Origin of the sequence: Pseudoalteromonas sp. PPB1 (assembly GCF_015356275.1) — a bacterium.
GTDB classification, from domain to species: domain Bacteria; phylum Pseudomonadota; class Gammaproteobacteria; order Enterobacterales; family Alteromonadaceae; genus Pseudoalteromonas; species Pseudoalteromonas rubra_D.
In genome coordinates this window covers 1-115343 of the sequence record NZ_JACEQV010000002.1, presented here as the reverse complement: position 1 = coordinate 115343, position 115343 = coordinate 1, and the positions used below count along the sequence as shown (strand labels likewise).

Annotated in this window: 95 protein-coding genes, 6 tRNA genes, 1 rRNA gene and 1 other RNA gene (1 of these 103 running past the window's edge); 64 read left to right on the top strand and 39 right to left on the bottom strand. The window is 47.2% G+C overall.

Features of this window, described 5'->3' with window-relative positions:
- The 10 genes from IY568_RS02835 to IY568_RS02790 all read left to right on the top strand — a co-directional run.
- On the top strand, nucleotides 1–2187 hold the 3' portion of the coding sequence (locus IY568_RS02835; protein WP_194866728.1) for a type I restriction-modification system subunit M. Its footprint begins 213 nt before the window's first position; the window shows 2187 of its 2400 coding nt (coding positions 214–2400); its start codon lies off the left edge, out of view; it ends in the stop codon at nucleotides 2185–2187.
- Nucleotides 2187–3533 carry a restriction endonuclease subunit S gene (locus IY568_RS02830; RefSeq protein WP_194866727.1) on the top strand — a complete coding sequence of 449 codons (1347 nt, stop codon included), beginning with the start codon at nucleotides 2187–2189 and terminating at the stop codon, nucleotides 3531–3533. The genes IY568_RS02835 and IY568_RS02830 overlap by 1 nt, the downstream gene beginning before the upstream one ends.
- Nucleotides 3533–4423 (top strand): DUF4145 domain-containing protein, encoded by an 891-nt coding sequence (locus IY568_RS02825; protein ID WP_194866726.1) that lies wholly within the window; start codon nucleotides 3533–3535, stop codon nucleotides 4421–4423. The genes IY568_RS02830 and IY568_RS02825 overlap by 1 nt, the downstream gene beginning before the upstream one ends.
- Nucleotides 4424–4435: 12 nt before the next feature.
- Nucleotides 4436–7693 carry a type I restriction endonuclease subunit R gene (locus IY568_RS02820; RefSeq protein ID WP_194866725.1) on the top strand — a complete coding sequence of 1086 codons (3258 nt, stop codon included), beginning with the start codon at nucleotides 4436–4438 and terminating at the stop codon, nucleotides 7691–7693.
- Between the two features lie 79 nt (nucleotides 7694–7772).
- Nucleotides 7773–10391, top strand: coding sequence for an McrB family protein (locus IY568_RS02815; RefSeq protein WP_228553097.1), 2619 nt, complete (start codon nucleotides 7773–7775; stop codon nucleotides 10389–10391).
- Complete coding sequence (locus IY568_RS02810) at nucleotides 10388–11473, top strand: 5-methylcytosine restriction system specificity protein McrC (RefSeq protein ID WP_194866724.1); 1086 nt, start codon at nucleotides 10388–10390, stop codon at nucleotides 11471–11473. Before IY568_RS02815 ends, IY568_RS02810 begins: the two co-directional genes overlap by 4 nt.
- A gap of 949 nt (nucleotides 11474–12422) precedes the next feature.
- Entirely contained in the window at nucleotides 12423–13286 is an 864-nt protein-coding gene (locus IY568_RS02805) for a MipA/OmpV family protein (protein ID WP_194866723.1), read from the top strand.
- A 31-nt stretch (nucleotides 13287–13317) separates the two neighbouring features.
- Nucleotides 13318–13743 carry a DUF3019 domain-containing protein gene (locus IY568_RS02800; RefSeq protein WP_194866722.1) on the top strand — a complete coding sequence of 142 codons (426 nt, stop codon included), beginning with the start codon at nucleotides 13318–13320 and terminating at the stop codon, nucleotides 13741–13743.
- Nucleotides 13744–13867: 124 nt separating this feature from the next.
- Nucleotides 13868–15067, top strand: coding sequence for a serine hydrolase domain-containing protein (locus tag IY568_RS02795; RefSeq protein ID WP_194866721.1), 1200 nt, complete (start codon nucleotides 13868–13870; stop codon nucleotides 15065–15067).
- A 218-nt stretch (nucleotides 15068–15285) separates the two neighbouring features.
- Nucleotides 15286–15603, top strand: coding sequence for a hypothetical protein (locus IY568_RS02790; protein ID WP_228553096.1), 318 nt, complete (start codon nucleotides 15286–15288; stop codon nucleotides 15601–15603).
- 63 nt (nucleotides 15604–15666) lie between these two features.
- Here IY568_RS02790 and ssrA read toward each other — a convergent pair.
- Nucleotides 15667–16023, bottom strand: a transfer-messenger RNA (tmRNA) gene (gene ssrA, locus IY568_RS02785).
- A 587-nt stretch (nucleotides 16024–16610) separates the two neighbouring features.
- On the opposite strand from ssrA, the gene IY568_RS02780 reads away from it, so the two are divergent.
- Entirely contained in the window at nucleotides 16611–18245 is a 1635-nt protein-coding gene (locus tag IY568_RS02780) for a DUF342 domain-containing protein (RefSeq protein WP_125563344.1), read from the top strand.
- A 50-nt stretch (nucleotides 18246–18295) separates the two neighbouring features.
- Here IY568_RS02780 and rnt read toward each other — a convergent pair whose 3' ends face one another.
- Complete coding sequence (gene rnt, locus IY568_RS02775) at nucleotides 18296–18958, bottom strand: ribonuclease T (RefSeq protein ID WP_138539051.1); 663 nt, start codon at nucleotides 18956–18958, stop codon at nucleotides 18296–18298.
- 271 nt (nucleotides 18959–19229) lie between these two features.
- On the opposite strand from rnt, the gene IY568_RS02770 reads away from it, so the two are divergent.
- The gene (locus IY568_RS02770) at nucleotides 19230–20087 is read left to right on the top strand and encodes a flagellar protein MotY (protein WP_228553109.1); all 858 of its coding nucleotides are present in this window, start codon (nucleotides 19230–19232) and stop codon (nucleotides 20085–20087) included.
- Nucleotides 20088–20136: 49 nt separating this feature from the next.
- Here the strand turns inward: IY568_RS02770 and mnmC are convergent, their stop codons facing one another.
- Complete coding sequence (mnmC, locus tag IY568_RS02765; protein WP_194866718.1) at nucleotides 20137–22122, bottom strand: bifunctional tRNA (5-methylaminomethyl-2-thiouridine)(34)-methyltransferase MnmD/FAD-dependent 5-carboxymethylaminomethyl-2-thiouridine(34) oxidoreductase MnmC; 1986 nt, start codon at nucleotides 22120–22122, stop codon at nucleotides 20137–20139.
- Nucleotides 22123–22302: 180 nt separating this feature from the next.
- Between mnmC and fabB the strand changes: the two genes are divergently transcribed.
- The gene (gene fabB / locus IY568_RS02760) at nucleotides 22303–23517 is read left to right on the top strand and encodes a beta-ketoacyl-ACP synthase I (RefSeq protein WP_125563336.1); all 1215 of its coding nucleotides are present in this window, start codon (nucleotides 22303–22305) and stop codon (nucleotides 23515–23517) included.
- A gap of 61 nt (nucleotides 23518–23578) precedes the next feature.
- Here fabB and smpB read toward each other — a convergent pair whose 3' ends face one another.
- Nucleotides 23579–24058 carry an SsrA-binding protein SmpB gene (gene smpB, locus IY568_RS02755; protein ID WP_010385884.1) on the bottom strand — a complete coding sequence of 160 codons (480 nt, stop codon included), beginning with the start codon at nucleotides 24056–24058 and terminating at the stop codon, nucleotides 23579–23581.
- Between the two features lie 129 nt (nucleotides 24059–24187).
- Between smpB and IY568_RS02750 the strand changes: the two genes are divergently transcribed.
- On the top strand, nucleotides 24188–24625 hold the full coding sequence (locus IY568_RS02750; protein WP_125563334.1) for an SRPBCC family protein: 438 nt from the start codon (nucleotides 24188–24190) through the stop codon (nucleotides 24623–24625).
- The gene (locus tag IY568_RS02745) at nucleotides 24622–24945 is read left to right on the top strand and encodes an RnfH family protein (protein ID WP_010385887.1); all 324 of its coding nucleotides are present in this window, start codon (nucleotides 24622–24624) and stop codon (nucleotides 24943–24945) included. Before IY568_RS02750 ends, IY568_RS02745 begins: the two co-directional genes overlap by 4 nt.
- Before the next feature lie 46 nt (nucleotides 24946–24991).
- Here the strand turns inward: IY568_RS02745 and IY568_RS02740 are convergent, their stop codons facing one another.
- The 5 genes from IY568_RS02740 to IY568_RS02720 all read right to left on the bottom strand — a co-directional run bounded on the left by IY568_RS02740 (nucleotide 24992) and on the right by IY568_RS02720 (nucleotide 28658).
- Nucleotides 24992–25444, bottom strand: a complete 453-nt coding sequence (locus IY568_RS02740) for a DUF2069 domain-containing protein (RefSeq protein ID WP_125563332.1) — start codon at nucleotides 25442–25444, stop codon at nucleotides 24992–24994.
- Nucleotides 25441–25992: an NAD(P)H:quinone oxidoreductase gene (gene wrbA / locus IY568_RS02735; RefSeq protein WP_125563330.1), complete on the bottom strand. Its 552-nt coding sequence runs from the start codon at nucleotides 25990–25992 to the stop codon at nucleotides 25441–25443. The genes IY568_RS02740 and wrbA overlap by 4 nt, the downstream gene beginning before the upstream one ends.
- Nucleotides 25993–25996: 4 nt before the next feature.
- A complete protein-coding gene (arsC, locus tag IY568_RS02730) occupies nucleotides 25997–26344 on the bottom strand; it encodes an arsenate reductase (glutaredoxin) (RefSeq protein WP_125563328.1) in 348 nt (115 codons plus the stop codon).
- Nucleotides 26345–26539: 195 nt separating this feature from the next.
- Nucleotides 26540–27991 carry a M48 family metalloprotease gene (locus IY568_RS02725; RefSeq protein WP_125563326.1) on the bottom strand — a complete coding sequence of 484 codons (1452 nt, stop codon included), beginning with the start codon at nucleotides 27989–27991 and terminating at the stop codon, nucleotides 26540–26542.
- Between the two features lies 1 nt (nucleotide 27992).
- Nucleotides 27993–28658, bottom strand: a complete 666-nt coding sequence (locus tag IY568_RS02720) for a hypothetical protein (RefSeq protein ID WP_125563324.1) — start codon at nucleotides 28656–28658, stop codon at nucleotides 27993–27995.
- A gap of 124 nt (nucleotides 28659–28782) precedes the next feature.
- On the opposite strand from IY568_RS02720, the gene IY568_RS02715 reads away from it, so the two are divergent.
- From IY568_RS02715 to IY568_RS02705, 3 genes are all read left to right on the top strand, one after another.
- Nucleotides 28783–29040 (top strand): hypothetical protein, encoded by a 258-nt coding sequence (locus IY568_RS02715; protein WP_125563322.1) that lies wholly within the window; start codon nucleotides 28783–28785, stop codon nucleotides 29038–29040.
- Nucleotides 29033–30109 carry an AI-2E family transporter gene (locus IY568_RS02710; RefSeq protein WP_125563320.1) on the top strand — a complete coding sequence of 359 codons (1077 nt, stop codon included), beginning with the start codon at nucleotides 29033–29035 and terminating at the stop codon, nucleotides 30107–30109. The genes IY568_RS02715 and IY568_RS02710 overlap by 8 nt, the downstream gene beginning before the upstream one ends.
- A 173-nt stretch (nucleotides 30110–30282) precedes the next feature.
- The gene (locus tag IY568_RS02705) at nucleotides 30283–32526 is read left to right on the top strand and encodes an aminotransferase class V-fold PLP-dependent enzyme (RefSeq protein WP_125563318.1); all 2244 of its coding nucleotides are present in this window, start codon (nucleotides 30283–30285) and stop codon (nucleotides 32524–32526) included.
- Nucleotides 32527–32561: 35 nt separating this feature from the next.
- On the opposite strand, the gene IY568_RS02700 is transcribed toward IY568_RS02705, so the two are convergent.
- Nucleotides 32562–33599: a LacI family DNA-binding transcriptional regulator gene (locus tag IY568_RS02700; RefSeq protein ID WP_125563316.1), complete on the bottom strand. Its 1038-nt coding sequence runs from the start codon at nucleotides 33597–33599 to the stop codon at nucleotides 32562–32564.
- Nucleotides 33600–33988: 389 nt separating this feature from the next.
- Here IY568_RS02700 and pgi point away from each other — a divergent pair, with 389 nt between their 5' ends.
- The 3 genes from pgi (at nucleotide 33989) to pgl (ending at nucleotide 38280) form a co-directional block, all read left to right on the top strand.
- Nucleotides 33989–35629: a glucose-6-phosphate isomerase gene (gene pgi, locus IY568_RS02695; RefSeq protein WP_125563314.1), complete on the top strand. Its 1641-nt coding sequence runs from the start codon at nucleotides 33989–33991 to the stop codon at nucleotides 35627–35629.
- 468 nt (nucleotides 35630–36097) lie between these two features.
- A complete protein-coding gene (gene zwf, locus IY568_RS02690; protein WP_125563312.1) occupies nucleotides 36098–37570 on the top strand; it encodes a glucose-6-phosphate dehydrogenase in 1473 nt (490 codons plus the stop codon).
- Nucleotides 37570–38280, top strand: a complete 711-nt coding sequence (gene pgl / locus IY568_RS02685; protein ID WP_194866717.1) for a 6-phosphogluconolactonase — start codon at nucleotides 37570–37572, stop codon at nucleotides 38278–38280. Before zwf ends, pgl begins: the two co-directional genes overlap by 1 nt.
- 350 nt (nucleotides 38281–38630) lie before the next feature.
- On the opposite strand, the gene IY568_RS02680 is transcribed toward pgl, so the two are convergent.
- The 4 genes from IY568_RS02680 to IY568_RS02665 all read right to left on the bottom strand — a co-directional run bounded on the left by IY568_RS02680 (nucleotide 38631) and on the right by IY568_RS02665 (nucleotide 43234).
- The gene (locus IY568_RS02680; RefSeq protein ID WP_125563308.1) at nucleotides 38631–39977 is read right to left on the bottom strand and encodes a sodium-dependent transporter; all 1347 of its coding nucleotides are present in this window, start codon (nucleotides 39975–39977) and stop codon (nucleotides 38631–38633) included.
- A gap of 188 nt (nucleotides 39978–40165) precedes the next feature.
- On the bottom strand, nucleotides 40166–41476 hold the full coding sequence (locus IY568_RS02675) for a sensor histidine kinase (protein ID WP_125563306.1): 1311 nt from the start codon (nucleotides 41474–41476) through the stop codon (nucleotides 40166–40168).
- Between the two features lie 99 nt (nucleotides 41477–41575).
- Nucleotides 41576–42283 carry a response regulator transcription factor gene (locus IY568_RS02670; protein WP_194866716.1) on the bottom strand — a complete coding sequence of 236 codons (708 nt, stop codon included), beginning with the start codon at nucleotides 42281–42283 and terminating at the stop codon, nucleotides 41576–41578.
- A 144-nt stretch (nucleotides 42284–42427) separates the two neighbouring features.
- Nucleotides 42428–43234 (bottom strand): hypothetical protein, encoded by an 807-nt coding sequence (locus tag IY568_RS02665; RefSeq protein ID WP_194866715.1) that lies wholly within the window; start codon nucleotides 43232–43234, stop codon nucleotides 42428–42430.
- A 180-nt stretch (nucleotides 43235–43414) separates the two neighbouring features.
- Here IY568_RS02665 and IY568_RS02660 point away from each other — a divergent pair, with 180 nt between their 5' ends.
- Nucleotides 43415–44587 (top strand): serine hydrolase domain-containing protein, encoded by a 1173-nt coding sequence (locus IY568_RS02660; protein WP_228553108.1) that lies wholly within the window; start codon nucleotides 43415–43417, stop codon nucleotides 44585–44587.
- A 3-nt stretch (nucleotides 44588–44590) separates the two neighbouring features.
- Here IY568_RS02660 and yhbY read toward each other — a convergent pair whose 3' ends face one another.
- Entirely contained in the window at nucleotides 44591–44887 is a 297-nt protein-coding gene (gene yhbY / locus IY568_RS02655; protein WP_010385908.1) for a ribosome assembly RNA-binding protein YhbY, read from the bottom strand.
- An 83-nt stretch (nucleotides 44888–44970) separates the two neighbouring features.
- Here yhbY and rlmE point away from each other — a divergent pair, with 83 nt between their 5' ends.
- The 9 genes from rlmE (at nucleotide 44971) to IY568_RS02610 (ending at nucleotide 54628) form a co-directional block, all read left to right on the top strand.
- Nucleotides 44971–45600, top strand: a complete 630-nt coding sequence (rlmE, locus tag IY568_RS02650; RefSeq protein ID WP_010385909.1) for a 23S rRNA (uridine(2552)-2'-O)-methyltransferase RlmE — start codon at nucleotides 44971–44973, stop codon at nucleotides 45598–45600.
- A gap of 68 nt (nucleotides 45601–45668) precedes the next feature.
- Entirely contained in the window at nucleotides 45669–47603 is a 1935-nt protein-coding gene (gene ftsH / locus IY568_RS02645) for an ATP-dependent zinc metalloprotease FtsH (protein WP_125563298.1), read from the top strand.
- A gap of 394 nt (nucleotides 47604–47997) precedes the next feature.
- Complete coding sequence (folP, locus tag IY568_RS02640) at nucleotides 47998–48843, top strand: dihydropteroate synthase (protein ID WP_194866714.1); 846 nt, start codon at nucleotides 47998–48000, stop codon at nucleotides 48841–48843.
- Complete coding sequence (glmM, locus tag IY568_RS02635; RefSeq protein WP_125563294.1) at nucleotides 48840–50180, top strand: phosphoglucosamine mutase; 1341 nt, start codon at nucleotides 48840–48842, stop codon at nucleotides 50178–50180. Before folP ends, glmM begins: the two co-directional genes overlap by 4 nt.
- A 79-nt stretch (nucleotides 50181–50259) precedes the next feature.
- Entirely contained in the window at nucleotides 50260–51003 is a 744-nt protein-coding gene (gene tpiA / locus IY568_RS02630) for a triose-phosphate isomerase (protein ID WP_125563292.1), read from the top strand.
- Between the two features lie 4 nt (nucleotides 51004–51007).
- Nucleotides 51008–51355 carry a preprotein translocase subunit SecG gene (gene secG, locus IY568_RS02625; RefSeq protein ID WP_125563290.1) on the top strand — a complete coding sequence of 116 codons (348 nt, stop codon included), beginning with the start codon at nucleotides 51008–51010 and terminating at the stop codon, nucleotides 51353–51355.
- 10 nt (nucleotides 51356–51365) lie between these two features.
- Nucleotides 51366–51451: transfer RNA gene (locus IY568_RS02620), tRNA-Leu, on the top strand.
- Nucleotides 51452–51553: 102 nt separating this feature from the next.
- Nucleotides 51554–53545 carry a UvrD-helicase domain-containing protein gene (locus IY568_RS02615; RefSeq protein ID WP_194866713.1) on the top strand — a complete coding sequence of 664 codons (1992 nt, stop codon included), beginning with the start codon at nucleotides 51554–51556 and terminating at the stop codon, nucleotides 53543–53545.
- Nucleotides 53546–53656: 111 nt separating this feature from the next.
- A complete protein-coding gene (locus tag IY568_RS02610; RefSeq protein ID WP_125563285.1) occupies nucleotides 53657–54628 on the top strand; it encodes an ATP-grasp domain-containing protein in 972 nt (323 codons plus the stop codon).
- Nucleotides 54629–54682: 54 nt separating this feature from the next.
- On the opposite strand, the gene IY568_RS02605 is transcribed toward IY568_RS02610, so the two are convergent.
- The gene (locus tag IY568_RS02605) at nucleotides 54683–54913 is read right to left on the bottom strand and encodes a hypothetical protein (protein ID WP_125563283.1); all 231 of its coding nucleotides are present in this window, start codon (nucleotides 54911–54913) and stop codon (nucleotides 54683–54685) included.
- A 131-nt stretch (nucleotides 54914–55044) separates the two neighbouring features.
- On the bottom strand, nucleotides 55045–55701 hold the full coding sequence (queC, locus tag IY568_RS02600) for a 7-cyano-7-deazaguanine synthase QueC (RefSeq protein WP_125563281.1): 657 nt from the start codon (nucleotides 55699–55701) through the stop codon (nucleotides 55045–55047).
- Between the two features lie 230 nt (nucleotides 55702–55931).
- Between queC and queE the strand changes: the two genes are divergently transcribed.
- Nucleotides 55932–56597 carry a 7-carboxy-7-deazaguanine synthase QueE gene (gene queE, locus IY568_RS02595; RefSeq protein ID WP_138537862.1) on the top strand — a complete coding sequence of 222 codons (666 nt, stop codon included), beginning with the start codon at nucleotides 55932–55934 and terminating at the stop codon, nucleotides 56595–56597.
- On the opposite strand, the gene IY568_RS02590 is transcribed toward queE, so the two are convergent.
- The 5 genes from IY568_RS02590 to IY568_RS02570 all read right to left on the bottom strand — a co-directional run bounded on the left by IY568_RS02590 (nucleotide 56594) and on the right by IY568_RS02570 (nucleotide 63617).
- Complete coding sequence (locus IY568_RS02590; RefSeq protein WP_194866712.1) at nucleotides 56594–57574, bottom strand: AraC family transcriptional regulator; 981 nt, start codon at nucleotides 57572–57574, stop codon at nucleotides 56594–56596. The two genes, queE and IY568_RS02590, sit on opposite strands and share 4 nt — an antisense overlap.
- Nucleotides 57561–58847: an MATE family efflux transporter gene (locus IY568_RS02585; RefSeq protein WP_194866711.1), complete on the bottom strand. Its 1287-nt coding sequence runs from the start codon at nucleotides 58845–58847 to the stop codon at nucleotides 57561–57563. Before IY568_RS02585 ends, IY568_RS02590 begins: the two co-directional genes overlap by 14 nt.
- Nucleotides 58848–59041: 194 nt before the next feature.
- Complete coding sequence (locus IY568_RS02580) at nucleotides 59042–59944, bottom strand: substrate-binding periplasmic protein (protein ID WP_228553095.1); 903 nt, start codon at nucleotides 59942–59944, stop codon at nucleotides 59042–59044.
- A gap of 192 nt (nucleotides 59945–60136) precedes the next feature.
- Entirely contained in the window at nucleotides 60137–61105 is a 969-nt protein-coding gene (cysK, locus tag IY568_RS02575; RefSeq protein WP_125563273.1) for a cysteine synthase A, read from the bottom strand.
- Between the two features lie 202 nt (nucleotides 61106–61307).
- The gene (locus IY568_RS02570) at nucleotides 61308–63617 is read right to left on the bottom strand and encodes a carbohydrate binding family 9 domain-containing protein (protein WP_194866710.1); all 2310 of its coding nucleotides are present in this window, start codon (nucleotides 63615–63617) and stop codon (nucleotides 61308–61310) included.
- A gap of 214 nt (nucleotides 63618–63831) precedes the next feature.
- Here IY568_RS02570 and IY568_RS02565 point away from each other — a divergent pair, with 214 nt between their 5' ends.
- The 9 genes from IY568_RS02565 to IY568_RS02525 all read left to right on the top strand — a co-directional run bounded on the left by IY568_RS02565 (nucleotide 63832) and on the right by IY568_RS02525 (nucleotide 69239).
- Nucleotides 63832–64998 (top strand): dicarboxylate/amino acid:cation symporter, encoded by a 1167-nt coding sequence (locus tag IY568_RS02565; protein ID WP_194866709.1) that lies wholly within the window; start codon nucleotides 63832–63834, stop codon nucleotides 64996–64998.
- Nucleotides 64999–65204: 206 nt separating this feature from the next.
- Nucleotides 65205–65855, top strand: coding sequence for a UvrY/SirA/GacA family response regulator transcription factor (gene uvrY / locus IY568_RS02560; protein ID WP_010385932.1), 651 nt, complete (start codon nucleotides 65205–65207; stop codon nucleotides 65853–65855).
- A 38-nt stretch (nucleotides 65856–65893) separates the two neighbouring features.
- Nucleotides 65894–67717, top strand: a complete 1824-nt coding sequence (gene uvrC / locus IY568_RS02555; RefSeq protein WP_194866708.1) for an excinuclease ABC subunit UvrC — start codon at nucleotides 65894–65896, stop codon at nucleotides 67715–67717.
- A gap of 43 nt (nucleotides 67718–67760) precedes the next feature.
- Entirely contained in the window at nucleotides 67761–68309 is a 549-nt protein-coding gene (gene pgsA, locus IY568_RS02550; RefSeq protein WP_194866812.1) for a CDP-diacylglycerol--glycerol-3-phosphate 3-phosphatidyltransferase, read from the top strand.
- A 261-nt stretch (nucleotides 68310–68570) separates the two neighbouring features.
- Nucleotides 68571–68646 (top strand) — tRNA-Gly (locus IY568_RS02545).
- A 31-nt stretch (nucleotides 68647–68677) separates the two neighbouring features.
- Nucleotides 68678–68751, top strand: a tRNA-Cys gene (locus tag IY568_RS02540).
- Between the two features lie 36 nt (nucleotides 68752–68787).
- A tRNA-Leu gene (locus IY568_RS02535) sits at nucleotides 68788–68874 on the top strand.
- A 182-nt stretch (nucleotides 68875–69056) separates the two neighbouring features.
- Nucleotides 69057–69132, top strand: a tRNA-Gly gene (locus IY568_RS02530).
- A 33-nt stretch (nucleotides 69133–69165) separates the two neighbouring features.
- Nucleotides 69166–69239 (top strand) — tRNA-Cys (locus IY568_RS02525).
- Nucleotides 69240–69257: 18 nt separating this feature from the next.
- On the opposite strand, the gene IY568_RS02520 is transcribed toward IY568_RS02525, so the two are convergent.
- The 7 genes from IY568_RS02520 to IY568_RS02490 are packed head-to-tail and all read right to left on the bottom strand — an operon-like array spanning nucleotide 69258 to nucleotide 77663.
- Nucleotides 69258–70352 (bottom strand): hypothetical protein, encoded by a 1095-nt coding sequence (locus IY568_RS02520; protein ID WP_194866707.1) that lies wholly within the window; start codon nucleotides 70350–70352, stop codon nucleotides 69258–69260.
- A gap of 17 nt (nucleotides 70353–70369) precedes the next feature.
- Entirely contained in the window at nucleotides 70370–71704 is a 1335-nt protein-coding gene (locus IY568_RS02515) for a sensor histidine kinase (RefSeq protein ID WP_194866706.1), read from the bottom strand.
- Nucleotides 71701–73032 (bottom strand): sigma-54-dependent transcriptional regulator, encoded by a 1332-nt coding sequence (locus IY568_RS02510; RefSeq protein WP_194866705.1) that lies wholly within the window; start codon nucleotides 73030–73032, stop codon nucleotides 71701–71703. The genes IY568_RS02515 and IY568_RS02510 overlap by 4 nt, the downstream gene beginning before the upstream one ends.
- Before the next feature lie 52 nt (nucleotides 73033–73084).
- Nucleotides 73085–74305: an ABC transporter permease gene (locus IY568_RS02505; protein ID WP_125563257.1), complete on the bottom strand. Its 1221-nt coding sequence runs from the start codon at nucleotides 74303–74305 to the stop codon at nucleotides 73085–73087.
- A gap of 4 nt (nucleotides 74306–74309) precedes the next feature.
- Nucleotides 74310–75671, bottom strand: coding sequence for an ABC transporter permease (locus IY568_RS02500; protein ID WP_194866704.1), 1362 nt, complete (start codon nucleotides 75669–75671; stop codon nucleotides 74310–74312).
- Nucleotides 75672–75680: 9 nt separating this feature from the next.
- The gene (locus IY568_RS02495; protein ID WP_010385947.1) at nucleotides 75681–76376 is read right to left on the bottom strand and encodes an ABC transporter ATP-binding protein; all 696 of its coding nucleotides are present in this window, start codon (nucleotides 76374–76376) and stop codon (nucleotides 75681–75683) included.
- A gap of 18 nt (nucleotides 76377–76394) precedes the next feature.
- On the bottom strand, nucleotides 76395–77663 hold the full coding sequence (locus IY568_RS02490; RefSeq protein WP_125563251.1) for an efflux RND transporter periplasmic adaptor subunit: 1269 nt from the start codon (nucleotides 77661–77663) through the stop codon (nucleotides 76395–76397).
- 278 nt (nucleotides 77664–77941) lie between these two features.
- On the opposite strand from IY568_RS02490, the gene IY568_RS02485 reads away from it, so the two are divergent.
- From IY568_RS02485 to IY568_RS02475, 3 genes are read left to right on the top strand one after another with little or no spacing between them, the layout of a single operon-like run.
- Nucleotides 77942–78598 carry an ABC transporter ATP-binding protein gene (locus IY568_RS02485; RefSeq protein WP_138537873.1) on the top strand — a complete coding sequence of 219 codons (657 nt, stop codon included), beginning with the start codon at nucleotides 77942–77944 and terminating at the stop codon, nucleotides 78596–78598.
- Entirely contained in the window at nucleotides 78591–81005 is a 2415-nt protein-coding gene (locus tag IY568_RS02480) for an ABC transporter permease (RefSeq protein ID WP_194866703.1), read from the top strand. Before IY568_RS02485 ends, IY568_RS02480 begins: the two co-directional genes overlap by 8 nt.
- Before the next feature lie 10 nt (nucleotides 81006–81015).
- Nucleotides 81016–82092 (top strand): lipocalin-like domain-containing protein, encoded by a 1077-nt coding sequence (locus IY568_RS02475; protein ID WP_194866702.1) that lies wholly within the window; start codon nucleotides 81016–81018, stop codon nucleotides 82090–82092.
- A 170-nt stretch (nucleotides 82093–82262) separates the two neighbouring features.
- On the opposite strand, the gene IY568_RS02470 is transcribed toward IY568_RS02475, so the two are convergent.
- Nucleotides 82263–83195: an acetoacetate decarboxylase family protein gene (locus IY568_RS02470; RefSeq protein ID WP_125563242.1), complete on the bottom strand. Its 933-nt coding sequence runs from the start codon at nucleotides 83193–83195 to the stop codon at nucleotides 82263–82265.
- 300 nt (nucleotides 83196–83495) lie between these two features.
- Here IY568_RS02470 and IY568_RS02465 point away from each other — a divergent pair, with 300 nt between their 5' ends.
- On the top strand, nucleotides 83496–83867 hold the full coding sequence (locus tag IY568_RS02465) for a hypothetical protein (protein ID WP_194866701.1): 372 nt from the start codon (nucleotides 83496–83498) through the stop codon (nucleotides 83865–83867).
- Nucleotides 83868–83890: 23 nt separating this feature from the next.
- Entirely contained in the window at nucleotides 83891–84187 is a 297-nt protein-coding gene (locus IY568_RS02460; protein ID WP_125563238.1) for a hypothetical protein, read from the top strand.
- A gap of 36 nt (nucleotides 84188–84223) precedes the next feature.
- Here IY568_RS02460 and feoB read toward each other — a convergent pair whose 3' ends face one another.
- Both feoB and IY568_RS02450 read right to left on the bottom strand, forming a co-directional pair.
- A complete protein-coding gene (gene feoB / locus IY568_RS02455; RefSeq protein ID WP_194866700.1) occupies nucleotides 84224–86308 on the bottom strand; it encodes a ferrous iron transport protein B in 2085 nt (694 codons plus the stop codon).
- A 19-nt stretch (nucleotides 86309–86327) separates the two neighbouring features.
- The gene (locus tag IY568_RS02450) at nucleotides 86328–86552 is read right to left on the bottom strand and encodes a FeoA family protein (RefSeq protein WP_125563233.1); all 225 of its coding nucleotides are present in this window, start codon (nucleotides 86550–86552) and stop codon (nucleotides 86328–86330) included.
- 269 nt (nucleotides 86553–86821) lie between these two features.
- Between IY568_RS02450 and IY568_RS02445 the strand changes: the two genes are divergently transcribed.
- On the top strand, nucleotides 86822–88330 hold the full coding sequence (locus IY568_RS02445; RefSeq protein WP_194866699.1) for a YHYH protein: 1509 nt from the start codon (nucleotides 86822–86824) through the stop codon (nucleotides 88328–88330).
- 10 nt (nucleotides 88331–88340) lie between these two features.
- Nucleotides 88341–88826, top strand: a complete 486-nt coding sequence (locus tag IY568_RS02440) for a hypothetical protein (protein WP_125563229.1) — start codon at nucleotides 88341–88343, stop codon at nucleotides 88824–88826.
- 34 nt (nucleotides 88827–88860) lie between these two features.
- On the opposite strand, the gene IY568_RS02435 is transcribed toward IY568_RS02440, so the two are convergent.
- The 3 genes from IY568_RS02435 to IY568_RS02425 form a co-directional block, all read right to left on the bottom strand.
- Nucleotides 88861–93096 carry a DEAD/DEAH box helicase gene (locus IY568_RS02435; RefSeq protein ID WP_194866698.1) on the bottom strand — a complete coding sequence of 1412 codons (4236 nt, stop codon included), beginning with the start codon at nucleotides 93094–93096 and terminating at the stop codon, nucleotides 88861–88863.
- A gap of 87 nt (nucleotides 93097–93183) precedes the next feature.
- The gene (locus IY568_RS02430; protein WP_194866697.1) at nucleotides 93184–93687 is read right to left on the bottom strand and encodes a GNAT family N-acetyltransferase; all 504 of its coding nucleotides are present in this window, start codon (nucleotides 93685–93687) and stop codon (nucleotides 93184–93186) included.
- Entirely contained in the window at nucleotides 93674–94102 is a 429-nt protein-coding gene (locus tag IY568_RS02425; RefSeq protein WP_194866696.1) for a hypothetical protein, read from the bottom strand. The genes IY568_RS02430 and IY568_RS02425 overlap by 14 nt, the downstream gene beginning before the upstream one ends.
- A 122-nt stretch (nucleotides 94103–94224) precedes the next feature.
- Here IY568_RS02425 and IY568_RS02420 point away from each other — a divergent pair, with 122 nt between their 5' ends.
- Nucleotides 94225–95034 carry a helix-turn-helix domain-containing protein gene (locus IY568_RS02420; protein WP_194866695.1) on the top strand — a complete coding sequence of 270 codons (810 nt, stop codon included), beginning with the start codon at nucleotides 94225–94227 and terminating at the stop codon, nucleotides 95032–95034.
- A gap of 215 nt (nucleotides 95035–95249) precedes the next feature.
- Nucleotides 95250–96182: a diguanylate cyclase gene (locus tag IY568_RS02415; protein ID WP_194866694.1), complete on the top strand. Its 933-nt coding sequence runs from the start codon at nucleotides 95250–95252 to the stop codon at nucleotides 96180–96182.
- Between the two features lie 31 nt (nucleotides 96183–96213).
- Here the strand turns inward: IY568_RS02415 and IY568_RS02410 are convergent, their stop codons facing one another.
- Nucleotides 96214–97488: an aromatic amino acid transport family protein gene (locus IY568_RS02410; protein WP_194866693.1), complete on the bottom strand. Its 1275-nt coding sequence runs from the start codon at nucleotides 97486–97488 to the stop codon at nucleotides 96214–96216.
- Between the two features lie 324 nt (nucleotides 97489–97812).
- Between IY568_RS02410 and IY568_RS02405 the strand changes: the two genes are divergently transcribed.
- The 3 genes from IY568_RS02405 (at nucleotide 97813) to IY568_RS02395 (ending at nucleotide 100082) form a co-directional block, all read left to right on the top strand.
- The gene (locus IY568_RS02405; protein WP_194866692.1) at nucleotides 97813–98283 is read left to right on the top strand and encodes a GNAT family N-acetyltransferase; all 471 of its coding nucleotides are present in this window, start codon (nucleotides 97813–97815) and stop codon (nucleotides 98281–98283) included.
- A gap of 78 nt (nucleotides 98284–98361) precedes the next feature.
- Entirely contained in the window at nucleotides 98362–99585 is a 1224-nt protein-coding gene (locus tag IY568_RS02400; RefSeq protein ID WP_138537489.1) for a DEAD/DEAH box helicase, read from the top strand.
- Between the two features lie 41 nt (nucleotides 99586–99626).
- Entirely contained in the window at nucleotides 99627–100082 is a 456-nt protein-coding gene (locus tag IY568_RS02395; RefSeq protein WP_194866691.1) for a GNAT family N-acetyltransferase, read from the top strand.
- On the opposite strand, the gene IY568_RS02390 is transcribed toward IY568_RS02395, so the two are convergent.
- The gene (locus tag IY568_RS02390; protein WP_194866690.1) at nucleotides 100079–100930 is read right to left on the bottom strand and encodes an EamA family transporter; all 852 of its coding nucleotides are present in this window, start codon (nucleotides 100928–100930) and stop codon (nucleotides 100079–100081) included. The genes IY568_RS02395 and IY568_RS02390 overlap by 4 nt on opposite strands.
- Nucleotides 100931–101662: 732 nt before the next feature.
- Here IY568_RS02390 and IY568_RS02385 point away from each other — a divergent pair.
- Nucleotides 101663–102226 (top strand): YSC84-related protein, encoded by a 564-nt coding sequence (locus IY568_RS02385; RefSeq protein WP_010385986.1) that lies wholly within the window; start codon nucleotides 101663–101665, stop codon nucleotides 102224–102226.
- Between the two features lie 143 nt (nucleotides 102227–102369).
- The gene (locus IY568_RS02380; RefSeq protein ID WP_228553094.1) at nucleotides 102370–103092 is read left to right on the top strand and encodes an NAD(P)-binding oxidoreductase; all 723 of its coding nucleotides are present in this window, start codon (nucleotides 102370–102372) and stop codon (nucleotides 103090–103092) included.
- Here the strand turns inward: IY568_RS02380 and IY568_RS02375 are convergent.
- Entirely contained in the window at nucleotides 103089–104288 is a 1200-nt protein-coding gene (locus IY568_RS02375) for a porin (protein WP_125563205.1), read from the bottom strand. The genes IY568_RS02380 and IY568_RS02375 overlap by 4 nt on opposite strands.
- Nucleotides 104289–104378: 90 nt before the next feature.
- Here IY568_RS02375 and IY568_RS02370 point away from each other — a divergent pair, with 90 nt between their 5' ends.
- The 6 genes from IY568_RS02370 (at nucleotide 104379) to IY568_RS02345 (ending at nucleotide 112453) form a co-directional block, all read left to right on the top strand.
- Nucleotides 104379–106262, top strand: coding sequence for a methyl-accepting chemotaxis protein (locus IY568_RS02370; RefSeq protein ID WP_125563203.1), 1884 nt, complete (start codon nucleotides 104379–104381; stop codon nucleotides 106260–106262).
- Nucleotides 106263–106319: 57 nt separating this feature from the next.
- Nucleotides 106320–106781, top strand: coding sequence for a YaiI/YqxD family protein (locus tag IY568_RS02365; protein ID WP_228553093.1), 462 nt, complete (start codon nucleotides 106320–106322; stop codon nucleotides 106779–106781).
- Nucleotides 106782–107008: 227 nt separating this feature from the next.
- Nucleotides 107009–107491: a GNAT family N-acetyltransferase gene (locus IY568_RS02360; protein WP_125563201.1), complete on the top strand. Its 483-nt coding sequence runs from the start codon at nucleotides 107009–107011 to the stop codon at nucleotides 107489–107491.
- Between the two features lie 108 nt (nucleotides 107492–107599).
- On the top strand, nucleotides 107600–107953 hold the full coding sequence (locus tag IY568_RS02355) for a hypothetical protein (RefSeq protein ID WP_194866688.1): 354 nt from the start codon (nucleotides 107600–107602) through the stop codon (nucleotides 107951–107953).
- A 178-nt stretch (nucleotides 107954–108131) separates the two neighbouring features.
- Nucleotides 108132–109298, top strand: a complete 1167-nt coding sequence (locus IY568_RS02350) for an efflux RND transporter periplasmic adaptor subunit (RefSeq protein WP_194866687.1) — start codon at nucleotides 108132–108134, stop codon at nucleotides 109296–109298.
- 11 nt (nucleotides 109299–109309) lie between these two features.
- Nucleotides 109310–112453, top strand: coding sequence for an efflux RND transporter permease subunit (locus IY568_RS02345; RefSeq protein ID WP_194866686.1), 3144 nt, complete (start codon nucleotides 109310–109312; stop codon nucleotides 112451–112453).
- Between the two features lie 42 nt (nucleotides 112454–112495).
- On the opposite strand, the gene IY568_RS02340 is transcribed toward IY568_RS02345, so the two are convergent.
- Nucleotides 112496–113419 carry a DMT family transporter gene (locus tag IY568_RS02340; protein WP_194866685.1) on the bottom strand — a complete coding sequence of 308 codons (924 nt, stop codon included), beginning with the start codon at nucleotides 113417–113419 and terminating at the stop codon, nucleotides 112496–112498.
- 231 nt (nucleotides 113420–113650) lie between these two features.
- Between IY568_RS02340 and IY568_RS02335 the strand changes: the two genes are divergently transcribed.
- From IY568_RS02335 to IY568_RS02325, 3 genes are all read left to right on the top strand, one after another.
- Nucleotides 113651–114115, top strand: a complete 465-nt coding sequence (locus tag IY568_RS02335; protein ID WP_194866684.1) for a nuclear transport factor 2 family protein — start codon at nucleotides 113651–113653, stop codon at nucleotides 114113–114115.
- A 94-nt stretch (nucleotides 114116–114209) separates the two neighbouring features.
- Nucleotides 114210–114545: a hypothetical protein gene (locus IY568_RS02330; protein ID WP_049865791.1), complete on the top strand. Its 336-nt coding sequence runs from the start codon at nucleotides 114210–114212 to the stop codon at nucleotides 114543–114545.
- 682 nt (nucleotides 114546–115227) lie between these two features.
- A 16S ribosomal RNA gene (locus IY568_RS02325) occupies nucleotides 115228–115343 on the top strand; the annotation flags it as partial.

The window sequence follows — 115343 nt, the reverse complement described above, 5'->3', positions numbered from 1 at the left end:
AAAATGTTGCTTCGTGCGACTCAAACAGAAAAAAACAAAGGCGGTTTGTCATTCTTTAATACCTCACCAATGAACCTCGGAAAAATGGGCCAGAGTGATATTAAAGACAACCTTGAAAACTACATTCAGTGCTTCTCAAAAGATGCCCGTGAAATCTTTGAACATTTTAAGTTTGATGAATTTGTTGGTCTACTTGACGATGCTAACCTGCTTTATAAGGTGGTTGAAAAGTTTTCTAATACAGACTTAAGCCCTAAAGCGATTTCAAACCATGACATGGGTTTGGTGTTTGAAGAGTTAATCCGTCGATTTGCTGAAAGCTCAAACGAAACCGCAGGGGAGCACTTTACCCCACGTGATATCGTGCGTTTAACTACCTCGTTGGTATTTATGGAAGACGATGACGCCCTAACCAAAGAAGGCATTATCCGCACCATATACGATCCAACAGCAGGTACAGGCGGCTTCCTATCGTCAGGCATGGAATATGTGCATGAGCTAAACCCAAAAGCGGTAATGCGTGCCTTTGGTCAAGAGCTTAACCCTGAGTCATACGCTATCTGTAAAGCCGATATGTTGATCAAAGGGCAAGATGTCAGCCGAATTAAGTTGGGTAATACCCTATCAAACGACCAATTACCGATAGATCAATTCGATTACATGCTATCTAACCCACCATTTGGTGTGGATTGGAAAAAGATTGAAGGTGATATTAAAAATGAGCACATTCTAAAAGGCTTTGATGGTCGCTTTGGTGCAGGTCTTCCGCGTGTATCAGACGGCTCGTTGCTTTTCTTGATGCACCTGATCAGTAAGATGCGCGACACTAGCTCTGTTGACGGCAATATCAGCGATGGTGGTCGTATTGGTATTATCTTAAATGGCTCACCGCTCTTTACAGGTGGTGCAGGCAGTGGCGAGAGCGAGATCCGCCGCCATATTCTAGAAGCCGACTTACTAGAAGCGATTATCGCCTTGCCAACCGATATGTTTTACAACACAGGTATCGCCACGTATGTGTGGGTTCTTTCTAACAAGAAAGATGCAGGGCGTAAAGGCAAAGTACAGTTAATAGATGGCTCTAATTTGTGCGGTAAAATGCGCAAATCACTTGGCTCTAAACGTAACTTGATGAGTGATGATGATATTAAAACCATCACGCGTGCTTTTGGTAACTTCGAGGTAATAGATGCTCGGCTTGTTGATAAACCAGTTGAAGAAAAGTCTAACCGTGGACGTCAATCAACGACCCCTAAAACAGAGGCTCCAAAAACCTTTGCGAGCAAAATTTTCAATACCTACGAGTTTGGTTATCGCCGCATTACTGTTGAGCGCCCATTAAGACTCTCATCACAAATCACAGATGAAGCCATTGAATCACTGCGTTTTGCGCCAAAGCCATACAACTCAATCATGCAGCGCATTTATCAAGATTTTAGTTCATCGTGGACAGATGAAACCTATGGTCAGTTAAGTGAAGTTGAAAGCGAAATCCGCCAGCTTATTAAAGCTGAGTTTAGTGAGCTAAAAGAAAAGCAAATCAAAGATGTGCTGGATAGCAAAATTTGGTTGTTCCAAAAAGCGTTGATGGAGAAAGTGCAAAAGCTTCAAACTTACTTTGATGAAAAAGAAGGCGACATTTTGGGTGGTAAAGCAAACCGCTCTGATGACTTTAACCAGTTTGATATTGACTACAACAAAGCGCTAAAAGCCATAGATATTAAATTTGATGCGAAAGAGAAAAAACAATTCTTAGATGCTGTCACCAATAAAAACCCAGGCGCAGAGCGCGTTGTTGATAAAGCCTTAAAAACGGGTGCTGATGAGCTTTATGGTGCATTTGAATACCAAGGTGATGTCACCAAATGGCAAAATAAAGTGGTGTCATTCAAACAAGATGGCGACTTGCGTGATAACGAGAATGTAACGCTTGACCCAAGTGTAATCACATCTGATTTAATCGAAACTTACTTTAAAAAAGAAGTGGCACCACACGTTGCTGATGCATGGATTAATGCTACTAAACGAGATGAAAAAGACGGTGAAATTGGAGTTGTAGGATATGAAATACCTTTTAATCGCCATTTCTATGTTTATCAGCCACCTCGTGCTTTAGAAACCATAGATGAAGATTTGGATTTAGTTAGTGCCGATATTATGAAGTTGCTGCAAGAGGTGCACTCGTAATGACACTATTGAGCGAAACAAAAAAATATCAAGCTTATCCTAAATATGAAAACTCAGGGGTTGATTGGTTAGGAAGCATACCCGTAGGTTGGAAACCTACAAGATTAAAGCATGTTGTACATATCAACATGGGACAATCACCTAATTCAGATGACTGCAATATAGAAGGATGCGGTTTACCTTTCTTGCAAGGCAATGCTGAATTTACTTCTAAGTCACCTCAAGCAAAACAATTTTGTCCTATCCCTAAAAAAGTAGCTAAAAAGGGCGAACTTCTATTTTCAGTTAGGGCACCAGTAGGGGCGCTAAATATAGCTGACATAGATTATGGAATTGGTAGAGGGTTATGTAGTTTAAACAATACCAATAAAGTTGATACTTCATTTCTATGGTGGTTATTGCCTACATATAAATTTCAATTTGATGCTATTGCTACAGGAAGTACATTTGAAGCTGTATCTGCGGAGCAGGTAGGCAATCTAGCTTTTGCTTTGCCTTGTATACAACAGCAACTTCAAATAGCAAGCTTCCTTGATCACGAAACCGCCAAAATCGATACCCTCATCGAAAAACAGAAACAGCTCATCAAGCTGTTAAAAGAAAAACGCCAAGCGGTGATCAGCCACGCGGTAACTAAAGGACTGAATTCTCAAGCACCAATGAAAGATTCAGGTGTGGAATGGTTAGGTGAAGTGCCAGCTCATTGGAGTGTTACTCCTTTGGCTGGGGTAGCGGATGTTATTGATCCAAACCCTAGCCATCGAAATCCTAAATATACAGATGACGGTTTTCCTTTTATATCTACAGTTGAGTTCACTGGTATTGATAATGTCGAAATCAATACACCGAGACGTGTTGCAGAAGAAACTGTGCTAGAACAAGAAAATCGATGTAACTTCCAGGAAGGCTCAATAGCATTTTCTAGAAAAGGAACTATCGGTGCCGTGAGGATTTTACCTCATGGAATTCGCTTTGCTCTTCTTGACTCCGTATGTGTTATCAATTGCGGTGAAACAGTTCTGTATGAGTTTCTTTATCAACAATGTCGTTCTAGCTTATTTGAATCACAGTTAGGAGCTGAAACTAGAGGGGCTGCTCTAAAGCAGGTTAGTGTTGGTAGAGTTCGAGCAGTTAAGACTTTTACTCCTCCTTTGGAAGAGCAAAAAGAAATTTTGGCTTACTTAAATGAAGCCTTATCAAAACTAGACAAAACGGTAGAACTCGCTAACAAGCAAGTTAATTATCTCACGGAACGCCGCACAGCACTTATATCAGCTGCCGTTACTGGCAAAATCGATGTGCGTAATTGGCAAAGGCCTGAAGTGAGTAAAGAGGAAGTGGCGTAATGGATTTAAACTTATGGAAGGGAATTTCTAGTTTTGTTGCAATAAATAAATACCCAATATTGCCATGCCCCCACTGTAACAAGCATTCTCTGATATTAGACCGAGATAGCCTACAAACTCGTGTCGCTCCAGAAAAGGTGTTACTTGAAGCCAATAGAAAGTACCGAGGGGAAAAGCAAAAGCAGCAGCAAAGTAGCCAAAAAAGCCTTGAAACGATAAGAAAGTCCAACGGCACCTGGTTACCTATTATTGCAACGGTGTTGAATGTTTATCAAGACAGTGTAGCGGCTATTAATGGCACGCCATTTTTATTTAGTGGCTTTTTTAATTGTAATGAGTGTAAGCATCACGTATCAGCAACGGGACTTTTATTAAAACCTGTAAAAGGCTTAAGTGATGTTGAAAAAATACCACACATTAAAGTTGATAACTTTTCACCAACAGTGCCCATTTTTCCACTTTCAAGTAATACGCCAAAAGTGATTGGTGAAGAGTTGTTTGATGCATTTAAACACTTTCATTTTGATCCACCTTCATCCGCTTCAAAGTTGCGCAGGGCAATTGAAAAGTTCTGTGACGATATGCAAGTTGAAGGCAGTAACCTTAATCGAAAAGTACAAAATCTTGCTAAAACGCACCCAGAAGAGGCTGCATACTTAGAGCCATTAAAGCTAGTGGGCAATGAAGGTACACACGGTTCAAATGTTGACGAGTTAGATTTGTTATATGCATTTCAAATGTTCCAGTTTGTATTGGAATTATATGACAGAAAAGCACGCTTCGAATCGTTACAAGAAACGTATGACAAATTAGCAAATAAAGTTGGCAGAGAGCGTTTGCAACTTACACACAAAAAACAACAAGCAGTTGAAGCGCAATATACGGACTAATAAGAAGCAGTTATGAATGACGCAACCCAAGAACGAATTTTTCAAGACGATATTATTACCCAAATGGTGGCAAATGGTTGGGTACAAGGCCAGCCAGAACACTACAATCGCGAATCCGCCTTATATGAACAAGATGTACTCACTTTTGTAAAAGAAACACAACCCAAAGAATGGCAAAAGTTTTGTAAAGTCTACCCAATTGATTCAGAGCGTCACTTTATTGATGCTCTGGTTACCCAACTAAAAAAAGCCGATATTAATGCTACCGATCAAGCATCACGCACCTATGGCACTTTGGGTGTGTTACGTCATGGCTTAAAAATTCGTAATGCCCGTTTTTCATTATGCCAGTTTAAGCCAGAGCATGACTTAAACCCTGAAACCCTTGCCCGTTACCAGCAGAATATTTGCCGTATTGTGCCTGAGCTAGTTTACAGCCCGTATGCTACGAAAGAGCATTTAGCCACTACGGGGAAAAAAGCCAAAGCATGGCGCATTGACTTGGTGCTGTTTGTTAATGGTTTGCCTGTATCTACCTTAGAGCTTAAGTCTGAATTTAAGCAAGCCGTAGAAAATGCCATTAAGCAATATAAGCGTACTCGTTTACCTAAAGATCCTGCCACCAAAAAGCCTGAACCACTATTAACCTTTAAACGCGGTGCGTTAGTGCACTTTGCTGTAAGCCAATATGAAGTGTACATGGCAACTAAATTGGCAGGTGACGATACCTACTTCTTACCGTTTAATAAAGGTACAAGTGAAGGTGGTGCGGGTAATGATATTCCTGTCGATGAAAATCGGTATGCGACAGATTACCTATGGAACGAAGTATTAACGCCAGATAACTTACTAAATATTATTGGCCGTTTTATCCACTTACAGATTGAAGAAAAGGAAGATTGGGAAGGGCGTAAAAGCAAAAAGGAAACCCTGATATTCCCGCGTTATCACCAATGGAATGTAGTGACTAAACTGATTGGTGCTGCCATAGAAGAGGGCACGGGCAATAGATACCTTGTTCAACACAGTGCAGGGTCAGGTAAATCAAATTCGATTGCTTGGACAGCGCACCAGCTTTCAACCTTGTATGATGCGAAGGGCAACAAACAATTCCATTCTGTTATTGTGGTAACAGACAGAACCGTATTAGATGACCAACTGCAAGATACCATTTATCAATTTGAACATGCAGATGGTGTGGTTCAAAAGATAAACACTAAGGAAGATAAAGGTCGTTCTAAATCTGAAAAGCTTGCTGAAGCTTTAGAGAATTCAGCGCCGATCATCATAGTCACTATTCAAACCTTCCCGTTTGTATTACGTGCAATTGAAAACAGTACCAGTTTAAAAGTGCGTAGCTATGCAGTCATTGCCGATGAAGCACATTCGTCACAAAGTGGTTCAACGGCGCGTCAGTTAAAAGAAGTGTTGATGACTGACGAAGCGGATGATGATACAGAACTAACTTCTGAAGATATTCTTGATGCAACGATAGCCGCTCGACGTGGTAGTGCCAATTTAAATTATTATGCGTTTACGGCAACACCAAAGGCTAAAACCTTAGAGCTATTTGGCCGTTTACCAAACCCTGAGTTGCCTGCATCTAAACAAAACAAACCAGAAGCGTTTCATGTTTATTCAATGCGCCAAGCCATTGAAGAAGGCTTTATTCTTGATGTATTGAAAAACTACACCAATTACCAAGTCGCTTATCAATTAGCACAGAAAATTGAAGCGGCAGATCAAGAAGTGGATAGTAAAAAGGCCAAAGTAAAACTGAATCAATGGGTGCGCTTGCACGAATACAATATCTCACAAAAGGTCAAGGTGATTGTTGAGCACTTTAAAGACAACGTGATGGGCTTATTGGGCGGCCAGGCAAAAGCCATGGTTGTGACTAGCTCACGTAAAGAAGCGGTGCGCTATAAACTGGCTTTTGATAAATATGTGACAGAAAACGGCTATCAGTCTATTCGCGCCTTGGTGGCGTTTTCAGGTGAAGTTGAATTTAACAAAGATGACCCTGACTCTATTGCTTTGCTTGATCAAAAGTTCACTGAAAAGAGTATGAACCCAGATCTTAAGCAAGATATGCGAAAGGCGTTTGACACCGACAGCTATCAACTCATGCTGGTGGCGAATAAGTTTCAAACTGGATTTGACCAACCAAAACTGTGCGCCATGTATGTGGATAAAAAGTTAGGTGGTGTTGAATGTGTTCAAACGCTATCTCGTTTAAACCGTACTTACCCTGGTAAAGCAGAGTGCGGCACTTTTGTACTCGATTTCTTCAATGAGCCTCAAGATATTCTTGATGCCTTTCAACCTTACTATCAAACAGCAGAACTTGCTGATGTGACAAACCCTGATGTGGTGTTTGAGTTATATGAAAAGCTACGCACCAGCGGCATATTCCTATGGAATGAAGTTGAGCAGTTCTGTGAAGCATTCTTCACTAAAAACAAATCAAATGCAGCTATCAGTAATATTTGCAAGCCTGCGGTAGACCGTTGGCAAAAACGCTATAGCTTAGCGGTAGACGCTTACATTCAAGCCAAAGACATGTTTGAGCGCACCAAAAAAACAGGTGACGCAGTGCTGATTGCCAATGCTGAAAATAGCTTTAAAGAGTGTAAGCAAGAGAAAGATCGCCTTGAAATCTTCAAAAAGGATTTAGGTAGCTTTACCCGCTTTTACGAGTTTATGTCGCAGATAGTGGACTATGACGACAAAGAGCTAGAGAAACTGAGCCTCTATGCAAGACACCTACGCCCTTTACTACGTGAAAAGGTGATTGAAGAAGATGATATCGACCTTGATAACGTCGTCATGAGCCATTACCGCTTATCTAAAATTCGCCAGCAAGATATTCAACTTAAAGAAGACAGCCCAGAATACCAACTGGAGCCAAGCAGTGATGTGGGTAGTGCAAAGGCAAAAGACAAGAAAGAAGAGTTTATGTCAAACATACTGGCTCGCCTGAATGAGGTGTTCATCACCGACAACCTTACTGACAAAGATATGATCAACTACGCATTCACCGTGCGCGACAAGCTCACTGAAAATGAGTCGGTGATGAAGCAAATAGCCAATAACTCCCGTGAACAAGCCATGCTCGGCGACTTCCCTCAAGCCATTGATGACGCCATCTTAGACAGCAGTGCTGCTCATCAAGAGCAAATGATGCAGCTATTGTCAGATCCATCGAAAACAGCGCAGTTTGCACGGGTGGTGTTTGATATGTTACATGGGCCTTTAAAAACAACCTAAAGTGGTGCGAGACATATATTTTCAGCGATGTACAGCCCATTTACCGCTGCAGTATAAGAATGTGTTTAAGGATTAAATAATGATAAGTAAAGAACACCTGCGAACTATAGTGGAAAAGGCACTGCTTGAAAACGCGTTGCCTGTGAATCACTCTGTTTTAACGCCACATATTGAAAATATATATACGGAACTGAAAGGCATTATTGCTTTACCTTCTTGGGATAATAAAAAAGATACTTTGGCGCAGCTCAGCGCGTTAATTTTGCAAATTAATCCAAATGAGGGCTTTAATGAGCAGTTAAAAAGTAGCTTAATTGAATCTTTAAAGTTAAGTGTAACCAAAAGCAGACCTTGCTGGTTTGTTGGGGCAAGTTGGGGCAAGCAAAGCGTTGACCAAACCCAGCGATTTATTGAGCAAGGTATTTGGGAAAACGGCTATGAAGACAAGTACACTCAAGATGTAAAAAGCATCAAGGTGGGCGATAGAATTGCTATCAAGTCTGCGTATACAAGGCGTAAAGACTTACCTTTTGAAACTCGAGGTAATACGGTTTCTGTCATGGGGATCAAGGCTGTCGGGGTAGTGACGGGCAATAAAAAGGATGGACGGCAGCTTCAAGTCGATTGGCAAAAAACCTATTCACCAGCAAAAGAATGGTATTTTTATACAGGCAGAACCACAGTATGGCGAGTAGAGCCGGGTGAGTGGATCACCGATGCGCTGATTAAGTTTACATTTGAAGGTGCTGAACAAAATTATAAAAAGTTTGCCAATCATGCCTCATGGAAAGAACGATTTGGTGACATACCCGAAGACGATATTAGATTTAAATGGACTGGTTTTTATGAGGCCATTGCCAATGAACTAAGTGGTTATAAAAACAATAGAGCAGCTTTAATCGATTGGATGATGACCGTTGCACAAAAATACGACCTATCTTATATCATGGGTAAAAACCTTGAAGATATTGACCCATTTACAGTTATGGGCATGTTCAATCGTAATATAAGATCTGAAACCCGCAAAGAGATAGCTCAGGAGCTTGCTGACTTTTTACAGCTAGATATACCAGTACCGGAGTCTTTTGAAGCGATCCCTGTATTGAATAATCAAAGGTCTTGGTTTTTTTCCTCTAAAGAAGAAAGAGGAGAAGAGGACATCAATAATCTTTGGGCCTTATTTGATGCTGCCAAAGATTTAGCGGATGAAAATAGTGAAGACGATTCGGTATTTGTGAATTTGTACAACAAAGTGGCAGCCCAGCATGGCATACGCTGGAACTTGTCGATGGGATTGTATTGGGTAAGGCCATGGAGCTTTCCGACGCTTGAAAAGCAAAGTAAAGCGTATTTAGCAACACTGTCTATTAAACCGCAAAGAAATGGCCCTGATAGAAGTTGCAGTGGTCGTGACTACTTGTCAATTAGAGAAGATTTACAAATCAGGTTTGCAGAGCCTGAATTTCCAGTGCATTCATTCCCAGAGCTGTCGCTTTTGGCTTCGCTAAAACCAATTCAAAAGAAAGAAAACATGCGTTTAACATGGAAAACAGAGGTATTTTCCCGAGTTAAAGACCTTTGCCATGAAAAGCGCAGCGCGTTTTTTTCACGCGTAGAGTTCAAAGCACGTTACCTTAAAGAGTTAGAGGCTTTATTCCCTGAAAACAATAACGCAGAGTTTTCGATTGATAGCAATATGCAAAAGCTGCGTGATGAAGATGAGATCCGTTTTGTCACTAGTGGTAACTATGAGTGGTTGAGTTACGAAGAATCTTTAGAAGATGATGAGCAGCAAGAAGCGTTTAAAGGAAAAGAATATACGGTAGAGAGCATCGTTGAGGAAGGCTGCTTTTTATCACAAGAAGCGCTTGAAGACATGTTGTATTGCCTAAAAGAAAGAAAAAACCTCATTTTACAAGGGCCGCCTGGAACCGGAAAAACATGGCTTGGAAAGCGTTTAGGCTATGCGTTAATTGGACAGGAACAGCAAGATTTTATAAAAGCGGTGCAGTTTCATCCAAATATCTCTTATGAAGATTTCATCATAGGTTGGCGACCAAACGAAGACGGCAACTTGTCGCTATGTGAAGGACCATTTTTAGAGTTTGTTAGGCTTGCGCAACAAAATGCTAAAAATAATTATGTTGTGGTAATAGAAGAAATTAACCGAGGCAATCCCGCACAAATTTTTGGTGAAATGCTGACTTTACTGGAAGAAGGTAAACGCACACCACGAGAAGCTTTGGAGTTGAGTTACCGTATTAAAGGTGACGAGCCTGTATATATCCCTGAAAACCTTTATGTGATTGGTACTATGAATGTGGCTGATAGATCCCTTGCCATGGTTGACTTAGCACTACGCAGGCGTTTTTCATTTATTGATCTTGAACCTACTTTTGGCAAGTCATGGCGTGACTGGGTGCACCAAGAAACAGAAATTGACTTGACCAGCTTAGAAGCAATTGAACGCCGTATCAATGCGCTAAATAAAGCGATTGCTGCAGACGAGAGCTTGGGTGAGCAATTTAAAATAGGCCATAGCTATGTAACCCCAGCGCGCGGGCGTAAAATTGAAGATGTAGGTCGCTGGTTTAAGTTAGTGGTAGAAACCCAGATATATCCAGTGTTGATTGAATATTGGTTTGATGAGCCAAGTAAAGCAAAGCAGCAAAAAGACGCGTTGTTAAAACCGCTATGAGTATTGTCGAAACCGTTAAGTGCAATACGGCTGCTGGGATACCTGTCAGAAATTTATGGCTTTTGATGCTGTATGCGTCTGACTTTCGCTATTTGCTTCACCAAAAAGGTGGCAAAGAAGACCGTGATGAAGATGTTGCGAACTTGGTTGCAGAGGTGTTTTGTAGTGAGGTGAACAATAGGCTAAAACGCCAGTTAAGCTATGGCTATAAACGCACCTCAGGTGAATTGAATCGTGTTCGAGGTCGTATTAATACGCTAGAGACGTATTCAAAAGGTTTACTTAAAAAAGGTAAAGTGAGCTGTGCTTTTGAGACGTTATCTGTCGATACGGCCAGAAACCGTTTTATTTTGGGGGCGCTACAGCGTTTGCTTTGCTTGGTCTCAAGCAAACAGTTAAAGCAAAGTTGTGTAAGCCTTGTTAAGTCAATGAAGCAGCATGGCGTATCAGATAAGCTCGATAGACAATATCACCCTAAATATGAGCGGTTTGGCAACCATGAGATGGCTGATCGCAAGGTATTACAGTTGGCTGCGCTGGCTTTTGATCTAGCGCTTATAAATGAGTCGGCGGCCAATCAACTTTATCCATCGCCAGACAAGCAAGCATATTGGGTAAGAAAGTTGTTTGAAAAAGCCGTAGCAGGCTTCTATACCGCTAAACTAGGTAAAGATTGGTCCGTTAGGCAAGGTAAGCGCCTAGATTGGCGTATTGATGGTGCATCAGAGTTAATTGATAAACTTATGCCATCGATGCAAATAGATATGCAACTTGAAAACTTAGTGACCCAGCGGCGGTTAATTATAGATACAAAATACGCATCAATAACCACACATAATTATTATGGTGGAGAAATATTCAAAAGCGGTTATATCTATCAACTTTATACCTATTTAAGGTCACAAGAGTGTACCAATGATCCTTTATCTTTGACCTCATCGGGCATGCTATTACACCCTTCGATTGGTGAACATTATGATGAAGTTGTTAGCATACAGGGGCATGATATACGCTTTTGTACGGTTGATTTGACTGAGTCAGCCGCTGAAATAAATCGTCAGCTGATTGGGTTGTTGGGATAGTTTGTAGAGCAAGAAATGTTTATGGCGCAGCCATGTGAACATAGAAAATAACAAACTGGACACTTTTCATCAGGCATAAAAAAGCTAGTTAAATATTTTATATCTAACTATATGTTTTATAAAGCTTTAAAGTTTTTGTCCGGGATGCAAAATTTACACCTTCTTAATTTTATGAAGATAAATGATTTAGTGCTTTTTTAATATGCGGGTGATGACAATGTGATTAAGCTTTTGCACTTAAGTCAAAACACTTTCAATTTGATTAGCTTGTTCACCGTCTAATACTAATTTTCTATACTTGTTTTTCCAGCGCTATAGCTTTCCAATCCCATCGATGCTATGGCATGTAATTATGCAAAATTATTAGCGCATTAGTGATTGGTAGACAAGTTGATAAATCTCGGATTTTCTGTTTCGTGTTGTGATAATACACTGCGTATAGGTGATAGTTTACGTAGCTTGATTGATGTTGAGTCAGCCCAATGGAGGTACGGTTTAATTGGTCTGTCTAAATCAATTTTTGCAAAAAATTGGGCGAAATACGTACTCAAAGGCTAGGTGCTGAGGGAAGGGCGGGAAAAGGCAATAAATATTTCGAAAGATGAAATTGTGACTTTAAGTCCATCCCTCGTTGGCATGAGCATTAAATTAGACTACTTACAATGAATGTTAAATGAAAAATGATGGCTTTTTTTTAGGCTAAAGAGTTTTAACTGTTGCAGTCTATGGGGGAGTTAAGCTCATATTGATAGGTTAGAACTTTGTCAGGCTCAATACGCGTTACAATCTACCTGAACCCCACAGTTTCTTTGTCTCTCTGAGGTACGCACTCAGATCTCGTATGCACATCGCACTCATATCTATAAATAGGTACACTTTGGTACATCTTTTCCGAACCTGTACATTTATCATTGCGCTTTATAGGCATTACTAATTAGATGGAATAAGTATGAATTCGATATATGCCAGAGCGTGTTTACGCGTTTCACTGGTGTCGTTACTTGTTTTGAGTTCTCAATCAGGGCTCGCCGCACAAGAAACCATGCAAAGCGCGGACGATGAAGCGCTTGAAGGCGGGTATGTTAAGCTGGGGCTTGGCTACCGGGCCTCAACGCCAAACCGAGCGCGGGATCATCAAGGAAGTGGGGCTTCAGCATTTATCAATGCTCGTTATCAGTTAGCAAATGGTTTGTTTGCTGAGCTGACTAATTACAGAATGCTCAATGATGGCACGCGTGTTGGGTACAATTTTTATAACCCCGATGGCTGGAACTTTGATGTTATCACCCTAAAGGCGCATCAAAGCCTTGATTTCCCGGGCTGGCATAACAATAAGCCGACCGTACATTATCGTAAATCAACTCAAATGCTGGGCGTACGGGCCACCGGTTCTTTTAACAAAACCACAGTCCAGTTTAGCTGGGCACCATACTCGTTTAACCGGGAGTATGACGATGGCATGTTTGCCTCTTTGTGGGTTGATCAGTCTTTTCAGTATAAAAACTGGCAGATGTACGCCAATACGGGGTTAGTGTATCGTTCTGAGGAAATCATCAATTACTATTTTGGTGTGCCTGAGGAGATAGCTTCGTATATGTTTCCTGTCTATTCCACTTCCTCCGGAACAGAGGTTAGCGCAGAAATTGGGGCGCTGTATCCTATCTCACAGCACTGGATGTTTGAAACCTATTTTAAATACAGCCATATGCCGCGCAGTATTAATAACAGTCCGTGGGTCGCTATGTTCAACAAAGCTGAAAATCGTGACGGCCATGTATCTGAGTTGGGGATTTTAGTGAGCTTTGTGTTCTGACCTGGTTGAAAATATCTACTGTTATAGCGTTATGAAAAGAATTAAAAAGAACCGAGCAGGTTTGCTCATTATCCTGGGTTTTACATGTCAGGGGTTGTTATTGGGTGGCCATCTTCAGGCACAGCCTGACCCTGAGTTGAGCAGAACCCGCCTGGAAATATCTCCGACTCAGTGTGTGTCGGTTACACAAGGAGATAAGTGTCATGTCGACGTAAAAGTACAATGGCTGACACAAGCAGGAGGGACGTATTGTCTAAAATCCTCCCATTCTCCGGAGGCCTTAAAGTGCTGGACGGGAGCACAAAGTGGCTATATTGAACAAACTATCGTGACCACAAAGCCCGTTGTATTTACGCTTTACAAAGAAGATGGCGCGGAGCTTGCTAAACGTGAGCTCAAGCTGATGTGGGTATATAAGCGTTCGGGCCGTTCACCTGCGTCATGGCGGATGTTTTAATCCTAAGTTTGAACACAGCGTATCTTGGTACGTTTTGATACACATTGGTAGGCCTTGGTACACCTTTGCATGCTGACTTCTTTTAGGATGGTTTCACTTAAGCAAACCACCTAAAGGATATGCAATGCAACTTACAACAACGATAAAACACAGTGTGCTGATGGCGTCGATGTGTCTAGGTCTGGGCGCTTGTGGCGGGTCAGATAAGCATTCACCGGCAAGTCAATCAGAGCCGGTAAAAAAAGCCGAAGTAGTGCAGCCTGAGAGCAACACCCTGGATTACCAGGCACTGATAGATCAGCTAGTGTCGGACGAAGTGCCAGGAATACTGTTGTATGTGAGGACCCCCGAGCATGAATTCACAGGGGCAGCGGGGCTCGCTGACCTTGAGCAGCATTCCCCGATGGATGTTAACAGCAGCTTTCATATCGCCAGTTCTGGCAAAATTTTTACCGCGCTCCTGGCCTCTATGCTACATGAAGACGGTATGCTGGATCTGGACAACACACTTGATACCTGGTTGCCAGACACTTTGCTGGAGCAAATTCAATACAGCGACCAGATCACACTAAGGCAACTGCTTAATCACAGCAGTGGTATTTACAACTACTCAGATAAAAACACCTATGTAGAAGACAAACTCGCTAATCCGGCATTGCCTGTCACCAACGAAAGCCTGACACGGTACGCACTGAATAACCCCGGGTATTTTAAGCCCGGTGCCAGCGTTCACTATTCTAATACCAACTATACACTTGCAGGTATGATACTGGATAAAGTACTGGGATATCATAATGCCATTGAGATACGAAACCGCATTATCACGCCTTTATCACTGGATGCGACATTTGCCATCGGTTACGAACAAGACCAGGGTGAATTAACACCGGGCTATGATTATATCGACGGCGAATTCATGAATGTCGGCCCGCTGTTTAGCACGATCTGGTCAAATGCAACGCCGGTGGCCTCTTCGGTTGCGGATCTGGCATTATTCACCCGTAGTCTGTTTAAAAATTCAGACTTTGCGAGTGAGTCATTACAAGGGTTATTGCGCGGCAATGACAGCCTTGTTCGTGAAGATGACAACACCCAATACGCGCTGGGCATGATGAAACATACTTATTCTAATGCCATAGTATATGAACATAGCGGCGGCAATCATGGTTACTCCACTCAGAATGCCTATATTGAAAGCCACGATACCAGCATTGTCCTGTTTCTGAATTGTGGGTTTAGTAGTGAGGAATGCGTCAATGCAGAATATGGACTATTTGAGTTACTGCTTATGGAACTGACAAAAGCCCCGGCTGTTGAGTCGTAGATGAAGGAGGGGGGCTTTATGTACTGCCCCCCGTTTAACTGTCGCGCCCGGATATTATTGTACTTATGGGAGGCGGACCAGGTCACATTACATCCGGCAAAATCTGACTTTTAAGCAATTCAAAGTCTGGCAGGCGGCATAGTTCAAGTATGGTACTTTGCTTCTGTACTGAGTGTGCTGATATAGTGTGGCGGATTGATTTTTACTGGGGTAGTACATTGATTATAAGAAAAGAGATTGATTATTCGACATATTCACTTAGCGAGCTAGAGGAAGCCTGGCTCAGCGTAGATGATTATGCCTACCCCGAAAGAGCTATTGAGATTTACACGCGACTAAAAAGTATGGAAAAAGAAGAAGAGGGAGACGACGCTCAAAGCCCAAACGAATTTGTGAATCTACTATCTCGCTTTTTCCAGCCGCATACCTTTGCGGATACCACCTTCAGCGATGAACTGCTTGAACAGAGCAATGCCGAAATGAAAGAAATACGAGTGAAGGCTATGATTGAATCGCGCGGAAAAGTGGGTAGTTAAAAACGTGCTTGAGGATGGACAATCCCATAAAAAAAGCCCCCGCAAATGCGGGGGCTTATTTATTGGTGGAGCTGGGGGGATTTGAACCCCCGTCCAGAAAGCGTCGACCTTCGGTCCTACATGTTTAGTATCGTCTTTTGGTTAACCTTTAAGTCTCGGACGAACACGATAAGTAAAGGCGAGGCCGCTTAAATTTAGCCCTTCAACCCCGGCCAGGGTTTCCGTAGCGATCTTGTGTAGGGTGACACTCATAATCCAGATCCACAAGCATATCTTGGCAGAGTGCTAGCGGGCTATTATGCCGCTAGAGCGTAGTTATCGTCGTTTGCGATTACTTTAAATGCGGCTTTTTTACGAGGCCAACCGCCCCTCGACATGCACCTCAGGCTTCATGAATCCTGTCGAATCCTAATCAGCCCCTGAAATCTCTTTCAGTCAGTAATTGTGATTATACCCAATAAAATCCCTAAAGCTCAAGCGAAGTTTGCCGATAAGTACAGTGATAAGAACTACTTGGCGGTTTTATACTCAAGTCTCATTTACAATCGTTTATATTTTGTCTAGCTGAGCGGCTGGTCGGGCTTAACAATTAGGGAAGGTTATGCTCAAATAAGGCAAGGCAATGGTTGTTTTTATGTATCGTTGTTTAGTCTGATTGGCAGGCTTGTACTTGTTTTAGCTAAACTTGAAATTTGGCCGCATCTTAGATTATGGGAAATATAGCACTTTGGTTGTAATTTTTCCACGTGATTTTTGTTGTTTGTCAAAATTCGCTTGCATGATTGGGTACAAGTGTAAAATGATGGGACTAGATATCAATGCTATTAGAAGCGTGAGCGCTTTTTTGGCGGTGGTATCGCAGGCTGTTTTCTGTATAAGCTCTTCACAGATTGTCAGCATGGATGCAATACACAATAAGAGGTTACACAGCGGCCGAGCCCTATGTATAGACCTGGTAGTGCATAATAAATTTAATAACATCGTGCATATTTTTCGGGAAGTAAGTGATGTCTTTGTTTCATTTTGATGAGGAGTCAGGGTACGTTTCAATGAACGAACACCCTGCAAATACCGGGTTTCCGGCCAGTTCCGCGCAGCTTGTTGAAGCGCTGGAAAGCTCTCCTTATGCCGACTTTGATATCATACATGCCAATATCGGGCAGTTGTTTTCGCCGTCGGATGACAGGGAGAAGGATTCTTTAATTGTTGCGCAGGCGGTTGATGCCGAGTTGTCTATTCGGGTTGACGAAAATAACATGATGGCTGAAGCACGCCTGACAACGGCACGCGGCGGTAAAATGGTCACCATGGATCAAGCCCGTGAAGCTCTTAAATCAGCAGGGGTTAAGCGTGGTATCAGTAAGCAGGCCTTGGACACCTTTTTAGGTCAGCAGTTTGAGCAGTCTCCGGGCAGTGTTTACAGTGGTATCGTTGCCCATGGTCAACGCGCTAAAGATGGCACCGACGCCCGATTTGTCCGTTTGTGCATGACAGCGCAAGACAGAGTGCTGAGTCCGCAACAAAAAGATGGCGGCAAAGTTGATATGCGTGACCTGGGTGCCATCATTACTGTGAGTCCGGGCAGTCCTCTTATGAAGCGCATCCCGCCCACACCGGGTGAAGAGGGCTACTCTGTGTTTGGTGATGTGCTTGAGCCCAAGCCAGGCAAAGACTTTGCGCTGGAAGTACCCGAAGGTACTAAAATCTCACCAGATGATCCTAATCTGCTTATTGCGGACGCCAAAGGTGTACCTGTTGCTATTCCGCGTGGGATCCGCGTTGACGATGTGTTGTGTTACGATCAGGTTGATGTCACCACAGGTCATATTGAATTTGACGGCAGTGTGATCGTCAGCGGTGATGTTAAAGATGGTATGAAAATCAAAGCGTCCGGAGATATTACCGTGATTGGGTTTGTTGAGTCTGCCCAACTTGAAAGCAATGGTGCTGTTACCGTGATGCTGGGTGTGATTGGTCGTAAGCGTGATGAAGGCGAAGATTTCAGTTGTTGTATCAAGGCAAAGCGTACGGTTTCTATCGGCTATGCTCAATATTGTCATATAGAATCTGAACAGGATCTGCTGATTGAGCGCCAGGTTTTACATTGTGACCTCAGAGCCAAGCGAATGATCCGGGTAGGAAAAGGCGATACGCCGCGAGGTAAGTTGATCGGTGGCACAGTTTATGATGCTATGCGTATAGAAGCAGGCGAAGTAGGGGCTCCGTCGGGGACACGAACGCGGATTGCGCTGGCCCAGGACTGGCATATGCTAAAGCAAAAACAACAAGAATTTAAAGACCTCGAAAAACGCCTCACAGATAAAACCCTTGCCCTGAAACGTGCACAGATCAAAGCCCAAAAGGCGCCTGCCTCTAATAAACGCGATGCTTATCTCAGTAAGCTGGCTCAGAATGAACAACAGCTCAGTAAACATTACGCACGTAATCAAAGAAATATGAAGCTGGTACAGCAAAAGCTGGCGCGACTATTAAAGCTTAGCCGGATTAAGGTCAATGAATTGATGCATCCGGGAATAGAGTTGACCATTGCCAGAGACAGTAAATCGTTTTCACGGATCTATCCGCCTCACTCGGTCCTGCTGGACGAGGGTAAAATCACCCAGGAATTCGCCACTCAGTAACTGCGTCGCGATACCTCGGTGTGCGGTATCGCGTATCCAAAAGTAGCGAGCTACTCTGACCCTTCGTCGCTCTCATCCTCAACGTCTGGCAGAGGCCAGCCGCCCAAAGCCTGCCATTTATTAACGATATGGCAGAATAGCTCAGCGGTGCGTTCGGTATCATACAGGGCTGAATGTGCCTGACTGTTGTCAAACTCAATCCCCGCAGTGCGACAGGCTTTAGCCAGTACGGTCTGACCCAGTGCTAGTCCGGCCAGTGAGGTGGTATCAAAGCTCACAAATGGATGAAACGGGGTACGCTTGATTTTACAACGTTCAATGGCTGCGTTTAAAAAGCCATGGTCAAACGCCGCATTGTGCGCGACCACCACAGAGCGCTGGCATCCAGCGGCTTTTTGGGCTTTACGTACCGCTTTACAGATCTCTTTGATGGCTTCTTCCTCATCAACCGCGCCTCGGAGCGCGCTGAAGGGATCAATGCCATTAAACTCAATCGCCGACTGCTCGATATTGGCACCTTCAAATGGCGCCACATGAAAGTGTACCGTGTGGTCTAGGCTGAGCAGGCCCTGTTCATCCATCTTGAGCATGCTGACAGCAATTTCCAGCAGTGCGTCGGTGTCTTTATTAAAGCCTGCGGTTTCTACGTCAATGACGACCGGAAAGAAGCCGCGGAAGCGCTTTGCGAATAGGGTTTGCTCTTGTTCTGCCATAATCTGCTTGGTTTACTAAATTGAGCGGCCTATTATACTGATCAGAGATAAAGATGCGAATTTAGTGGCGTGCTTCCTGCACACAGAGCAAGGTAGATGTGAAGAGATGCAGGCGTCAGAACTTTGCCGTCAGAATCCGCTTTTAAAGGCATGATTATTGCTTTAACTATCGGTGAGGCGTTACCTGACGATTGCGATGGCCAATCAATCTGTTCGTCCAGTTCGATATTTTTGTTTAAAGCGGAGTAAGAGCGTGAAGTTTAAAGCGAACCTGATTATTGCTACCACACTGAGTATCCTGACACTTCAGGCGCACGGTGCAATGCGGCAATACTCTGCCACAGCAGACAGCTCCCAATGGTTTGTTGACAGGACAACGCGGTTGTCTTGTGCCTTGTCACATGAAGTCCCTTATTATGGTGAAGCGATATTCCAGGCTACGGCGAGTAAAAACAAAGATCTTACCTTTAATCTGGATATGGTGGTCAGGCCCGAGAGTTACGATTTTGCAGGTCTGGAGTCGGTGCCACCGGCGTGGCGAGCCGGAATGCCAGCCAGAGTTATGGGCCAGATGAAGCTGTTGAAGAAATTTGATGGGGAACTCACCAATGCCATTAGCTGGGAGATGCTGACTGAGTTAGAGAAGGGCTATTATCCTACTTTTTATTATCAGGACTGGCAAAACCAGCATGATCAGATCTCTGTAGCACTTTCGTCAGTGAACTTTAAAAATGCCTATTGGGAATTTTTGCAGTGTCGCGATAATTTGCTGCCCTACAGCTTTGAAGACATCGCATTTACGGTGATGAACTACAAGTTCAACAGCAGTGAGCTGACCAAGTCATCACGAAAACGTTTGGATATGATCGGAGAATATCTGAATAACGACCCGCAAATTGAATCCATTTACATTTCGGCGTACACGGATAGCTATGGTGGCCGCTCGGTTAATATGGCTATGTCGAAAAAACGGGCTGAGGCGATAAAAACCTACATGGCGTCAAAAGGCATACCCGAAGATAAAATTGTCACTGATGGATTTGGCGAAAAGCGTCACGTTGCACCAAACGACACGCCGATTGGTCGGGATAAAAACCGTCGGGTCATTATTCAGATCTCGAAACCGTAACAGCCAGGCGCGCTTTTCAGGCGCGCCGCTGCAAAGTGGCAGTTTCGGGTTAGATCTTATTCCTGATTAAGTCCCGGACCACAAAGCGGGCAGGATGCAATGCCTGATTGATCCGCTCGCTAAACGGGCGGGGCTCGTCACACAGCGCCGCAACCAGGTGCTCTGTCACTAAAGGGGCGCTGCATAGTCCTCTGGCACCAAACCCGGTCACCACATGTAATCCCTCATGAGACTCAGTTAACGGCTCAAAGTCATCGTGTTTGCCCCGGCGCAGGTTTGCAAACGCACTGCACAGGCTGTCAGGATCCGGCACCTGGCCTACCATCGGAAAGTGGTCGTTAAAACAGCAACGTACAGCTGCTTTTGCACCTGTGATTTCCCCAAGGCTTTGATCAAACTCAGTATCTGCATAAAAGCCCTGTAACTGAGCGCGGTTGGTTAGGTTATCCTGCTCGGTCACTTCTCGGCCTTTACTGTATTTTTCAAAGGTCGCACCCATGCAATGTTCACCCGCTATACTGGGCGTAAAGTACCCTTTATGGCATAACACGGTAGTGAGTTTGGAGGAAGCTTCCCCTGCCTGGATATGTGAAACCTGGCCGCGCACACCGTGCAGCCCTAAGTGCTGAGTTTGTGCGAACATATCACTGTGTTCACCACCACAGACGAAGACATCTGAAAACGGGCCTTGCCACTGCTTGTTGATTTGTAAATACCAGCCATCCTCACGCTTTTCTAGCGCGCTCACATCTGTATTTAAGTGTTGCTGGCTTTGACACTTGGACTGGGCTGCATTAAAAACTGCTGCTGTGAGCTGAGGTGGACTTACCCAGCCTGCCTGTTCAATAAAGAGTCCCTCGAACGGAGTATCAATATTAGCCAGCGCTTGCGCTTCTGCCACAGAGACCGGACGTATCAGAGATTTGGGAAATAAGTCACTGGCGGCGATTTTTTGATGCTGTGTGCGCTTACCATCCGTCACACTTTGCAAGAGTACGCCACACCAGTCGTGGTCATAGTCAAAACCCAATGCTTCAATGTGTTGATAAAAGCGGCGCGCGTATAAAAAGCTCAACCCATACAACTCGCTGGTGGTGCTGTACTGGGCTTGCAGGTTGGGGTACACGGCACCCTGACGATTATGCGATGCGCCGCTGGCCAGCGTATCATCTTTGCAGAATAAAGTTGTGTTGATATCACGTTTGGCAAGATGGTAGCTCAAACAGGCTGCGCTTATGCCGCCGCCTATGATAGCAACTTTGTGTAGTGTACGCGGTGAATGACGATAATATTGTGGGTTAGTTGCTTGCGTGTTGGCTGCCTCAAACTGACCAATTACCATTTCCCGCTTACGACCGTAGCCTTTCACTTTTTGGCAGTTGAAGCCTGCCTGCTGCAAGCCTCTGCGGACAAAACCCGCTGCGGTGAAAGTGGCAAATGTGGCGTTGTCTCGGCTCAGAGCCGCCATGGCATCAAACAGGGATTGTTGCCACATGTCCGGGTTTTTACTCGGAGCAAAGCCGTCCAGGTACCAGGCATCAACCAAGCCCTGTGGCCCATAAGACAGTTTCGGCAAGGAATCATGCACATCGCCAAACCACAGATCCAGGATCACCTGCCCATCATCAAATTCAAGACGATGACAGCCTTCAACGGCATCTGGGTATTGGGCGCAGAGTTGTTCGGCTTGTTCTGACAGATCCGGCCATGCTTTTAAGGCTTGTCTTAAATCTTCAATCTTAATCGGGTATTTTTCGAATGAAATAAAATAAAGACGCTGAACGTTACGCTGTGTTTTTAGTCGTTGAAATTGAGCCCAGGTATTAAGAAAATTCAGGCCGGTGCCAAATCCGGTTTCTGCAACCACAAAGTGGCTGCGGTCATGGCTCAGTAAACGGGTATTGAGCTTATTTTGCGAATAAAAAACATAGTCGGACTCAGCCTGGCCATCATCATTTGAAAAGTAGACATCGTCAAAGCTGTCTGCGACTGGTGTTCCTGCGTCGTTAAAGTGTATCTGGGCGTTGCGTATCATAGTGTGTATAAAAGTTCGCTACTAAATTGGTGTCTATTTTACGGATTTTATTTGCGTTCGTCCGTTGCATTTTAACAAATATCAGTTCAGAGTACGTGTGTACGCTGGAAAGCTGACCACTTGGTGCCTGGTTTCAGCGTAGAATACGCGTAAATTTAAAAAGTCCTAAGGGAATTACCCATGAGAAGAGCCGTTATTACGGGTATCGGTGTAGTGTCAAGCATCGGTAACAACAAGCAAGAAGTACTAGAGTCTTTGAAAGCGGGTAAAAGTGGTATCGCTTTTAACCAAGAGTTCGCAGACGTAAATCTGCGCAGCCAGGTATCAGGCAAGCTGGATATTGACGTGAAGTCTCTGGTTGACCGTAAAGCACATCGCTTTATGGGCGACGCAGCTGCATTTTCTTATATTTCAATGGCACAGGCGATTGAAGATTCAGGTTTGGCACCTGAGCAAGTTTCACATGAGCGTACTGGTCTGATCGTTGGTTCAGGTGGTGGTTCATCTAAATATCAGGTTGAAGCCGCGGACATTCTGCGTGAGAAAGGCGTAAAGCGTGTAGGTCCTTACATGGTACCGCGCACGATGGCAAGTACAGCTTCAGCTTGTCTGGCAACACCTTTTAAAATCAAAGGTGTAAACTATTCAATTAGTTCTGCCTGTGCGACTTCCGCACATTGTATCGGCAACGCTGTTGAGCAGATCCAACTGGGCAAGCAGGACGTGATCTTTGCTGGTGGTGGTGAGGAGCTACACTGGACTCTGGCAATGGAATTCGACGCTATGGGTGCCTTGTCAACCAAGTACAATGAAGCGCCAGAAACGGCTTCTCGTACATATGATGCAAACCGTGATGGTTTCGTTATCTCTGGCGGTGGCGGTATTGTGGTCGTTGAAGAGCTTGAGCATGCACTGGCACGTGGCGCACACATCTATGCAGAGATTGTAGGATACGGTGCGACGTCTGATGGTTATGACATGGTTGCGCCGTCTGGTGAAGGTGCTGTGAGATGTATGAAGCAGGCGATGCAAGATCTCGACGGCCCAATCGATTACCTGAACACACATGGTACGTCTACACCAGTTGGTGATGTGAAAGAGCTGGGCGCTATTCAGGAATTATTTGGTGATAATTCCCCTGCGATTAGTGCAACTAAAGCAATGACAGGTCACGCATTGGGTGCTGCAGGCGTTCATGAAGCTATCTACTCATTGCTGATGCTGGAAAACAACTTCATCGCACCGTCTATCAACATTGACGAGCTGGATGAGCAGGCACAAGGTCTGGATATTGTCACTGAAATGCGTGAGCAAGAACTGAATACTGTCATGTCGAACAGTTTTGGTTTTGGTGGTACTAACGCGACCTTGGTTATGCAAAAGTATAAAGCTTAATGGCCTTTGTCATTGAGGAATAAAAAACCGCCGAAAGGCGGTTTTTTTATGTGTCTTGGTATTAGGCTTTATGTTTCATCAGGCGCTCTTTATCACGAGACCAGTCTCTGTCTTTGATGTCGGCCCGTTTATCATGCATTTTCTTACCTTTGGCAAGGTGGAACTCAAGTTTCACCCAGCACTTCTTCCAGTACATGGCAGTGGCGACTAATGAGAAGCCATCACGCTCAGTTGCACCGATCAGCCGGTCTATTTCGCGCTTTTTAAGTAGCAACTTACGGTAGCGCATTGGGTCGCATATAACATGTGTGGATGCGCTATTAAGTGGTTGGATCTGACTGGCAAGCAGGTAGGCTTCGCCGTCTTTCAGGTGAATATAAGTATCTGTGATATTGACCTTGCCAGAGCGAATGCTTTTAACTTCCCACCCCTGAAGCTCAATACCCGCTTCGAACTTGTCGTGTAAAAAATACTCATGACGCGCCTTTTTATTTAGCGCTATGGTATTGCTATTTGATTTGTTTGGTTTTTTCTTTGCCATAATGGCTTAGTCTACCTTGTATATCGGCGCGGATCAAAAATTGTGGCTATTTTCGCGCAGTCGCCTGTCACAAACAAGATAAATCTTGAAAACCTTGGTAAAATCGCCTTGTTAGAGTTTGGAGAGCGTATGCCACAAGTAGAAAAAAGTGCGTTAGTGATGTACAGCACACAAGAGATGTTTAACTTGGTCAATGATGTTGACGCTTATCCCGCTTTTTTGCCGCATTGTTCCGGGGCGCGGGTGATAGATACTTCAGATCAGGGTATGACTGCAAGCCTTGAAATCTCTAAGGCTGGTTTGACAAAATGGTTTACGACTAAGAATCAGTACGAAGGTAACCGGGTTAGAATGCAGCTCGTTGATGGTCCGTTTAAATCATTGCACGGATATTGGGAGTTTGTCGAATTGGATGAGCAGGCGTGTAAAGTCTGTTTAAAGCTAGAGTTTGAATTTGCTAATAAGCTAGTTGAGCTGGCATTTGGCCGTATCTTTAATGAAGTGGCAAAGAACATGGTCTCTGCCTTTACACAGCGAGCCAAAATTGTATACGGAGTACGCTCATGATCCAGGTTGAAGTGGTATTTGCGTTGCCCGATAAGGCCACTACGCTCAGTGTCGACGTTGCAGAGGGAACCTCGGTGGAACAAGTGGTTTTACAAAGTGGTATTTTGGAACGATGCCCTGAAATTGACCCGACGAACCTGAGCCTGGGTGTGTGGAACAGAACGGTTAAGCTGAATCATGTGGTACGAGCTGGCGATCGGATTGAGGTATATCGCCCACTTATCGCCGATCCAAAAGAAGCGCGCCGTCGTCGGGCTGAAAAAGCCAAAGAAGAAGGGCGTGCCAATAAAATCACTGGTGGACGCCCATTATCTAATTAGCAGTTAAAGTTCAGGCCGCTGTGCTGACGCGCATGGCCTGATTGCGTTACTTGTCTTCGTCCTTAGGGCTATCTTGCTCGTAAGCCGCTTTCTCATCTGCTAAATCCTGTTTTAGCTTACGGATCTTCAACCCCAGCTCCTGACCTCGGTGTCTAGCGTAATAGGTACAGCCAATAAACATACAGGTGGCAAAAAAGAGCTCAAGTAAAATCAGCAGCATTTCCTGCGGAGACACCCAAAGTAGCGTCAGTCCATGTGTGAAGTAGATCAACACAATGAAGTTGGCCCAGGCATAGGTATACGGCTTATCCTGAATAATGCCTTTAAGTGGCAACAACAGGGGTAAAATATATACCGCAAACACGAAACCTGTGCTGTAGCCCTCACGGGGTGCCAACACAAATAACCATAAAGGCATAAGAATTAACAAGCCCACGTAGCCAATAAGGGCTGAGGCCTGAAAGCGTTTTGTGACGGTTTTTTTAGGGATCTGACTCATGATAATTTATTGCTAATGGTATACAGTCGCTTTGCAAGTGCACGGCAGATTTTTATCTCTGTATCGCTTAACTCACAGCTGTTGTCCATGCCTGCCACATGGGTTGCGCCATAAGGTGTACCACCACTGGTGGTAGAGAGTAGTTCAGGTACATCATAGGGTACACCCATCAGCAGCATACCGTGGTGTAACAGCGGCAAAGACAGATTAAGCAGGGTCGCTTCGTTGCCCCCATGCATACTGCTGGACGAGGAGAAAACACATGCAGGTTTGTCGATAAGCTGGCCTTTGAGCCAAATATCACTGGTCGTTTCCCAGAATGTTTTGGCTTGCGACGCCATCATGCCAAAGCGTGTGGGCGTGCCAAATGCGAGCGCATCGCAGTCAATGAGATCTTGCTTTGATACCACAATGTCATGGGCTTCTCTCGCAACAAAGGTACGAAGTCTGACTTGGGCGCCGTGAAACTCCAGTGTTTCTGCAATTTCATGTGCCATTGCTGCAACCGAGCCATGGCTTGAATGATATAAAACTAAGATCTCAGGCATAGGTTTACAGGATATCCAGTACTGATTCAGGTGGGCGGCCAATGGCGGCTTTATCACCTTTAACTACGATAGGTCTCTCGATGAGTTTTGGGTTTTCCAGCATTGCCTGACGCAAATGCGCTTCGTCGCTGTCTTTGCTCAGGTTCAGTTCTTTGTAGAGTGTTTCTTTGCTGCGCACCAGCTGGTGAGCAGAGGTAAAACCCAACTTTTGTAATAGTGCACTTAGCGTGTCCGAATCGATGGGGGTTTTCAGGTATTCGACGACGTCAGGCTGAATATCACGAGATTCCAGCAGAGCCAGCGTTTCGCGAGATTTTGAACAACGAGGGTTGTGATAAATCGTAACAGACATACAAGATCCTTTACGGTAATGGTACTTATCTAATTTGGCGCAAATTGTATCGTATCCTGTAAGCCCTGCCTATGTTTTTCCGGCTAAGTAGCGGCGTATACCCGGGCGGCGCGGCAGGAAGTTTAGGAGGGTAGACAGATAGCCGCACCATGAACGCCCGAGCAAAACGACAGTGTTCATGGTACAGCAGGTAAATTAAAGCTTGGCGAGTTCTTTTTGCATATCACGATATTGCGTCAGTAGTGCTTTTAAGCGCAGGCGACGTATGGTTTCTTCCTTTTCCACGTGGTTGAGCGCTTTTTGAATTTCGTCCGCAGCGCGCATAAAGGCCCCGTAATGGCTGAGCAAACTGGCCTGACTTTCATGGTAGTCGGCTTTGGCATCCATCTTTTTGTAGGTGTCTGTGAGCAGTTGTCTTGCCAAAACATGATCTGGCTTTTCCAGCAAAAAGACCTTCAGTAGTTGCTCAGCCAGATCATATTGCTCACCTTTTATTGCTGCATTGGCATAGTTTAGCGTGATCACCTGGTTATTCGGTCTGAGTTGATGTTTTTCACCCAGTAACTTAGTGATCCCTGCGTAATCTTTCTTCGCCAGTAACAGATCGGTGTACACGTCCAGATAAAACAAGTTATTGGGGTCAGCACGGAGTAATTTGTCCATTACCGTTTGGGCTTTATCCAGTTTTTCCTGATCCAGGAAAGTAATAGCCAGGCCATATTCCAGGGCGCTTTTGTCCAGTTCTGATGAACGCTTCAGTGCCTGCTCAAAGTACGCCTGTGCTGATTCGCTATCGAGTTGGTATCTGGCAATAACCCGGCTCTTGGCCAACTGGAATTGAGGACTTCTGGGTACATAGCGTTGTTCGTATTGTTGAGCACGCAAACGGACGTCTGATACCCGAGAGTCGGGTAGTGGGTGAGACATTAAAAACACCGGTGCTTTATTTTTAAAACGCACCTGGGCTGCCAGTTTACTCAGGAACTCGCTGGATGCATGTGGATCGAACCCTGCGCTGTACAAGGTCTGCATACCGAAGCGGTCGGCTTCCTGTTCGGCTTTACGGCTGTGAGTAAGCTGACTCAGTGCTGATTGCGTTGAACTGGCCGACAGGATAGCCATGCCTGCATCCGGGGCGATTACAGTTGCCAGAATACCTGTGATCATACCCGCAATGGTCAGAGCACTATTGTCTTTGGCTTGCTGGATCCTGCGCGCCAAATGACGCTGGGTTACGTGGGCAATTTCGTGGCCCAGTACAGATGCAAACTGACTTTCGTTATCGGCCTGTGCCATCAAGCCCGTGTGTACGCCAACGTGACCGCCATAAAAGGCAAACGCGTTAATGTCTTTGTTATCAATCCAAAAGAAGGAAAAAGGAAAGCGTACATCGTTAGCATTGGCAACTAACTTATTGCCGAGTGTTGATAAATACTCATCGAGCACCGGATCCTGTACCAATTTAGATCCTGAGCGGATCTGCATCATCATAATTTCGCCGATGGCTTGTTCTTTGTCTATGGGCAACACTTGGACTGCGGATGTGCCCAAGTCGGGCAGTTTAAGTGTTGACTGAGCCTGGCCCGGGATTGACATACTCAAAGCCAGGGCACATAGAGATGCCTGAAACAGCTTTTTTAACTGCATTCTAGTCCTTATTCATTTCGTCACCCAGCATGATCTTGGCGATGTCTATTTCATCGCTACATGCACGGGCATCTTTTTCGCACAACATATAAAAATCTTTAATTGAGACCCCATCAACCTTGATAACGTTCAATTCTCTTTGCAGCATGTTTAATGTTTTATAGACCACTTTGTGTGCATGCAAAATCAGGGCTTTGTCTGCGGTGTCACCTCTGTCGAAATAAAATGCGATAAATTTATGGAGCTGGTTAAACCGCAGCAGTACTTTCATGGTATGTGGGTCCCAGACGTTAAACTCAAGATATTTATTGTCTTTCAGATAACGATCTACTTTAACGCCCTTGGCGATGGGGTAAGCCCATAACTCAAAACCACGATCAGTAAACACTTGATGAAGCGCCAAGGCCGGTGCCTTCTCGCAGTGGATGATACCGTTGCTGTCCTCATATCCGCCAAGCAGAGATAAATTCCAGTTGCGCTTGTCGAGCAGGCGCTTAACGGCGTGATCAAATCCATGTTGAAAAATACCTTCGCCTTCACTAACTGAAGAGGCGACAAGGTGATAAAATGGTGGCAACTCACCCCAGTTAATTTGTTTTTTAAACCAGTTTATTTCTTTTAAGGTTGGGTTGTCAGGCAAACGCGCCTTGTTGTTTACACCAGGCATGTGAAAATCCGAAAAATCACTATCTCTTTTATAAGGATAACGCATTGACCGGGTTCAGGCTATACGGTTTGCCCACAGAGTAAACCTGAGCCGTGTTCTGGTACAGGCTAAGAGTTGTAACAGGTTGAAAGTAGAATTAAATAAGGCTCAAAACAGCGTGATTGAATGTGATTTGCGACCGTTTCAGTGTCCACAGCTTTTTGTCCAGTTTAAGTGGCAGCTTAAACAAGCGAAAACCAAAGCAAAAGCGGTGCGCTTTTTTTATACAAAAGAACAAGACTTGCGAGATGTAATGCGCTATTTAAACAATCAAGATATGGTATTTCAGCATAATCAACAGTCAGAACCATTTTTTATACAAGTGGAGTGTATAGATGATTGAACTCATTAAATCCTGGTATCGGGCCAAGTTCTCAGATCCCAACTCTGTGACCTTACTGCTGATGCTGCTGGCGATGGCTGCACTGTTATACTTTTTTGGGACATTCATTATTCCCGTATTAGTTGCCATAGTTATAGCCTATTTGCTGGATTGGCCCGTAACGCACCTGCAACGGGTGGTGCCCAGCCGGCAGATGGCCACTAATATCGTGATGCTGGTCTTTGTGAGTGTCATGCTGGCACTGATGTTTGGTATTTTGCCCGTGCTGTGGGCGCAAACCAGCAACTTGGTGCAAGAAGCCCCGACCATGATTGAAGAAGGCAAATATTATCTGCTTCATTTACCCGACAATTACCCGAATCTGATATCGACAGAGCAGGTTCAAAACCTGGTGGGAGCAGTGGAAACCAAGTTGTTTGATTTTGGCCAACAGGTGGTCTCTGCCTCTCTGACATCTATAAAAGATGTCGTCGCCTGGCTTATCTACTTAGTTCTGGTGCCTTTGTTAGTGTTTTTCATGTTGAAAGATAAAACCCAACTCACAGCGGGGTTGTTGCAGCTGGTGCCAAAAGAAAGACGCCTGATCAATCAGGTTTGGGAAGAAATGGACCATCAGATCATGAACTACATTCGGGGTAAAGTGATTGAAATTGTGATTGTCGGGTTATCCAGTTTTATTGCCTTCACGGTGTTGGATTTACGTTATGCCGCCTTACTTGGCACCTTGGTGGGCTTCTCGGTGTTGATCCCCTTCATTGGTGCTGCAGTGGTGACTTTGCCTGTGGCTGCCGTGGCGTTATTTCAGTTTGGTGTTGCGCCAGAGTTCTGGACGGTATTGGTGGTTTATGGCGTGATCCAGGCTTTGGATGGCAACGTGTTGGTGCCCTTGCTGTTTTCTGAAGCAGTAGACCTGAATCCGGTGTACATTATCGTCGCTGTCCTGTTTTTTGGCGGCTTGTGGGGGTTCTGGGGGGTCTTTTTTGCCATTCCGCTGGCCTCTTTAGTCAAAGCCCTGCTCAATGCCTGGTCAACACAGCAACAGGAATACCTCGCATCTGAGGCTAAATAATCTATAACAGGTGGCGTGCCTGCGTCACCTCGTTCTTTCATGTCTCCCCCAATGTTATCTTGTACCATTTTGGAATAACGATCTTCATTTATACAGCAAATGATTATTATGCTTGCTGTGCCTTTTGTGTAGAATGGAATAAGATATTCTATATTGTTATAAAGGAGCGCCGTGTGATCCAGTCTGAACAAGACCAATTAATCTACCTCGATGCCAATGCCACTACGCCGGTATTACCCGAGATTGCAAAAGTCGTGGTGCATACCATGCAAGTGTGTTTTGGTAACCCTTCGAGTGCGCACATTACGGGCGTGCAGGCCAAGCACTTGATGGAAGAGGCCCGAAATAAAGGTCGAGAGGTGATTGGGGCGACTAGTGGAGAGCTGCTTTTTACCTCGGGTGCAACAGAAGGGATCCAAACGGCCATCGTTTCAGCTCTGAGTGATTATGTTCAGCGTGCCGAAGAGGTTTACGAAAAGCCAGTTCTTATGTACGGCGCAACGGAACATAAAGCGGTGCCGAATACCTTAAAGCACTGGAATCGATTACTTGGTCTGGATGCACAAATCCTGGAAATACCCGTAGACTCGAAAGGGATACTGGATCTGGACTTTATTGCAGAGCATGTTGAACAGGCAGTGATGGTCTGCACTATGGCAGCTAACAATGAAACAGGTATTAAGCAAGACTTACTCAGACTTGAGCAAGTGATCCGTGAAGGTAATGCGAAAACTGCCTGGATGGTCGACTGTGTTCAGGCCTTGGGTAAGTTGCCGCTGCAATTGTCACAAACCACAATAGATTATGCGCCGTTTTCCGGCCACAAGCTCTATGCACCAAAAGGCATCGGCTTTTTGTATATTCGCAGTGGCAGTCCATACACGCCCTTTATTGCGGGCGGCGGTCAGGAATCGGGGATGCGTTCAGGCACGGAAAATATTCCAGGTATTGCCGCACTCAGTACGCTCTTTGATATGCTGCTGGATAAAGAAAACTCTCCTTTTAATCCGGTTGAACAGCTTGAAAAACACCGCAGCATGTTAGCTGAAGCCATTGAAACGACTTTTAAGCAGGTCACTTTTCATCATGATTTTGCGCTGTCTGTACCAACAACGCTTAACTTCTCGGTGGATCACCTGACTAATAAAGAAGTCATTGATCTGCTGGATGCTGCGGGGATCCGTGTCAGCGGAGGATCTGCCTGTAGTTCAGGCTCAAGTCGCAGCTTTGTACTTGATGCAATGAATGTCCCGGACTGGCAAAGTGAAAATGCCATTCGTCTGTCGTTTGGACCGGCCGATAGTGAAGCACAGATCCGCAAGGCATGTGAAGCATTGACAAGTCTTCAGCCGATCCTGGAAAACAACTGTTTGGTGGTCTCAGACAGCACGGCACCGGAGCAGGAAGCTTGCGCAGTTGGCTTAACTCAGCTACGTCATCAGGGAGCCTGCTGTTGGCTGTACGTGACGGCCGATAAACAGGCTATCATTGTGGACCCTGTACCTGAGCTAGTTCCTCGTTTACAACGCTTGCTGGATAAGCAGGGGCTGGGCTGCAGGGCACTATTGAAAACACATCTGAGTGAACCGGCAAGCGATGCGGTGAATTTGTTATCTCATAACCTGATTGATAATAAAGTAGTCGATGACTTTGGCTGGCCTGTGGACGGCACACATGGTTTATTGCAAGAGTCGCTGATCCAACTGCCGGGCGCTGAGAAAGAGTCGGAAAATCGTTGTTATTTATTGATGCAGGGCGATGATGTGTCTGCCTGTTTTGCCGGAAAGCTGTTACTGCCCCAGGGGCTTGGTGATAGCCAGGGAGAGACAGCATGTGCGGCTTCTATGGCTGAAACGCTATTACGCCTCAATGAAATACTGGATGACAATAGTTTGATCTGTAGTGCACTGGACTATCAACAGTGCTTTGCAATTAACTGGCATGCACAAGTACAGGTTAGCCCGTTACTGGGTCGCCTGCTTAATGGTGCCTGTTCAACCGATGAGTTTATTGAGCAAAAAGCCAGTATGGACAGCGACTCCAGCACATTCAGAGAGCGATTCCTGGGAGCGTTGATGGACTCGGCTGTGCCCGCGGTGAAAGCGCTAAACAGATCTGCCGCAGAAGAGTGGTTGCAATGTCATGAGGGAATGATCATTGATTGCCGGGAACCGTATGAGTCCGATGTATCACGTCGGGGGATCACTGAGTTGTTTGGCAATCTGGCGGTTGGTCGGGTACTGAATATTCCTCTAAGCAGAATGACGGATGTATTGCGTAATGGGGCACTTGACTCATCGCAGCATTATCTGTTGGTGTGTCGCACCGGCAATCGTTCGATGCAGGCTGGTAATACACTGGCAATGCTGGGGTTTGATCGGGTCGCGAACCTGGCAGGTGGATTGGCGTTAAATTAGCGCGCTGAAGCCCCGGTCATGCCGGGGCTAAGTGTTTATTGTGGCGCCGGACCTGTACTTTCCCGTACTACCATATTAGGCGTAAAAGTGGTGGTGATGTCTTTGTCCTGATTTCGACTGCCACGGGTTTTAGAGAAAAGTAGCCTTGCTGCATGTTCGGAAATCACATCATTAGCCTGATGTGCCGTGGTAAGCTTTGGCCAGGTCTGACGCGAGAACGGGGAGTCCTCGAACCCGGAGATAGAAAGTTGCGCCGGGATCTCAATGTTCATTAGGCGAGCTGCAAATAACGCACCAGCTGCCACCTCATCGTTACCGCCTAAGATTGCGGTGATCTTATTCGGATTACCATCTTCAAGTAGCGCTTTAGCACCCTTTACACCGGATTCGAATGAGTAAGTGCCCTTGTGTATGAAGTCTTCATTAAAGGCGATTTGATGATCTGCCAGCGCTTGCTTATAGCCTGCCAGGCGCTCTGTGGTTGATTTGTGTTCTTCATCACCGCAAACAAACGCAATGTGTTTGTGTCCGAGCGAAAGCAGGTGCTCTGTAATTTCATAAGCGGCTGCAAAATCGTCTACATAGATACAGTTTTTCGATTTTTCTTCTGCGTCTTCATTATGGCCCGACAAGAGTCGTACATAGCTGACCCCGAGCTCATCCAGCATATCAATAATGGGTTGTTGCTCAGATAGTGGGGGAGTCAGAACCAGGCCTGCAAGTCGAGAGCGTTTAATCATTGTTGCGATTTCAGCCTGCATATCTTTTTGCTGTGCATTGCAAGGGTGGATCACTAGCTCATAGCCTTCCTCTTTACAGCGCGAAAGTACCCCGTTTTGCATATCTATGATGTAGTAGGCGTTTGGGTTGTCATAAACCAATCCTATGGCAAACGATGACGTGCCTGCCAGGTTACGTGCGGCAGTATTGGGTTGATAATTGAGCTCTTTTACGGCTTGCATTACCTGATCATAGGTTTTTTTGCGTACCGATGGTTCCTTGTTAATCACGCGCGATACGGTTTTCATCGACACGCCTGCATGTTTTGCTACATCGTTGATGGTTACTTTCATCTTGTTTTTCTTCTGTGAGAGAAGGTGGTACTATATTGTGTACAAGTGCTTAACCATGCACTTTATAGCGCGATCATTGCGCATTCCTGATGACTAGCACTCAGGTTTTCACTCGGTATAGTCCGTGCCTTGATTTCATAAAATGATCATTTGTTGTTTCTAGTCTATCCAATTTGCTCTTAAATTAGCAGCAAAAATTCTACCAAATAAATTAATGATACCGGTGTCAAAAAGTCAAAATTGGGGTATTATGCGCAATGTAAAATTGAGAACTAGCTATTTGACAGCGTTGTCATTTTAACTTATGTTTAACGCAATACACCGTTTAACACTTGTGATAAATACAATTTTTATTGTTTTGAAAACGCATCGTCACTAGGGGAATTAATATGAGTTGCCGTACACAACTATCGAGTTGGCAGGCTTTAACAACAGCATCAGAACAACTGAAGACACAACATTTAAAATCTTTGTTTGAGCAAGATGCAACGAGATTTGACCTGTTTTCTCGTCAGATCCCGGGTTTGTTGTTTGACTTTTCTAAGCAACTCATCGACAAAGACACATTCGCACAGCTGATTAACCTCGCTGAACAATGTGATTTGGCTCAGTGGCGCGACAAGTTGTTTGCTGGTGAAAAAATCAATATCACCGAAGACCGAGCGGTGTTACATGTCGCTTTGCGTAACCGTGGTAATACACCGATTTATGTAGATGGCGAAAACGTCATGGACCAGGTTAATGCAGAGCTTGAAAAGCTTAAAGTATTCAGTCACAAAGTGCGCAGTGGCGACTGGCTGGGTTATACAGGCAAAGCAGTGAAAGATGTTGTCGCCATCGGCGTGGGGGGGTCTAACCTGGGCCCGCAGATGGTAACAGAAGCACTGAGCTCCTATGCAGACGACACCCTCAACGTACATTATGTTTCTAATGTTGATGGTGTTCAGCTTGCACATGTATTAGATAAGGTCTCTCCGGAAACCACCTTGTTTGTGATCTCATCGAAAACGTTTACCACCTCAGAGACCATGACAAACGCACGTTCGTCTGTCGCCTGGTTCCTCGAGTCTGCTCAAAACGAAGCCGAAATCGCTAAACACTTTGTTGCTGTAAGTACTAATCTTGAGAAAACGCGTGCTTTTGGTATCGCAGATGAAAATGTATTTACCATGTGGGACTGGGTAGGCGGACGCTTCTCTTTGTGGAGCGCAATTGGTTTACCTATTGCCCTATATTTGGGTTACGACAAGTTTGAAGCCATTTTAGAAGGCGCTTACGAAATTGATGAGCACTTTAAAAATGCTTCATTTGAGCAGAATATTCCATTAATCATGGCGCTGCTGAGCGTTTGGAATACCAGTTTCCTGGGTTATCAGTCGCAAGCCATTTTGCCTTATGACCAGGCACTTCATATGCTTCCTGCTTACTTGCAACAAGGTGAAATGGAAAGTAACGGTAAGCACGTTACCTTTGCAGGTCAAACAGTCCCTTACACCACTGTACCGCTTATCTGGGGCATGACAGGCATCAATGGTCAGCATGCATTTTATCAGTGCCTGCATCAAGGGAATGTCATTGTACCTGCCGATTTTATTGCGTCTGTTAAACCACAGCGCGATGTGGCCAAACATCACGACATTTTGTTGTCTAACTTTTTCGCCCAAACTGAAGCCCTGATGGCTGGGGTGAATGAGCAGCAGGTACGCAGCGATTTAGCTGCGAAAGGCAAATCAGAAGCAGAAATTGAACGTCTGTTGCCACATAAAATTCATGAAGGAAACAGGCCTACAACGTCAATGATTTTGGACGAAGTTGATGCCAAAGCGGTTGGTCGTCTCATTGCGCTGTATGAGCACAAAATATTCTGCCAGGGTATCATCCTTGAAGTTTGCTCATTTGATCAATGGGGTGTTGAGCTAGGCAAAGGGCTGGCAAGCGCCATTGAAGCAGAACTGACGCAGGATGATGTTGAACATCCACACGATAGCTCGACAGCCGGGTTAATCGCGTATTACAAACAAAACAGATAATTGCCGATGAGCAAATTGCTTGTCGGGTGCCCGGTTGCAACCTGGCACAGATGAAAAGAATACCTTTGAACGGGTAGCGCTGGAGTGCTTAGGGCCTGTATTTTTGTGAGAGGAATTACAGTGCCCCTAAGGCTCATTTTTTCAAATTTATTTGCCTTGTCATAACCTGTAAGTGGCAGGTGAGTAAACTGGCTTAACAGAGCCAACAAGCAGTGACGGAACAGACTCTTACTGGGGATGTATGGCGTAGTCGTCACGACGAAGTACATACAGAAATCAGACGGGCTAGCCATCACCATCCCTTACCGCACTGCGGCACAACACCATGGTATCATTGTGTGGTGCAAACGAATTCAATTCCAGCAAGAAAGCAGAGTTTGCTAGTCTGAGCGCAGACTGGAAACAGTTTTAACTAACGAGCGTGTGATGCACTCAGCTGCGACGCGCCTAACCTTGTGAGACATAATTATGCTTAATCCTTTTGATATCGTAATTTTTGGTGGAGGCGGCGACTTAGCGTTACGAAAGTTACTACCTGCAATGTATCGTGCGTATCAAGAAGGTAATTTACCTGAAGGCTCACGCGTACTCCCTACCGTCCGGGCGCAAGAACAAAGAGAACAATACATCGCCACGGCAGAGCAAGCACTTAAATCGCACCTTAGCGAAGGTGAGTTTAACACAAAAGACTGGCAGGCCTTTGCCCAGTTCTTAGTGCCGGTGGTGGTGAATGTGACCGAGGCCGATGACAACTGGGACGTACTGAAAGACATTCTTGATGCTGATGGGGAAGAAAAATCACGCGTATTTTATTTGTCTTTGCCGCCTGCGGTGTATGGGACCTGTTGTGAGTTACTGTCACAAAAGAACCTGATCACGGATAATTCTCGTGTGGTTGTTGAAAAACCGATTGGCTATTGCGGTAAATCGGCTGAGGAAATTAACGGGAAAATTGCGCAATTCTTCGAAGAAGATCAAATCTTCCGTATTGACCACTATTTAGGTAAAGAAACTGTTCAGAATCTGATGGCACTGCGTTTTGCGAACGCCTTGTTTGAAAATCTGTGGGATGCGAAGTCAATCGACAATATCCAAATCAGTATCTCTGAGACGGTAGGCCTTGAAAGTCGTGCAGGCTTTTACGATAAGGCCGGTGCACTGCGTGATATGGTTCAGAACCACTTGTTGCAGTTGCTATGTCTGGTGGCGATGGAATCCCCGTCAAAACTTAATGCCAATAGCATTCGTGCCGAAAAGCTTAAAGTGCTTGAAGCCTTACGCCCCCTGGTTGGTGAGGATGTGGATGACAACGTCGTTCGTGGCCAGTATGTGCCAGGCGATCTGAACGGTAAACTGGTTCCTGGTTACCTGGAAGAGCTTGGTGAGGGGTCAAGTAAGACAGAAACGTTTGTGGCTATTAAAGCACATATCGATAACTGGCGCTGGGCTGGTGTGCCATTTTACCTGAGAACGGGTAAACGAATGAAAAAGCGCTGTGCAGAAATCGTGGTTGAATATAAGCCGGTTTCTCATAACGTGTACGATCCAAGCGTTGGGCCAATTCAGCCAAACCGCCTTGAGATCCGTTTACAACCAGAAGAAAGCATTCAGCTTACGCTGATGTCTAAACGCCTTGATAATCTGGAAATGCAGTTGCAGCCAGTGACATTGAACATTGAGTTGAGTCAACAGTACAGCAAAGGTTTCCACTCAGATGCATACAAGCGTCTGATGCTGGATGCAGCGGCGAATAACCCGGCATTGTTTATCCATCGTGATGAAGTAAGACAAGCGTGGAAGTGGATCGACCCGATTGTTGCACGCTGGCAGGAAAAAGGCACTCCTTCGCTTTACCGCGCGGGATCATGGGGTCCAGAGGCTGCCGATGAGCTGCTGGAAGAAAATAATCACGCCTGGTTTAACGTAGGAGAAAAAGCATAATGGCACAACTGACCGAAGCGTTTTTTGATAGCAAAGAAGCGATGACAGCAAAGCTGGCTGAGCTGTTGAGCAGTACCTTAAGTCAGGCGATTGAAGTGGATGGTCGTGCCTCTATGCTGGTATCTGGCGGCTCGTCTCCTGCACCTGCCTACAAGCATCTGTCTAATTTATCTTTACCCTGGGAGAAAGTAACGGTCGCCATGGTTGATGAGCGTTGGGTTGACGCAGACCATGACAAGTCCAATGAAGCTTTCATAAACTCAACACTATTGCAAAACGAAGCGAGTAAAGCGGCATTTGTGACGATGAAGAATGCTGAGGCAACGGCCATTGCAGGTCAGGCACAGTGTGAAGGCGCCTATGCTGAATTAAAAGCGCCATTCGATATCACCATTTTGGGTATGGGTCCCGACGGGCACACCGCCTCTTTGTTCCCACATGCAGAGGGGCTAGAGCAAGCATTGCAAACCTCAGAGTTGGTGTGTGCAATCAATGCTAAGCAAAGTGAAGTAACGGGTAGCATTACAGAGCGTATGAGCCTGACTTTGGCTGGCATTGCCAATACTAATCACGCGGTATTGTTGATCAGTGGGGATGCAAAGCGCGCGGTTTATGAAGAAGCTAAGCAGCCAGGCTCCGAGCTCGATATTCCGCTGCGTGCGGTGTTAAATCACCCAGAGCTGAAGCTTAGCGTGTTTTGGTGCCCTTAATTGAGGGTATCCAGTAACAGGCATTAAAAAAGCACGCCCTCGAGCGTGCTTTTTTTAATGCCTGGATATCCTTATCGACTAATACTGATTTCACTTAATACCTGCTCTATTTGAAGGAGCAAATATGACGCTAACGGCGTTAAAAATTTCTCATTTAGAACCTTATACCTCAGACATAGGTTTACAAATTTTTGCCTGGTTATCGACTCTATCTTCTCGCCTCAAAATAGAACGCTTAATTAAGCAACTTGGTATAAATTATCTAAAACTGGTGTGCCAGTAGAGGTATAGTGGATATGAAAAGAGAGGCAGTGTTGCCTCTCTGTAGTGAATTTGAGTTTGTCTTTTTATTACAGGGAATTGATGAACACCAGAGCGATGGCCAACGGACAAACAAACTTGATATACCAGGGCCAAATGCGCCAGAACAGCGATGAAGCAACTTCTGGGTGGCCAGTCTGGATTTCCTTGAGTAGCTTCTGACGGTGCCAGATCCAGCCTACAAAGATGCAGCACAGCATGCCAAGCAAGGGTTGGCCAAACTGTGTGGTTAGCTGCACAACCAGACCAAACAGGGTCGAGAAGTTGAGAATAATCGTTACGCTCACTGTCGCAATAATTCCACCAATGATCCAGGTTGCCTGCGTTCTGGCCAGGGCGAATTTTTCAACCGCATAGGACACCGGTGCTTCGAGCATTGAAATGGAGCTGGTTAGTGCAGCGATGCTCATCAGTGCAAAGAAGGCAAAACCGACGAAGACGCCAACGCCACCCATGCCTTCAAATAAGGCCGGCAAGACTTGGAAAACAAGCGTGTCTTCTGACAATAATTGCCCGGTTGATGAAAAGATCTCGACGCCCTGAGCCTGTGCCACATACATAGCAGGGATGATTAGCAGGCCAGCAACAAAGGCAATGAACACATCGATTAAGGTGACATATGCACCCAGTGATACGAGATTTTCTTGTTTGCTGATGTAAGAGCCATAAATGATCATCACACTGGTACCCAGCGACAAAGAGAAGAAAGCCTGGCCGAGCGCGCTTACTAGCAGTGCTGGATCCAGCAATGAGGAAAAGTCAGGGACCAGATAGGCTTTTAAGCCAGTTGTAGCACCATCCTGAGTCAGTACATAAGCAATTAATGAGAACAGAATGAGCAGCAACGCAGGCATAAGACGCTTGGACCACTTTTCTATGCCATTTTCGACGCCTTTACTGATGATTGAGATAGTCAGGGCGACAAAGGCAAGCGTAAAGCTGAGATCTCTCAGCAGAGATTGCTCTGAAAGCCACTGTGCTGCGCCTGTTGCACCGACCGTGCTGGCAACGGGCTCAAAGGTTGCACTTAACATCCAGCCTGCCACAATGGCGTAGAAACTTAAAATCAGCCCGGCACAAATGATGCCACCAAAACCAACGAAAAACGCAAACTTCTTTTGCATCGGGTTGTTACCGAGCTTTTGCAGTGAAGACACGGCATTGGCCTGACCATGGCGACCGATCACTAGCTCAGCCATCAGTGCGGGATAAGCCAGACAGAACGCCAGGATCAAATACATCAATACAAAAGCGGCACCACCATTACTGGCGGTTTGAGTGGGGAAACCCCAAATGTTCCCCAGGCCTACAGCAGATCCCGCTGCAGCCATAATGAATCCGAAGCGAGAGCTGAACTCTCCGCGCACACTGCTCATATTCTTATACTTCTCTTTTTTAAAGACGGCGGCAACAATCTACTGTAATTAAAAGGAAATAAAAAGGCCTAAATTGCTTTGATCTAACACAAGTTTTTGCTTAAATCCTGAGCGTAATCCGAAAAATCCAGTAGTGTATCCATCAGTGGTTAGTATCTAGCTGATTTATAGCATAAATCTAACGCTTGTCAGTCAGTCTTGACAGTATTTCTCGGGGCTTTACAGGAAAATGTTAGCGTGAATTTTGCGCCGCCGAGCAGGTCAGATCTGCTGACACTGGCTTGCCCGTGGTGCCAGTCGACTACTTTTGCAACAATGGCCAGCCCCAGGCCGTAGCTTTTTCCTGCCCGGTTACGATGTCCCTGTTCCTGGAAAAAGGGGTCAAACACTTTGGCCCAGTTTTCTTCTTCGATGCCTGGACCATCATCTTCGACGCGAATTTCAATTTGATGATCCAGTTGCTGAGCACTGACAATAATCTGTTTGTTGGCGAAATCGCAGGCATTGCTGAGTAAATTGGAGATGGCTCTGGCCAGCCAGTGAGGATCGGCAGCCAATTCCAGGTTTGCCGGGACTGATACGCTGGCATTGATTTGCTTCTTGGACAGTTTAGGTGCCATCTGTTCAACCACATGACTAATATAGGTGTCCAGTTGGGTGGGAGCAAACTTGAGGAGGTGTGACTTTTGTTCCAAGGTGGCAAAAGACAGATAACTGGCCAGCATATCTTCCATCTGATCAAGGTCTTTCTCCATCCGATGCATCAGGGCATGTACTTGCTCAATATCGTCTTCTTCAAAGGCGGCATCAAAACCGAACCGTAAACAGGCCACCGGGGTACGAATGTCGTGAGATAAGCTGGACGCCATCAACTTATTTTCGGCCAGTAGTTTTTCTATCTGGTTAGCCATGCGGTTAAAGGTCAGCTCCAGATCTTTGATATAGGTAAAATGATTCACCTCGATGCGAGCGCTTAAATCACCGCTGGCAAATTGTTTCGCTGCGCTGACCAGGACAGCAAGTCGTCTGGCTAGGGGCGCCAAAATTACCCACATGAAAGTGCAAATCCCGGCATAAAAGGCCAGGGTTAAAAACACATCAGAATCATATTGTTCGGGTGGTTTTTCGAGTCTCAGTTCAAGATAATCGGGTGCCAGTGAGGGGGCCGACTTGAGTAAATAGTAGCCAATATCATCCTCCAGCAGCAAGCCTTCTGGCTGCATCATCTGATTTTTTAATTCGACTGGTAAAGCTAATGAATCTCCGGAGCTATAAGTGATGGGCAAGTCAAAATCTTTACTTACTTGTTCCATATAAGCCGTTCGTAGTGTCTCTGGTATGGAGGCGCTTTGATTGGTCACACCGTAAAGTAGTTTAGCCTGCCAGGCAAAGGCGTCTTCTGCAGGTTCAGCTTGCTGGCTCAGGGTATCAAGCAGCCAGCCCAGTACTACGATTGAGATTAGAGCGCTCGCTAATAAATACAGGTAGAGCTTTCTCATCCTTTACTCCAAAGATAAATCCCGTTACATAAGGTAGGCAAGGGAAAGGCTGGGGTCCGCGTAGTCAAAAGCGGACCTATAAATAGATTAAAGTCTGGCTTACCACGCTGAAGGTACCAGCAGATAGCCTTTCCCCCAGATTGTTTTAATTTTTTCAGGGTTTTGGGGGTCATCACCGAACTTTTTGCGCAGCGCAGAAATGAGTACGTCAACACTGCGGTCCAGACCATCGTATTCACGGCCTTTGGTGGCTTTGAACACCGCATCCCGGGACACCACTTCACCGGCGTTGCTGGCGAGGAAATGCAGCAATAGGTATTCAGCACTGGAGACATTCACTTCCTGGTCTGCGACGATGACCTTGCGTGCCTGAGTGTCTATGCGGAGATTACCGACATTGAGCATTACTGCGCTGCTATCTGTGCCGGCGTCATTGTCCTGGGCAACGCGCATGTTAGCTTTAATACGCGCGAGTAACGCTCTAGGGCGCACGGGTTTTATCACATAATCGCTGGCACCTACCTCCAGTCCAATCACTTCGTCCATTTCTTCATCTTTTGCTGTCAGCATGATGATGGGCTTGTTGTAAAACTGGCGCAATTCGCGACATACGCTGATACCATCCTGACCCGGTAACATGATGTCCAGTAAAACCAAATCCGGTTCGTGTTGTTTGACCATACTGACAACCTGATCGCCGCGATAACAACACTCAGTAGTGTAGCCTTGATTATTCAGGTAATCAGCAACCCACTGTGCGAGTGATTCGTCATCTTCAACCAACAAAATCGTGCCGTATTGCTCCATTTGACTTCTCCTTTATTGCGCTTGCCTGGATTCAGCTGGACAAGGCGTTATTTATTTTGTTTGAATTATGTTCTTGCCTGCAATTATAAGTATGAATCACGTAAAAAGTGTAATTAAGTGTGTGTTCTTGTGTGAGAACTCCAGTTAAAGCAATACATTAAGCTTTTCTATCAGACCTCGACTCAAATGATGCATCATGTCGCTGGTCAGTGCGCTCACTTCTGTTTGATTACATGCGCCAGCCGTTTTTACCAAAGGCGAAATCTGTGTTTCCACCTGATAGGGCGGGATGTTGACAGCCTGATTGTATCTGGCTCGGCGTGCTTCTTCTTGGTTTTGTTCAACAATGAAGGAGATCACCGCGTGTTCGTTTGCGACCTTTTCTGTTTCTGTGAAGGTATATTGTAGCGGAATGCCCTGATATCCAGCACTGTTAATCGATGATTTGGCAAACCAAATGACATCGGAGGATGACTTGTGCGTCAGCCGCATGCTTAAAGACGCAATGATATTACTACACTGCTTACTTGGGATTGTTTGGGCGAGTTGCGCAATGTAAGGGTGGGGATCTTCAGGTTTATTGAGTACATAAACCTTGTCCTTGCCAAATGATAGATCCATTTGCTGCACAACCAGGTGGTAGTCACTGCTTTTTTGTGCGACGACTGTCAAGCCTTTGTCTTTTAGTAGTTGGATAATCTGCTTACGCAATGTGTCTGTGACGCTTACTTTACTGGTATCTATGTAAACTGTATTACCACTCTTAACTGGGTGAGCGGGCAGTTGCACAGATTTGATCCGGGCAGATTCGAGTTCAGTGCTATATGACAGCTGGTAAACGGATTTAGTTAATAGCGGCTTTTTTGGCACATCCAGTTTGGGGGCCATTGGCGGTGTTGCAATACACCCTGTGAGTCCGGCCAAGGCAATAATTGAAAGCAAACAGCGCATGACTTATACCTCTAAACTTAGTTTTATAGATCAGCACTTAGCTGCATTAAAACACGACAAATTATTTGGCACTATCCCTCGGTCTGCATTGAAGAATTTCTATGACCAACAAGGATTGTCCGCGTGAGCAGTGCCAAACTTCATGATATTATGTGCAGCGTGTTAATGAATCGGATCATTATGAAGTCACTGCATCATCTTATTATTATTGCTTTCGCACTGTCGACTTGGGTCGCTCAGGCTAACCCAGACAGCGAACAGCTGCGCTGGGAGCAATTTGTGAACGCATATTCTAAGCAACTCAAACAAAAACTAAAAGAAAAATCGATACCGGGTGCTGCTTTGAGTATTGTTCATCAGCAGCATGGTGATCATATCGTAGGCATAGGGCAAACCAAAGTTAAAAAAGGGCGCAACGTCACGGCCAATACGCGCTTTCGGTTAGCCTCGGTATCCAAGACCTTTGCCGGCTCCCTGACTGCCAAGTTGGCAGCTCAAGGGGTTCTTAATCTCGAAGATACCGTTGCGGAGCACCTGCCTATTTTCAGTGAGAGCGCTTACGGTAAGGCCAAGTTATACCACTTACTGAGCCACTCTAGCGGTCTGGTACCCAACGCCTATGACAACCTGATAGAGTCACGCATGACGTATGACAAAATTTATCCGCGCCTGGTTGATGTTAAGCATCTTTGTAGACCGGGTATTTGTTATGGCTATCAGAATGTTATGTTTAGTTTGATCGGCAATGTGATTGCGCAAACGACGCAACTTAGCTACGAATCCTGGCTCGAGCACTTCTTCTTTGCTCCTTTGGGTATGAAAGATGCGGGCTTAGGTCATGCGCACATGACCAGAGATGATAATTTTGCGGCACCTCATGTGCGAGGGACTAAACGATGGCACACTGCCAGGCTGAAGCCACACTACTATAAAGTGGCGCCAGCAGCGGGTGTGAATGCCAGTGCCGCAGATATGGCACAATGGCTAAAGGCACAACTGGGCATATACCCGTCGGTCTTGTCGCTGGATGCGCTTACCATACAGTCACGCCCGTATACGCGCACAAAGCGCGAATTGCGCAGGCGTGTGTGGCGTAATTATGTTGAACAAGCACATTATGGCCTTGGCTGGCGTATTTATAGTTTTTCAGGTGAATTAATGTATTACCACAGTGGCTGGGTGCAAGGTTATAGAACGGATGTGGCAGTGTTACCAGAGTTGGGGATTGGTTTTAGTTTGCTGCTGAATGCAGAAAGTGGGGTCATCAATGGCCTGAGTACAGAATTCATTCGTCAGGCCATTGAATTTAGCAGAGCTGCCAGGGCACAAGCTGATGCTCAGGCAGCCAGCTAGATGCTACTGGCGAGGTAACTGGATTTTTTTATCTTCACTTTGGCGATACAAAACGACGATATGGCCGATTGTCTGAACCTTGTGGGCACCTGTTTCACGGATAATGGCTTCAAAGATAAGCTGTTTGGTTTCACGATCATTGGTCGGTACTTTGACCTTGATGAGTTCGTGGATGTCTAAACATTGCTCAATCTCTAACAGAACTCCTTCTGTCAGCCCGTTACCACCGAGCAAAACAACGGGTTTTAGGTCATGTGCTAACCCTTTTAGGTACTGCTTCTGTTTATTTGATAATGTCATATTGATACAATTTACTAATTAAGGCTTGAATTACCGCTATTCTAACGCCATCTAAAGAATATTACTAATGAGTTGCAGTTAATATGGCAAATAAAAAGCACTCAGCGAGCTCCAAACGCTGGTTAAAAGAACATGTTGAAGATCCTTATGTTCATGAGGCACAAAAGCGAGGCTATCGCTCACGTGCTGTGTTTAAGTTGGAAGAGATCCAACAAAAAGACAAATTGTTTAGACCAGGTATGCATGTTGTCGACCTGGGCGCAGCGCCAGGAAGCTGGTCTCAGTATTTGGCCGAACAGGTCGGTGAGAAGGGCGAAGTGATCGCATGTGATATTTTGCCAATGGACTCTCTGCCGGGTGTCGCCTTTTTGCAAGGTGACTTTCGCGAAGAAGCCGTACTCAATGCCTTAATGGAGCGAATTGGTGGCAAAAATATTGATGTGGTATGTTCGGATATGGCACCCAATATGAGTGGCAACAATGTGATAGATCAGGCTGGTAGCATGTACTTGGTCGAGTTGGCATTTGATATGTGCCATCAGGTTCTCAAACCGAATGGGGCGTTTGCCGTGAAGGTGTTTCAAGGCGAAGGCTTTGATCAGTTTGTGCAGGACGTGCGTAATGCCTTTAAAGTGGTTAAGATCCGCAAACCAAAAGCATCTCGTCCACGATCTCGTGAAGTATATATAGTGGCGACGGGCTACAAACTGTAGTACAGTTGAAACGCTTTTAAGACGAATTTGAATTATTTTAGATACAAGAGGTTAACCCCTTGAGCGATATGGCGAAGAACTTAATACTCTGGTTGGTGATAGCAGTCGTGCTTATGACCGTATTTCAGAGCTTCAATGGTGGCGAACAAGCAGATCGCCAGACTAGTTACACTCAGTTTGTGAACGAAGTACGTAGCGGTGTAGTCCGCGATGTCAACATCGACCGCACAGCTGGCACGATCACAGGGATCAAAAATAATGGTGAACGTTTTCAAACCATTATGCCGTTGTATGATGACGACCTGATCAATGACTTACTTAAAAACGACGTAAACGTTAAAGGGGTTGCGCCGGAAGAGCAGTCTTTCCTGGCTAATATCTTCATTTCCTGGTTCCCTATGCTGTTGTTAATTGGTGTATGGATCTTCTTCATGCGTCAGATGCAAGGTGGCGGTGGCAAAGGCGCCATGTCATTTGGTAAGAGCAAAGCTCGCCTGATGGGGGAAGACCAGGTTAAAACTACATTTGCCGACGTTGCTGGGTGCGACGAAGCAAAAGAAGACGTGACCGAATTGGTCGACTTCTTGCGTGACCCGTCTAAGTTCCAAAAGCTTGGAGGTAACATTCCTAAGGGTGTGTTGATGGTCGGTCCTCCTGGAACAGGTAAAACTTTGCTTGCCAAAGCGGTCGCTGGTGAGGCTAAAGTACCATTTTTTACCATTTCAGGTTCTGACTTCGTAGAAATGTTTGTTGGTGTTGGTGCGTCACGCGTACGAGACATGTTCGATCAGGCAAAGAAAGCGGCGCCGTGTATTATCTTTATCGATGAGATAGACGCCGTAGGCCGCAAACGTGGTGCTGGTATGGGTGGTGGTCACGATGAGCGTGAGCAAACTCTGAACCAGATGCTGGTTGAAATGGATGGTTTCGAAGGCAATGAAGGTATTATCGTTATTGCTGCGACGAACCGTCCCGATGTACTTGACCCGGCATTGCTGCGTCCTGGCCGTTTTGACCGTCAGGTTGTTGTAGGTTTGCCAGACGTACGTGGTCGTGAGCAAATCCTGAATGTACATATGCGCAAAGTGCCGCTTGATGAAAACGTTGAGGCATCGGTTATTGCCCGTGGTACACCTGGTTTCTCAGGTGCTGACCTGGCTAACCTGGTTAATGAAGCTGCGCTATTTGCTGCCCGTGGTAACAAACGTAAAGTGAGCATGGCTGAATTTGACGCAGCCAAAGACAAGATCATGATGGGCGCAGAGCGTAAATCTATGGTGATGTCTGAGAAAGAAAAAGAAATGACAGCATACCACGAGGCTGGTCACGCGATTGTAGGTCGATTGGTGCCAGAGCATGATCCTGTCTACAAAGTGTCTATTATTCCTCGTGGCCGCGCATTGGGTGTAACTATGTATTTGCCTGAGCAAGACAGAGTTAGTCACTCAAAAGAGCATTTGGAGTCTATGCTATCCAGCCTGTATGGTGGCCGAATCGCAGAGGCCATTATATATGGAGATGACAAAGTAACGACGGGAGCCAGCAACGACATTGAGCGAGCCACTGATATTGCCCGTAAAATGGTTACACAATGGGGTCTTAGTCCAAAGCTGGGCCCTCAGATGTACATGGAAGAGCAGGGCGAAATGTTTATGGGTGGCGGGTCGTCACGCATGGCAGGTGTGTCTGATGAGACTGCTAAGCTCATTGATGCTGAAATTAAGGACTTTGTAACCCGCAACTATGGCAGGGCGGAACAAATTCTGAAAGACAATATGGATATCCTTCATGCCATGAAGGATGCATTGATGAAGTATGAAACAATCGATGCAGGCCAGATTGACGACTTAATGGAAAGAAAAGAGGTGCGTCCTCCAAGAGACGCGCATGACCGTAAGCCAACCGATAATGGTAATACGGGTACTTCTGCTGGCACCGATACTGACGCTGAAAAGAGCGAAAGTGCGCCAGTATCGGGTTCTGAGCTTGATGACAAGTTATAATCTAAGTTAGAATTCAATAATTGATAAACCCCGGCATTAGCCGGGGTTTTTTTATATTTTAAGGATGACTTCTTTACCAATTCGTCTGGCTAACAGGTTTTACTGGCTGAGACTTATCTTATCTCACGTTTAACCAACGAATACTTAGAGCATAGGGAAAATGAAAGTCCGCCTAGATAATTATCAGGACTAGAACACTGTATATATGTATACAAATGGATGCTGTGAATTGGCATCTTCCAGGCCTCCTAAAGAGCCGAAATTCGACGAATTGGATTAAGTAAGCAGCCATTCATGTGGTGTCAGGTATGCTCTTCACAGCGAGCACTCACTATCTTAATGTGGCAGTTTTTTATAAAATATGCTTATATAAAAGCAATTCAACAGGCGTATTATGCTTAAGCTTAAACTTCCTCGTGGTCGTACACTTGACCTGTCTACACCCCAGATAATGGGAATTGTTAACGTAACTCCTGATTCCTTTTCAGATGGTGGCAAGTATTGTCAATCTGACAGCGCTGTCAATCATGGTTTGACCCTTCTTCAGCAAGGCGCAAGTGTGCTTGATATTGGGGGGGAGTCAACACGTCCTGGCGCACCTGATGTCGCATTGGAACAAGAGCTTGAGCGTGTTATCCCCGTGATTGAAGGAATACGAGCTCAGTCTGACTGTGTTATTTCAGTTGACACCAGTAAAGCTGAGGTTATGTCAGCTGCGATTGAAGCGGGTGCTGATATGATCAATGATGTGCGTGCGTTGCAGGAGCCTGGTGCACTTGACGTGGCTGCACATTACGATGATGTTGCAGTGTGCCTGATGCACATGCAGGGGCAACCCAGAACGATGCAGCTCAATCCCTGCTATGAGGACCTGTTTAGAGATATCAGCGCATTTTTCGAGTCACGTATGGCTTGCTGTGTTGAAGCGGGCATAGCACGTGAACGCCTCATTATTGATCCAGGGTTTGGCTTTGGAAAAACGCTGGAACATAACTTTTCACTGTTAGGACAATTATCTTACTTTGCTGAACTACAACGTCCTATTCTTGCCGGGTTATCCCGCAAATCTATGTTTGGCAAATTACTTAATCGGGATACAGATGAACGCTTGGCTGCGAGCCTTAGTGGAGCATTGTTATGTGCTCAACAGGGCGCGCAGATTATACGTGTTCATGATGTTAAAGAAACCAATGATGTGCTGCGGGTTTGGCGCGCAGCAACGCATGGAGTAAATGAATGACAACAAGAAAATATTTTGGTACCGATGGTGTGCGGGGTATGGTTGGAGAGTTTCCGATCACACCTGAATTTGCACTTAAATTAGGCTGGGCGGCAGGTAAAGTGCTGTCAAAGTCTGGCACCAAAAAAGTAATCATAGGCAAAGATACGCGCATTTCAGGCTATCTGCTGGAAACGTCCTTGGAAGCAGGGTTAATCGCTGCAGGGATTAATGTCGTGCTGCTTGGGCCAATGCCCACACCTGCCGTTGCTTACTTGACGCAAACATTTCGGGCCGAAGCGGGCATTGTGATCAGTGCGTCGCACAACCCATACCATGACAACGGGATAAAATTCTTCGGTGGTGATGGTAAGAAATTACCAGACCAGGTTGAGCTTGAAATTGAAGCTATGCTCGATGAGCCAATGACCTGTGTGGCTTCAGATAAGCTTGGTAAGGCACGACGTCTGGAAAACGCAGATGGTCGTTATATCGAATTCTGTAAAGGGCAATTCCCCAACGAACTATCACTCGAGGGGCTCAAAATCGTCTTGGATTGCGCAAACGGTGCGACTTACCACATTGCGCCGGCAGTTATGCGTGAATTAGGCGCGGAAGTGATCTGCACGGCTTGTGAGCCAAATGGAGTTAATATCAATGAAAAGTGCGGTGCAACGCACGTAGATGCTTTAAAACGCCATGTACTTGAGCATCAGGCCGATGTGGGGATCGCTTATGATGGCGATGGCGACCGCGTCATGATGGTAGATCATAACGGCCGTGTGTTTGATGGGGACGACATTGTATATATCATCGCTGCGCAAGCTCAGCGTAGTGGACACCTAAAAGGCGGTGTGGTTGGCACTGTGATGTCCAATATGGGGTTGGAAAATGCGCTGAAAGAGAGAGACATTCCGTTTGAACGCAGTAAAGTGGGCGACCGTTATGTGCTGAGTAAGCTTCAGGAGCATGGCTGGACGATTGGCGGTGAAAGCTCAGGTCACGTCTTGAATCTGGAGCTCATCCCAACAGGCGACGGTATTGTATCAAGCTTACAGGTACTGGCTGCAATGGTTGCTCAAAACCAGACGCTGAAAGATTTAGGCGCCGGATTTGTCAAATATCCGATGAAAATGATCAATGTGCGTTATGTCAAAGGTACAGATCCCGTATCAACGGATGTGGTTCAACAAGCGGTGAAAGAGGTTGAAGCCGAGTTGGGTGATAAAGGTCGGGTCTTGTTAAGAAAGTCAGGCACTGAGCCAGTTGTTCGCGTTATGGTTGAAGCTGAACAGGAAAAGCAAGTTATTGACTTTGCCACCAAAATTGCTCAAGTCGTTGAATCTGTGAGCAACTAAACCAAAATCCACAATTTTTTCTTGTAACTTAGGGTGAGTGACGTTAGTATCTCACCCGCTTTCTGATGCGGAGTAATACATGGGACAGAGAAAGCCAATCGTCGCAGGCAACTGGAAAATGAACGGCTCACTAGAGCTGATAAAAGAAATTGCAGCGGTGAGTGCGCAAGTCGCAGAGCAACAGTGTGAGGTATTAGTTTTTCCTCCTGCGGTGTTACTGTCTGAGGCAATATCAGCAGGTTTAAAATGTGGCACACAGACTGTGTCAGAATTTGATGCTGGTGCCTATACAGGTGAAATACAAGCTTCTTTAGTGAAAGCCCTTGGTGCAAATTACACCTTAGTTGGCCACTCTGAAAGACGCAGTATTTACGGCGAATCTAATGAAGATGTCGCAAACAAATTTGCTCAAGCGCAGCAAAGTGGTTTGACACCTATTCTGTGTATTGGTGAAACCCAAGAACAAAGAACAGATGGCAAGACAGAAGAAGTTGTTAAACAACAGCTTGAATCTGTCATTGAAAAATTAGGCATAGCATCACTGGTAAATTCTGTGATAGCATACGAGCCTGTTTGGGCCATCGGTACTGGTTTAACAGCCACACCAGAGCAAGCTCAGGCAACGCACAAGTATATTCGCGATTTGTTACGTAGTTATGATGAACAGGTTGCAGATGCACTGCGCATATTATATGGCGGCAGTGTGAATGAAAGTAATAGTGAATTATTGTTCGCACAAGCAGATATTGACGGCGGCCTGATAGGCGGAGCGAGTCTCAAACCTGAAAGCTTTAGTGCTATCTGTGAAAGTGCAAAGGGATAAGTAAATGTACGAGATTCTTTTGGTTATTTATTTGGTGGTCTCGCTGGCTTTGATCGGCATGATCTTAATTCAGCAAGGCAAAGGCGCCGACATGGGGTCATCTTTCGGTGCTGGAGCTTCAGCAACCGTGTTTGGTTCATCAGGTGCTGGTAACTTTATGACCAAAACAACAACAGTTCTTGCGACGGTATTTTTCGTCCTGAGTATTGTTTTGGGTAGTCTGACTGCCAGCCAAATTAAACAGGCAGATCAGTGGGAAAACCTTGAAGCACCAGCTTCTACAGTAGTGCCTGCTAGTCAAGATGTACCAGCGTCAGAAGAGTCTCAAAACAACTCAGACGTCCCAAACTAAAAACTTCTTAGCGAACGTGGTGGAATTGGTAGACACGCCATCTTGAGGGGGTGGTGAGCATAGCTCGTGGGGGTTCAAGTCCCCCCATTCGCACCAATCGGTTATCTAGACTCCTTTCTTATTTTCAAAAACGCCCGAATTTAAACTACTTAAGTGCGTTATTCCGCTTACATAGGTTACAATAAAAGAAATTAGTTTGTGTTTCTTTCTATGCATTTTCCTGCTCATTTTATTTCCAAAGTTTTCCATGGCGTTAGATCAATCGACGTATGCCCACAAGGAATAAGGGTACTTAAGGCGGACGGTGAAAAGCTGATTGCCTGGGCACAGCAACATCAGCCTCCTGCCATTTCGGTGGATTGGTTAGGCGCACGCCTACTGTGTCATGAGCAGGATCAGGTACTGGCTATTCGGGTAAAACATCAACCCGACCCACACTTACAATCTCAGCTTGAAACCTTCTGGTTAAACACGCATAAAGCACGCCTGCTTTCGTCGGTTGCGGCTGTGGAACGGCTACTGCAGCATCGATATTTGTCTGTACGTTATTGGGCTACAACTCGCTCTGTTATAACTGAGTTGGCAAAGTACTGGAGCGGCTGGCAAAACCAGCCGGACATGAATGAGGTACTGCGGCAGGCCCAATACACGGTGGCTGAGCTGCACTGCTGGCATGAGGAAGATCTGGCTCAATTCCGAGAAGCCTTTATTCAGGCCCAGTTACGTCGTTATGAGGGCTTTTTCGATACGGTGTGTACGCAGCCCTTGACCCAGGCACAGCGTCGAGCATGCGTGGTACAGGATGAGCGCCAGCTATTGCTTGCAGGGGCGGGAACCGGAAAAACCAGTGTCATGGTAGCCAAAGCCGCTTATTTGCTTCACACCCAACAAGCCCGGACTGAGCAGATACTCATGCTTGCATATGGAAAGGAAGCGGCTGTTGAGATGCAGCAACGGCTGACGCACAGCAAGGTTGCGGTGGAGTGCGCAACCTTTCATAGCCTTGGGCTGGAGATCATCGCTCAAGTTGAAGGTAACAAACCGACCTTGTCTGCGTTGTGTCAGAGTGACGCAGCCAGAGAGCAGTTTATTGCCGAAACGCTGGCATCTTTGTGTCAGGAGCCCCATTATCAGCGTGATTTACAGGCGTTGCTGAAAAGTCAGTTTTCAGCAACTGAAAACAGCCAAAAACTCGAACTGACCTCCCGAGCGGCAACGAAATTGATCCGGCAATTTTCGGAGGCGCTGAGCTTTTACAAGCAGGCCTTGTTTTTGGGCAAAACGCAGTCATTGAGTCATGAGTTTTCCCTCTGGACGAACTGCTTCCGGCCTGTTCTTACTGACTATCAGCTCTATCTTCAAAAAGAGCAATGTATTGACTTTGATGACATGATCACGCGTGCCATCGAATATGTGCGTAGTGGCAAGTTTCACAGTCCCTGGCATTACATTCTGGTTGATGAATTTCAGGATATTTCTCCGCTTCGGGCCGAGTTGCTCAAAGCGCTGCTGGTGCGCAACAGTAAGAGCGATTTGTTTGCCGTTGGGGACGACTGGCAGGCGATATATCGTTTTAGTGGTGGAGATATCTCTATGACGACCCACTTTTCGGAGCACTTTGGAGAGGCAACGATCCAACAGCTCGATATGACATTTCGTTATCCGCAACAGCTACTGGACATTGCTAGCGAATTTGTATGTCAAAACCCTGGTCAATTGATTAAACGGGTTAATTCGAGCCAAATGGCCAGTTGCCCCGTGTTGATTACGTACCCGGAGGAGGAGGATGCGCTAAGCAAAGCAATCGATGGGTTTATGAGCCTGACGGCTGAGCCTTGCTCAGTCTTGTTATTGGCACGTAATCACAAATATTTGCCATCAGCAGAAGTGTTGGCCAAACTTGCTCAGCGATTTCCTCGTGCGCGTATTACCGCGCTGACTTTTCACGGCGCTAAGGGTAAAGAGGCTGATTTTAGCATTTTATTGGGTTTGCATAGCAACAGCGTGCCCGCCAGGCAGCAAAGTGCGGCGATCATAGAGGCGTTATTACCTGCGCGGGAGTCGTATCCAGATGCGGAGGAGCGGCGATTGTTCTATGTTGCGCTTACCCGTGCCCGTCGGCAAGTTTGTTTGCTGGTGCCTGACGAACCCAGCCCGTTTATCAAGCAGACCCTGGCACTAGTGAACTGACCCCTTAACTGGTAATTCTTTTATCCTGACGACAAATAAATTTTGTTGTACTTTGGGGTCATAGCTTTTCATAATCCGCGCTTTGAATTTCAAGCGAGCACAGAGCACCCAATGCGTGGATGGATTATATACAAAGACTCGGCAAACCTTTTAAAGCCAGAAACATACGAAATTAAACGCCTACTGGAAGTTGCCCAGGAGGAGAACATAGATCTGCAGGTGTTTTCTCCTGATCAGTTTGACTTGCTGGTATCTCGTGAAGACGATCAAAGTGTTTTGATCGATGGCGAGCCGGTATCGCTGCCCGATTTTGTGTTACCTCGTATGGGAGCTGGAACAACGTATTTTGCACTGGCGATTATTCGTCACCTTGAGCGGCTCGGCGTGCACTGTTTTAACAGCTCAGAAGCAACTGAAACAGTAAAAGACAAATTGTTTGCACAGCAGATCCTGGCACAGCAAAATTTACCCACGCCAAAAACCATGCTGGTGAAGTTTCCGGTTAATATTGATCTGGTTGAAAAGCAAATTGGATTCCCGGTGGTGGTAAAAACGCTGTCTGGCTCACAGGGCAGTGGGGTCTTTTTGTCAAAAACGCGCAGTGAGTTTGACGACTTAATGCAGTTAATTGAAGCGACCAGCCCGAAAGCAAACATTATTCTGCAAAAGTTCATTAAGTCGAGTCACGGTAGGGATTTACGTGTATTGACGATTGGTGGGCGTGTGGTTGCTTGTATGGAGCGAAATTCAGGCGGCGCAAACTTCAAAGCGAATGTGAGTGCGGGCGCGAAAGGCCTGTCGCATCCAATCACCCCCGAGATAGAATGGCTAGCAACGCAAACGGCGAATATTCTTAATCTGGATATGGCGGGGATCGATCTGTTGTTTGATGAAGAACACTTTAAGATCTGCGAAGCGAATTCGAGTCCAGGTTTCGAAGGCTTAGAAGCTGCGGTTGATGTTGATGTGGCGCGGGAGATACTGCACTTTATCCGAATTCGTTTGGGGATATTCGACAAGAAAAAGCCAAAGGTCTCAGAAGCCAAAAAGCAGGTGGCTAAGCCACAGCCTACCAGCGCTTAACATGTCAGCACGGCTTAGAGCCCAAGTGATACCAGCAGCCATTGCTGGCTGGTATCATAGCTTATTGATTTCTTTAGCAACCTGATAGCCATCATCGGTGATGATCTGCTCAAGCGTTGCTACGCGGGCTTTGAGTTGCTGAATTTCATCCTGCATTGCCTGTTTTTCGGCTTGACTCATTCCGTCGAGCTTTTTCATTTCGAGGCGCTTAGCAAAGATATCGCGGATAACGCCAAAACCCACTGCCACTAAGACAATTAAAAAAACCATAGTTGTGCCGGACATATCTGTGACTCCCTTTCTCACTTTGATAGTCCTAGGTTAGCAAATTATCGAACAGAGGTCTTGATTGGATCTGTTTCAAGATGTGATTTAGCCAGTGGGCGTAGCTTTGCCCACTGAGCAAATGATGGACGTTATTCGTAAGACAGTGGGTCACTGGCCTGATTTAATGTAAAGGCTTCCAGGCGCTCCTGACAGGCTCCACACTTACCACAGGCCTTCTCACGACCATTGTAGCAGGTCCAGGTTTTACTGTAGTCGAGCCCCATTTTCAGGCCGTCTGTGAGGATCTCAATCTTGCTGTTGTTCAGGTATGGGCAAACAATTTCAATTTCTTCATAATTTGCGATGCGGCAGACGTCATCCATTTTTTTCACAAACTCAGGGCGACAGTCCGGATAGATTGCATGGTCGCCTGAATGGGCACCGTAAAAGACTTTACTGGCCTTGAGCGAAACCGCATAGCCAACTGCCAGAGACAGCAAGATCATGTTGCGGTTTGGCACCACAGTGCTTTTCATGCTTTCTTCTTCGTAATGGCCTTCAGGTACTTCAATGTCATCGGTTAGTGATGAACCACCGATCAGCTGATTGATAGCGGAAATGTCGACGATTTTATGAGCCACACCGAGTTCGTCGCAGGCTTGACGTGCAACTTCGAGCTCTTTTACATGACGCTGGCCATAATTAAAAGACAGTGCATAGACCTCATAGCCTGATTTAAGTGCCTTGTTCAGGACTGTATATGAATCCATGCCACCGGAATAAATAACAACGACTTTTTCGCTCATAGGTTTGCCTCGTTTGTGTGCTCGAATACTCACTGACATTGCTCGCGATTTTAATAGAGGTTTATGTCAGGGCGCGATATACTACACGGCCGCTGAAAAAATGACAATCCGACGGGTCAGATAATGCCTGTTTTTCAGCTTTATGGTTTTTGCCAGGGTAAAATGTAAACGTTATTAAGTCGTCATGTGTCCGGTTTGAATCCGGTATGTAAAGTGAGTTCGGAGCTGTTTTGTACAAGATAAATGAAGTGTTTGAAACCATCCAGGGTGAAGCCAGCCACACTGGTGTGCCTTCCATTTTTGTGCGCTTACAGGGATGCCCTGTAGGTTGCGCCTGGTGTGATACCAAGCAGACCTGGGAGGTTGACCCCGTTTATCTTGTAAGCTTGGATCAAACGGTAGAGAAAAAAGCGGATTCAGATTTTTGGGCCAATGCCACACCTGAGCAACTACTGGCCTTGTTTGAAGCGCGAGGCTATACCGCAAAACATGTAGTGATCACCGGGGGCGAGCCTTGTATGTATGATCTCAACCCGTTGTGCGACAAGCTTCATGCTAAGGGATATCAAACTCAGGTAGAAACCAGCGGAACTTTTGAAATTCTGGTGCCAGCGCAAACCTGGGTAACGGTATCTCCGAAAATCAATATGCGCGGCGGTTACAAAGTCCTGGCAAGTGCGATGCAAAGAGCGGATGAGATTAAACACCCGGTCGCAATGGAGAAGCACGTAGAAGAGCTCGAAGCCTTGTTCGAAGAGACCGGGGTTCAGCCTAAGCTGGTATACCTGCAACCTATCAGTCAAAAGGCGAAGGCGACTAAGCTGGCCATTGATACATGTAAACGGAAAAACTGGCGCTTGTCTGTGCAGGTCCATAAATATATTGGCATCAGTTAATCGGGGGTCGTGTTAGCCAGCGGTTTGACTTTTAACCAGATCTCCAGCGCAATCATACGTTTTGCAGGGTCTTTGTTATGGTCGTTATCAACTGGCTGGTCGTAATGCTCAATGAGCGGGGCATCGTCCGGCTCAAACCCGCTGTTCGGTAACCAGGCTGCGTAGAGGGCCAGCTGAAAAGGCAGCAGGTTACTCACTAAGTCGTGGTAGCGAAAAACCGCATACTGACCCGCAGCTAACGCACTTAGTCTGAAAGGGCTTTTAACTTTGTCTTTTAATCCCGAGGGGATCACCAACGCACCGTCATATCTGGCTTTATCCAGCGGGGTAAAGAGGGGGTTGTCATGACCAAATCCGAGCTTAGTCATGCTGTGTGAGTCAAGACCATGCACTTGGGCCCATTGATTTAGTTGCTCCCAGCATTGCCAGATCCCATCAAGGTGATAGCCTTGCGGCGCCCTGAGGGTGCATAAGTCCATTGCATCAATCTTCATGATCCGGCTGGCCGTGGGTGATATGTCAGTCTGCTTCGCAGACATCTTTTCGGCTTGTAGTCGCATCAGTAATTCAACGTTCATCCTCTGAACTTCAAGGCGCTCTGCCAGTTGCTTTTTCAGGCGCTCTGTTTTTCTAATGCTGATTGGTGTAATGCCATAGTGTTCTTTGAAAGAGCGCGTGAAGTTGGCGCTACTTGAATAGCCGCAGTCCAGTGCAATGTCAGTTACGCTTTTTTCGGGGTGAAAGAACAGTAAAGAGGCGGCGCGTTCCAGCCTTACCCGATTACTGTATTGGGTCAGGGATTCACCCATCAGGGCAGAAAAAATGCGTTGTAAATGGCACTTAGAAAAGTGGCTGAGTCGCGCGGCTTTTTCCAGACTAACAGGCTGATCCGGGTGGCTGTGAATATAAGCAACCACAGGTTTCAAGCGCTGATAATATAAGTCCCGATGCTTTTCCTGCCGGTCAGTTTTTTGCACTGATAATCTCCAGTTTGTTTGAGGTTGCTTGTTTGTAGTGAAACCAACACAGGCAACAGGTCGCGAGCGCGGTGATGATATCGGCGCTGACTATCGCGATAAAGATCCCGTTCAGGTCAAACCACAGTGGCAGTACAAAAAGCAACGGCGTAAACACAAATATGATCCTGAATGCACTATAAAAACTAGCTCGGCGAGGGTCGCCAATAGACTGATAAAAGCCGCTGGCAACCAACATCAAGGCGACAAGTGGCAGCCCCCACAGTGCGGAGTGTATCATTTCCTGACCCTGATATATCAGTAATGACTGGTTGGTAAACCAGGCCATGACATTTGGGGCAAACAAAGCAAGCTGGATTGTCACGAGTGTGGCATACAGCATCATTGAAATGAGCGCGATTTCAATTGATTTACGCACCCGTTCTGCTTTTTGTGCTGCAAGGTTAAAGGCACATAAGGTTTGAAAGGTGACCAGCATGGCAACCATGGGCAGAGTAGCAAAGGTCAGCACCCGACTTAGCATACCATAAGTGATAACCCAGGTTTCTCCTGCGGTTTGCATGAGCTGAAGATTCATGATGGCCGTTTGCCAGCCCAGACAGAGGTGTGTGATCAACACCGGTGCCCCTGTCGACAAAATAGGGAGCCAGGCTTTATGATCAATTGCAAAATAAATGGGGGTAAACCTGCCGGGTCTCGATAGCAGGTATAAGGCCAATAGCAAGGCGGTAGCCTGTGATATCACTGTGGCCGAAGCCGCGCCGGTAACACCCCATTCAAATACTGCAATAAACACGTAATCCAGCACAATATTGAGTCCGGAGGCTGTTAACATGATCAGCATGAGCTTGTGCGGTTGTCCTTCAGCACGAAAAATATCTCCCAGTACAGGCAAAATTATCGCAACAAAACTACATAGCATAATGGGATAAAGATAAGCGAAAGCGTCGGCTTTGAATACCGGATCGACGCTGAGCCAGTTTAGTATCTCAAGTGGATAGAGCCAGCCTAATACCAGGAGGATTGCGCTGAGTAGCATTGCTATCTGCAAGGTATGGCCAATTATCAATCCGGCTTTTGCTCGTTGTCTGGCGCCCAGCAGACGGGTAACCATAGTTGACATGCCGGCAGAGAGCATAGCAGCCAGCGCTGCAATCCCCATTTGAACAGGGAATACCATGGCAACTGCGCCCAACGCCTGCTCCCCCACAAAGTGCTGATAAACAGACCATCTATCAGGTTGTACAGGCCGATAACCAGCATACCGATGCATATTGGAAAAAAGTGTTTCAAAAACAAGATGGCGACCGGCTCGGTCGCGAGGTGCTCTGAGTTACTGGAAGAGCGATTTGGATCAACAGACATCCATCATTACCTGACATTGATTTAATGTCTGGCTAGTCTATGTCGCTCATTCTATGAAAAATATTCAAATCTTGCGCACTTGAGTAAGCGAAGGCTTATCAGTTAATAACACTCTGAGCTGCCCATTTCGATGATGCGATCGGTTTCACCACTATTTTTAAACAGATACAGGCCTTTATTAAGGTCATTCAGGACGCTACGCCAGTTCGGTTTGGCTTTACTGAGTGCAAAATACAGATTGTTGTATCTCAAAGCTGGCTCCACATTTTCCAGCCCGCGCAACAAGGTGACCTTTTCAGATTTAGTCAAATCTGAATAACTTACGGTAAAGCGCAGCACTTTGGGGTCGCCAATAATCAGGTCAACGCGCTTGCCTACCAGTAGCTTAACAAGTTGTAAATCGTCGACGGCTTCGACAATGATGAATTCGTTGTTGTCCATCATGGCGTCAAACTCGGGGGTGTTCTGATAGCCCCGTACCACCCCTATGGTTGCGCCTTTGAGTGCATTAAGGTTGCCCTCGAAGCTGTCTGACTCACCACGGCGTTTTAGCAAGGTAATTTCACCACCTGGGTATGCATTAGACAGTGCCAGTAATTCACGGCGCGTTTTACCGGGGTAGTTATCAGAGGGAGACGCATCTTCGATAAAGTACTCAGGAAAGAGGATGTCTGCCCGGCCGGATTCAACGGCTTTGACAGCGCGGGCCCAGGGCAGGAATTCGACATAAACAGGGTAGTCCTGATCCGCCAGCAACGAGATTGTAAATTGAAATACCCAGCCTTTATTACATAGCTGGTCGCCAATATAAGGCGGCCAGTCCAGTGTTACCAGATGCAATAACGGTTTATCCCCACTTTTGTTGTACAGGTAGCCATTTTTATATTGTTCACCCTGGACCATCAGGTACTTACCTTGTTTAAAGTAGCCGACATTCAGGCTCGCAAAGGCAGTCACAGAGAGGCTGCACATTAACAGCAACAATAGCCGGGTGAGTATTTTCATAACCTATTTCCTGGTGCGCACAATTGAGATAAAAGCGTTTAAAAATAAAACGATGAGTTTGCTTTTAGGCTACATCGATTATCCATTAAGTCTAGACATTATCACGCTAAAAGGAAGGACAGAAGACAATAAGGCCAGCATTTAGCTGGCCTTATTATAGACAATTAGTCTAACGAGCGTGGTGTATTCAGATTACTGAACCAACTCCTGATCGGTGAACTCATCAGCAAATAATGGGCTCGACAAGTAACGCTCTGTTGCACTTGGCAGAATAACGACGATGTTCTTGTCTGCATTTTCAGGCTTCTCTGCAAGACGCTTAGCAGCAACCACAGCAGCACCAGACGAAATACCGACTAAGATACCTTCGTCTTTCATTAGCTGATGTGCCATTGCAATCGCATCTTCGTTTGATACTTGCTCTGTGCCATCAAGCAGCTCAAGATCCAGGTTGCCAGGAATGAAACCAGCGCCGATACCCTGAATTTTGTGTGGACCAGGCTTCAACTCTTCACCAGCCAGAGCTTGAGAAATAACGGCTGAATCAACAGGCTCTACTGCAATTGACTTAACAGCCAGGCCTTTCTCTTTCTTCAGGTAACGAGTTACACCAGAAATTGTGCCGCCTGTGCCAACACCGGCTACGAAGTAATCGATTGCACCGTCCATCGCTTCAAAAATTTCAGGACCTGTGGTCTCTTCATGAATTTTCGGGTTAGCCGGGTTCTCGAACTGTTGTAGCAGTACGTACTTTTCAGGGTCGCCAGCCAGGATTTCATTGGCTTTCTCGATGGCGCCTTTCATACCTTTGGCACCTTCAGTTAGTACCAGGTTTGCACCTAGCGCTTTTAGTAGCTTACGGCGCTCAAGACTCATGGTATTTGGCATGGTCAGGGTAAGCTTATAACCACGGGATGCGGCAACGAAAGCCAGTGCAATACCTGTGTTACCAGAAGTTGGCTCGATCAGCTCTTTGCCTTCGCTTAGCAAACCGGCTTTCTCGGCTTCCCAAATCATCGAGGCACCAATACGGCACTTTACGCTGAAGCTCGGGTTACGAGATTCAATTTTGGCAAAAACATTGCCACCTGTTACGCGATTAAGTTTAACAATCGGGGTGTTGCCAATTGCCAGGCTGTTATCTGCAAAAACGTTCGACATAATTTTCCCTTCAATGAGCTAAGGATATTTAATACTAGTCACACTTTACTGGGGCTGGAGCAAAACAAAAGGAAAGAATGGCTATAAGATATATTAAAAAGGCTTATGCCCTGATGGAATAAAAAAATAAATATGTATAATAAAAGAGCAGTTAAGGCCCGCCCAGAGTTGATGTGTCTGATCAGGCCTCAGCGTGTCTGGATCACAGCAGCCAGGCGTAGCTAAACTTGGCAAAAAACGTCTTGTTGTCTTTGCTGATTTTACTCAAATCGTCATCCTGATATCCATTGTCTGAATAGCCGGCAAAAAACACGGTCTGTGGGTTCAGCTTATAAGCGTAAAGCAATTGGGTGCTCAGGCGTTTATAGTGACTGTCTACATCATCAATGTAGTTGGCCTGATTACGGCGAATATCCGTTTTAATGAAGGCCAGCCTCAGATAACTGTTAATGTTAAACTGATAAGTGAAGCGCACGTCGCTCAGGTTTGCTGTAAACACTTCCATACCTTCAGCTGTGAGCTTTTGATACGTATGACGAAGTCGGATCTCAAAGTGCTGACCAAGGTAGAAGTCCAGCAAAGGGCGTATGTAACGCTCATCCGCCATGCGATTATTGGCTAAATCAACGCGGTTACCTCTGCGCAGGGTGAGTCCGCTGAAGACGCCGGGTGCGGGCTTACTCTCCAGGTAAATCCATTGCGTGTTTTCGGTAAATAAGTCCGTGTTGCCATCAATGGCCAGGCTGGTTTCGTCATGGCGTAATCCGGTACGCTTACGATGGTCGAAACCAAAATCAATGATACTTTGCAGTGGTCCGCTGATAGCGATATTGCTCTGGACTTCTTTTTCCAGTAACTCACCGTTTTCATTGTGGCTAATATCCCAGTCAGTATACCAGCGTGTGCGGTTCCACCAGGTGTTTTCATCACCATACCAACGGTATTCAAACCCGGTAATAAACTTATTGAAGTCCACTTGCGACAGGAATCCCATGTCGGCGCGTAGCGCAGCATCATAGTTGCGATAGCTGGCAAAGGCTTTCCAGTGCTTGCGGTTATGACGATAGTCCAGCATATAACCCAGGCCTTGATTATCATCTTTTAGCTGGGTGCGCAGTACGCTTTCGTCTATTTCACAGTCTTCCAGTGTTTCGTCATCACAAAGTTCTTTGACCATAGCCGGATCATAGTCTGTTTTTGACGTTAAGACCTGTGCTTTGAACGTATCGTTCGCAGTGGGCTCGTATTTACCGTCCACACTGAACAGCTGATTCTTATAATCATTACTTTGCCGGGTTGTGGTTAGTGCGCCCACAGAGAGTGTCTCGTCGGCATCATAGCGGTAGCGCAGTGCGGCATTTTCACTTTTTTGTTCCAATGAAACGACGCTGGACCCCAGGTTCCCCGGCACCATGACATTGGTAAACTCATCGTTAGTGACAAAAGCGGCATAGGTGTGGCCTTGCTTGCTACCGGTTAGTTTGGCCCCATAATCCGGCGCGGCAATATTACGGGTGTGCAACAGATTAATATGTGAGGAAAAGTAGTCTGCATTGTCGAGGAAGAAGGCCCGTTTTTCCGGGAAGAACAAGCTAAAGCTGTTATTAACACTGAGCTGACCATTGTCGGCTTCTACCTGAGAAAAATCCGGGTTGAGCGTCGCATTTAGTGTTGTGTCCGGGGTGATTGCCCATTTGACATCTAGCCCGGGTTCATAGTCGGTGTCGTTTTCCCAGTCCGGGATCGTGCTGCCATCAATGTCTCTGGTTTGCTGGCGGCTGACAACCATAGAGGGGATCACGGCAAGGTTGCTGCTTTGCTGCGCGCCAGAAAATCCGGTGTATGCCGGCATTTGGCAAACCCAGCATTGATTTTCATGGGCGATTTGCATACTGGAAATACGTAGCCTTTCGCTACGTGGGTAAAAGCGCAGGAACTCCATGGCCATGGTTTTCGTGTCCTGGCTGTTATCAAAATTGAGCACACGTAATGGGATCTCTACTTCAACCACATACCCAGACTCATTGATTTGCCCGGCAGAATCCCAAATACCATTCCAGGAATCATCCTCGCTGCCACTGAGTACATTTTCTATCGAATCTTGCTGTACACCCAGCGGATTAATGAAGAATTGATAAGCACTGCGGCCTGTGTTGAAGGAGTCTATTTTTATGCCCACCAGATCGTCGTTCCAGTTGCGGTCCCTGTCACGGAAAAATGCTCTGATCTGACTGGGATCTGGGTCTTTGGCATCAAATGCCAGAAACAGTGACTGGCCATTTTCGAACACACGTACACTGGTTTGCACCGGGCTGGGTGTATTTTCGTACGGCCAGGTGACATTATTGATGGCAATCACTTTGGCTTGTTGCCAGATGCTCTCTTCTAGTTTCCCGTCGATGGTTACACTGGCGTTGATATGAGGAATAGCAGGCTCCGCTGCAAAGGCGGTGGCACTGAACCACAAAGAGGGAACAGCGAAGCACAGAGAACTTAAAACTTTATTTAACATTATTAGAGGGTTCGATAGCACAACTTTGATGGTGCATTAAATAACAGAGATACAGTGTGAACAATTGTTTATCGTTTAATAGCAAACTAGCGGGGTTAAGTGGTGTTTTATTTCTATTTTGTGAACAGTTAGTCAACTCGTATCGCACAACTATGTACCTGCATTGTCATTCCATGGTAAAAAGGCGCATCTGTTTTTTACTCAGGCGTGTTGTATGTCTCTTATTTTAAAACTTGTCGCTGGTATTTTCGCCGGTGTCCTGGCGGGCTTTTATCTGCCAATGCTGATGGTCGAACTGCTGTACACTGTAAAAGTGATTATTGGTCAGCTTATTTCCTTTACTATTCCGCTTATTATTTTGTTCTATATCGCGTCAGGTATTGCCGGCTTGCCTAAGGCATCAGGGCATTTACTTGGTAAAACAGTTGGCTTTGCCTACGGTTCTACTGTGATTGCAGGTACTTTGGCGGTGGTGCTGGTCAGTATGGTTGTGCCTATGTTTGATGGCAGTGTGGCTTATCAGGCCACAGAAGCAACAGAAATTGAGAGCCTTATCAAGCTTGAAGTACCGCCTCTGATGGGCGTGATGACAGCACTGGCGACTGCTTTTGTGTTTGGTATTGGGATCAGTCAGCTTCATCTGACGCAATTAAAGCAAGTTGTGGATCAGGGGCGTGATGTCATTGATGCATTACTTGCTAAGGTCATTATTCCTGCCTTGCCATTTTATATCGCTGGTGTGTTTGCAGAGATGGCGGTTGCGGGCACGGTGGCTGATACCCTGAGTACATTTGGCGTGGTGTTGCTTGCTGCAGTGGCAATGCACTGGCTGTGGTTGGCATTTTTGTATATTACTTCAGGTGTGCTGCTAAAGCGTAACCCCGTTGAATTGATTAAAAATATGCTGCCGGCTTATTTTACTGCAATCGGTACTATGTCCAGTGCAGCGACGATCCCGGTTTCCCTGCGAGCTAGCAAATCGAATAAAGTGAAAGAAGAGGTTGCTAACTTTACCGTACCTTTATGTGCAACTATCCACCTGTCTGGTTCTACAATTACCATCGTCACCTGTACTATGGCGGTGATGCTACTGTCTCCGACGATGGCTTTGCCTTCGCTGGCTGAGATGCTGCCTTTCATCTTTATGCTGGGGATCGTCATGATTGCTGCACCGGGTGCGCCGGGTGGGGCGGTTATGTCTGCCCTGGGGTTACTCAGTACCATGCTGGGCTTCGATGAAAGCGCTGTTGCGCTGATGATCGCTTTGTATCTGGCACAGGACAGTTTCGGTACCGCTTGTAATGTAACGGGTGATGGTGTGATTGCTTTGTGGGTAGACCGTTTTTCGGAGCAGGATCTAAAATTGCACGGTAATTCTTAGTCTTACTATCATACTAAAGGCTGTTTTTACCTTAATTAGAAACTGGAATTGATTATGCTTTGCAATTTTCTGTGTTACTCTTGCAGAGCATAATCGCGTGCGGTCTGTGTGCAATAATGTGTGCATAATGCATTCATTATCAGACGATTATATAAATGACATTTGGCAGTTATTGCCATTACCAAGGCTAGTGTGAGGGTGACCCGTTGATTAACGTACTTTTAGTTGATGATCATGAACTTGTCAGAACCGGTATAAAGCGCATTCTGGATGACGTGCGCGGGTTTAAAGTGGTCGGAGAGGCTAAAACGGGTGAAGAGGCGGTCAGCTACTGTCGCCAAAGTGAACCTGATATCGTGCTAATGGATATGAATATGCCAGGTATTGGCGGTCTGGAAGCAACAAAGAAAATTTGTCGTTACTGCCCGGACGTGAAAGTGATTGTACTGACTGTGCATTGTGAAGATCCGTTTCCCAGCAAGGTCATGCAGATTGGTGCGCACGGTTATTTAACCAAAAGTGCAGGTCCGGATGAGATGATCAACGCGATCCGAGCTGTCAATGCGGGCCAGCGTTATATCGCCCCTGAGATTGCGCAGCAAATCGCGCTGGCGCAATTTAGTGGCAAAGTAGATGAAAACCCGTTTCAGTCTTTATCTGATCGCGAACTTCAAATCATGCTAATGATCACCAAAGGTGAAAAAGCGCAGGACATTGCGGACAGGCTTAACCTGAGCTCTAAAACGGTGAATAGCTATCGCTATCGTATGTTCGAGAAGCTGAACGTCAGTGGCGATGTTGAGCTAACACATCTGGCCATTCGCCATAAAATGATTGATATAGACAGCTCTCACTAAGTGAGTCAGTTGTTCTAAGTAAGAGACAAGTCTCAACCATGGCAGTGTTTGATAGTCAGGCGTTTCTCAGAACGCTGACCACGGAACCTGGTGTGTATCGTATGTATGACGAAGACCACCAGGTTATTTATGTCGGTAAAGCTAAAAACCTCAAAAAACGCGTCAGCAGCTACTTTCGCAGCAATATTCCAGATGCCAAGACTCGGGTCCTTGTGAGTAATATTCGTCATATCGAAGTGACCTTGACGAATACAGAGACCGAAGCATTATTGCTGGAAAATAACCTGATCAAAAAATATCAGCCCAGGTACAATATTCTCCTGCGCGATGACAAATCCTATCCATATATTTTACTGACCGATCATCGTCACCCTAGGCTTGCCTTTCATCGTGGCTCCAGAAAGAAAAAAGGCGAGTACTTTGGCCCTTTTCCCAGCAGTGCCGCAGTATCCGAAAGCTTACGTCTGATGCAGAAGATTTTTCCCGTCAGACAATGTGAAGATGCTTACTACCGGGCGCGCAGTCGTCCTTGTTTACAACATCAACTAAAGCGTTGTTCTGCGCCTTGCGTGGCAAAAGTCAGTGATGATGACTATGCTGAGCAGGTTGACATGGTGCGTCAGTTTCTTAGTGGTAAGTCACACCAGGTGATTGCTACTTTGGTCGGTAAAATGGAACAGGCGAGCATGGAACTCAACTTTGAAGCGGCGGCTAAGTATCGGGATCAAATTGCATTGCTACGGCAAATGCAGGAGCAGCAATCTGTGGCCGGTAACTTTGCCGAAATGGATGTGATAGGCTTTGCTCAATTGAATGGCTTATGTGCGGTTCATATGCTGATGATCCGGGAACATAAAGTTTTGGGGTCCAAAACGTTTTTCCCTAAAATACCTAAAGACTCAGGGCGTGAAGAAATTCTAACCAGTTTTGTCGGCCAATATTACGTTTCCACGGGGAGTCACGGCCGGATTGCTAAAGACATTGTATTGCCGTTTGAGATTGCTGAGTTGGACGATTTGACCGCAGCGCTCACCCAGGTTGCCGAGCGTAAAGTACAATTGCGGGTAAACGTACGAGCCGAGCGTGCACAATATCTGGAACTGGCCAATAAAAATGCCCTAAACAGCATTATGGTCAAGCAAAATGCGCAGGATTCTATCGACAAACGATATGCCAGATTAAAAGCCGCGCTTGGCCTGTCGGATATCAATCGTATGGAATGTTTTGATATCAGTCATACCATGGGTGAAAACACCGTGGCATCCTGTGTGGTATTTGACGGTCAGGGGCCTAATAATCGTGAATATCGTCGCTATAATGTGACCGGGATTACACCGGGAGATGACTATGCGGCCATGGCGTTTGCACTGAACAAGCGCTACGGTAAAGTAACCGATCCTGATAAAGTGCCTGATATCATTTTCATTGACGGTGGTAAAGGCCAGCTCTCTAGAGCAGAATCTTTCTTCGAATCCTGGACGTTGGATAAGTTGCCTATGTTGATTGGCGTAGCGAAGGGCACCAGTCGTAAGCCCGGTTTGGAAACCTTACTCATCGATGGCGGCCGCAAAACCATTAACCTGGACAGCGACTCACCAGCATTGCATCTGATCCAGCATATCCGCGATGAATCTCATCGTTTTGCTATTGCGGGACACAGAAGCAAGCGTCAGAAACAACGTACTCAATCGGTTCTGGAAGAAATAGAAGGCGTTGGCCTGAAGCGACGCCAGGCACTACTTAAATACCTTGGAGGAATGCAGGGCGTAAAAGCCGCCAATATACAACAACTAAAACAAGTGCCCGGGATCAGCCCTCAGCTGGCTGAAAAGATATTTAACCATTTGCATGACAAAGCTTAAGCGTTCATGCGAACATAGTAAAAAAGAGTCTCTCTTAGTAGTTATGTGGAACATTCCAAACACGCTCACAACATTTAGGTTGTTACTTATTCCTGTTTTTGCAGTGATCTTTTACTTGCCTTATTCATGGGCTTTTTTTGCTGCCGCTTTTATCTTTTGGCTGGCATCAGTGACTGACATTCTCGATGGTTATCTGGCACGTAAGCTGGAGCAATCAACCCCATTTGGCGCTTTTCTGGATCCTGTGGCTGACAAAGTGATGGTCAGTGTGGCACTGGTCGTATTAGCAACGCATTATCAGAACATGTTTATGACGGTAGCCACCATTGTCATAATTAGTCGTGAAATTGTTATCTCTGCTTTGAGAGAATGGATGGCAGAGCAGGGCAAGCGAGGTCATGTGGCTGTATCTTCTTTAGGTAAGTTTAAAACGGCAGCACAAATGTTGGCCATTATTGGTCTGATCTGGCAGTTTGCTCCCTGGATGGTGACATTGAGTTATGCATTGTTAGCCATTGCAACTTTGCTAACTGTGGTGTCTATGGTGCAATATTTCTATGCTGCCCGTACGGAATTGATTAAATCTCAGTAAAGGTTGGCTGAATACAAAGCGTTTTAGATAAAAAATAAGCAAACGATTAAAAAGCTTCATTTTTTATGTTGACGCCTCCCGGAACTTCTGTAGAATGCGTCCGTGTTGAGAGGCAACAGCCTAACAAAAAGAGAAGTTCAAAACGCTTCAATTTATTGAAAGTATTGAACTTGTACGGAACGCGAGTATAACTCAGCTAGATTAAAGAATAGACGCAACCTTGCATCTTACCTATTCACTAAGTTAAAAAGCTTCTGGAGTGCGAGTATAGCTCAGCTGGTAGAGCGCAACCTTGCCAAGGTTGAGGTCACGAGTTCGAACCTCGTTACTCGCTCCAAATTCTCTTTCTGACTTGGTCAGGTTAGTGTGGCGGAATGGCAGAGTGGCCATGCAGCGGATTGCAAATCCGTCTACCTCGGTTCGACTCCGGGTTCCGCCTCCATTTCTCAACAAACTCCACATGCGAAAGCAGCCCGATGCCCGGGTGGTGGAATTGGTAGACACAAGGGATTTAAAATCCCTCGCTGGTAACAGCGTGCCGGTTCAAGTCCGGCCCCGGGCACCATTGTTACTCACAGCTTAATCGCTTGATATGACAGTAAGATTAAGTTAAAGTAGCGAAAATAAAATGTGTTTTTATTTTCTATAAAACACAATATGGAACGCGAGTATAGCTCAGCTGGATGAAGAAAAAGACGCAACCTTGCTTCTTACATTTATCCACTAAGTTAAAAAGCAATATGGAACGCGAGTATAGCTCAGCTGGTAGAGCGCAACCTTGCCAAGGTTGAGGTCACGAGTTCGAACCTCGTTACTCGCTCCAATCTTTCTGATACACTAAGTATCAATACAATGCGGCGGAATGGCAGAGTGGCCATGCAGCGGATTGCAAATCCGTCTACCTCGGTTCGACTCCGGGTTCCGCCTCCATTCCCTTATCAATTCTTCTTAATTCATTATTTCCAATAACCAGACATAAATCACCGGCACATCATTTTTGTACTGAATTTTCAGGTCAATCAACTCACCGCTGACATGTTCGTTAATGGTAAACTCGCTGCTTTCGAGCAGGTAGTGCCCTTTGTGTTGTGTTACTTCAACCCGTGTCTCTATCGTGATCCCTTTGTTTTTTGCAAGCTCGATCAACGCATCCTGAATGGCGAGTCTGATGGCTGTGCTGAGCAGGTTATCTGAGGTCATAGTGCCATCTTCACCAAAGGCCCCCAATACAAGCTTGCCCTGTTGCGTCATGTCGTTAATATCTGGCAGCACTGGCGCATTGAGTACAGCCTGGTCTACGGGCTTATACTGGCCTATCAGCGTTGAGCCATACTGACAGCTTTGATGTAAAGCCAGGTGTGTGGGCGTGCCACGGGCATCGACTTCACCGTTGCGATTGTAGTTCACCTCATGATGTACGTTACCTTCACGGCTGATAGCTCGTTGTTTTAAGTATTCTGTGGCATTGACCTGGGCCTGTGTCAGAAAACTCGCGACGGTCATTGCGTTACGCTCACTCATCTGGAGCTGCTCATGCGGCGATGCGGTATAGTAACTGACACCCAGGACCTGTCTGTGTGTATCATTGTCGCACAGCCAGGCAGGCTTACACTGGACAAAATCGCATTGGCGAACAGCACAGGAGGCACTGGTTTTCAACGGCTCAAAGCTGACGTAACTGTATTGTGTATCTTCGGTGTTAAAGGGCGTTGAGTAATAAACAGTGTGGCCTGAGGATAATATCTGAGTAGATTGATCATGTGTGACGTTTTGCATGTCACGGCGCTGTAATTTGATATTGTGATAGGTCGCGAGTTTCTTCAGTGCCCGGGTGCGGCTGGCCAGCTCCGAGCCATTAGGGATAGCACTAAATGGAGCTGCGGTGCCAACAAAGCCAAGTTGATTGGCTTGTTTTGGAGACTGAACCCAGCAAGGCAAGGTGCTTACTTTCGGAGCTTGAGGTATCTGAGAGCGCGTTTTACAGCCACTGAGTATCAGGGTGCCAAGCAGCAGGCAACAAAGCAGAGGTGAGTGAACAGTCATTCCTTGTCCTATTTTAGTTAGTGGGTGTTTTCCCTTAAAGGTAAATCGAATTCTACCATCAGGCCACCTTTTTCTCGGTTGCGCAACCTTAACTGACCCTGGTGGGCCGTGATGATGTCATGACACAGGCTTAAACCCAGCCCGGTTCCCTGTGCTTTGGTTGAGTAAAAAGGCTGCAGTGCCTGATGTAAATTACCTGGCAGGATCCCAGAGCCTCGATCCACAACGGCAAACCTCAGGCGGGTTTGGGATTGGACTACTCTCACGGAGATATCGGCCCTGTCACTCCCTGATTCATGGGCATTTTTGAGCAAATTCAGTAAAACCTGTTCAACTTGCGCAACATCGAAGTAGCCGGTGTCCGCAGGGACCGTTCCCAGCAAAGTAAAAGGGTACAGAGCCTGCAGACGTTCGAGTAGCGGTGCAATCGCATGAGCAGCGCAACTGGGCGCAGGCAAGCGCGCATATTCGGCATAACGCTGAATAAATTCGCTGAGATTATGAGCGCGTTGTGACACGGTATCCAGCATGTCTGGGAGCAGCTCAAGGTGCTTGTGCTGGTTTAACATGGTTTGTGCCGAGCTGGTCAGTGACTGGATCGGTGCCAGCGAGTTATTTAATTCATGGCTGATCAGACGAATGGCATTTTTCCATAGCATGATCTCTTCGCGGTTCTGTTCTGCAGAGACGTTTTTGCAAATGATCAGGCTATGTGGTTGGTAATTCAACGTGACAGGTTCCACTCCGAGATAATAGGTATGTTTTTGTTCTTGTTGCTCGAAACTCAGCATCCCTGTATATCCGCTATTGAGTGCCTGAGCTAGCGCTGCCGGTAAGGCATCGCACGCGACTTCCAGTGAGCTGCCTGTGAGCGCACCTGGTTGTTTGTGCAACAACTGCCGAGCAGCGGCATTGTGATAAACAATGTGATGCTGTTTATCAAGTAACAAGGTCGCCATAGGGGAGGCCTGCACTATGCTGTCCAGTACCAGTTCTTTTTGATTCAGCTTTTGTTTTTGCTGTTTGAGGTTTGTGGTGAGCTGGTTATATAAGTCAATCAGCCTGGCCAAATCAGGATCCGGAGTCGGTGAAATTCGCAGCGACAGATCACCATCCTTAATACTTTTTATTCCATCTTCCAGCGTGGCCAGTATGCGTTGACGACGTCTGGTATAGTGGCCCAGCAGCAAAAACAACATCATCAATGACACCAACAGGATCACTGAGCAGGCAAAGAACACCGGAACCTGATGGTGCAGCGCAATGGCCAGTGCAATCAGTGCACACGTAAGTACACAGCCACTGCTTAGCAATATTCTGCCTGAAAAAGACCAATGTGAGGACGTGCTCATCGCTTGATCCCGAACTTGTCCATACGGCGGTACATGGCCTGACGACTCAACCCCAGGCTTTTTGCTGCATGGGTGACGTTACCCTGGTGTTTGTCCAGCGCCTGGGTTATATCTTCGATGCTAAATTCGTGATTGACCAAGGTTGAGGCCGAAGTGCTCAGGCCCAGATCTGCGGCTTCAATCTGTTTTCCACTGGCAAGCAGGTCTGCCCGACCTATGACATTTTGCAGCTCGCGAACGTTGCCCGGCCAGCTGTAGCGCTTGAGCAAACGCTGGGCGCCCTCACTGAGTACTTTATCTGCGGCCAAAAAGTGTTGGGCAAGTGGAATGATGTCGTCAGGGCGCTCTGCCAGTGGCGGTAAACGTAGTTCAATCATATTGAGCCGATAGTACAAATCTTGTCTGAATGTACCTCGTGCTATGGCCTCATTGAGGTTGGCATTGGTTGCGCTGATCACTCTGACTTTAACCCGCTGGGTTTTACTGCTGCCAACGGCTTCGAACTCGCCGGTTTGCAGCACCCTGAGCAGTTTTTGCTGGCCTGTCAGTGGCAAATTACCAATTTCATCAAGGAACAGAGTGCCCCCATCGGCGGCGGCAAACCGGCCTTCACGACTTTTAGTAGCTCCGGTATATGCGCCACTGACAACACCAAACAGCTCAGCTTCAATCAGTTCAGCAGGCAGTGCACCAGCATTGACGCGGATAAAGGGCTTGTCCCGGTAGGCACTGTTAGCAACCAGGAGTTCTGCAATTTTCTCTTTACCCGCACCGTTGGGACCTGTGATTAACACTTGCGCGTCGGAGTAGGCCACCTGTGTTGCCGTTTCAAGCAGTGACAGCATAGCCTGATCGGCAAAGATCAGGCCGCTGAGATCGTAGTGTGCGCTCAGCTTATCTCGTTTGAGCTTGAACTGCTTGTTGCTGCGTGTTTGGGACTGTTGCAGCTGATACATCTCTAGCAGGTTATTGACCGAACTGAGCAATTTATCATCCTGCCAGGGCTTGGCGATATAATCTGCGGCACCATGCTTAATTAACTCCACCGCCATTTCCAGCTGGGCCCAGGCGGTCAGCAGGATAATGGGCAGATCCGGGTTGAGTGTTCGGATCTGGTGGTACAGGGCCTTGCCCTCTTCGCCAGAGGTGGTGTCACTGGTAAAGTTCATATCCTGGATCACTAAGTCGTAATCCTGGGATTGCAGCATTGCCAGCCCTTGTTCAGGCGAACTGGCCCCTTCGCAGTCGATGTCATTTATTAAAAAAAGAATCTTGAGCGCTTTTATGACATCTGTATTGTCATCAATGACGAGAATTTTATGTTGCATCGTGTTTTTATCGTTATTGTTGTAAATATGAAAGGGCTTTGCAGCCCTTATTTTAATTGGTTTTGGTAACCCTGGCAGGGGCTATATTAGCGGCTTTACGGACAGGAATATAGACCGCAGCGGCGCTGAGTAGCCAGACTGACAGCGCAACCAGCAGGGCGAGCCAGGGCTCAACCAGGCCTTGTGCGCGTAAATGGGTGACAAAATAATTGTTTAACCACAGGGCCGCGAAACTACCCAATAGAATGCCTGCCAGTGCCAGCAGGGCGTTTTCCATCAGCAGCGCCTTGAGCACAGTATGCTGACTGGCACCCAGTGCACGCAGGATCCCAATGTCTTTTTTACGGATAGAGACCGAAAAGGAAACCAATCCAATAATACCAAATCCGGTCACAACAATGGCGATAACGCTGATCCCTATCATGATGAATGCAAAGGTACTGCGGCCATCCCATAAGCGCTTTTTCGCTCTGGCAGCAAACTCAACCCGCTCTACGATCCGTCCGTGTTGCAGATACAATTGATCTTCAACCTCCTGAAGAATGGCTTCGCTGGTGCCTTTTTTGACTCTGAGTAAGTAGTTTACATCTGTGCTGCCAAAGTGCGCCTGAGGCACTATGGTAGAGTGGTACCAGTGTTGTTCATAAACAGCACCTTCTCCTAGCATCTTATCGGCATACACTCCGACCACCTGGTAGGGGCGACGGGCTCGTTGTAAATAGATGGTCTGACCCAGCGCACTTTGCTCGCCAAACAGCGTTTTGGCCAGGGCTTCACTGATCAACACCACACTGGCGTAACGATTTTGTGAGGCAGCGGCATAAACAAACTCATTAGGGTAGAAGTCGCGTCCTTGTGTGATGTTTAATCCCAGCGTGGCTACCCCTTGAGAGGTTACGTCAAATTGCGCGTTTTCAAAGCCTGCTTCATCTTCCTGGATGGTTTTATAAACCAGGTTGCTGCCCGCGACGGTGGCCAGTACCAGTTCATTGCTGGCATAGGTCACCTGAGTCACGTCAGGCAAGGCGCTGAGGTTAGTTAAATCCCGTTGGATCATGGCCGATTTATCCACCTGGTTGTCGAATACTTTGGTGTAAACGTTGAGTATCTCCACTTCGTCCAGGTGGGAGGGGATCAGCCAGTTTTTGAGCGTTCCGTAGCTGATAAAACTGGCATTGCCGACTATAGTCACCGCAATGGCAATTTGGATCAGGATCATCAAAGAGATATTGCGGTGCTTGAAGATGATTTTGATTATATGTTTCAAAGACATAGTTTTATCCTCTTAACTGTGCTGCGGGCGCGGTGCGGCTGGCTTTCACTATGGGGTAAAGCCCGGTGGTAAATATCGCCACAAAAATACCCACGGCAGCTTGCAGCGCAAAGGGGATGTCCATGCTGTACATACGGCGTACCTGCTCTGCGTCGGCCAGGTAATCGGCCTGATACAAGGCCAAATGGAACATCGCAATCAAGCCAAACTGTGCCAGCAACAACCCCAGTATAATGGCAGCACTGCTAAGCATACTGAGTTCCAGCAGTTGGATTTTAAGGATATAAAGTTTGTTTGCACCCAGCGCCCGGTACAGAGACACCAGTTTTGCCCGGCTTTGGTTTTTTGCCAGCAGAATCCCAATGGTGTTGATCAAGCAGATAGCAAAGAGCAGGTAGGCGAACTTAAGATAAATTTGCTCCCAGTACAGGTTGTCACTCATTCTGTCATTGAGGCTGGCCAGCTGCGTCAGGTAGTAGGGCTCGACGTGGCTGAAGCGACCCAGCGAGGTCTGTTGCTGTGCATAATTACGTGCCCATAAGGTCAGCTCTGCATGACTATTGTCGAGTTGCATGGGGTCCAGCATTGCCCAGCCATGCAGATACCCACATTCAGCGTTTTTGAGCCCCTGCGCATCTTCGCGACGATAACGTGTTCGTGCGGCTTCTTCTTGAGTTCGGCATGGCATATAGCCAGTGCGAGGCAGGTTATTAGCATGCGCGTACCCTAATGGTACAACTGCCATATCATTAGCCCGGCCTTGAAAACGCATGTTCTGAAAACGACGCAGATAAGCTGAAATGTCCATGACGCCAACCACTTCTAGCTGACGGTTGTTGATAACCACCTGTTTGCCAACCGAGTTTTCTCCACCGAATAATAAGTCATTGGCTTTTTTATCCAGTACGATCACAGCGTCATTCTGCATCTCCGCGCGCCACGGGGCACCATAAATAAATGGCACCTGGAGCAATTCAAAATAATTTGCATCAGCGGCAGAGGCCTCCGCGGTAACCGGTCTGACGCTTTTATCCGGCAGGTCAAGTACAAACGAAGTGGTGTAATTAAGTGACAAACGGATCATTGGGTTTGAATTAAAGGCCTCGGAAACGGCTTCTGCGTCCCGGTAGGTCAGCGGCGGCGAGCGAAACGCCGTACGTCGTTCAAACTCCGGGTCCATAAAGTTAAGGCTGACGTGATATATCCGCTCGGCTCTTTCGTCGATAGGGGAGTGTCCGCTGCGTGTCACTATGGTACCCATAGTTAACAGCAGGGTGATCCCGATAGCCAGATTGAGTACCATTAGCAAGGTCAGTTTGCGTTTTTGTTTCAGCCCGCGCCAGGCCAGTTGCATTAAATCCTTCATCGCAATCACCTAAGAGATCAGTTCGACCAGTTCATTCTTATTGATATCTCGCAGTTGACCGTCGAGAATTTGAATATTGCGATGTGCTCGCTGTGCCAGCTCATGATCATGGGTAACCATCAGCAAAGTGGTGCCCTGACGGTTTATCTCCTCCAATAGATCCATCACCTGTCTGGCCATCATAGTGTCCAGATTACCGGTTGGCTCATCGGCGAGTAAAAATCGTGGTTTACCCGCAAGCGCCCGGGCAATTGCAACCCGCTGCTGCTGACCACCACTGAGCTGGGCAGGAAAGTGGCTGGCACGACCGCCCAGGCCCACTAACTCCAGACTTTCCTCGATGCGTTGTTTGCGGGCTTTGGCTGACAGACCCCGGAAAATCAGGGGGACCTCGATGTTGTCATAGAGGTTGAGGTCGCCTATCAGGTTAAACCCCTGGAAAATAAAGCCAATTTTTTCATTGCGAAGCTGAGACAGCTGTTTATCGCCCAGGGTGCTGACGTCTTCTCCATCCAGTTCATAAGTTCCTTGCTCAAAGCTTTCGAGTAATCCGGTGATATTCAGAAAGGTGGTTTTACCTGAGCCTGAAGGGCCCGTAACGGCAATAAACTCACCTTCTTCAACGGTAAAGTTAACGTCTGACAGGGCGTGTGTTTCGACCAGCTCGGTACGGTAGATTTTACTGATATTTTTCATACGTAACATGGGATGTTCCTTTTATTATTATTCGCTGAGGATCACGTGCTGAGATTGCCCGAAAGCTGCCAGACTTGAGATGATGATTGTATCACCAGGTTGCAGCCCCTGGGTAATTTCCACTTCTCGGACACTTTTGACACCCAATGAAATTGGGGTTCTGAGCGCGGAGTTTTGTTCAATTTTGTAGGCAGTGCGGGATGCACCGGTTTCCACAAAGGCACCGCGTTCGACTTTTAATACGTTTTGCTTTTGGGCAATGATGATCTGTGCATTCACTCTTTGGTTCTGACGTAAATTGCCAGGTTGCTCGCTAAAGCGAATACGGCCGCGTACCTGACCTTGTTCAACTTCAGGAGAAATGGCAACTAGCGTTGCGCTGTATTGCTCGTTGTTGATTTGTACGTTAGCGTGCAGACCGATCCCCAGCTCATCCGCCAGGTTTTCCGGAATGTAGGCCTCAACTTCCAGCTCATTGAGGTTAACCAGCGACATTAATGGGGTATCGCGTTGCACATGTTGTTTTTGCTGTACATTCAGCGTGCCGACAATACCGGATAAAGGTGAATGCAGTGTCAGTGCCTCAACCTGACGACGCAGTTCTTCGGTGAGGTGACGCTGACGGGTCAAGTTCAGCTCACTACTTTTTAATTCAAAACTCAGGCGTTCCTGCGCCAGTTGCAGACTCGCGATGGCGTGACGCTCGTTAAGTTCAGCGCGCTTGAGGGCCACCTGGGTCTGTTCCAGTTCTTCCTTTGAGATGATTTGTTTTTCAATACTGGTGCGGGCACGGGCCATTTCACTTTGCGCGGCTTCCAGCTCGACTTTGGCCAGTTCCATTTGCTGGGTGTTGTCCAGCTGCTGTTGTTTTATTGCTATTTTCTGGCGACTTACGTCCATCTCCAGACGTGCCAGTGTCGCTTCTTCCTGAAGGAGTTGGTTACGAAGCTCCGGGCTGTCAATGGTTAGCAGGGCCTGACCTGCTTCAATCTCGTCGCCTGCTTTGACAAACAAAGTGACTGTTCCGGCTGCAATGGCATACAGGGAGGGGCTGTCTGCGGCCATAGTACGGCCTTCAACACGCAGGTCCTGAACCATGTCGCCTCTTACAACGGTAGCGGTACGCAGTGTTTGTAAGGACACCACCTGGTCGGCGCTGAGTAGCTGATCAAAACTGCTGTATGAAGCAGTGGCGGCACTGATGAGTCCGACTGCGGCGGTTGCACCTATCCACCAGCGCGGTAATCTGCGCGTTTGTGGGATTGCTTTATCTTGTTGTTTGGTATCTCGGATCATGCCTGGTACGGCTCCTTGTTTACTCGATTACAAGTACTTATTACAAAATTGGTGCCAAAACTTAACCTATTGAAATTATGGGTTTATTTGTTTTTTGTGTTGCGCGCCGTAACAGCAACGGACGGACAGCGGACAGTACGCGGACAGTGGCTGAGTGTCCGGACAGTATGCCACTCACAGGGGTGCTGGTATCTCAGAATGCACTGGCTTTGCCGATTCGATCCTGTACCATGAAGATTATACTAAGTTGCTGTTAAGTAAGTGGTAATGGAGGTGCGATGATCCGGTTAGATGAGATAACGTTCAGACGTCGAGATGGCGCTGGATATCGGAATGTGCTGGACGGCCTGAGCTGGTCGGTATCGGGGGCTGAGCAGGTTGCGCTCACTGGCGACAGTGGCTCTGGCAAAACGACCTTGCTCAACATACTGGCCGGGTTGCTTAGCCCAGACTCCGGCACAGTACATATAAATGAGCAGGCAATACATACCTATAATGCCAAGCAGCTGGCTTTGTATCGTCGTACGATTGGCATGATCTTTCAGCATTACCAGTTACTTAGTCCGCTTAATGTGGCGGATAACATGGCTTTTCAGGCACGCCTCAACGGCCGCGCCATAAGTCACAAAGAAATTACCATAATGGCAGAGCGCCTGGGGCTGGGTGACAAGCTCGATGTTTATCCTGCGCAGTTAAGCGGGGGCGAGCAACAGCGTGTCGGGATTGCCCGAGCCTTGCTTAATCGGCCCAGCGTACTGCTTGCTGATGAGCCCACGGGGAATCTGGACAGCATGCGCAGTCAGGAAGTACTGGAACTGTTGATGACCTTATGTCAGGAGCAAAGGGTAAATTTGATCATGGTTACCCACAGCCGTGCCCTGGCTGCACAGTTGCCCCGTCAGGTGGCGTTACGCGATGGGCGTTTACATGAGTGAACTGAGACTCATCCTGCTGACTTATGCCCAGTATTATCGGCGCCATAGAGGGCTGCTGGTGTTGTTTTTGATCGGTCTGAGTCTGGGCAGCGCCTTGCTCAGTGCTACACTGGGTTTAAACCAGGAAGCCTCAAAGCGCTATCAAACCAGTACGGCGTTATTAGCGCAGCCAGTAAGTCACTTTATTCGTCCGCCATTGGGAAAAACAGGTTTACCTTTTTCACTCTGGCAACGGCTTTCAGCGGCTGGGTTTGAGCAGGCTCACCCTGTACTGGAGGGGCGCCTCAGAAGTGACGACGACAAGCTGGTCGCCATCCGGGGTATCAACTTATTGCAATGGCAAACGGCTGGTGCTGCAAAGCCGGTATCAGGCGACGCTGCTCAACCTCACAGCGACTCCCCCTTGTTCGACACATTGTTTATGTCACCTGAACTGACGACCAGATTGCAACTTGGAAAGCCTGTATTGCGTTTTGAGGGAGACAGCTATCCGGTCAGCCCATTGGAGGGCACTGGTCACTATGCACTGATGGATATCAGTCTGGCAGACCGATTATTGAAGGCGCAGGGGCAGATCAGCTATTTTGAAGTGACGGGTCTGAATGCGCTTCAGCGACAGCAGCTGGTGGACATGCTTGGCAGTGCCGCACGACTGGAGTCTGCTGAGGCACAAACCTTCGACGCCCTGTCAGGGGCCTTTTTCTTTAACCTACAGGCTCTGGCCTTACTGGGCTATGTGGTGGGCGCATTTTTAAGCCTCAATGCCATCAAACTTGCCTATCAAAGCCGTTTGTCCTTGCAGCAGCAAATGGCCACGCTAGGGTGCCGACAGAGCCAGTTACTTAAGGCGCTGTGTCTGGAAGTTGCGATATTGAGTGTGCTGGCAGCGACATTGGGTAATCTGCTTGGGGTGCTGATGGCCAATGCCATGATGGGTGACATCAGCACGGTATTGAGCAGTTTTTATCAGCTGGATCGGGCTCTGACAGTGCGCTTTGATGCTGTGCTCGTGCTTATCGGTAGTGCGCTGAACTTAATGATACTGGCTGGCTTTGTGGTGTTGCAAACGCGTCTCGCGCAGCAATTGGCGAAATGGCTGACCCTGGCGCTACTATCTCTGGCCTGTGTCGGAGGGGGGTTATTATTGCACCTGGCACAGACCAAGTGGCAAGCCTTGTTACTGTGTGTTTGTGTGTTGCTGGTGTTTTTCGCGTTGACACCGCCACTGGTGCGTCTGGTGTTTCAGGTGCGCTGGCCAACCCAGGCTCCGTTGCTCGGCTGGCTCAGGGCCGATAGTCTGACGCAATTACCAGCGCTGCTGAGTTCGGTGTTAGCCATTTTGATGGCAATGGGCGCAGCGATTGGCATGCAGGTGATGGTGGGCAGTTTCAGCAGCGCATTGGATACCCACTTACAAACCCGCCTGAATGCCGATCTATATGTCAGGCCGGATAATCCGACGGCGCAGATGCGTCAGGCTTTGGCAGATATGCAAGCAGTTAAGCAGGTGGGGATTTACTGGTCGGCACAAAGTGAGGTCAAGGTGACCAATGAGACGGTGCCTGTGACATTGATGAGCTTCGGCGAAGACTATCGTTATCATCAGCATCTGACCTTGCTGAACAGGCAGCCTTTGGAGGCTGTTCATCTCAATCGGAGCAATGATAGCATCCCTTGTCTTGTCAACGAGCCGGGTATGCGCCGCTATGGCCTGATCGTTGGCAGTCAGCTTGAAGTGCAGCAGGGACCGCACTCTTTTCACTGTCAGATCACCGGTGTATTTTATGATTACGGCGAGCCCGGCATGAGCCTGGTAGTCAGTAATTCAGTCATTGCACAGCAGGCATTTTTGTATGAAGCGGTCGGTTTTATGTTAACGCTTCACGAGGGAGTTGACTCAGAGCAACTGGCGGATGTCATTAGCCAGCGTTGGTCACTGACCGGACACCAGTTGATCCACAATCAAGTGTTTAAGCGTTTTGCAAAGCAATTATTTAGTCAAACTTTTCTGGTAACCCATGCACTGAATCTCTGCATTATGTTGATTGCGTTATTTGGCGTTTGGGTGAGCTTTTTAACGCTTGGACGACAGCAGTTGCAGCCGATGGCCGTATTACAAACGTTAGGGGTGACTCAGGGCCAATTATTGGTGCTGAAACTCTCTCAGGCCGGACTTATTCTCGGTCTGACCTTGTTACTGGCGGTGCCGCTGGGGATCTTGTTGGGCTGGGTATTATTAGCCTATGTGATGCCCATCGCTTTTGGCTGGAGCATGGCAATGGTACTTAGCTGGAGCGATATTTGGGGGTTCTGCGCTGTGGTGCTGTTGTTGGCGTTAGTGGTCAGTGCGATCCCTTTATTAACACTGATCAGGCGCAATGTGGCCGATAATGTCGCACAGTTATAAGGAGCCCACTATGCATTGCATCAAATTACATTGGCTTTTATTCCTGCTGATGGTAACGGGGTGTCAGCCTGCTGCGCCTGAAACAGACAATAACAATGCGGCGATGGTGGTGCTCGGTCAGACGCTGGGCACACCCGTGGATGCCGCTCAGACACTGACGTTTCCGCGCGACCACGGTGCCCATCCAGAACAAGGAGTGGAGTGGTGGTATGTTACTGGCAACTTGACGGCACAAGACGGCGTTCAGTTTGGGGTGCAATGGACGTTGTTTCGGATCCGCGATCCGGGGTTTTCGGCCTTTCAGTCTTCTCCCTGGTGGGATGGACAGCTTTACTTTGCCCATTTTGCTATACAAAACGGTCAGACACATCATGCGTTTGAGCGCTATGGCAGAGCCGGGCAGGTTGACGTACAGGCCAATCCTTTTATCGCCCGTTTGGGTGATTGGCAGCTGGCCAGTCAAGAGACGTCGTTTTTACCTTTACGATTGCAAAGTAAGGAGGCCGATTTTGGCCTGGATATTACGCTGGCAAGCAGCCCACTGGTCTTGCATGGCAAGCAGGGGTACAGTCAGAAAACTCAGCAAGGTCATGCTTCCTTTTACTACAGTTATCCCTTTTTACAAGTGACAGGCACGCTGACCTATGCAGGCAGATCACATGAAGTCTCTGGCCGGGCCTGGTTAGACAGGGAATGGTCATCAGGTCTGATTGATAGTCAGCACGGTGGCTGGGATTGGTTCAGTTTACAAGGCGAGAACCCCGGGCAAGGTGCTTTGATGGCATTTTGTACTCGAGATGCAACACAAGCCTATGCCTATTGCAGTGCCTCAGAGATATCTCCATCTGGCAAGGTTACGGTCTACCCGCACGAGCAGGTCAGTTTAACAGTACTTAACAGGGCGCAAACTCGCAATGTAACGCATCCGATAAGCTGGCAGTTGCAGGTACCAGGCAAAGAAGCAGTGATCATTGATGTATTGCAGCGCGATTCTTTTAATCGCCTGAGTGTACCTTACTGGGAGGGGCGGATACGCAGCCGCGGTGGATTTGTTGCAACGGGTTATGGTGAATTGTTTGGCTATTGAACAATACGTCCTCGCCTTGGCCTCGGCGCATAAAAGTTGAGTAGGTGGGCAATCTTGTGCTCAGGGCTGTGATGATAAAGAGATACAGGTTCAGTATTTCATTCACACAGCCCTTGCCACGCCAGTGCATCTAATCAGTACTTAATTATTTGGCCTGGCGGGGTTAGAGGTTATTCCCGGTCGTACAGGGGCAGGGCAACACCTGAGACGTCAGGAAATTCTAGCACCGCGATAGGGGTAAAGTCGCTTTCCGCGAGGAAAAACGTTGTAAGACTGGCACGGGAGTGGATGGTAAACTCTCCCACAAATGGCATCATCCAGCCACTGTCGCTCGATAATACGCCGCTTAATTGAGGCACTTTGCCAAAATCAGGTAGCAGATAGTCTGGGAGTACGTTGTCGCCGACAGAATGTAGTGGCAGGTTGACCCCGATCTGGCGCGTGTAGGAGACATCCAGCATAGCTTTTCCGGTATATTGGTTTGCCAGAGTCAATGTATGTTGGTGTGGCGTGATATCTATCGACACATCCGCTGCTTGCTTGGGGTAACCCCAGATTTCGCGACCTGCTTTGATTGCAATGGGGTTGTCCAGCATCAGGTGCTGGTTGTAAAGGGCATAGTTATGTGGTTTTCCGGCCGCTTGTTGCTCTGCGTTTGCTGCTGCCAATGCAGCCAGCACTTTACCGGTGAAATCCAGCTGTGCACTGGCAAGGGTCATATCTCCCGGACAGGGCAAAACCGGGTCTGCGCTGCCACGGCGTTTAACATAAAAGCTTGATATCGTCTCGTTATACGCACCGGCAGGGCTGCTGGTAATTTTTTGTGTATACAGTGCACCTATGCCTTTTGAGGCTGCTCCTTCACAATGCAGGCGGACAGGTTCCCATTGCCAGTTCCACAAAAAGAACTGTGCAACATTGGCATCTATTAAGCCAACGACGGCACTGGTGGCTTCACCCTTAACATGAAAAGGCATGCTAACAGCGGTGCCATCAGACAGATAAGTGGTGCTGGTTACCGGATAGGTTTCGCTAAGATCAGTGGCATAGCCGGTATTGCTCAATACCAGCATGGCACTGAGCAGGAGGGGTTTCATATTCATATTTGGTCCTTTTTTAGCTAGGGTTTTCCTTGCATGGAAACTGCTGATGCGCATTGCTTTAATTGTTAGGGCGCAAAAGCGGGACTAGGCTAACATGCTTTGGTGAAAAGTAAATGGAAGAGGTGAGTTAAAGGAGAGCACTGTACAAAATGTATAAGAGTGTAAACCAACTATTCTTTCTTTATTTGCAATATTGTACACTACGCGACCATTTACATGGACAGGCAGAGCATAGCCATTTGTTGTGTCACTATTTAGCGTAATCCGGCTCGCTCCTGAGTCGATAAAAAGTAGGTATTTATGATCCCTTTTGTGGTGTTGATCACCGTGTTGGTGTGTTTTGTCGGCTATGGCCTTTGGCCGCTAGCCACTTCTGTATTGGGGTACCTGATATCTGAGCAGGCGTCGGAAGCCATGATCCTGATGCTGTTCTGGCTAACTATGGTTTTTATCCAGTTTGTGGCGATATGGCATATAGCAAAGAAAAAGCCCAGCGGACGTAAGTTCTTTTTTTATACCGTATGGATTTGTGTCTTTGTGCAGGGGGCCGACTTGCTGCTTGCAGCCGATGAAGAGGTACCTCTGTGGGCGTTGGCGGATTTGTTTATCTATCCCGCGTTAGCGATGTGGGTGTTGTACGCCAGTGACGCAAAACAGTATTTTGAACAGTAAAACCTAATACACAGAGTAATAGTATGAGTAAATGTGGTAAATGTGACAGTGATATTTCTTTTATGTCGGTATTGAATACCCCGAATCCATTCAAGTTAAAATGCGGTAGCTGCAAAGCACCGATTGCACTGAGTCTGGTGAGTGCGGGACTTGTTGCGGGTATCTTGCTGGCAGTGATCAGTGCCATTTTGTGGTACTTTTACGGATCAGAAGGTTACTGGGTCAAGGTGGTGTTACCGACTGTCCTGGCTGCAGAAGGCCTTTACTTTGCGGCCATACGTTTAGGGTTGGTGAAAGTCAAACCAGAACAAGCAGAGTAAACAACGGGAGCCAGTGGCTCCCGTCCTATTTCGACCTTAGCTCAATTCAATCTTATAAGTCGGAACAGCATGAAGATGTTTGCTCAGGCGTCCGAGTATCAGCCACCAGGCAAACAAGGCCGCCAGCATCAGGACTATCCACATCATTGCCGACGCTCCAGCCGTACCAAGTTGTCCGATTTGATAAACCAGTGTCGCCAGTATGTAGGCAATGGAGGTTGTCCAGCCGATGACGACCCACATCCACACACTGCCCGATTCACGCTTAATGGCCCCCAATACCGCCACGCACGGGGTATACAGTAAGATCAGTACCAGATAGGCAAATGCACCGAGCTGGCCATTGAATTGAGCAGCCATGGCACTGAGCAACTTGTTTCCTGCGTCGCCGCCTTCTTCAACGGCACTCAGGCCCAGCGGATCGCCGAGGTTATTGAGTAAATCAACGGAATTATCCCACAAGGTCATGACCGCTTCACTTGTAGCATCTTTGAGAGACCACTCACCGGTTTGTTCCTGTGCGCCCACATACAAGGCATCCATTGTGCCCACAATGGCCTCTTTGGCGAACAGGCCCGTGACTATCCCAACCGTTGCTGGCCAGTTATCTTCTGCGATACCCAGCGGTGCGAACACAGGTGTTACAACCTGCGCGGCTTTAGACAGTAAAGATGCCTCGCTGTTTTCATGCCCAAAGCTGCCATCTGTGCCGATGGAATTGATCATGCTTAGCAGAGTAACCACAAACACGATGGTTTTCCCGGCACGGGTGATAAAGCTACGTAAACGCTGCCAGGTGGTCATAACCAGGTTACGCCAGACGGGCAGATGATAGGCTGGCATTTCGACAAAAGAGGGGACTTTTTCTTGTTTAAACACGCGTTTTCTGAACAGGTAACCGGTACCCACAGCCACTAAAATGCCAAACACATACAAGGCAAATACGATGTTGGCACCGTTCACCGGGAAAAAGGCCGCAGCAAATAAGGCGTACACGGTTAATCGTGCGCCACAGGACATAAAGGGCGCCATGATGACCGTGAGCAGGCGATCCGACTCCCGGCTCATGGTGCGGGCACTCATGACCGCTGGGACGTTACAGCCGAAACCTACAATCAGAGGGACAAATGCGTTGCCGGGCAATCCGATGGAGGACATCAGGCGGTCGATCACAAAGGCGGCACGTGATAGATAACCACTGTCTTCAAGGATCGACAAACAAAAATACAAGACGGCGATAACAGGAATAAAGGTCGCAACCAGCTGTAAGCCTGCCCCAAAGCCGTCCCCTAACAGGACGCCCAACCATTGGGGGGCACCGAGATTGGCCAGCAGCAGCTTAGTCCCGTCAATAAAAATAGCGCCGACCAGAATGTCAAAGAAATCAATAAAGACGGCCCCGAAGTTGATCGCTACCGTAAACATCAGGTACATCATAAACAGGAAAATCGGCACCCCTAGCCAGCGGTTTAGCACCAGTTTATCAAGCGAGGTGGTGAAGTCAGAGCGTGTTTTCGACATGATACTGACGCCATTGCTGAGCGTTTTGACGTTTTGAAAGCGCTTAACGGTGTCTTCATTGCTGAGATCAGGCCCCGGAGTTTGTTGAATGCGCTTTTGCGAGGGCTTGCCTTTGAAGTGCTCACTCAATGCTTCTGTTAGTTGAGCGAGCCCCTGACCAGTCGAGCCGACCATGGCGATGACAGGTACACCAAGACGCTGTGCTAACAGGCCCAGATCCAGCTCCTTGCCTTGCTGGTGTGCCACATCGGTCATGTTGGCAACCACGATAAGAGGGGTACCTGTTTCCTGCATTTGTGTCGTCAGAACCAGGTTGCGTTCGAGGTTAGCACAGTCGATCACGTTGATGATCAGATCGGCATCCTGAGCGCGAATATAGTCAATGGCAATTTGTTCATCCTGACCCGGTTCAATTTGGGCCATGCTGTACAGGCCCGGTAAATCAATTAACTCAACTTGCTGACCTGGTAAACTTAGCTCGCCACTTTTGCGCTCTACAGTGACGCCGGGCCAGTTGCCGACTTTTTGTCTGGCACCCGTAAGGCGGTTAAACAGTGTGGTTTTACCACAGTTGGGGTTGCCAACGAGGGCGATTCTCACGTTATCTTACTCCTTGAAATTAGCGGCTTAGCTGGATAAAACGCGCATCAGTTTTACGGATACTGATATAGGTATTGCCAACCTGAGTCTGAATGGGACAGCCCAGCGGCGCGACATTTAAGACCGTGATCACTTCTCCGGGGATCAGGCCCAGTGCCATTATGCGGCTGATCAGGGCTGCATCAGGGTGAACAATGCCTGCAATAATCGCTGTATCGTTTGGTTGTAAATCTGCAAGTGTCATAGAGGGTAATGCAAACCTAGATAGGAATTATTTATTATTAGGTTTGCATGGTACCGCAACTTAAATGTCATAAACAAGCGAGTGCGGCAAAAGACATGCGTTATTTCTTAGATTGATAAATCTATATATTTTATATGGTTACGTGTATTAAGTGAATGTCACCAGAGTGTTGGAGGGCACTTCATACTCTTTGCACATTGTTTGCCATCTGTTTGCACATTGTCTCGCTAGGCTGATGATCACAGGCCTAACAGCAATGGAGAGAGACAATGGGATCAACGAGCACAATAAAACAACCCGGCGCACTGAATATACTGACCGTGATTATCACTGCCACGCTGCTTGGTGCATGCGGATCAGGAGGTTCAGAGACGACTATGGGCACCAGTCAGAATACTCAATCAACCGCGGTCGATGAGACAAACTCCAGTCAGTCAAATGCGCATGCTGATACGGCTTCGGACAATTCGGACAATTCGGACTCAGATACAGACAACGCCGACGGCGACACGGGCTCGACAGCAGGTGAGGGGGATACAGCGCCTGATCCTGGGGATGAGGATGATTCGGATACAGAGCCTGACGATGATGAGGGCGGCAGTGAGGAAACACCGGATAGCCCGGACCAAAATGACACGCTGGCTGGCTGGATCCTTAACTCAGATGGTGCTACTGCCGCCATTATGCTGGATGAGGCTGGGCAGCTTGCTCAGGTCAATGTACAGGCGGTGAGTGCGCTGGAGCAATCCGGGCAACAGTATACGGTGGTGACTGCATCAGGCATGCCGGATTATCAGGTGGTGGTCGATGAAGAAATGCTGTCAAGCTTATCCTCCCGGCCCAGAGCTGCATCAGATTTTGCCACAGGTTCGCCGCAAGTCGCGATTGGTGATGTGGTCGAGTTCGGCCAGGATATTGGCTATAACAGCAACAGCAGCTGTGCACTGGATGCCGGCCAGGGTTACTGGCCGCCCGGACCGGTCTGTCCAGAAGTGATGGATAGAACCGGTACGTTTCCCAATCAGCCCACACAGAATACAGACGCTTGTGAAACGGGGTTAGGGACGGTCGGCTTCTGGGTTAACGGGACCTCAGTATATAACTGGGGTGATGGTCAGAGTTACAACAACGAAAGGATATGGCAAACGTTGGCACCGGTTGCTGAGCAATATGACGTGGATGTGTGTGGCGGCCATGCTGCACAAGGTGACTATCATCACCATTATTATTCTTCGTGTCTGGCTGAGATGGTTGGTGATACAGGTTCAGGACACTCTCCTGTTTATGGATATGCCGCAGATGGTTACGCCATATATGGTCCCTGGGAATCGCAAGGGGAGTTGGCTATCAGTAGCTGGGAAGTTCGCGATTATCGCGCCAGTGCGCCGACCGGGTGTAGCGATGGTGCACGAAGCTGTGTGCTGAATGACCAATATGATGTCAGTCAGGGAACACGCAATGTTTCCAGTGGGCCAGGCTTTGACACTGTGGTACGCACCTTATCACGTAATGAGCTGGTTGCCGAAAATGGCTACTTCAAAGAAGACTTTTACTGGAACAGCACACTGACTGAACAGGGCGGCAATTATCTTGATCAGTACAATGGTCATTATGATGAGCATCGGGGTTATCACTATCATGTGACTGCCCGGGATGATAACGGCAAGCTCATTCCTACATTTCCATACACCATAGGTGACAGGTTTGCTGGTGAATTACAAAGTAACGCACTGACCAGTTGTGGTGGCATAAGGCCTGGTGGTCCGGGTCGTGAATAGGAGTAATATAATGAAAATAATAGCGATATTAATTGCTGCGAATATGTTTTTCATCACTATGACGGCCCAGGCTGACAAAGCCATTCACCAGCACAAAAGCCTGGAGATCAAGCAACAAAGCCTGTTGCCTCGGGTTGCGCTGACCCTGGTACGGGATGAAACCGACGGTCTCAACCTGACAATTGACATTGCCAACTATGTGCTGAATTCGCCCGCCGTTGTGGAGAGTGCACAACAGCGCCTGACAGGTCATGCCCATTTGTTCATTAATGGTGAGAAAAAAATGCGTGTTTATGGCCAATATGTGCATCTGCCTGCCAGCTGGTTTAAGGCTGGTGTCAACCAGATTGCGGTATCGTTAAACAGCCATCAACATGAGAACTGGACCTGGAAAGGTAATACCGTGATGGGGTCGGTGTTTGTCGACCTGGCTGAGCCTCAACTGGTATTGCATCAGTTTTCTTCTCAGCCGTTGCTTAGTCACCATCACCATTGATACCGGACGCTGGCCACATTATTGTGGCCAGCGTTTAAAAGGTTTCTTTGAGTAAGTTAAGCATGTCCTCAACCGACAGCTTGTTGGCCTGTTCGTTGCCAGCCAGTAATTGGTCAGCCAAATCTCGCTTGTGTTGGTGTAGTGCGACGATTTTTTCTTCTATGGTGTTCTTGGCAATCAGTCGATAAATGGTCACCGGGCGCTGCTGGCCCATTCGGTGGGCCCTATCTGATGCCTGTGCTTCAACTGCCGGGTTCCACCACGGATCCATATGGATCACATAGTCTGCTGCGGTGAGGTTCAAACCTGATCCACCGGCTTTGAGACTGATCAAAAACACTTCGCCATTGCCATGCTGAAAGGCGTTAACACGTTCTTGACGTTGTGCAGCAGGGGTACTGCCATCCAGGTACTGATATGGCACGTTACTTTGCTCAAGGAGATTTTTAATAATCTGTAAGTGGCCCACAAATTGGCTGAAGATCAGTGCTTTATGATTGTTTTGCCGTAATTCATTAAGTAGCTCACTGAGTGCTTCCAGCTTGCTGCTTGGCAATGTGCTTTCAGCCATGACCAATTGCGGGTGGCAGCAGGCCTGACGTAACTTGGTGAGCTCCGCCAGCATTCTGATGCGTTGCTCTGCCGCTGAACTGGTACTGGAAGATTCCATGATTTGGTCAATGGCATGCTGTCGCAGTGCTTCATAAAAAGTCATCTCGTCCTCACTGAGCGAAACGGTGAGGTTGATTTCCGTTTTCTCTGGCAGTTCGGTGAGAACCTGGCTTTTCAGGCGACGCAGAATAAAGGGTTTCACCAGTTGTTTGAGGCTTTGACGTGCTTTATGAGCCGCCAGCTTGTCTTGCTCAGCATTTTCCATCGGCTGAGCAAAGCGGGCATTAAAGCGTTTCAGGTTGCCTAGTAAACCCGGGTTGACGAAACGGAACAGCGACCACAATTCGGTCAGATTGTTTTCTATTGGTGTGCCCGTGGTGATCATTTTAAACTCGCCTTTAAGTGCACAGGCGGCCACGGTGCGCTTAGCCAGCGGGTTTTTAAGCGCTTGCGCTTCATCGGCGATAATGGTGTGCCAGTGTTTTGTTTTTAGCAGCTCAGCCTGGCGTTGCAGCAGGCCATAACTGATCACCACACAATCAAACGGGCCAGCTTGAGTTAATAGCTGTTCGCGCTCTTGCGCACTGCTGTGATCGCTGAACAAGGTCATGGTTAATGCCGGTGCAAATTTGCTCGCTTCCTGCTGCCAGTTAAAGCACACAGAGGTCGGTGCGATGATAAGCGTAGGCCCTTCACTGGCACGTGCTAAGATCACAGCCAGCGCCTGTAGAGTTTTTCCCAGCCCCATGTCATCAGCCAGGCAAGCGCCGCCGCCCCAGTGGGCTAGTCGCATTGCCCAGTCAAACCCCGCGAGCTGATAATCGCGTAATTGCGCCTGTAAGGTCGCCGGCACAGTGAGTGTTAGCGCATTAGCCTGGTACATTTTTTTGCTTTGCTCTTCCCAGGCAGGCAAGGTTTTCATACGCATGCCCGTTGTTGCTTCTGCGACTTGACCACTGGCAAGCGGGTGAAACTGGCCCTGATCGGTTACCGTATCAAGCTGGGCGAGTTGATTACGTAAGTCTTGTGACAGTGCCAGAATTTGTTCACCGTCGAGGCTGACAAAGCGGCCATGGCTGGTGGCCATCAGGCTCAGCAACTTTTTCAACTCTACAACTTGTGTATCATCGACCTGAAGTTCACCCGTGACGTCAAACCACTGATTTTGCTTGCTCATCGCCAGAGCCAGATGCTGGGACTCAAGGGGTTTGCTGAGACGGAATTTCTTCCCACGTGGCCAGCGCAGCCTTAAGGTGAAGCCCGGTATATTGGATGCAACACACCTTTCAATTTGCTCAAGCGCCTCAAGCGCCATTTCCAGGTCGTCTAGTTGCAAACGGTTATCAGACATCGCCAAAAATGCCGGACAGTGTTCATCCAGTAACTCCAGCAAGCGCTGTTCTTGTGCTAGATCACGTTGAGTGGCCACCCGCTGATGCTCAATTTCTGTCGTCAGATTGGGGCTGCCAATGCCCGGGTGCAACATGGGGCCCTTATCGCCAAAGGGCATACTCACACAGTGAAACTCAAGGCCACTCTGATAGGGAGTGATGTTGATGACCAGTTCATTATCAGGTTTGACTGTGGTCAACCCGGTTTCAAGGCCGTCCAGGTCGGACTGTATATTCAGCAGTGGCGCGATGGCAGTAATACTCTCAAGCAGTTTGGGCTTGGCGGCTTTGGGCACGACAAGACCACTTTCCCCAATGATCTCTGCAACCTGCAAATGCTGACGCTTGAACAGGGTAAACCCATAGCAATAGTCCTGAAGCGGGAAAAAGGCGTACTCACTCTGCCCTGCACGCTCTTCGAGTTGCAAGCGGTAGTCTATGCCTTGTGGCAGGTTGGGTATCGACATCATTAGCTCATCGCCGTTGTCACGGATCTGAAGTTCGGCCGGATATTCTGTCAGTTCTATTTCGCGACTGAAATCATCGCCCAGGTAGAGGTTATGAGCACCAGATGCGGCACTCAGGGCGTTTGCTCCTTCCAGTTCAAAGGTGCGTCCACCATAATAGCCGTGGTTTTCATACACCCGAATAGCAGCAATAATTTCTTTATCTTTATCGCTTAGGTAATCAAAGCGCTCACGCTCATCGACCAAACGCTTCAGGGCCACATTGCGACCTTTACTCCAACCTTGTTTACCCAGTTTTTGTTCTCTGGGCTTGAGTGTGAGTTCAAATCGAGATTGCTCAAGTTGCCAGACAAGCCGGTGGGTTTGCGACGATTTATCTGCATTGGATGGTGGCGTGGATGCCAGGCTTTGCAGTTTTTCCAGTGCCAGCTCCCAGTCACTTTTTTGTTCTACCAGTTTGGCAAAGTTAACCACCAGGCGCTGTGGCAGTGGTGGCACAGGGGCTTGATGGAGCACCAGCAGATCGGCGCCCATACAGGCAAACAAAGGTTGCTGTATTGCACTGAAGGTATTGCAGGCCTCACTAAGACGAGTTAATTGTTGGGCCTGTAACTGGCCCCCGGTCCAGTGCGTAGCCAGAGCAGTCAGTATTTGCAGCAGTGCATAGTCGTAGGGCTTCGCTTTACCAAATGCTTCATACTCTTGATATTGATTAACGAATGTCTGGCCACCACTGAGGCACTCTGCAAGATATTCAACCAGGCTCAAAAGGACATAATTTAACCCAGGCGCTTTTTTGTCAGCGGACTCTGCCTGCACCAGTTGACGCACTGATTTAAACAGTTGAGGCTGTCCCTGACTGGCCTGCACCAGCGTCGTCAATTTATGAAACAAGCCGGGCAGGCCACCCAGATATTGCTGCTTACGCCGGGCAAGTTTGTTTTTAGCGACCATTGCCTGTTCAAATAATGCATAAGCGCTTTGCTGTTCGCCGGCGCACATGGCAACCATGGCACGTAACTGCAGTGCATAGCAGCTGCTATCATTGCCCAGTACGGCGACACTCTGATCCAGTTGCGTCCGATAAAGATATTGTTCGGCCAGTAAACAATGCAGCGTTTGGTTATTCGGCTGACGTTCGCAGAGCTGTTTAATAAGCTGAAATGCGGCAAAATTGTTCTGACAGTCAATTTTTAAACTGTGGATTAACGTCGAGCATGCCTGATACAGCAAATGCGGTGGCAGTTCAGCCAGATGATCAACGTCTGCCGGAAAGAATAGGGTATTGACCAGTACCTGATTGGTGTGGTGGTCAAGGTGTTGCGGATTTTTATGAAATGACAGTAAGGCGATGGCTTTATCGTATTGGCCCAGGATAAGCAAATCGCGGATAAAGCGTTGTTCATCAGAGAAATCGCGTTCCCACTCATATAAATTGACCACAGGCACGACTTGTTCGGCACAATTAAGTGTGCTGATAAAACGATCCTGACGAAGCGCATTGTGGCACAGTGAAATCTCAATCAGCGGCTGAACCCGGAGGCCTTTTTGGTTACTGATTAATAGTCCGGCTTCGACCAGCGCGGTTCTCTGTTCGGGCAGCATACCCTGACTGAGCGCGGGGATGTCGTGGATCTGAGTTTCAACCAGCAATTTCAGCAAGCGTTTTAATCTACTTATCGCAACCGGCTTGCCGATTAGTGCCAGTACTTCCAGCATGATCTGTTGTTCAGCGGGCAGCTGTGCGTAGCGTGTCAGGAGTTCGGTGATGTGTGTCTGGCTGAAAGGCGTAAAGTGCATGCTGATAGACCGTTTCGGGCCTTGCTCCGCGAATTATTATTGATTGCGGAGCAAAGTAGCAGAAGCGCGGTGTGTGCTCAAGTCAAACTATTCTGTTGGCAGGGTGTAATACAGCTGTGAGCTGGTATTATCCGGCTCAGACGGGCAGCGCACAAAGCCAGCTTTTTTCAGTACATTGATAGAAGCCGGGTTGTCTGCTGCAACGCCCGCATTGAGTGCTACACTGGGCTGAACTGTGCGCAGATGCGCGACTAAGCCCTGCAGCAGCTCACTGGCATAGCCTTGTCCCCAGTGTGTTTCGCCTATCAGGTAGCCAAGCTGAACCGTATTTTCGGCTGCATACAGCATAACCAGGCCCAGAATGTGTGTCTGCTTGTCCTGTACCAGTAGCAGCTCACAGCGTGTTAGTTTGTCCGATATCCAGTCGGTTAGTTGGTCAGCAGTGTGCGGACACTGTTGCCAGTCATCGGGCAAAAAATGCAGTGTGCCTGGTGTCAGTAAATCGAGTAGCTGTTGTACGTGTGCAGTGTTGAGAGCCGGTGTTGCAGGCATTATTTCTAATCTTGCCGTACTGAACTTATGCATTGTCATGGGTGTGTTCCTGTGATGATTTTGCCTGTGTTTCAGACAAGCCAGTTTTAAATGCCATGGTTAATTCGTGACCCTTGATGGCCGGTAATGCAAGCGCCTTTAGTGCCTGGCTGCCAACCATGATCAACAGGGCGGTAGCCAGGGCATCGAGACTCATGCTGAGCACTGTGCCAATTGCGCCGAATGTGGCTGTCAGAGACGACAGTTCAGGTAAAGTATAGATACCTGTAAGCTGTTGCAGTAGCAGGGCTATCCAGAACCCAAAACAGTATGGGCAGCGCCATGCCGTGTATAAATAGGCGAGGGGGGCCGGTAAACGTGCCACTAAAGTGTTAAACCAGGTGCCCCAGTCGGGTAATTTTTCCCATAACAGTACGTGGATCGATAACCCCATTAAAACGAGTGAAAAAGTCATAGGTCTCTCCTGTAAATCGGTGTATTGTTTTGTCGATGTCTATTATTCTCAATAAAGCCGTATCGCGTTATTGTCTGCTTTTTGATTTAATCGGCTTATTTTAAGATTGTGGGTGAAATAGAATGACCAATCATGTTGCCGCATGTGGCCAGATGAAAGTAGCGACACTGGAACAGGAGCCTCACGGCACGCACAGCGAAAGTGTGTTGAGCTTTATTCGTTCAGGCTCGCTGGATATGTTACATGGCGAGACGTTTACAGCCACACAGGGCATGTTTGTGTTGGTACCCGGCGGCATGCCTCATACCTTGTTGTCCGGGTCTGACTTGCATGTGCACTGGATGAGTTTTTGCCCGGATTGTCTTGGGCTCACGCCCGAATCCAGCTTGTTGCAACCCTTTCAGCAGGTACGCTTAGGTGCGTTACCCGCATTGGCGCTATCTGGGGAGCGCGTCGATTTTGTGCAGACTTTGTATCAGGAGTTTGAAGCCGCATTGCAACATGCTTTGCCGCTCGACGTGATGAAGAGCTTTGTTTTCTTGCTGTTGCATGAGGTGTCACTGGCACAACAGCCGGTGAGCTGGCGCGCAGGTATGCACCCTAAAGTTGTCGCGGCACTTTCCTACATTGAGAGTCAGGGCTTAAAGCCGGTTTCTTTGCAGGATGTGGCGAGTGCGGTATTTGTTAGTGCCCCTTATCTGGCGACTTTGTTTAAACGCGAAACTGGCTACTCCGTAGGGCAGTGGCTCACCAAAAAACGCCTGGGTGAGGCCTGTAATCGTTTGCTGCACACACATACACCGATTGCAGCGTTAGTTGAAGAGCTGGGTTGGTCAGATACAACGCACTTTATCCGTCAGTTTAAAGCGGCTTATGGCGTTACGCCTGCGCTGTGGCGCAGACAGCATAGTCAGGCGGCAGAAAGTCGTTAATAATCTGTGCTACCTGAGTCGTTAAATTCAGGGATGCTTGGCGCGTTAAATCACTGATCTGAAGTCCCTAATCCCTTTCTCAGGTTAAAGGGACATGGTAAGTTAGTCGTATAATGTTAACGGGTATTTATTTGCGTGCCTGCTATAATTGCAATCAAGACCGAAAAAATCCGGTCTATGTCGAGCCGAAGAATCACTGTAATAGGTAATATACTTTGTTTAAGGAAATTGAAGACCTGAGCGAGAGTCTGGTGCTGATTGTTGAAGACTCCATGCTGACACAAAAAGTCATCTCTTGCTTTTTAGAGGGGATTTGTTCGGTCCATATGGTGACATCCGGAGAAAAAGCCATCGAGTTTTGCCGTGCAACCCCACCGGATCTGATCCTGATGGATTGGGTACTGGAGGGGATGTCTGGGGTGGAGGCTTGTAAACAGTTGCAGGAAATGGAAGGTCTGTCTGATATCCCTATCATTTTTGTGACCTCCAACATCAGCGAGCAACAGCAGGATTTGTGCTGGGATGCGGGCGCGGTTGACTTTATTCCTAAACCTATCGTGGCGAAGACCCTGATGAACAGGGTTAAAACTCACCTCAAATACAAACAGCAAGCGGATACGCTCAAGCGCTACTCATACTACGACGGGCTGACAAAAGTGTTCAATCGGCGCTTTTTTGATATGGAAGGAGCGCGTCAGTTTAAGCAGAGTATTCGCCAGCAACATACCTGCTCTGTGGTGATGCTGGATATCGATCACTTCAAGAAGTTTAATGACCGTTATGGTCATCTTAATGGGGATGATGCTCTTAAAGCTGTTGCCAGTGCCATAGATGGCCAGATACGCAGACCTATGGATGGGGTATATCGCTATGGTGGCGAGGAATTTGCAATTTTATTGCCAGACACAGAGCCTGATGGGGCGAAGCAGCTGGCTAACCAGTTTGTTGATGCAGTAAAAGCATTGGCCATTGTGCATGAAGACTCGGAATTTGGTGTGGTTACCATCAGTGCGGGTGTTGTAAGCAATGATGGCGGTGAGCATTACCAGGATTTGGCTCAGCTAATTGCGGCGGCAGATGAAGCTTTATACAACGCAAAGCATCAGGGTCGTAATCAAGCATGTGTGGCAGAAAAAAAGGGCGCTTAGGCCCTTTTTAATCATTCCACCCGAAGGTTGCTTAACCTGCCATGTTATATAGCAATGCCGAGACGGCTAAAATACCAACCAGCAGAATAAAGTAGGTGCCAACATGATGGCGGTACTTTTGTAGTGCCGGTACTTTGAAAATGGCGATGGTTGGCATGATAAACAGGATCATGGCAATGATCGGCCCAGAAATGGCACCCATCATATCCAGAATACTCGGGTTCATCACAGCACACACCCAGATTGCGATAAACATCAGGCCCACACCCAGTTTATCAATCAAGCCTGCCGACAGAGATGACTGCTTGCTGAGCAGACCATTGAAGCTCTCGCGTGCGCCCAGAAAGTGCCCAAGGAAAGAAGATGTAATGGCAATGAAGGCGACCAGCGGACCCAGCATGGCAATAAATGGATTGTCGTACACATTAGCAAGGTAAGACAGTACAGAAACGTTGGCCTCTTTGGCTTCGAGCATTTGCTCCGGGCTGAGAGACAGCACACATGAAAATACAAATAACAGCACAAAAACGATCAGCATTAGCGAGGTATTGCGCAAAATTGCCTCAGCTTTATGTGTCGCACGGTCAGCATAATGGCGGCGTTGAGCATTGGCAAAGCTGGAGATAGCGGCAGCGTGGCTAAATGAAAAGACAATAATTGGCACGGATAGCCACAGTGTCTCACTCAGACCTGCCATATCCGGCGTTGCCACAACTGGTGCTTGCCAGTGTGGGATTAAATATAGTGACAGCATCAGCAAGATCCCAACTAGCGGGTAAACCAGCAGCGCGAACGCACGCAGTAGTAACTTTTCTCCACCCATCATAATTGCAATCATGCCTGCAACCAGCAGCCCGGAAAGGAGTACCCGAGGTGGGGCGGTCATGTCTAACTGGTTAACCATGAAGCTGTCCACGGTATTGGTGAGGCCTACACCATAAATCAACAGAATAGGGAAGATCGAAAAGAAGTACAGTAAGGAAATTAAGCGGCCTGCGGTGGCACCAAAATGCTCTTCAACGACATCGGTAAAGTCACTGTCACTGTGTTTAGAGGACAACACAAAACGTGCCAGCCCTCGATGAGCCAGGTAGGTCATTGGAAAGGCCAATACAGCCATAATCACCAGAGGCCAGAACCCGCCAATACCGATATTGATGGGCAGAAACAAAATACCGGCGCCCACAGCGGTACCAAACAGGCTAAGCACCCAATTGGTATCGTGTTGTGTCCAGCGTCCCCGACTGCTGTGGGTAGTCTCTGTGGCAAATGCCTCTGTAGAGAGCCCTTCAGGGGTATTACTCATACTTGTTGTCCTATGATTAGAATTATATGCGCGCGGATAATATAAAAAATGTGGCACATATGCATGCTTTCGTCGGTAATCAATGTAAAAGTGAATGAATATTCGACAGTGCTGGGTGTATTTTAATCATTTAACCAAGTGGATTGTAGAAATTTCATTGTGACGTTTGACTTTGTGACTTTAAAAGGTACGATTGAGCTCAGAAAATAAGCTAGTATCATATCAAAGAACATAGTATTTTAGTCTCTATATCATGCCCGGTCTTCGTAAATTGACATGCGTCGTGTCGTGAAGCTGACAGGGTAAGCAAGGTAATATCACGTTATGGAAATAATTAATCTTGACCCGCATCACCCGGAAGTGTCGCAGTTACTGAGAGACATCGATGAGCTGATGAATACACTCTACCCACCGAGCAGTAATCAGCTGATCCCGGCGGATGAGCTGGCTGCGTCTGACGTCTATTTTGTTGGTGCCCGCACTGAATCTGTGTTGATGGGGTGTGGTGCCCTGGTGCCAAAAACGGATGAGGCAGACAGCCTGACACCTTACGCCGAGCTAAAGCGGGTTTATGTACAACCACCGTATAGGGGCCTGGGTGTGTCGAGACACATTATGCAAACTTTAATTGATCATGCACGTCAGGTTGGCTTCAGTGTATTACGGCTGGAAACAGGGATCCGGCAAACTGAAGCAATTGGGTTGTATACGTCTTTGGGGTTTGTGCAGCGAGAAGCATTTGGCAACTACGAGCCCGACCCTTTGAGTGTCTATATGGAATTGGCGCTGTCATAAAGAGGTCATATCTTTGCGGGCGATACTTGGCATTTTTGTTATAATCCCGCTACCTAATTTTTGAGTTATACAAAAAACATGTCCTTTGAATCTCTTGCCTTAGCACCTGCCCTGTTAGAAGGGTTACAGGTGCTTGACTTTACTGAGCCAACAGCTATTCAAGCGCAAAGCATTCCCGAGATCCTGGCAGGTCACGATTTGCTGGCGTGTGCGCAGACAGGTACCGGTAAAACAGCCGCATTTATGCTTCCTATCATGACTCAGTTACTCAGCAAGCCGGGCTCAGGTGCTCGTGCCCTGATCCTGGCGCCGACCCGAGAATTGGCTCAGCAAGTAGCGCAGCACGCGAATGCCTATGCCGCTCATTGTGAGCTGAAAACAGTGTGTTTGCATGGTGGAGCAAATATTGGACCTCAGGAAAAAGCACTTCGTGAAGGAGCAGACATAGTGGTCGCCACGCCAGGCCGTTTGCTCGATCATTTAATCAAAGGCACATTGAATTTGTCAGCGGTAGAATACTTAGTGTTCGATGAAGCCGACCGTATGCTGGATATGGGCTTTATGGGTGAAATACGTCGTATTATGCGCAAAATGCCATCTGATCGGCAAACTTTGTTATTTTCTGCTACCGTAGATGAAGCGGTCTTTAATCAGGTAAAAGACTGGTTGAAAGAGCCAAAACGGATTGGCATTGAAGCACAGAATCAGGCTGCCGCAAAGGTCGAGCAGCTCTTTTATGCCGTGGATGAAGAGCGCAAACGGGAGCTGATCGCTCACCTGATCGGCAAACAAAACTGGCATCAGGTGTTGATTTTCACCCGCACAAAGAAACAAGCTGATGACTATGCCAAGGAGCTCAATAAAGACGGTCTTAAAACTGCGGCTATTCATGGTGACAAATCTCAGGGGGCTCGAAACAAGGCACTGGCGCAATTTAAGGACGGTGAAATTCGTGTCTTAGTTGCTACCGATGTCGCGGCACGTGGTATTGATATTCAACAATTGAATTATGTGATTAACGCTGAGTTGCCTTATGTCGCGGAAGATTATGTGCACCGTATTGGCCGTACAGGCCGGGCAGGTGAAGCCGGGACTGCTATTTCTTTGGTGAGTATTGATGAGCAATGGTTACTGGAAGAGATTGAAGTCTTGTTGGATGAACGTCTCACCCCGCAATGGTTGAGTGGCTATGAGCCAGATCTGACTCGCGAGCCTAAAAATGATCGTCAAAATTCGGCTAAATCTCGTCGTCAGCGTGATAAAAAGCGCGTGCTGGGCCAGCGTTCTAAGCGCAGGCGCTAACGCACATAGTGGCTTCTAACAACGAATTGATAGGTCAGGCGATGACGAAAGTACAATGGCACATTCATCAGGGGAGTATTGAAGAGGTACTCTCTGTAGAGCAGCAGATCCCGGAATTTTCTCAGCCCAAGACGCAAGCAGATATCCTTCAGAGATTATCAGGGCGCACTTACCTGGCGTTGATAGCCAGTTGTGAAGGTCAGCCTGTTGCATATAAGCTGGGATATGAGCAGGCCCCACAGCAGTTTTACAGCTGGATTGGGGCCGTCATGCCGGCCTATCGGGGTAGAGGGCTGGCACGAGCGTTATTGCTCGAGCAGGAGCGTTGGTGCCGTGAGCAGGGGTTCAGTCATATTGAAGTAAAAACAATGAACCGCTTTAAAACCATGATGCAGATGCTCGTCAGTCATGATTATCATATTGCGGAACTGACACAGCCAGCAGCGTCGTCGCAGACCTTATTGGATATGCAGATCCGATTTCGCAAGGCGCTTTAACGTGAACGTGCGTCAAAGTACTGATTGACGCCCAGGGCTAAAAAGATAATCGCGCTGCCAAGCCCCAGACTGACTAAATCGGCGGTGCGATTCAAGATCAGGATATTCACCAGGATCCCGGCAGGGATCAGAACATTGTTCATGACTGCCAGTGCTCCTACTGAAACCAGAGTGACGCCTTTATTCCAGATAAAATAACCAAGGGCAGAGGCAATGAGGCCTAAATAAATTAAGATCCCCCATTGTAGCTGCGTCGAAGGGAGTCGGTTCAAATCACCAAAAAGAGCAAAACTTAACGAGGACAGGGCCAGCGCGCCGATAAAGAAAAAGCCAAAGCACTGATGGTGGACTAAGGCATGCTGCTCAGCCAGTCGTTTATATAAAACCTGCCCCAGAGCAAAACACAGATTGGCACCCTGAACTACCATAAAGCCAAGCCAGAAGTCCGGATTCGGTGTTGTCAGACGAATGACGACAGCGCCCAGTGTTGCGATTAATGCGACCAGTAAATAGCGCGCATTAAAGCGCTTTGCGAACAGGTCATTAAGCAAAGTGATGTATACCGGTGTCATCACGGTAAACAGCAGGACTTCCGGTACAGTTAAAAACACAAAGGCATGGTAATAGAAACCATACATAGCACCTATCTGTATTGCACCTATTGTCATTAATCTGAACATCACGGGGCGGGTTGTTTGCTGCCAGCGAATGAATGGCAAGAAAACCAGGGTTGCCAGCATAATACGACTCAGGGCGGCGAACCAAAGGTCAACCGAGCCGGCGAGGTAAACGCCTATCAGGCTGAATGAAAATGCCCATAATAGGGTGACAAAAATCAGATGATGCATATCAGGTCAGTTAAAATGGTGTGCAAGGATAGTCGCGATGATACCTCAGAGTGGCTTGATTTAACTAACAAAATAACAGCTGTATTGAAGAATCAGGCATTGTCATTTGCCGAGCTTTGCTGAGCGGATGAGTAAACATAAACGAGGAAAAACTATTCATCGAAAATGCCGAATAACAAGCGCGTTATAATATGATTTTATTTTATAGCGACCGAGTTACAATTACCTTGTTTTCACATTTATCCCTTCATGATTACCCATGATGTGTGTTAAGGCCGCTTTATGCGGCCTTTTTTTTGTCTGAATTTTCTGCTGTACTGGACCCAAAGCATGAGATTTTGTTGCGGGTCGTCTCTTCTCTTCACTGCCTTTTTCAGCAGGGCAATATAACTCCATAAAAAACAACAAGGGCATCGATGACAAAGACATTGCCAGTAAGGCCACTATATTAAGGAGTAAGCAAATAGGAATGAGGAAAGTAACTCATCGAAAATACCGAGCTAAAGAAACGTTTTAATATGATTTTATTTTATAACGGTCGAGTTACAATGATCTTGTTTTCACATTTATCCCTTCATGATTACCCATGATGTGTGTTAAGGCCGCTTTAATGCGGCCTTTTTTTTGCCTGCGTTTTCTGTTCAGCTGCGCCTAACCTGCCTACCCTTAAGATGATGTTTTTCTGCGGGCAGTGATTCAACTGCCTGCTTCTAACTGTAAAAGGAAAAAGGTATGCGTACAATTCCCTTGCTGATGTCGGTTGTTTTGTCTGTGTTACTGAGCGCTTGTGCGTCTATGGGGCCGGGTGATGCCGTCCAAAAGCGTTCCGAAATTCAGAAGATGAAACGAGATACTTTAACCAAGCTCTATAGTAAAAAGCCGGATGTTCGCGCCCAACTAAGCAATGCGCCCGGATATGCGGTGTTTTCCAATGCGAATCTGAATATTATTTTTGTTGCCGCAGGCACTGGCTATGGTGTCGTAGAAAATAACACCACAGGTCAGTCAACTTACATGAATATGGCCGAAGGTGGTGTCGGACTGGGTCTGGGTGCAAAGGATTATCGTATTGTGATGGTGTTTCATACTCAGGCAGCGATGAAACAATTTGTGGAGTCCGGCTGGACGTTTGGCGGAAATGCCGATGCTGCGGCAAGGGCTGCTGATAAAGGGGCCTCTATTGAAGGCGAAGTCTACTATGGGGATGTAACAGTGTATACATTTACCGAAAGTGGCCTGGCATTGCAGGCGACAGTCAAAGGAACGAAATTCTGGCAAGATAAGGAATTAAACTAATTCCACTTGCCCCTGGCAACGACACTTAGCCGGCCTGTTGGGCCGGCTGAAAAATCTACTTACCATTTGTCACATTTTTGTGCCTGTTTTAATCCACTCCCTTCACGTTACACTCCCGATAAATGACAGCCAAAGGATGCGTTATGATTTTAGTGATTGGAGCAAGTGGGGCGACGGGGAGGCTGGTTGTTGAGCAGCTGATGTTGGCACAGGTGCAAGTCAGAGTCCTTGTCCGGCAAAGCAGTGCACAACTGGAAACGCTCAAAGCTAACCCGCAATTGGATGTCAGGGTAGGCAATATTGCCGAGTTGAGCACCCGGGAACTCGAAGCGTTAGTGGCGGACGTGAAAACGGTTATTTGTTGTCTGGGACATCGGGCAACGTTTCAGGGTATTTATGGCCATCCCCGTCGTCTGGTGCGTGATGCAGTGCAAAGTGTGTGTCAGGCAATTGCAAACAAAGATGGCGGGAGTCCTGTTAAGTTTATCTTAATGAACAGTACTGGGTGCACCTGCGAGTCTTTGCATGAGCGGCCACCTCTGGCACATCGTGTCGTGGTGGCGTTATTACGTTTATGTCTGCCTCCTCATCCTGATAATGAGGCTGCGGCGAAGCTCTTACGTGCCCGCTCCCCCGCAAGGGAGGGGGTTGAGTGGGTCGTGGTTAGGCCAGATTCGTTGACAAATGATGCTCAGGTCACAGCTTATGACGTTCATCCATCTCCAACACGTGACGCCATTTTTGATGCGGGAAAAACAAGCCGGATCAATGTCGCTCATTTTATGTGTCAGTTAGCGCTTGACCCGGCACTGTGGCAGCAATGGCAGGGCTGCTCTCCTGTACTGTATAATCAGGACCAGGGTTAATACTCAACCGTGGTTTTGTAGTCATACCTGAAGCCGATAGAAATGGAGTCGAAGTCATCGCCATTGACGAACGACTTGTTAAGGTACTCAAGGTGAATTCTGAGTACTTTAATAGGGCTCCACTCTAATGTCAGGTTGTAGCCATCAAAGCTACCTGCGGCCGGATCTGAATCCAGGTATCCGTCATCAAAATCAAAGTAGCCTGCTTTCAGTTTGTAGGCTTTGGCCAGTTGGTAAGCAAAGGATAAATCGAAGGTGTGCCCACTGCGGTCAGCACCTGCGGCATCTCTGTTGTAATCTTTATCCTGATAAGCGACGGCGGCATAGAAGCGAGGTGTAAATTGATAGGCCAGCGAGGTAGCCCAGAGGCTGTTATCGCCAAGCTGGACATCATCGGCATAAACGTCGTTTTGCTGGTAGGTGACAGCAGCATGCAAATCGTTAGCATCATAACTCAAACCAACATTGACCAAATCATCTGAGTTACTACCCGACTCGCCATTAAACTGTGCAACTGCAACAAAAGTAAAAGGCCCAGGTGTAAGCCGGTAACTGATCAGATTGTCGACGAAGAAGAGGCTCTCAGGGTCATATGCAAACGGGCTGTTGGCATGATTAAAGATATCAACATACTCGGCAATAAAAAGATATTGTGCCGGCCGTTGCTTACCTATGCCAAAGCGGCCGACAGGGGTGTTCAGTGCGGTGTAGGCCCGCCGGGAGCGACCAAAGTTCCCTTCATTAGCAACGTCAATACTCCACTCTCCATGCAGCTCTGCGCTCCAGTCTTTGTCAAATTCGTGGGTAACCTTGAGTCCGGCATGGGACAGGGCGTCACGCACGTCCCAATTATCCTCACCATTGGTCTCCAGGCGACCGTATGTGGGGCGCATGGTCGCATATACATCCAGTTTGCGCTTTTCTTCAGTCGGCGCAGGTTTAGCTGAATTGGCAGAGGAAGCGGCTTTTGCATCTGCAGCAGCTGCTGTGTTGGTTGTTGATTTAGCGTTTTGTGTTGTTTGAGCGGCGGGAGGGTTTTGCCTTTCAAAGCGGGCCTTGAGTGCTTTGAGCTGAGCTTCGAGCGCTTCGATATCAGCCATAGTGACGGCGCGTTCGGTGTTAGCTTGAGCACAGGTGAGCGGCACACAAAGTGCAATCAGGATGGCTTTAGCCACAGAAGAGATCGCGTTATTCATAGCAAATTACCAAATTTGTTGCGTTAGTTGCGATAACTGGAATTATAGACAACACTTTGGCAAAGGGTGATTTTATTTGGCCTAAATAATATGAAGATTCGCAGCAAGTTCTCTTTGGCATCGGCGTTACTCATCTTTATGATCATTTTGGTGATCAGTACGACAACCTATTGGCTGGTCAATGCCTCTATGAAAAAGAAAACCACTGCATATGTCAGTGATTCCGCACAATTGCTGGCACTGGGTATTGATAATTGGTTGGCAGAAAAAGCAGCTTTAATTCGATTACTGCGCAGTCAGATTGAAGCTGACTATAGCCCTGAGCAGTTTCAAAAGGGGCTCGAATCACCTTATTTTAAAGATGCCTTTTTATTGTCATTTGGTACCTTGAGCACAGAGAGAATATTGCGTTCGAACAATCCCAACAGGCAAAACCCGCCAGATGTGGATTTTAGGGAACGAGGCTGGTATCGCTTGGCCAGAGACAAAGGTAAAACGGTGTTTACCAGCCCTTATACCGACGCAGCAACCGGTGAATTGTTGCTCTCTGTGGTTGCGCCTATTAATTCCGGCGGGCAATTTCGCGGCGCGATTGGGGGCGATCTTAGCTTAGATACCATAGCCAAAAGTGTGAATGCGGTGAACTTTGATGGCACGGGCTATGCGTTTTTAGTCGACAGTAAAGGGATTATTGTCTCTCACCAAAACGCTAAACTGAATGGCAAACCGCTCAGTAGTTTGTCGCCACAACTGAATAAATCAGCTGAAAAGACGCTATTAGAAGTGACGGTTAAAGGGGAAGCCAAGCTGCTCTATTTTTACCCGTTATCGCAGCAGTATGGGACTGATTGGTATTTGGCCGTGTTGCTGGATGAAGCTCTGGTTTTCAGTGATTTAAGAGAGCTTTCAATGAGTACATTGATGTTGGCAGTGGTGGCCATATTGCTCGGAGCCTTTTTGAGTCGGGCTTTGGCAATTCAGTTATTGAGACCGCTGAAAGATCTCAATGATGCAATCACCAATATTGCGTCGGGGAGTGGTGATCTTACTCAGCGAGTGCGAATAAAGCATGAAGATGAATGCGGCAAGGTCGCGCAGGAATTCAATCAATTTCTGGGGTCATTACATAGCCTGGTGACAGATGTGAAGCAACGTGCTGATCTGGTGGTGGCCAGTTGTGACGAAGCGAGTACGCTGGCGAATCAGTCTAGCAGTCAGCTCAATGAACAGGTACAACTGATTGAAGGGCTAGCAACGGCGATGCATGAGATGAGCACGACTTCCAGTGAGATTGCTGGTAGTGCCCAAAATGCTGCGACATCGATCACCTCCGTCAATGAAAGGGCGGCAGAAGGGCAACAGGTATTTCAGAAAACCCGTGGTGAGATCAGCGCACTGGCCGATGAGATAAATATCTCACACGAGATGAGTACACAGCTGGCGGAATACAGTCAGAGCATTGAAAATATTTTGTCTGTTATTAATGGCATTGCCGAGCAAACCAATCTCTTGGCGCTGAATGCCGCCATTGAAGCTGCCCGCGCCGGCGAGCAGGGCCGGGGCTTTGCGGTGGTTGCCGACGAAGTACGATCTTTGGCAACCAAAACACAAGAATCAACCACTGAAATAAAATCAATGATTGAACAGATCCAGGCTTCATCTATTCAGGTCCAAAGTGCAATGGGCAGCAGTCGTGATAAAACGTTGCTGTGTGTGGAGCAGACTGAGCAGGCTACAGGCATGTTGAATGAGATTTCAGAAGCGGTGAAAGACATCATGGACCGCAACATCCAGATAGCAACAGCGATTGAAGAGCAAAGCGTGGTGATTGAGGAAATCAATAAAAATACCTCAAATATCAACGATATTAGTGTCGAAGTGGGGAGCTTTGCCGTTCGCCAGTTTGAGTCAAGTAAAGTGCTGACGCAACATGCCCATGAGCAAGAAGGGTTATTATCGAAATTCACGCTTTAGCTACGCTGCGGCAAGTTGTACACTTGCCGCATAACAAACCGAATTAATGAGCCAGTTTTGGACAATAAGAAAAATATATGGGTGGACGCAGATGCGTGTCCTGTGGTGATCCGTGAAATCTTGTTTCGTGCCGCAGTCAGAACCCAGATCCCAGTGACATTCGTCGCCAATCAATATATTAAAACGCCGCCTTCTCCGCATATCCATAAGCTACAGGTGAGTAGTGGCTTTGATGTGGCTGACAATGAGATTGTGCGCCGTATGTGTGCCGGCGATCTGGTGATCACCAGTGACATACCATTGGCAGCTGAAGCCATTGAAAAAGGCGGGTTGGCACTGAGCACACGTGGAGAAGAGTTCACCAGAGAAAACATTCGATCACGGCTAAATATTCGCGATTTTATGGATACCATGCGTAGTAGTGGCATGGTCAGTGGGGGTCCTCCGCCATTAGGACAAGCTGAAAAACAACAGTTCGCCAACAGCTTAGACCGCTGGCTACAGCAAAATAAAGGTTAATCTCAGGCACCGCGCTATGGTGCCTCTCTTTGTTTAAAAATGACATCCTCTGGATTATAAACAAGCGATACTCGGCAACCTTGATTGCGCGTTGAAAATACCATCGGATAAAAGCCGCTAAGTGACCGGCGTTTGATATCGTATTGCTAATGCCTGTGGGAATACGCAGATGACAGGAACGTTTCTTAACGACTGCGTTTTGTCTGTAATGCTGAATTGGAGAAACCATGATAAGAATAATGACACAAAACGACTTTCAACATTTCTGGCCAACTTTTAAAGAAGTCATTGAACAACAAGAGACTTATGCATTTGACCCGGATATGTCACAACAGCAAGCTTATGCGCTGTGGTGTCAAAAAGTAGACAATGCGTATGTCATGGTCGAAGGGGATGAGATCCTGGGAAGTTATTACCTTAAGGCCAATGCCATGGGCCCCAGCAACCATATTTGCAATTGTGGCTATATGGTTGCCCCTCAGGCAAGGGGTAAAGGCATTGCTCGTACATTGTGTGAACACTCTCAAAGTGAAGCAATTAAGCTGGGATATCGTGCGATGCAGTTTAATTCGGTGGTCGCCAGTAATCAGGTGGCGGTACAGTTATGGCAAAGGTTGGGGTATCAGATTATTGGCACGATTCCAAAGGCTTACCGTCATCCCAGTTTGGGTTTTGTTGACAGTCATATTATGTATAAATGGCTTCAGTAACATTAATAATGTTATTTCATATCAATATGATAGGGTGATTTGAGGCATTGACATCTAAGCCTTGCCAGCATATATTGCTGGCAACTTTATCGACAGTCAGAGGGTAAGTTGCGCTTACTACAGGGTCTGCTCACATTAATAATGGTATTACTGATTGGTTTACAATCGGTGACTGCTGTGATTGATCCCGGCAACTTTCATCAGCCCACCAGGGCACATTTGCAAACCAATCATGTCCATGATGAGTCATACCCGGCCTCACAAAGTGTGATCTTTGACGAGCAGGGTCATGTGATTTCTGACTGTCATCATTGTGGCCATTGCAGCGGTAGCCATACAATCTGGATGTCAGTTCGCTTGTCTCCGATTTCTGGATTGATGAAACCCGACATCCCTTTTTCATCTGCCGATACTCAGGTTCGCCGGCGTATCGAATCTCAGTTTAAACCTCCCATCGCTTAACTCTGTTTCCTCCGAAATTTTTTAGTTTTTGTTATTTTTCCGTTTGACGGATCGCTTCAATGTGCCTGTTTTTATGTCATTCAGGACAATGCGATTGGTCATGTCGATTTTTGCCTGAAACAGACAGGCAGTGGAGTGTGATACGTCACGCGCCACAAATGAAGAGGTTTACACCATCATGAACAAGCGTATTTTAAGTTACGCAGCGGGGCTTTTACTGATATCGCTGAAAGCCAGCGCCATCTCAAGCACAGAACCAGGTCATAATCATGATTCTGATGTTTCTTTCCAGACAGAATTACCCCATCGGCAAAGCGTGCTGCTCAGTCAAGCCCAGCAGTCACAGATCAACCTCAAGCTGATGACACTTCAGGCTCAATATGCGCAAACACCGGTTTATGCGCCGGGCGAGCTTAAAGCAAACCGTTACACCAGTTATATGGTGACGCCGCGGGTTGATTCTGTGGTAGAGCGTCGTCATGCGAGCTTAGGTCAGGTTGTCAGACCCGGGGATAAATTGGTCACATTATTTAGCCAAGATATGGCCCAGGCGCAGGCGAACTATATGATCGCAGCCAGTGAATGGAAGCGAGTTGAACGATTGAGCGATGCGAGCTTGAGCGAAAACCAGAAGCTGGTAGCCAGAGCAAAATATAAAGCGGCGCTGGGTACGTTATTGGCGATGGGTATGACCCACTCTGCCGTTAACCGTTTAGAGACGGGACAAACTCAGTCTTTGGGTACTTATACTCTGTCTGCCCAACGTGAAGGGATTGTGCTGGAGGATGGCTTTGTGCAGGGGCAGCGCTTTGGTTCAGGTGAAGCCATTATGAAACTCGGTGACGAATCGACATTGTGGGTTGAAGTCAGATTGGCCGCTACGCAGCAGCGTTTGATTAATACCGATACACCCGTTGAGATTGAGCACAATCAGCGCAGATACCCGGCAAAGGTGATCCAGCAGGGGCATACATTGGACCCATTAACGCGCACGCGGGTGGTTCGGCTTGAGGTTGATAATCGGGACGATACATTACATGCCGGTATGTTTGTCAGTGCGTACTTTTTGTTTTCGACGGCTCAGCCCGTTTTTGCCGTACCTGAATTAGCGCTGGTGCGCGATGTGGATGGCGGGTGGCAAGTGTTTGTGGAACATGATCAGGGTGAGTACGTTGCCACGCCCGTAAAACGGGTTTCACCGACAAAAGACGGAGTGATTATTGAGCCCATGCCGCTACTGGAGGGGGCAAAGGCGATTCGTTCTGGCACCAAAGTGGTGGCTCAGGGGGCGTTCTTTATTGCGTCTGAAATGGCAAAAAGTGGCTTTGATCCACATAACCACTGAGGGCGAACAGGATGTTAGAGAAAATCATAAATGGTGCAATCGCACACCGTGTTGTGGTGCTGTTTGCAACACTGCTAGTCTTGGTCACGGCAATTTGGCAAGTACCGCGTTTGAATCTTGACGCTTTTCCGGACGTGACCAATATCCAGGTGACAGTGAATACTGAAGCCCCCGGACTCGCGGCACAAGAAGTCGAGCAGCTCATCACGTATCCCATTGAAGCACTTATGTACGCGCTGCCGGATGTTGAGCAGGTGCGTTCTATCTCCAAAACCGGCTTGTCCGGGGTGACGGTTGTCTTTAAAGAAGGGACTGATATCTATTTTGCAAGACAATTGGTGTTTGAACGTCTGCAAACAGCCCGTTCACTGATCCCGGATTCAGTCGGGATGCCGGATATGGGTCCGAATACCTCTGGGCTGGGACAAGTCTACCAATATTTGCTGGTGGCTGATCCCGATTCGGGAGTTGACGAAATGACGCTACGCAGTATTAACGACTGGCTGGTTAAACTCCTGTTGATGCCGATAGAGGGGGTGACTGAAGTGCTGTCATTTGGCGGCCAGGTCAAACAATATCAGGTGGACTTGGACCCTACGCGTTTGCTGGCATACAAATTAACTCAGTCGCAGGTACAGCGTGCCTTATCGGACAATAACCGTAATGCAGGCGGCTGGTATCTTGACCGTGCTCAGGAGCAGCTCGTGATCCGAGGCGTGGGCTGGTTTAGCAGTGGCGCACCGGGCTTAGAGCAAATTCGTCAGGTACCCATTAAGACAATTGATGGCACCGTAGTGAGAGTGGCTGACGTCGCTCAGGTCAAACTTGGCGGTGAGATACGTCAGGGGGCGGTCACTCTGACCTTGCGAGATGCTTCTGGGCAGGCAACCTCTCGGGGAGAGGTTGTCAGTGGTATTGTACTAAAACGGATGGGTGCAAACACGAAAGCGACGATCGACGGGATAAAAAGCAAAGTGGCGCAGATCAATCGGGCGTTGCCACCGGGGGTCGAATTTGTGCCTATTTATGATCAGAGTATGCTGATTGATAAGGCCATCACCACGGTGGCAGAAGCCTTGCTGCTAGCGTTTGTATTTATTGCTGTGGTGCTTTTACTGTTCCTGCTCAACCTGAGGGCCGCTTTACTTGTGATACTCTCTGTGCCCGTTGCCATTATTCTGGCTTTGGGTCTGATGTCTTTGATGGGGATGCCTGCAAATCTAATGTCTCTGGGCGGGCTGGCCGTGGCCATTGGTATGTTGGTCGATGGCTCAGTGGTGATGGTTGAGCGGATCTTACAACAACAGGCAGCCCGGGGGGCTTCGAACACCAGCAATGAATCATTTTCTGAACTGGTTCGTCTGGCTGCGAAAGATGTCGCACGACCTATCTTTTTTGCATCTGCCATTATCTTATTGGTTTTTTTGCCGCTGTTTTCTTTTGAAGGGGTCGAGGCCAAATTGTTCACGCCAATGGCCAGCAGTATTATGCTGGCTGTGGTTTGTGCGGTTGTGATTGCGTTGTTGGTAATACCAGCTTTGGCTTGTTATCTGTTGAATAGCTATAAGCCGATACCGCGTCACGCTGTGTTAGAAAGAGCAGAAGGGGTTTACCGGCAATATTTAGAACTTGCGCAGCGAAACAGCAAAGCGCTACTAGTGGGAGTTTCGGCTCTGTTTGCCATAGCTGTGTATACATTGACACAAATTGGTAGTGAATTTGTCCCTGAACTTGAAGAAGGGACGCTCAACTTGCGCGTAACACTGGCACCATCTGCCAGTCTTGAAACCAGTTTATCCATTGCTCCTAAGCTGGAAGAAACAATACTGGGCTTTGAGGAAGTGACTTATGCACTGAGCCGCATAGGCCGGCCTGAGGTTGGCGGTGATCCTGAGCCGGTGAATAACATTGAGATCTATATCGGGCTTCGACCAGTAGAACAGTGGAAAAATGCCCGCACTCGGGTTGAGTTACAAGGCAAGATTGCGTCGGCATTATCTGTCCACCCTGGCTTATTGCTGAATTTCTCTCAGCCGATAGCAACTCGGGTGGATGAATTGTTGTCAGGCGTTAAAGCCCAGCTGGCAATTAAGTTACTGGGACCTGAGTTGCTGGTACTGATGCAGAAGGGGGAAGAGCTTGAAGGTTTGGTCAAAGCCTTACCCGGTACCACGGATGTCGCATTAGAGCAGCAAAGCGGTGAGGCTCAGCTGGTGATAACGCCTAACCGGGACGCATTATCCCGCGTCGGGCTTTCTGTAAACGATGTTATGGACCTTGTCAGTGGTGGTTTAGGAGGCGATGTAGCCGGGCAAATAGTCAGGGGTAACGAAAGGTATGATATCTACGTCAGGCTGGCGGAATCGTTCAGACGTGATCCGGCGGCAATTGAGGCGTTAATGCTCTTGTCTCCAAGTGGCGCCTGGGTTAGCTTAAATGAGGTGGCAAAGGTAGAGTTTGCTTCTGGTCCGGTACAGATCCGTCGTGATGATGTACAGCGCCGGATCGTTGTACAAGCTAATGTAACTGGCAAAGACATGGGCAGCGTAGTCGCCGATATAAAAGCCAAAATTGACAGCACACTGTCGCTACCACCCGGTTATAGCATTGAATTTGGGGGACAGTTTGAAAGTCAGCAACGTGCACAACAGCGATTGGCCATTGTGATCCCAGGCGCACTGATGCTGATGGCGGTATTGTTAATGCTGACCTTTAGATCGGTTTCGCAGGCGGCGCTTGTCCTGAGCTGTATTCCTTTGGGGGTTATTGGTGGCGTCTTTTCGCTCTATCTGTCCGGGCAGTATCTGTCTGTGCCTGCGTCGGTCGGCTTTATCACCCTGTTTGGTGTTGCTGTACTGAACGCTGTGGTGTTGGTAGAGAGCATTAATCAGCGGATTGCTGCGGGAGTGGAGATAACCAAGGCAATTGAAGAGGGAGCGACTTCGCGGTTGCGTCCGGTATTAATGACTGCGCTTACCTCCGCATTAGGTCTGATCCCGATCCTTTTGTCGACTGGTGTAGGATCTGAGATCCAAAAGCCGCTGGCCAGTGTTGTGATAGGTGGGTTATTTACCTCAACCTTGCTTACTTTGTTTGTGTTGCCCATTCTATTTGAGCGATTCTGTGCACGACGTCTCGCAAAGCGTCGGATTTAGTAAAAAATCGGGAAAGCCGGGCTGTGACCCGGCTTTTGCACATTACCCAGATTTAGCCGTTTTTTTATTGAGCAGGTAAACTGCGCACAGTGCACAGGCACCACCGACAGCCACGCCCAAACTCAGTCGCTCTGCGAAATACCAGGCTGAAAGCCCCATTGCCGTCACCGGGACCACAAAGACAAAAGAGCTGGAACGATTGGGCCCCAGTTTTTGGGTTGCCAGGAAGAACACGCTGGTAGCAATACTGACAACGACAATCGATAAAAAGAGTAAATGGTGCCAGTAATATGCAGGGTATTGTGATGCACTACTAAATGGATCATGCTGGTAGGCAAATAAATAGCTTAATAAAGAGGCCCAGACATACATCAGTGTACTGAAAGTAATGAAATCAGCGTAACGTGTTCCGCGTTGACTGATTAAAGTAAGGAACGCCCAGGTAAGTGAAGCGAGTATAAAGTAGGCATTGCCTGAAGCCAGTATCTGATCCAGATTAAAATGCCATACTTCTATCATTAACAGCCCGCCACCTAAACCGAGTGCGAGTCCAATCCCCTGACGTTTGTTGATCGCCTGACCCAATAAAACGGCACTCAGAATAAAGGTAAATACGGGATTAGAAGTAGTGACCAGCATCCCGCCTTTACCGGGCAGGCCATCCGCCAGGCCCATAAAAAACAGCTGGTTGTAAGCTGCGAGTAAAATACCTGCGGGCAAGGACCAGAGCAAGGCGCGTACGCTGTAATTCAGGTTGAGTAGCTTCAATTTGTGCAATACCCACATGATTGGCAGCATGCTGATGGCTGCAAGGAACAGTCGATAGAACACGGTAACCTGAGCTGGGGCGATATCAGCGATGATTTTTCCTGAGATCCAACTCATTCCCCAAAAAAGCATGGCTGACACGAGCGCCAGGACGATTGGTGCATCATTGGGCTGATCGTTGCAAGTGGTCGTCGACATGGTCTTCCTTTTGTTTAAAGTCATACGGCAGGAGGCGATAGCGTATCAAATTTAACTAATGGTCAGTATATGTATTGCGAACATTCCTCTATATTTCTGAACTGCAAGGTTTTATTTATACACTTTGTAGATTCAGAAAACCTTCAGTTGAGCATTTAACCCCAAAAGATAGGTATGCGATACGGCCGTTATATCGAACGGTAGCATTATTATCATTGAAAGGAGCCAACTATGGTGACATTTATCCGGTTGATTTTAATCTGGAGTGTTTTATTGTCAGCGCACAGCTATGCAAACTTGAATTTGGATCGGCATGCAATAGAGCAAGTAGCTAAAAGTTATTTGATTGCGCAAATCGAAGTGAGGCCAAAATTGATGGCCAAAATAGCCGATGATGAGCTGGTAAAAAGAACCTACTGGAAGGGCAAAACGGATGGGGAATTTGTCATGTCCATGGATAAAGCTGGGTTGGTTAAACTTGCTGCTGAATATAATGTGTCAGGTGACCGTTTCGCAAAGCAGCCAAAGATGGAGGTGAATGTGCTGGACCTTGATGAACGAATAGCCTCAGTAAAGCTAACCACAGATGAATGGGTTGATTATATGCATTTATATAAAAATGCGTCGGGGGAGTGGCAGATCCTGAATGTATTGTGGCAGTTCCATCAAGTTGCAAGGCACCGTAGTGGTGGGTAACGTGCAAGAAGTCAAACTGTAATGGCCCGTAATTGCTTTTATCTGACAGAAATCTATAGTTTGCACATAGATTATTCAGTCAGGGAATGCCGCCGTGATTACCAATGTTGCAGTTACATACGAAAACAAAACATCAAAGCCAATTTTTGCCTTTTTATGTCAAAAAGGAGAGATCAAAGCGCTCACTCTAACGCAGATCTTTCCTGGCTCTACCTACAAGTTGTCTGTCGAATTTGAGGATCTAAATGATCTGGAAGTTGGCTTCGGTGACTCTTGGTCTAACCCTAAACTGGTCATGCCATTGACCGCTGTTACCGGGTGCAGTGAATTTCAGGTTTGTCTCGATGACAATAATATGATGGAAATTGAGCAATCGGGTGTTTCAGTAAAAAAGCACAAGCGCTACTTTTATGATGCGGTTTGCGTATAACTTTAAACAGAGAGTTTGTTTGTCGTTATGGATCACTTTTTAGTGTAATTCCGTCGGCGTTTCTCTGGGGATTAATCGCTTTACAGATTCAACCGGGTTAATAAAGGGGATTATTAATACAGGAGTTTGCTTATTTTGATTCTAATTTGTATTAATTTTAACCGGGTTGGTTTTATTTTGTTCGGTTGGGTGCTTTTTTCACTTTTCCTCAAAAAAAGGGTTGTGCTGGGTTTCGTTTTCCCTATAATGCGCATCCACCGACACGGGGCACAACGCTGAAAAGCAATGAGCCAACGAGTTGGGAGTCAAATAAAACTGGGTTGTTTTGAAAAATAAATCAAACACAGCAAAGTATTGACATAAAATGGGAAGTGATTAGAATGCACAACCCTCAGCGCTAACAGCGCAGCGACATTAAGTCGCACCGTTCTTTAAAAATATGAAGCAATCATCTGTGTGGGCACTCGTACAGATTGAGTTCTAACAGCGGATTTCAGTTTACTGAATGACGCACAAAAATTTAGAGTCTCAATGTTTTTTCCTTAAATGGAAAGTGAGTGACCAACGGAAACAAGTTTACTTGTTTCAGCACAGTCAATTCGATTTCTCTTTATTTATAGAGAGTAATCAAAATCAGAATTCATTGAGCATGGTTTGAAGTTTACTTCAAACAAAAAACTTTTAATTGAAGAGTTTGATCATGGCTCAGATTGAACGCTGGCGGCAGGCCTAACACATGCAAGTCGAGCGGTAACATTTCTAGCTTGCTAGAAGATGACGAGCGGCGGACGGGTGAGT

Bases quoted from the DNA above. Each gene is read 5' to 3' on its own strand.
- IY568_RS02830 (WP_194866727.1), top strand. From the start codon at position 2,187: ATGACACTATTGAGCGAAACAAAAAAATATCAAGCTTATCCTAAATAT.
- IY568_RS02825 (WP_194866726.1), top strand. From the start codon at position 3,533: ATGGATTTAAACTTATGGAAGGGAATTTCTAGTTTTGTTGCAATAAAT.
- IY568_RS02820 (WP_194866725.1), top strand. From the start codon at position 4,436: ATGAATGACGCAACCCAAGAACGAATTTTTCAAGACGATATTATTACC.
- IY568_RS02815 (WP_228553097.1), top strand. From the start codon at position 7,773: ATGATAAGTAAAGAACACCTGCGAACTATAGTGGAAAAGGCACTGCTT.
- IY568_RS02810 (WP_194866724.1), top strand. From the start codon at position 10,388: ATGAGTATTGTCGAAACCGTTAAGTGCAATACGGCTGCTGGGATACCT.
- IY568_RS02805 (WP_194866723.1), top strand. From the start codon at position 12,423: ATGAATTCGATATATGCCAGAGCGTGTTTACGCGTTTCACTGGTGTCG.
- IY568_RS02800 (WP_194866722.1), top strand. From the start codon at position 13,318: ATGAAAAGAATTAAAAAGAACCGAGCAGGTTTGCTCATTATCCTGGGT.
- IY568_RS02795 (WP_194866721.1), top strand. From the start codon at position 13,868: ATGCAACTTACAACAACGATAAAACACAGTGTGCTGATGGCGTCGATG.
- IY568_RS02780 (WP_125563344.1), top strand. From the start codon at position 16,611: ATGTCTTTGTTTCATTTTGATGAGGAGTCAGGGTACGTTTCAATGAAC.
- rnt (WP_138539051.1), bottom strand. From the start codon at position 18,958: ATGGCAGAACAAGAGCAAACCCTATTCGCAAAGCGCTTCCGCGGCTTC.
- mnmC (WP_194866718.1), bottom strand. From the start codon at position 22,122: ATGATACGCAACGCCCAGATACACTTTAACGACGCAGGAACACCAGTC.
- fabB (WP_125563336.1), top strand. From the start codon at position 22,303: ATGAGAAGAGCCGTTATTACGGGTATCGGTGTAGTGTCAAGCATCGGT.
- smpB (WP_010385884.1), bottom strand. From the start codon at position 24,058: ATGGCAAAGAAAAAACCAAACAAATCAAATAGCAATACCATAGCGCTA.
- IY568_RS02750 (WP_125563334.1), top strand. From the start codon at position 24,188: ATGCCACAAGTAGAAAAAAGTGCGTTAGTGATGTACAGCACACAAGAG.
- IY568_RS02745 (WP_010385887.1), top strand. From the start codon at position 24,622: ATGATCCAGGTTGAAGTGGTATTTGCGTTGCCCGATAAGGCCACTACG.
- IY568_RS02740 (WP_125563332.1), bottom strand. From the start codon at position 25,444: ATGAGTCAGATCCCTAAAAAAACCGTCACAAAACGCTTTCAGGCCTCA.
- wrbA (WP_125563330.1), bottom strand. From the start codon at position 25,992: ATGCCTGAGATCTTAGTTTTATATCATTCAAGCCATGGCTCGGTTGCA.
- arsC (WP_125563328.1), bottom strand. From the start codon at position 26,344: ATGTCTGTTACGATTTATCACAACCCTCGTTGTTCAAAATCTCGCGAA.
- IY568_RS02725 (WP_125563326.1), bottom strand. From the start codon at position 27,991: ATGCAGTTAAAAAAGCTGTTTCAGGCATCTCTATGTGCCCTGGCTTTG.
- IY568_RS02720 (WP_125563324.1), bottom strand. From the start codon at position 28,658: ATGCCTGGTGTAAACAACAAGGCGCGTTTGCCTGACAACCCAACCTTA.
- IY568_RS02710 (WP_125563320.1), top strand. From the start codon at position 29,033: ATGATTGAACTCATTAAATCCTGGTATCGGGCCAAGTTCTCAGATCCC.
- IY568_RS02700 (WP_125563316.1), bottom strand. From the start codon at position 33,599: ATGAAAGTAACCATCAACGATGTAGCAAAACATGCAGGCGTGTCGATG.
- pgi (WP_125563314.1), top strand. From the start codon at position 33,989: ATGAGTTGCCGTACACAACTATCGAGTTGGCAGGCTTTAACAACAGCA.
- zwf (WP_125563312.1), top strand. From the start codon at position 36,098: ATGCTTAATCCTTTTGATATCGTAATTTTTGGTGGAGGCGGCGACTTA.
- pgl (WP_194866717.1), top strand. From the start codon at position 37,570: ATGGCACAACTGACCGAAGCGTTTTTTGATAGCAAAGAAGCGATGACA.
- IY568_RS02680 (WP_125563308.1), bottom strand. From the start codon at position 39,977: ATGAGCAGTGTGCGCGGAGAGTTCAGCTCTCGCTTCGGATTCATTATG.
- IY568_RS02675 (WP_125563306.1), bottom strand. From the start codon at position 41,476: ATGAGAAAGCTCTACCTGTATTTATTAGCGAGCGCTCTAATCTCAATC.
- IY568_RS02670 (WP_194866716.1), bottom strand. From the start codon at position 42,283: ATGGAGCAATACGGCACGATTTTGTTGGTTGAAGATGACGAATCACTC.
- IY568_RS02665 (WP_194866715.1), bottom strand. From the start codon at position 43,234: ATGCGCTGTTTGCTTTCAATTATTGCCTTGGCCGGACTCACAGGGTGT.
- IY568_RS02660 (WP_228553108.1), top strand. From the start codon at position 43,415: ATGAAGTCACTGCATCATCTTATTATTATTGCTTTCGCACTGTCGACT.
- yhbY (WP_010385908.1), bottom strand. From the start codon at position 44,887: ATGACATTATCAAATAAACAGAAGCAGTACCTAAAAGGGTTAGCACAT.
- rlmE (WP_010385909.1), top strand. From the start codon at position 44,971: ATGGCAAATAAAAAGCACTCAGCGAGCTCCAAACGCTGGTTAAAAGAA.
- ftsH (WP_125563298.1), top strand. From the start codon at position 45,669: ATGGCGAAGAACTTAATACTCTGGTTGGTGATAGCAGTCGTGCTTATG.
- folP (WP_194866714.1), top strand. From the start codon at position 47,998: ATGCTTAAGCTTAAACTTCCTCGTGGTCGTACACTTGACCTGTCTACA.
- glmM (WP_125563294.1), top strand. From the start codon at position 48,840: ATGACAACAAGAAAATATTTTGGTACCGATGGTGTGCGGGGTATGGTT.
- tpiA (WP_125563292.1), top strand. From the start codon at position 50,260: ATGGGACAGAGAAAGCCAATCGTCGCAGGCAACTGGAAAATGAACGGC.
- secG (WP_125563290.1), top strand. From the start codon at position 51,008: ATGTACGAGATTCTTTTGGTTATTTATTTGGTGGTCTCGCTGGCTTTG.
- IY568_RS02610 (WP_125563285.1), top strand. From the start codon at position 53,657: ATGCGTGGATGGATTATATACAAAGACTCGGCAAACCTTTTAAAGCCA.
- IY568_RS02605 (WP_125563283.1), bottom strand. From the start codon at position 54,913: ATGTCCGGCACAACTATGGTTTTTTTAATTGTCTTAGTGGCAGTGGGT.
- queC (WP_125563281.1), bottom strand. From the start codon at position 55,701: ATGAGCGAAAAAGTCGTTGTTATTTATTCCGGTGGCATGGATTCATAT.
- IY568_RS02585 (WP_194866711.1), bottom strand. From the start codon at position 58,847: ATGCATCGGTATGCTGGTTATCGGCCTGTACAACCTGATAGATGGTCT.
- IY568_RS02580 (WP_228553095.1), bottom strand. From the start codon at position 59,944: ATGAAAATACTCACCCGGCTATTGTTGCTGTTAATGTGCAGCCTCTCT.
- cysK (WP_125563273.1), bottom strand. From the start codon at position 61,105: ATGTCGAACGTTTTTGCAGATAACAGCCTGGCAATTGGCAACACCCCG.
- IY568_RS02570 (WP_194866710.1), bottom strand. From the start codon at position 63,617: ATGTTAAATAAAGTTTTAAGTTCTCTGTGCTTCGCTGTTCCCTCTTTG.
- IY568_RS02565 (WP_194866709.1), top strand. From the start codon at position 63,832: ATGTCTCTTATTTTAAAACTTGTCGCTGGTATTTTCGCCGGTGTCCTG.
- uvrC (WP_194866708.1), top strand. From the start codon at position 65,894: ATGGCAGTGTTTGATAGTCAGGCGTTTCTCAGAACGCTGACCACGGAA.
- pgsA (WP_194866812.1), top strand. From the start codon at position 67,761: ATGTGGAACATTCCAAACACGCTCACAACATTTAGGTTGTTACTTATT.
- IY568_RS02520 (WP_194866707.1), bottom strand. From the start codon at position 70,352: ATGACTGTTCACTCACCTCTGCTTTGTTGCCTGCTGCTTGGCACCCTG.
- IY568_RS02515 (WP_194866706.1), bottom strand. From the start codon at position 71,704: ATGAGCACGTCCTCACATTGGTCTTTTTCAGGCAGAATATTGCTAAGC.
- IY568_RS02510 (WP_194866705.1), bottom strand. From the start codon at position 73,032: ATGCAACATAAAATTCTCGTCATTGATGACAATACAGATGTCATAAAA.
- IY568_RS02505 (WP_125563257.1), bottom strand. From the start codon at position 74,305: ATGTCTTTGAAACATATAATCAAAATCATCTTCAAGCACCGCAATATC.
- IY568_RS02500 (WP_194866704.1), bottom strand. From the start codon at position 75,671: ATGAAGGATTTAATGCAACTGGCCTGGCGCGGGCTGAAACAAAAACGC.
- IY568_RS02495 (WP_010385947.1), bottom strand. From the start codon at position 76,376: ATGTTACGTATGAAAAATATCAGTAAAATCTACCGTACCGAGCTGGTC.
- IY568_RS02490 (WP_125563251.1), bottom strand. From the start codon at position 77,663: ATGATCCGAGATACCAAACAACAAGATAAAGCAATCCCACAAACGCGC.
- IY568_RS02485 (WP_138537873.1), top strand. From the start codon at position 77,942: ATGATCCGGTTAGATGAGATAACGTTCAGACGTCGAGATGGCGCTGGA.
- IY568_RS02480 (WP_194866703.1), top strand. From the start codon at position 78,591: ATGAGTGAACTGAGACTCATCCTGCTGACTTATGCCCAGTATTATCGG.
- IY568_RS02475 (WP_194866702.1), top strand. From the start codon at position 81,016: ATGCATTGCATCAAATTACATTGGCTTTTATTCCTGCTGATGGTAACG.
- IY568_RS02470 (WP_125563242.1), bottom strand. From the start codon at position 83,195: ATGAATATGAAACCCCTCCTGCTCAGTGCCATGCTGGTATTGAGCAAT.
- IY568_RS02465 (WP_194866701.1), top strand. From the start codon at position 83,496: ATGATCCCTTTTGTGGTGTTGATCACCGTGTTGGTGTGTTTTGTCGGC.
- IY568_RS02460 (WP_125563238.1), top strand. From the start codon at position 83,891: ATGAGTAAATGTGGTAAATGTGACAGTGATATTTCTTTTATGTCGGTA.
- IY568_RS02450 (WP_125563233.1), bottom strand. From the start codon at position 86,552: ATGACACTTGCAGATTTACAACCAAACGATACAGCGATTATTGCAGGC.
- IY568_RS02445 (WP_194866699.1), top strand. From the start codon at position 86,822: ATGGGATCAACGAGCACAATAAAACAACCCGGCGCACTGAATATACTG.
- IY568_RS02440 (WP_125563229.1), top strand. From the start codon at position 88,341: ATGAAAATAATAGCGATATTAATTGCTGCGAATATGTTTTTCATCACT.
- IY568_RS02435 (WP_194866698.1), bottom strand. From the start codon at position 93,096: ATGCACTTTACGCCTTTCAGCCAGACACACATCACCGAACTCCTGACA.
- IY568_RS02430 (WP_194866697.1), bottom strand. From the start codon at position 93,687: ATGACAATGCATAAGTTCAGTACGGCAAGATTAGAAATAATGCCTGCA.
- IY568_RS02425 (WP_194866696.1), bottom strand. From the start codon at position 94,102: ATGACTTTTTCACTCGTTTTAATGGGGTTATCGATCCACGTACTGTTA.
- IY568_RS02420 (WP_194866695.1), top strand. From the start codon at position 94,225: ATGACCAATCATGTTGCCGCATGTGGCCAGATGAAAGTAGCGACACTG.
- IY568_RS02410 (WP_194866693.1), bottom strand. From the start codon at position 97,488: ATGAGTAATACCCCTGAAGGGCTCTCTACAGAGGCATTTGCCACAGAG.
- IY568_RS02405 (WP_194866692.1), top strand. From the start codon at position 97,813: ATGGAAATAATTAATCTTGACCCGCATCACCCGGAAGTGTCGCAGTTA.
- IY568_RS02400 (WP_138537489.1), top strand. From the start codon at position 98,362: ATGTCCTTTGAATCTCTTGCCTTAGCACCTGCCCTGTTAGAAGGGTTA.
- IY568_RS02395 (WP_194866691.1), top strand. From the start codon at position 99,627: ATGACGAAAGTACAATGGCACATTCATCAGGGGAGTATTGAAGAGGTA.
- IY568_RS02390 (WP_194866690.1), bottom strand. From the start codon at position 100,930: ATGCATCATCTGATTTTTGTCACCCTATTATGGGCATTTTCATTCAGC.
- IY568_RS02385 (WP_010385986.1), top strand. From the start codon at position 101,663: ATGCGTACAATTCCCTTGCTGATGTCGGTTGTTTTGTCTGTGTTACTG.
- IY568_RS02380 (WP_228553094.1), top strand. From the start codon at position 102,370: ATGATTTTAGTGATTGGAGCAAGTGGGGCGACGGGGAGGCTGGTTGTT.
- IY568_RS02375 (WP_125563205.1), bottom strand. From the start codon at position 104,288: ATGAATAACGCGATCTCTTCTGTGGCTAAAGCCATCCTGATTGCACTT.
- IY568_RS02370 (WP_125563203.1), top strand. From the start codon at position 104,379: ATGAAGATTCGCAGCAAGTTCTCTTTGGCATCGGCGTTACTCATCTTT.
- IY568_RS02360 (WP_125563201.1), top strand. From the start codon at position 107,009: ATGATAAGAATAATGACACAAAACGACTTTCAACATTTCTGGCCAACT.
- IY568_RS02350 (WP_194866687.1), top strand. From the start codon at position 108,132: ATGAACAAGCGTATTTTAAGTTACGCAGCGGGGCTTTTACTGATATCG.
- IY568_RS02345 (WP_194866686.1), top strand. From the start codon at position 109,310: ATGTTAGAGAAAATCATAAATGGTGCAATCGCACACCGTGTTGTGGTG.
- IY568_RS02340 (WP_194866685.1), bottom strand. From the start codon at position 113,419: ATGTCGACGACCACTTGCAACGATCAGCCCAATGATGCACCAATCGTC.
- IY568_RS02335 (WP_194866684.1), top strand. From the start codon at position 113,651: ATGGTGACATTTATCCGGTTGATTTTAATCTGGAGTGTTTTATTGTCA.